Source organism: Pseudomonas sp. PDM13, assembly GCF_025685765.1.
GTDB lineage: Bacteria > Pseudomonadota > Gammaproteobacteria > Pseudomonadales > Pseudomonadaceae > Metapseudomonas > Metapseudomonas solani.
The window spans coordinates 1-111,258 of the sequence record NZ_JAOTQU010000014.1 but is presented as its reverse complement, the minus strand read 5'-3'; the positions used below and the strand labels follow the sequence as shown (position 1 = coordinate 111,258).

111 protein-coding genes, 1 tRNA gene and 1 pseudogene (1 of these 113 only partly in view) are annotated in these 111,258 nt (G+C 64.1%); 56 read left to right on the top strand and 57 right to left on the bottom strand.

Translation table 11 applies throughout. The features are described 5' to 3' along the window. Nucleotides 1–470: the 3' portion of a precorrin-6A synthase (deacetylating) gene (gene cobF / locus OEJ36_RS16200; protein WP_263402364.1), read on the top strand. The gene continues 298 nt to the left of window position 1, outside the view; the window shows 470 of its 768 coding nt (coding positions 299–768); its start codon lies off the left edge, out of view; it ends in the stop codon at nt 468–470. A gap of 168 nt (nt 471–638) precedes the next feature. Next, nucleotides 639–1,811 carry a hydroxymethylglutaryl-CoA reductase gene (locus OEJ36_RS16195; RefSeq protein WP_263402363.1) on the top strand — a complete coding sequence of 391 codons (1,173 nt, stop codon included), beginning with the start codon at nt 639–641 and terminating at the stop codon, nt 1,809–1,811. Here the strand turns inward: OEJ36_RS16195 and OEJ36_RS16190 are convergent, their stop codons facing one another. Next, complete coding sequence (locus OEJ36_RS16190; protein ID WP_263402362.1) at nt 1,812–2,303, bottom strand: hypothetical protein; 492 nt, start codon at nt 2,301–2,303, stop codon at nt 1,812–1,814. A gap of 152 nt (nt 2,304–2,455) precedes the next feature. On the opposite strand from OEJ36_RS16190, the gene OEJ36_RS16185 reads away from it, so the two are divergent. The 3 genes from OEJ36_RS16185 (at nt 2,456) to OEJ36_RS16175 (ending at nt 4,421) form a co-directional block, all read left to right on the top strand. Continuing rightward, nucleotides 2,456–3,343 (top strand): AraC family transcriptional regulator, encoded by an 888-nt coding sequence (locus tag OEJ36_RS16185; protein WP_263402361.1) that lies wholly within the window; start codon nt 2,456–2,458, stop codon nt 3,341–3,343. 164 nt (nt 3,344–3,507) lie between these two features. After that, nucleotides 3,508–3,930, top strand: a complete 423-nt coding sequence (locus OEJ36_RS16180) for a GNAT family N-acetyltransferase (RefSeq protein WP_263402360.1) — start codon at nt 3,508–3,510, stop codon at nt 3,928–3,930. 68 nt (nt 3,931–3,998) lie between these two features. Further along, nucleotides 3,999–4,421: a hypothetical protein gene (locus OEJ36_RS16175; RefSeq protein ID WP_263402359.1), complete on the top strand. Its 423-nt coding sequence runs from the start codon at nt 3,999–4,001 to the stop codon at nt 4,419–4,421. 4 nt (nt 4,422–4,425) lie between these two features. Here OEJ36_RS16175 and OEJ36_RS16170 read toward each other — a convergent pair whose 3' ends face one another. The 5 genes from OEJ36_RS16170 to OEJ36_RS16150 all read right to left on the bottom strand — a co-directional run bounded on the left by OEJ36_RS16170 (nt 4,426) and on the right by OEJ36_RS16150 (nt 7,375). Continuing rightward, nucleotides 4,426–4,893 carry a MaoC family dehydratase gene (locus OEJ36_RS16170; protein WP_263402358.1) on the bottom strand — a complete coding sequence of 156 codons (468 nt, stop codon included), beginning with the start codon at nt 4,891–4,893 and terminating at the stop codon, nt 4,426–4,428. An 83-nt stretch (nt 4,894–4,976) separates the two neighbouring features. Continuing rightward, nucleotides 4,977–5,318 carry a hypothetical protein gene (locus tag OEJ36_RS16165; protein WP_184490126.1) on the bottom strand — a complete coding sequence of 114 codons (342 nt, stop codon included), beginning with the start codon at nt 5,316–5,318 and terminating at the stop codon, nt 4,977–4,979. Nucleotides 5,319–5,438: 120 nt separating this feature from the next. Beyond that, a complete protein-coding gene (locus OEJ36_RS16160; protein WP_263402357.1) occupies nt 5,439–5,762 on the bottom strand; it encodes a hypothetical protein in 324 nt (107 codons plus the stop codon). A gap of 127 nt (nt 5,763–5,889) precedes the next feature. Further along, a complete protein-coding gene (locus tag OEJ36_RS16155) occupies nt 5,890–6,843 on the bottom strand; it encodes a FecR domain-containing protein (RefSeq protein ID WP_263402356.1) in 954 nt (317 codons plus the stop codon). Further along, the gene (locus tag OEJ36_RS16150) at nt 6,836–7,375 is read right to left on the bottom strand and encodes a sigma-70 family RNA polymerase sigma factor (protein WP_263402355.1); all 540 of its coding nucleotides are present in this window, start codon (nt 7,373–7,375) and stop codon (nt 6,836–6,838) included. Before OEJ36_RS16150 ends, OEJ36_RS16155 begins: the two co-directional genes overlap by 8 nt. Nucleotides 7,376–7,667: 292 nt before the next feature. On the opposite strand from OEJ36_RS16150, the gene OEJ36_RS16145 reads away from it, so the two are divergent. From OEJ36_RS16145 to OEJ36_RS16130, 4 genes are all read left to right on the top strand, one after another. Beyond that, nucleotides 7,668–10,481, top strand: coding sequence for a TonB-dependent receptor domain-containing protein (locus OEJ36_RS16145; protein WP_411861019.1), 2,814 nt, complete (start codon nt 7,668–7,670; stop codon nt 10,479–10,481). A gap of 174 nt (nt 10,482–10,655) precedes the next feature. After that, nucleotides 10,656–11,723, top strand: coding sequence for an NAD(P)/FAD-dependent oxidoreductase (locus OEJ36_RS16140; RefSeq protein ID WP_263402353.1), 1,068 nt, complete (start codon nt 10,656–10,658; stop codon nt 11,721–11,723). Nucleotides 11,724–11,753: 30 nt separating this feature from the next. Further along, nucleotides 11,754–12,176, top strand: a complete 423-nt coding sequence (locus OEJ36_RS16135) for a hypothetical protein (protein ID WP_263402352.1) — start codon at nt 11,754–11,756, stop codon at nt 12,174–12,176. A 220-nt stretch (nt 12,177–12,396) separates the two neighbouring features. Continuing rightward, entirely contained in the window at nt 12,397–12,939 is a 543-nt protein-coding gene (locus tag OEJ36_RS16130) for a ProQ/FinO family protein (RefSeq protein ID WP_184490122.1), read from the top strand. Between the two features lie 24 nt (nt 12,940–12,963). On the opposite strand, the gene OEJ36_RS16125 is transcribed toward OEJ36_RS16130, so the two are convergent. Continuing rightward, nucleotides 12,964–13,251 carry a GNAT family N-acetyltransferase gene (locus OEJ36_RS16125; protein ID WP_263402351.1) on the bottom strand — a complete coding sequence of 96 codons (288 nt, stop codon included), beginning with the start codon at nt 13,249–13,251 and terminating at the stop codon, nt 12,964–12,966. A 219-nt stretch (nt 13,252–13,470) separates the two neighbouring features. Between OEJ36_RS16125 and OEJ36_RS16120 the strand changes: the two genes are divergently transcribed. Next, nucleotides 13,471–14,643, top strand: a complete 1,173-nt coding sequence (locus tag OEJ36_RS16120) for a GGDEF domain-containing protein (protein WP_263402350.1) — start codon at nt 13,471–13,473, stop codon at nt 14,641–14,643. A 33-nt stretch (nt 14,644–14,676) separates the two neighbouring features. Here the strand turns inward: OEJ36_RS16120 and OEJ36_RS16115 are convergent. From OEJ36_RS16115 to OEJ36_RS16095, 5 genes and pseudogenes are all read right to left on the bottom strand, one after another. Then, a pseudogene (locus OEJ36_RS16115) lies at nt 14,677–14,910 on the bottom strand (adenylate kinase); the annotation flags it as partial. Between the two features lie 27 nt (nt 14,911–14,937). Then, on the bottom strand, nt 14,938–15,468 hold the full coding sequence (locus OEJ36_RS16110; protein ID WP_263402349.1) for a D-alanyl-D-alanine carboxypeptidase family protein: 531 nt from the start codon (nt 15,466–15,468) through the stop codon (nt 14,938–14,940). Nucleotides 15,469–15,580: 112 nt separating this feature from the next. Then, on the bottom strand, nt 15,581–15,937 hold the full coding sequence (locus OEJ36_RS16105; RefSeq protein ID WP_263402348.1) for a hypothetical protein: 357 nt from the start codon (nt 15,935–15,937) through the stop codon (nt 15,581–15,583). A gap of 713 nt (nt 15,938–16,650) precedes the next feature. After that, nucleotides 16,651–17,595 carry an AraC family transcriptional regulator gene (locus OEJ36_RS16100; RefSeq protein WP_263402347.1) on the bottom strand — a complete coding sequence of 315 codons (945 nt, stop codon included), beginning with the start codon at nt 17,593–17,595 and terminating at the stop codon, nt 16,651–16,653. Between the two features lie 27 nt (nt 17,596–17,622). After that, nucleotides 17,623–18,456, bottom strand: coding sequence for an oxidoreductase (locus OEJ36_RS16095; protein ID WP_263402346.1), 834 nt, complete (start codon nt 18,454–18,456; stop codon nt 17,623–17,625). A gap of 280 nt (nt 18,457–18,736) precedes the next feature. Here OEJ36_RS16095 and OEJ36_RS16090 point away from each other — a divergent pair, with 280 nt between their 5' ends. The 3 genes from OEJ36_RS16090 to OEJ36_RS16080 all read left to right on the top strand — a co-directional run bounded on the left by OEJ36_RS16090 (nt 18,737) and on the right by OEJ36_RS16080 (nt 22,881). Next, a complete protein-coding gene (locus OEJ36_RS16090) occupies nt 18,737–19,246 on the top strand; it encodes a sigma-70 family RNA polymerase sigma factor (RefSeq protein ID WP_021220122.1) in 510 nt (169 codons plus the stop codon). 4 nt (nt 19,247–19,250) lie between these two features. After that, complete coding sequence (locus OEJ36_RS16085; protein WP_263402345.1) at nt 19,251–20,189, top strand: FecR domain-containing protein; 939 nt, start codon at nt 19,251–19,253, stop codon at nt 20,187–20,189. 142 nt (nt 20,190–20,331) lie between these two features. Next, a complete protein-coding gene (locus OEJ36_RS16080; RefSeq protein ID WP_263402344.1) occupies nt 20,332–22,881 on the top strand; it encodes a TonB-dependent siderophore receptor in 2,550 nt (849 codons plus the stop codon). 69 nt (nt 22,882–22,950) lie between these two features. Here the strand turns inward: OEJ36_RS16080 and OEJ36_RS16075 are convergent, their stop codons facing one another. After that, entirely contained in the window at nt 22,951–23,691 is a 741-nt protein-coding gene (locus OEJ36_RS16075) for an SDR family oxidoreductase (protein ID WP_263402343.1), read from the bottom strand. 98 nt (nt 23,692–23,789) lie between these two features. Here OEJ36_RS16075 and OEJ36_RS16070 point away from each other — a divergent pair, with 98 nt between their 5' ends. Further along, complete coding sequence (locus OEJ36_RS16070) at nt 23,790–24,731, top strand: LysR family transcriptional regulator (protein ID WP_317891582.1); 942 nt, start codon at nt 23,790–23,792, stop codon at nt 24,729–24,731. A 125-nt stretch (nt 24,732–24,856) separates the two neighbouring features. Continuing rightward, nucleotides 24,857–25,300: an EF-hand domain-containing protein gene (locus OEJ36_RS16065; RefSeq protein WP_263402341.1), complete on the top strand. Its 444-nt coding sequence runs from the start codon at nt 24,857–24,859 to the stop codon at nt 25,298–25,300. A gap of 126 nt (nt 25,301–25,426) precedes the next feature. Here OEJ36_RS16065 and OEJ36_RS16060 read toward each other — a convergent pair whose 3' ends face one another. Both OEJ36_RS16060 and OEJ36_RS16055 read right to left on the bottom strand, forming a co-directional pair. Next, on the bottom strand, nt 25,427–25,711 hold the full coding sequence (locus OEJ36_RS16060) for a hypothetical protein (RefSeq protein ID WP_263402340.1): 285 nt from the start codon (nt 25,709–25,711) through the stop codon (nt 25,427–25,429). Nucleotides 25,712–25,745: 34 nt separating this feature from the next. Next, a complete protein-coding gene (locus OEJ36_RS16055; protein WP_263402339.1) occupies nt 25,746–26,045 on the bottom strand; it encodes a hypothetical protein in 300 nt (99 codons plus the stop codon). Between the two features lie 247 nt (nt 26,046–26,292). Between OEJ36_RS16055 and OEJ36_RS16050 the strand changes: the two genes are divergently transcribed. Further along, nucleotides 26,293–27,270, top strand: a complete 978-nt coding sequence (locus tag OEJ36_RS16050; protein WP_263402338.1) for a lipid A deacylase LpxR family protein — start codon at nt 26,293–26,295, stop codon at nt 27,268–27,270. Between the two features lie 30 nt (nt 27,271–27,300). Here OEJ36_RS16050 and OEJ36_RS16045 read toward each other — a convergent pair whose 3' ends face one another. Beyond that, complete coding sequence (locus OEJ36_RS16045) at nt 27,301–27,963, bottom strand: TetR/AcrR family transcriptional regulator (RefSeq protein ID WP_263402337.1); 663 nt, start codon at nt 27,961–27,963, stop codon at nt 27,301–27,303. 194 nt (nt 27,964–28,157) lie between these two features. Between OEJ36_RS16045 and OEJ36_RS16040 the strand changes: the two genes are divergently transcribed. Beyond that, nucleotides 28,158–30,725 (top strand): PAS domain-containing protein, encoded by a 2,568-nt coding sequence (locus OEJ36_RS16040; protein ID WP_263402336.1) that lies wholly within the window; start codon nt 28,158–28,160, stop codon nt 30,723–30,725. Between the two features lie 194 nt (nt 30,726–30,919). Here the strand turns inward: OEJ36_RS16040 and OEJ36_RS16035 are convergent, their stop codons facing one another. Beyond that, nucleotides 30,920–31,831 (bottom strand): LysR family transcriptional regulator, encoded by a 912-nt coding sequence (locus OEJ36_RS16035; RefSeq protein WP_263402335.1) that lies wholly within the window; start codon nt 31,829–31,831, stop codon nt 30,920–30,922. A gap of 138 nt (nt 31,832–31,969) precedes the next feature. Between OEJ36_RS16035 and OEJ36_RS16030 the strand changes: the two genes are divergently transcribed. Both OEJ36_RS16030 and OEJ36_RS16025 read left to right on the top strand, forming a co-directional pair. Further along, nucleotides 31,970–32,716: an SDR family oxidoreductase gene (locus tag OEJ36_RS16030; protein ID WP_263402334.1), complete on the top strand. Its 747-nt coding sequence runs from the start codon at nt 31,970–31,972 to the stop codon at nt 32,714–32,716. A 71-nt stretch (nt 32,717–32,787) separates the two neighbouring features. Beyond that, nucleotides 32,788–33,477 (top strand): glutathione S-transferase family protein, encoded by a 690-nt coding sequence (locus tag OEJ36_RS16025; protein WP_263402333.1) that lies wholly within the window; start codon nt 32,788–32,790, stop codon nt 33,475–33,477. Nucleotides 33,478–33,754: 277 nt separating this feature from the next. Here the strand turns inward: OEJ36_RS16025 and OEJ36_RS16020 are convergent, their stop codons facing one another. Continuing rightward, nucleotides 33,755–34,378, bottom strand: coding sequence for a hypothetical protein (locus OEJ36_RS16020; RefSeq protein WP_263402332.1), 624 nt, complete (start codon nt 34,376–34,378; stop codon nt 33,755–33,757). Between the two features lie 167 nt (nt 34,379–34,545). Next, a complete protein-coding gene (locus OEJ36_RS16015) occupies nt 34,546–35,451 on the bottom strand; it encodes a LysR family transcriptional regulator (RefSeq protein WP_263402331.1) in 906 nt (301 codons plus the stop codon). Between the two features lie 187 nt (nt 35,452–35,638). On the opposite strand from OEJ36_RS16015, the gene OEJ36_RS16010 reads away from it, so the two are divergent. Next, nucleotides 35,639–36,388, top strand: a complete 750-nt coding sequence (locus OEJ36_RS16010; RefSeq protein ID WP_263402330.1) for an SDR family NAD(P)-dependent oxidoreductase — start codon at nt 35,639–35,641, stop codon at nt 36,386–36,388. Nucleotides 36,389–36,544: 156 nt separating this feature from the next. Here the strand turns inward: OEJ36_RS16010 and OEJ36_RS16005 are convergent, their stop codons facing one another. Further along, complete coding sequence (locus OEJ36_RS16005; RefSeq protein WP_263402329.1) at nt 36,545–37,315, bottom strand: alpha/beta hydrolase; 771 nt, start codon at nt 37,313–37,315, stop codon at nt 36,545–36,547. An 86-nt stretch (nt 37,316–37,401) separates the two neighbouring features. Here OEJ36_RS16005 and OEJ36_RS16000 point away from each other — a divergent pair, with 86 nt between their 5' ends. After that, the gene (locus OEJ36_RS16000; protein ID WP_263402328.1) at nt 37,402–38,841 is read left to right on the top strand and encodes an HD domain-containing phosphohydrolase; all 1,440 of its coding nucleotides are present in this window, start codon (nt 37,402–37,404) and stop codon (nt 38,839–38,841) included. 13 nt (nt 38,842–38,854) lie between these two features. On the opposite strand, the gene OEJ36_RS15995 is transcribed toward OEJ36_RS16000, so the two are convergent. Then, nucleotides 38,855–39,751, bottom strand: a complete 897-nt coding sequence (locus OEJ36_RS15995; RefSeq protein ID WP_263402415.1) for a LysR family transcriptional regulator — start codon at nt 39,749–39,751, stop codon at nt 38,855–38,857. Between the two features lie 118 nt (nt 39,752–39,869). Here OEJ36_RS15995 and OEJ36_RS15990 point away from each other — a divergent pair, with 118 nt between their 5' ends. Continuing rightward, a complete protein-coding gene (locus OEJ36_RS15990) occupies nt 39,870–40,643 on the top strand; it encodes an SDR family oxidoreductase (protein ID WP_263402327.1) in 774 nt (257 codons plus the stop codon). A 186-nt stretch (nt 40,644–40,829) separates the two neighbouring features. Here the strand turns inward: OEJ36_RS15990 and OEJ36_RS15985 are convergent, their stop codons facing one another. After that, a complete protein-coding gene (locus OEJ36_RS15985; RefSeq protein WP_263402326.1) occupies nt 40,830–41,348 on the bottom strand; it encodes a helix-turn-helix domain-containing protein in 519 nt (172 codons plus the stop codon). Nucleotides 41,349–41,460: 112 nt separating this feature from the next. Further along, entirely contained in the window at nt 41,461–42,147 is a 687-nt protein-coding gene (locus OEJ36_RS15980; RefSeq protein ID WP_263402325.1) for a hydrolase, read from the bottom strand. A 272-nt stretch (nt 42,148–42,419) separates the two neighbouring features. Between OEJ36_RS15980 and OEJ36_RS15975 the strand changes: the two genes are divergently transcribed. After that, nucleotides 42,420–42,884, top strand: a complete 465-nt coding sequence (locus OEJ36_RS15975) for a Rid family hydrolase (RefSeq protein WP_263402324.1) — start codon at nt 42,420–42,422, stop codon at nt 42,882–42,884. A gap of 19 nt (nt 42,885–42,903) precedes the next feature. Here the strand turns inward: OEJ36_RS15975 and OEJ36_RS15970 are convergent, their stop codons facing one another. After that, a complete protein-coding gene (locus OEJ36_RS15970) occupies nt 42,904–43,881 on the bottom strand; it encodes a LysR family transcriptional regulator (protein WP_263402323.1) in 978 nt (325 codons plus the stop codon). A gap of 177 nt (nt 43,882–44,058) precedes the next feature. Between OEJ36_RS15970 and OEJ36_RS15965 the strand changes: the two genes are divergently transcribed. Then, nucleotides 44,059–44,619: a GNAT family N-acetyltransferase gene (locus OEJ36_RS15965; RefSeq protein ID WP_263402322.1), complete on the top strand. Its 561-nt coding sequence runs from the start codon at nt 44,059–44,061 to the stop codon at nt 44,617–44,619. A gap of 107 nt (nt 44,620–44,726) precedes the next feature. Beyond that, nucleotides 44,727–45,617: a serine hydrolase domain-containing protein gene (locus tag OEJ36_RS15960; RefSeq protein WP_263402321.1), complete on the top strand. Its 891-nt coding sequence runs from the start codon at nt 44,727–44,729 to the stop codon at nt 45,615–45,617. Between the two features lie 181 nt (nt 45,618–45,798). Here the strand turns inward: OEJ36_RS15960 and OEJ36_RS15955 are convergent, their stop codons facing one another. Continuing rightward, nucleotides 45,799–46,404 carry a LysE family translocator gene (locus OEJ36_RS15955; protein ID WP_263402320.1) on the bottom strand — a complete coding sequence of 202 codons (606 nt, stop codon included), beginning with the start codon at nt 46,402–46,404 and terminating at the stop codon, nt 45,799–45,801. Between the two features lie 119 nt (nt 46,405–46,523). Between OEJ36_RS15955 and OEJ36_RS15950 the strand changes: the two genes are divergently transcribed. From OEJ36_RS15950 to OEJ36_RS15935, 4 genes are all read left to right on the top strand, one after another. Continuing rightward, a complete protein-coding gene (locus tag OEJ36_RS15950; RefSeq protein ID WP_263402319.1) occupies nt 46,524–47,393 on the top strand; it encodes a LysR family transcriptional regulator in 870 nt (289 codons plus the stop codon). Between the two features lie 171 nt (nt 47,394–47,564). Then, nucleotides 47,565–48,035, top strand: a complete 471-nt coding sequence (locus tag OEJ36_RS15945) for a hemerythrin domain-containing protein (RefSeq protein ID WP_263402318.1) — start codon at nt 47,565–47,567, stop codon at nt 48,033–48,035. A 66-nt stretch (nt 48,036–48,101) separates the two neighbouring features. Further along, entirely contained in the window at nt 48,102–48,572 is a 471-nt protein-coding gene (locus OEJ36_RS15940; protein WP_263402317.1) for a hypothetical protein, read from the top strand. 11 nt (nt 48,573–48,583) lie between these two features. Beyond that, nucleotides 48,584–49,027, top strand: a complete 444-nt coding sequence (locus tag OEJ36_RS15935) for a DUF421 domain-containing protein (protein WP_263402316.1) — start codon at nt 48,584–48,586, stop codon at nt 49,025–49,027. Nucleotides 49,028–49,104: 77 nt separating this feature from the next. Here OEJ36_RS15935 and OEJ36_RS15930 read toward each other — a convergent pair whose 3' ends face one another. The 5 genes from OEJ36_RS15930 to chrA all read right to left on the bottom strand — a co-directional run bounded on the left by OEJ36_RS15930 (nt 49,105) and on the right by chrA (nt 53,686). Then, nucleotides 49,105–50,181 carry a M28 family peptidase gene (locus OEJ36_RS15930; RefSeq protein WP_263402315.1) on the bottom strand — a complete coding sequence of 359 codons (1,077 nt, stop codon included), beginning with the start codon at nt 50,179–50,181 and terminating at the stop codon, nt 49,105–49,107. 216 nt (nt 50,182–50,397) lie between these two features. Continuing rightward, entirely contained in the window at nt 50,398–50,712 is a 315-nt protein-coding gene (locus OEJ36_RS15925) for a helix-turn-helix domain-containing protein (protein WP_263402314.1), read from the bottom strand. 153 nt (nt 50,713–50,865) lie between these two features. Beyond that, entirely contained in the window at nt 50,866–51,135 is a 270-nt protein-coding gene (locus tag OEJ36_RS15920; protein WP_263402313.1) for a hypothetical protein, read from the bottom strand. Between the two features lie 412 nt (nt 51,136–51,547). Beyond that, entirely contained in the window at nt 51,548–52,339 is a 792-nt protein-coding gene (locus OEJ36_RS15915; protein ID WP_263402312.1) for an exodeoxyribonuclease III, read from the bottom strand. Between the two features lie 141 nt (nt 52,340–52,480). Further along, the gene (gene chrA, locus OEJ36_RS15910) at nt 52,481–53,686 is read right to left on the bottom strand and encodes a chromate efflux transporter (protein WP_263402311.1); all 1,206 of its coding nucleotides are present in this window, start codon (nt 53,684–53,686) and stop codon (nt 52,481–52,483) included. Nucleotides 53,687–53,963: 277 nt separating this feature from the next. Between chrA and OEJ36_RS15905 the strand changes: the two genes are divergently transcribed. The 3 genes from OEJ36_RS15905 (at nt 53,964) to OEJ36_RS15895 (ending at nt 56,614) form a co-directional block, all read left to right on the top strand. Further along, nucleotides 53,964–54,947, top strand: coding sequence for a DUF1852 domain-containing protein (locus OEJ36_RS15905; protein ID WP_263402310.1), 984 nt, complete (start codon nt 53,964–53,966; stop codon nt 54,945–54,947). A gap of 26 nt (nt 54,948–54,973) precedes the next feature. After that, nucleotides 54,974–56,002: a methionine synthase gene (locus OEJ36_RS15900; RefSeq protein ID WP_263402309.1), complete on the top strand. Its 1,029-nt coding sequence runs from the start codon at nt 54,974–54,976 to the stop codon at nt 56,000–56,002. 102 nt (nt 56,003–56,104) lie between these two features. Continuing rightward, entirely contained in the window at nt 56,105–56,614 is a 510-nt protein-coding gene (locus tag OEJ36_RS15895) for a flavin reductase family protein (RefSeq protein WP_263402308.1), read from the top strand. A 43-nt stretch (nt 56,615–56,657) separates the two neighbouring features. Here the strand turns inward: OEJ36_RS15895 and OEJ36_RS15890 are convergent, their stop codons facing one another. From OEJ36_RS15890 to OEJ36_RS15880, 3 genes are all read right to left on the bottom strand, one after another. Beyond that, complete coding sequence (locus OEJ36_RS15890) at nt 56,658–57,131, bottom strand: hypothetical protein (protein ID WP_263402307.1); 474 nt, start codon at nt 57,129–57,131, stop codon at nt 56,658–56,660. 973 nt (nt 57,132–58,104) lie between these two features. Further along, nucleotides 58,105–59,571, bottom strand: a complete 1,467-nt coding sequence (locus tag OEJ36_RS15885) for a PLP-dependent aminotransferase family protein (protein WP_263402414.1) — start codon at nt 59,569–59,571, stop codon at nt 58,105–58,107. A 56-nt stretch (nt 59,572–59,627) separates the two neighbouring features. Beyond that, nucleotides 59,628–59,798: a hypothetical protein gene (locus tag OEJ36_RS15880; protein WP_263402306.1), complete on the bottom strand. Its 171-nt coding sequence runs from the start codon at nt 59,796–59,798 to the stop codon at nt 59,628–59,630. Nucleotides 59,799–59,841: 43 nt separating this feature from the next. Here OEJ36_RS15880 and OEJ36_RS15875 point away from each other — a divergent pair, with 43 nt between their 5' ends. After that, complete coding sequence (locus tag OEJ36_RS15875; protein WP_263402305.1) at nt 59,842–60,291, top strand: carboxymuconolactone decarboxylase family protein; 450 nt, start codon at nt 59,842–59,844, stop codon at nt 60,289–60,291. A gap of 165 nt (nt 60,292–60,456) precedes the next feature. Here OEJ36_RS15875 and OEJ36_RS15870 read toward each other — a convergent pair whose 3' ends face one another. From OEJ36_RS15870 to OEJ36_RS15855, 4 genes are all read right to left on the bottom strand, one after another. Beyond that, nucleotides 60,457–62,763, bottom strand: a complete 2,307-nt coding sequence (locus OEJ36_RS15870) for a hypothetical protein (protein WP_263402304.1) — start codon at nt 62,761–62,763, stop codon at nt 60,457–60,459. A 25-nt stretch (nt 62,764–62,788) separates the two neighbouring features. After that, nucleotides 62,789–62,863 (bottom strand) — tRNA-Arg (locus OEJ36_RS15865). 513 nt (nt 62,864–63,376) lie between these two features. Further along, the gene (locus OEJ36_RS15860; protein WP_263402303.1) at nt 63,377–63,937 is read right to left on the bottom strand and encodes a type 1 glutamine amidotransferase domain-containing protein; all 561 of its coding nucleotides are present in this window, start codon (nt 63,935–63,937) and stop codon (nt 63,377–63,379) included. A 414-nt stretch (nt 63,938–64,351) separates the two neighbouring features. After that, nucleotides 64,352–64,561 carry a hypothetical protein gene (locus tag OEJ36_RS15855; RefSeq protein WP_263402302.1) on the bottom strand — a complete coding sequence of 70 codons (210 nt, stop codon included), beginning with the start codon at nt 64,559–64,561 and terminating at the stop codon, nt 64,352–64,354. A 905-nt stretch (nt 64,562–65,466) separates the two neighbouring features. Here OEJ36_RS15855 and OEJ36_RS15850 point away from each other — a divergent pair. The 11 genes from OEJ36_RS15850 to OEJ36_RS15800 all read left to right on the top strand — a co-directional run bounded on the left by OEJ36_RS15850 (nt 65,467) and on the right by OEJ36_RS15800 (nt 76,442). Then, nucleotides 65,467–66,441, top strand: coding sequence for a fimbrial protein (locus OEJ36_RS15850; protein WP_263402301.1), 975 nt, complete (start codon nt 65,467–65,469; stop codon nt 66,439–66,441). A gap of 214 nt (nt 66,442–66,655) precedes the next feature. After that, nucleotides 66,656–67,216 (top strand): fimbrial protein, encoded by a 561-nt coding sequence (locus tag OEJ36_RS15845; protein ID WP_263402300.1) that lies wholly within the window; start codon nt 66,656–66,658, stop codon nt 67,214–67,216. A 100-nt stretch (nt 67,217–67,316) separates the two neighbouring features. Continuing rightward, nucleotides 67,317–67,817 (top strand): fimbrial protein, encoded by a 501-nt coding sequence (locus OEJ36_RS15840; protein ID WP_263402299.1) that lies wholly within the window; start codon nt 67,317–67,319, stop codon nt 67,815–67,817. A gap of 110 nt (nt 67,818–67,927) precedes the next feature. Further along, nucleotides 67,928–70,471, top strand: coding sequence for an outer membrane usher protein (locus OEJ36_RS15835; RefSeq protein WP_263402298.1), 2,544 nt, complete (start codon nt 67,928–67,930; stop codon nt 70,469–70,471). A gap of 23 nt (nt 70,472–70,494) precedes the next feature. After that, on the top strand, nt 70,495–71,250 hold the full coding sequence (locus tag OEJ36_RS15830; protein ID WP_263402297.1) for a fimbria/pilus periplasmic chaperone: 756 nt from the start codon (nt 70,495–70,497) through the stop codon (nt 71,248–71,250). A 34-nt stretch (nt 71,251–71,284) separates the two neighbouring features. Then, a complete protein-coding gene (locus tag OEJ36_RS15825) occupies nt 71,285–71,776 on the top strand; it encodes a fimbrial protein (RefSeq protein ID WP_263402296.1) in 492 nt (163 codons plus the stop codon). Continuing rightward, nucleotides 71,773–72,267 carry a fimbrial protein gene (locus OEJ36_RS15820; RefSeq protein WP_263402295.1) on the top strand — a complete coding sequence of 165 codons (495 nt, stop codon included), beginning with the start codon at nt 71,773–71,775 and terminating at the stop codon, nt 72,265–72,267. The genes OEJ36_RS15825 and OEJ36_RS15820 overlap by 4 nt, the downstream gene beginning before the upstream one ends. Further along, nucleotides 72,264–72,806: a fimbrial protein gene (locus OEJ36_RS15815; protein WP_263402294.1), complete on the top strand. Its 543-nt coding sequence runs from the start codon at nt 72,264–72,266 to the stop codon at nt 72,804–72,806. The genes OEJ36_RS15820 and OEJ36_RS15815 overlap by 4 nt, the downstream gene beginning before the upstream one ends. After that, a complete protein-coding gene (locus OEJ36_RS15810) occupies nt 72,799–73,656 on the top strand; it encodes a reverse transcriptase domain-containing protein (RefSeq protein WP_263402293.1) in 858 nt (285 codons plus the stop codon). Before OEJ36_RS15815 ends, OEJ36_RS15810 begins: the two co-directional genes overlap by 8 nt. A 1,123-nt stretch (nt 73,657–74,779) precedes the next feature. Then, complete coding sequence (locus tag OEJ36_RS15805) at nt 74,780–75,406, top strand: response regulator transcription factor (RefSeq protein WP_263402292.1); 627 nt, start codon at nt 74,780–74,782, stop codon at nt 75,404–75,406. A gap of 169 nt (nt 75,407–75,575) precedes the next feature. Then, nucleotides 75,576–76,442 carry an alpha/beta hydrolase gene (locus OEJ36_RS15800; RefSeq protein ID WP_263402291.1) on the top strand — a complete coding sequence of 289 codons (867 nt, stop codon included), beginning with the start codon at nt 75,576–75,578 and terminating at the stop codon, nt 76,440–76,442. Between the two features lie 972 nt (nt 76,443–77,414). On the opposite strand, the gene OEJ36_RS15795 is transcribed toward OEJ36_RS15800, so the two are convergent. The 4 genes from OEJ36_RS15795 to OEJ36_RS15780 all read right to left on the bottom strand — a co-directional run bounded on the left by OEJ36_RS15795 (nt 77,415) and on the right by OEJ36_RS15780 (nt 82,786). Then, complete coding sequence (locus tag OEJ36_RS15795) at nt 77,415–81,014, bottom strand: transporter substrate-binding domain-containing protein (protein ID WP_263402290.1); 3,600 nt, start codon at nt 81,012–81,014, stop codon at nt 77,415–77,417. A gap of 63 nt (nt 81,015–81,077) precedes the next feature. After that, nucleotides 81,078–81,485, bottom strand: coding sequence for a response regulator (locus OEJ36_RS15790; protein WP_263402289.1), 408 nt, complete (start codon nt 81,483–81,485; stop codon nt 81,078–81,080). A 101-nt stretch (nt 81,486–81,586) separates the two neighbouring features. Then, nucleotides 81,587–82,360, bottom strand: coding sequence for an OmpA family protein (locus OEJ36_RS15785; protein WP_263402288.1), 774 nt, complete (start codon nt 82,358–82,360; stop codon nt 81,587–81,589). 9 nt (nt 82,361–82,369) lie between these two features. Next, complete coding sequence (locus tag OEJ36_RS15780; RefSeq protein WP_263402287.1) at nt 82,370–82,786, bottom strand: DUF4398 domain-containing protein; 417 nt, start codon at nt 82,784–82,786, stop codon at nt 82,370–82,372. Between the two features lie 960 nt (nt 82,787–83,746). Here OEJ36_RS15780 and OEJ36_RS15775 point away from each other — a divergent pair. The 4 genes from OEJ36_RS15775 to OEJ36_RS15760 all read left to right on the top strand — a co-directional run bounded on the left by OEJ36_RS15775 (nt 83,747) and on the right by OEJ36_RS15760 (nt 86,693). Next, nucleotides 83,747–84,094 carry a metalloregulator ArsR/SmtB family transcription factor gene (locus OEJ36_RS15775; protein WP_263402286.1) on the top strand — a complete coding sequence of 116 codons (348 nt, stop codon included), beginning with the start codon at nt 83,747–83,749 and terminating at the stop codon, nt 84,092–84,094. A gap of 20 nt (nt 84,095–84,114) precedes the next feature. After that, the gene (locus OEJ36_RS15770) at nt 84,115–85,398 is read left to right on the top strand and encodes an arsenic transporter (RefSeq protein WP_263402285.1); all 1,284 of its coding nucleotides are present in this window, start codon (nt 84,115–84,117) and stop codon (nt 85,396–85,398) included. A 28-nt stretch (nt 85,399–85,426) separates the two neighbouring features. Continuing rightward, entirely contained in the window at nt 85,427–85,900 is a 474-nt protein-coding gene (locus OEJ36_RS15765) for an arsenate reductase ArsC (RefSeq protein WP_263402284.1), read from the top strand. A 256-nt stretch (nt 85,901–86,156) separates the two neighbouring features. Then, nucleotides 86,157–86,693, top strand: coding sequence for a hypothetical protein (locus OEJ36_RS15760; RefSeq protein WP_263402283.1), 537 nt, complete (start codon nt 86,157–86,159; stop codon nt 86,691–86,693). A gap of 36 nt (nt 86,694–86,729) precedes the next feature. Here OEJ36_RS15760 and OEJ36_RS15755 read toward each other — a convergent pair whose 3' ends face one another. The 4 genes from OEJ36_RS15755 to OEJ36_RS15740 form a co-directional block, all read right to left on the bottom strand. Beyond that, nucleotides 86,730–89,288: an EAL domain-containing protein gene (locus OEJ36_RS15755; RefSeq protein WP_263402282.1), complete on the bottom strand. Its 2,559-nt coding sequence runs from the start codon at nt 89,286–89,288 to the stop codon at nt 86,730–86,732. A gap of 167 nt (nt 89,289–89,455) precedes the next feature. Next, nucleotides 89,456–90,199: a class I SAM-dependent DNA methyltransferase gene (locus OEJ36_RS15750; RefSeq protein WP_263402281.1), complete on the bottom strand. Its 744-nt coding sequence runs from the start codon at nt 90,197–90,199 to the stop codon at nt 89,456–89,458. Between the two features lie 121 nt (nt 90,200–90,320). Further along, nucleotides 90,321–91,025, bottom strand: coding sequence for an NAD(P)H-dependent oxidoreductase (locus OEJ36_RS15745; protein WP_263402280.1), 705 nt, complete (start codon nt 91,023–91,025; stop codon nt 90,321–90,323). A 104-nt stretch (nt 91,026–91,129) separates the two neighbouring features. After that, the gene (locus OEJ36_RS15740; protein ID WP_263402279.1) at nt 91,130–92,104 is read right to left on the bottom strand and encodes a GlxA family transcriptional regulator; all 975 of its coding nucleotides are present in this window, start codon (nt 92,102–92,104) and stop codon (nt 91,130–91,132) included. A gap of 164 nt (nt 92,105–92,268) precedes the next feature. Here OEJ36_RS15740 and OEJ36_RS15735 point away from each other — a divergent pair, with 164 nt between their 5' ends. The 5 genes from OEJ36_RS15735 to OEJ36_RS15715 all read left to right on the top strand — a co-directional run bounded on the left by OEJ36_RS15735 (nt 92,269) and on the right by OEJ36_RS15715 (nt 96,362). Beyond that, on the top strand, nt 92,269–93,105 hold the full coding sequence (locus OEJ36_RS15735) for a TIGR02285 family protein (RefSeq protein WP_263402278.1): 837 nt from the start codon (nt 92,269–92,271) through the stop codon (nt 93,103–93,105). 28 nt (nt 93,106–93,133) lie between these two features. Then, nucleotides 93,134–94,741 (top strand): diguanylate cyclase domain-containing protein, encoded by a 1,608-nt coding sequence (locus OEJ36_RS15730; RefSeq protein WP_263402277.1) that lies wholly within the window; start codon nt 93,134–93,136, stop codon nt 94,739–94,741. A 113-nt stretch (nt 94,742–94,854) separates the two neighbouring features. Then, on the top strand, nt 94,855–95,280 hold the full coding sequence (locus tag OEJ36_RS15725) for a GNAT family N-acetyltransferase (protein ID WP_263402276.1): 426 nt from the start codon (nt 94,855–94,857) through the stop codon (nt 95,278–95,280). 128 nt (nt 95,281–95,408) lie between these two features. Next, complete coding sequence (locus tag OEJ36_RS15720) at nt 95,409–95,846, top strand: HIT family protein (RefSeq protein ID WP_263402275.1); 438 nt, start codon at nt 95,409–95,411, stop codon at nt 95,844–95,846. A gap of 120 nt (nt 95,847–95,966) precedes the next feature. Continuing rightward, entirely contained in the window at nt 95,967–96,362 is a 396-nt protein-coding gene (locus OEJ36_RS15715; protein ID WP_263402413.1) for a hypothetical protein, read from the top strand. Between the two features lie 128 nt (nt 96,363–96,490). Here the strand turns inward: OEJ36_RS15715 and OEJ36_RS15710 are convergent, their stop codons facing one another. After that, a complete protein-coding gene (locus OEJ36_RS15710) occupies nt 96,491–96,970 on the bottom strand; it encodes a hypothetical protein (RefSeq protein ID WP_263402274.1) in 480 nt (159 codons plus the stop codon). A 146-nt stretch (nt 96,971–97,116) separates the two neighbouring features. Then, entirely contained in the window at nt 97,117–97,665 is a 549-nt protein-coding gene (locus OEJ36_RS15705; protein ID WP_263402273.1) for a hypothetical protein, read from the bottom strand. 204 nt (nt 97,666–97,869) lie between these two features. Between OEJ36_RS15705 and OEJ36_RS15700 the strand changes: the two genes are divergently transcribed. Next, nucleotides 97,870–98,337 carry a hypothetical protein gene (locus OEJ36_RS15700; RefSeq protein ID WP_263402272.1) on the top strand — a complete coding sequence of 156 codons (468 nt, stop codon included), beginning with the start codon at nt 97,870–97,872 and terminating at the stop codon, nt 98,335–98,337. Between the two features lie 415 nt (nt 98,338–98,752). On the opposite strand, the gene OEJ36_RS15695 is transcribed toward OEJ36_RS15700, so the two are convergent. The 4 genes from OEJ36_RS15695 to OEJ36_RS15680 form a co-directional block, all read right to left on the bottom strand. Continuing rightward, on the bottom strand, nt 98,753–99,193 hold the full coding sequence (locus tag OEJ36_RS15695) for an RcnB family protein (RefSeq protein WP_263402271.1): 441 nt from the start codon (nt 99,191–99,193) through the stop codon (nt 98,753–98,755). Nucleotides 99,194–99,447: 254 nt separating this feature from the next. Beyond that, complete coding sequence (locus tag OEJ36_RS15690) at nt 99,448–101,946, bottom strand: TonB-dependent siderophore receptor (protein ID WP_263402270.1); 2,499 nt, start codon at nt 101,944–101,946, stop codon at nt 99,448–99,450. Between the two features lie 97 nt (nt 101,947–102,043). After that, nucleotides 102,044–103,012 (bottom strand): FecR domain-containing protein, encoded by a 969-nt coding sequence (locus tag OEJ36_RS15685; protein ID WP_263402269.1) that lies wholly within the window; start codon nt 103,010–103,012, stop codon nt 102,044–102,046. Further along, a complete protein-coding gene (locus OEJ36_RS15680) occupies nt 103,009–103,512 on the bottom strand; it encodes a sigma-70 family RNA polymerase sigma factor (RefSeq protein ID WP_263402268.1) in 504 nt (167 codons plus the stop codon). Before OEJ36_RS15680 ends, OEJ36_RS15685 begins: the two co-directional genes overlap by 4 nt. 534 nt (nt 103,513–104,046) lie before the next feature. Between OEJ36_RS15680 and OEJ36_RS15675 the strand changes: the two genes are divergently transcribed. Further along, nucleotides 104,047–106,125, top strand: a complete 2,079-nt coding sequence (locus tag OEJ36_RS15675; protein ID WP_263402267.1) for a phosphocholine-specific phospholipase C — start codon at nt 104,047–104,049, stop codon at nt 106,123–106,125. 103 nt (nt 106,126–106,228) lie between these two features. On the opposite strand, the gene OEJ36_RS15670 is transcribed toward OEJ36_RS15675, so the two are convergent. From OEJ36_RS15670 to OEJ36_RS15655, 4 genes are all read right to left on the bottom strand, one after another. Continuing rightward, nucleotides 106,229–106,786: a hypothetical protein gene (locus OEJ36_RS15670; RefSeq protein ID WP_263402266.1), complete on the bottom strand. Its 558-nt coding sequence runs from the start codon at nt 106,784–106,786 to the stop codon at nt 106,229–106,231. Nucleotides 106,787–106,814: 28 nt separating this feature from the next. Next, nucleotides 106,815–107,468 carry a hypothetical protein gene (locus tag OEJ36_RS15665; RefSeq protein ID WP_263402265.1) on the bottom strand — a complete coding sequence of 218 codons (654 nt, stop codon included), beginning with the start codon at nt 107,466–107,468 and terminating at the stop codon, nt 106,815–106,817. A gap of 162 nt (nt 107,469–107,630) precedes the next feature. Beyond that, nucleotides 107,631–107,936 (bottom strand): hypothetical protein, encoded by a 306-nt coding sequence (locus OEJ36_RS15660; protein ID WP_263402264.1) that lies wholly within the window; start codon nt 107,934–107,936, stop codon nt 107,631–107,633. Nucleotides 107,937–108,119: 183 nt separating this feature from the next. Continuing rightward, the gene (locus OEJ36_RS15655; RefSeq protein WP_263402263.1) at nt 108,120–108,491 is read right to left on the bottom strand and encodes a hypothetical protein; all 372 of its coding nucleotides are present in this window, start codon (nt 108,489–108,491) and stop codon (nt 108,120–108,122) included. Between the two features lie 127 nt (nt 108,492–108,618). Here OEJ36_RS15655 and OEJ36_RS15650 point away from each other — a divergent pair, with 127 nt between their 5' ends. Further along, a complete protein-coding gene (locus OEJ36_RS15650) occupies nt 108,619–109,197 on the top strand; it encodes a hypothetical protein (RefSeq protein WP_263402262.1) in 579 nt (192 codons plus the stop codon). A 236-nt stretch (nt 109,198–109,433) separates the two neighbouring features. On the opposite strand, the gene OEJ36_RS15645 is transcribed toward OEJ36_RS15650, so the two are convergent. Together OEJ36_RS15645 and OEJ36_RS15640 are read right to left on the bottom strand one after the other, a co-directional pair. Then, complete coding sequence (locus tag OEJ36_RS15645; RefSeq protein WP_263402261.1) at nt 109,434–109,904, bottom strand: tetratricopeptide repeat protein; 471 nt, start codon at nt 109,902–109,904, stop codon at nt 109,434–109,436. Between the two features lie 14 nt (nt 109,905–109,918). Beyond that, nucleotides 109,919–111,258: RHS repeat-associated core domain-containing protein (locus tag OEJ36_RS15640; protein WP_317891581.1), on the bottom strand; the 1,340-nt coding region annotated here is incomplete at its 5' end.

Below are 111,258 nucleotides of genomic sequence, written 5' to 3'. Positions count from 1 at the left end.
GGGAGGGGGAGTGCGGCGCCTTCCTGGTCTGGGGCGACCCGTCGCTCTACGACAGCACCCTGCGCATCCTGCAGGCGATCCTCCGAGGCGGGCGGCTGGCGTTCGAGTACGAGGTCATCCCCGGCATCAGCAGCATCCAGGCGCTGGCGGCCCGTCACAAGGTGCCGCTGAACCGCATCGGTCGGTCCATCGAGATCACCACCGGCCGGCGCCTTGCCGAGGGCTTCCCCAGCAACGTCGACAGCGTGGTGGTGATGCTCGACGCGGAAGACACCTACACCCGCCTCGACGCCCCCGACCTGCACATCTACTGGGGCGCCTACGTGGGCACGCCGGATGAAATCCTCATCGCCGGCAAGCTCAAGGATGTGGCGGCCGACATCGCCCGCACCCGCCAGCAGGCGCGCGAGGCCAACGGCTGGATCATGGACACCTACCTGCTGCGCCGGGGGGATGACGAGGGGGTGTGAGGCGCGGCTCTCCGCCCGTGGTTCTGGCGCCGCCGGCTACTGTCACTAAGATTGACGCGTTGGATCACCTGATTGGCGTGATCGGTCATGCCGGCTCCGGCGCCCTTGGGCACACTCGGGGCAACGGATTTCACCCAGGGCGATCCGCCCGACCATCAGGAGAGCACGATGTCCAGAGGCGCCCCGATTCCCCGCAACCCCGAGAACGATTACTCCAACGAGCAGGCCGGCGTGCGCCGCGACTTCATCAAGGCGCAGACCGGCGCCGTGCTGGACGTGGTGGGCCAGTACGCCATCGACCCGGCCGTCACCCAGGGCAATATCGAGAACTTCATCGGCGTGGTGCAGATGCCCCTGGGGCTGGCCGGCCCGCTGCGCATCGAGGGCGAGCACGCGCGTGGCGACTTCTACGTGCCCATGGCCACCACCGAGGGCACCCTGCTGGCCAGCTACAGCCGGGGCATGCGCGCCATCAGCGCTTCCGGCGGGGTGAAGACCACGGTGGTCAAGCACTCCATGCAGCGGGCGCCGGTGTTCATGTTCGAGGATGCGTTGCAGGCCCGTGAGTTCGGCGTCTGGCTGGTGCGCGAGTTCGAAGCGATCAAGGCGGCGAGCGAAACCACCACCCGCAGCGGCAAGCTGTTCGAGATCGAGCAGTACCCGGTGGCCAACATGCTCTACACCCGCTTCTGTTACACCACCGGCGATGCCGCCGGGCAGAACATGACCAGCAAGGCCACCTACGCCGCCTGTGAGTGGATCAAGGCCAACCACCCGCTGCAGCCGCGCTACATCCTCTCCGGCGCCATCGACACCGACAAGAAGCACTCGGCGATGAACATGATCCAGACCCGTGGCAAGCGGGTGATCGCCGAGTTCACCCTCAAGCGCGAGGTGGCCCACGAGCTGCTGCGCGTCGACCCCGCCAACCTCTACCGCTACCGGCAGATCGCCGCCGTGGGCGCCTTCCAGGCCGGCTCGGCGTACAGCGGCGCGCACTCGGCCAACGGCCTGGCGGCGCTGTACATCGCCACCGGGCAGGACGCGGCCAACGTCGCCGAATCCCACGGCGGCATCACCTACGGCCAGTTGCTGGACAACGGCGACTACTACTGGTCGGTGACCCTGCCCGCGGTCATCTGCGCCACCCACGGTGGCGGCACCGGCCTGCCGACCCAGCGCGAATGCCTGGAGCTGCTGGGCTGCTACGGCACCGGCAAGGCGGACAAGCTGGCGGAGATCATCGCCGCGGTGGTGCTGGCGGGGGATGTGTCGCTGACCTCGGCCATATTGGCCGGTGACTGGGTCAGCAGCCACGAGGCGCTGGGGCGCAATCGCTGATCAGGCGTTGCCGGGCCGCGCGCCCTGCCGGCGCAGGCAGACGACCTGCGCCGTCACGCCGAGAACCAGCGCCAGCAGCAGGCTGCCCTGGGCGCCCACCAGCAGCGGCGCGTGCAGGTCGGTCACCAGCGGGTGGCTATCCGGCACGCGGCGCAGCACCTCGGTGACGGTGGGCAGCATCAGCAGGAACGCCGTCAGGCTCAGCAGGATGGTTTCCAGGTACACCCGCGTGCGGCCCAGTGCGCCTATCCGCCCAACCCCGTAGCCGGCGACCAGCAGCACCAGGGTGACCACCGCGATGACATTGCTCACCGGTTGCCGCGCAACCAGGAACACCGTGCCTGCACCCAGCAGCATCGAGACGAAGTAGGCCAGGCCCGCCCCGGAGCGCGGCACGATTCGGCCATGCCGCGCGAACATGTAGAGCGCCAGTGGAATGGCCGGCAGGCTGCCCAGGGTGTGCAGCCAGCCGAGGGGGGAGATTCCGAACATTCGCTGTTTCCTTGTGGTTGGACGATCGGCATAGCCACTGCCGCCAGCCCCTGTGCAGGGTTGCTTCTGCAGGGCGCCGCCGGGGCGCTATGATTCAGGCCCCAGGTTATTCAACGCGCGGCCGGCCCGACATGACGGATTCACTGGAAAACTTGACCATTCTTCCGGAAATGCAGCTGGAGGGCCTCGCCACCGGGGACCTGCTCTCCCAGGTGCTGGCGCAGATCCGCCTGACCGGCGACCGCGTCTATTCCGCCGCGCCGGGCAGTGGGGAACGCCTGCTACTGGACAGCAACAGCGCCCATATCTGCGTGCTGCAGCAGGGGCGCCTGCACATCCGTTGCACCAGCCAGCCGGCGGTGACGGTGGAGCAGGGCGACATCCTCCTGCTGCCTCATGACCCGTCGGGGTTGAGCATCACCGCAATCGACGGGCCTGCGACCGTGATCATCTGCCGCTTCTGGTTCGACGCCGGCAGCTTCCAGGCCATGCTCTTCGCCCTGCCGTGGCTGATCCACATCCGCCAGATGGACGCAGCGGCCTGGTCCGAGGGGTTGATGCACTTCATGCTGCTGGAAGCCCATGACGTCCAGCCCGGCGGCGCCTTGATGATCTCGCGCCTGATCGACCTCACCGTCATCCGCATCCTGCGCACCTGGGTGCAGCAGGGCGCCGCCTCCGGCTGGCTGGGCGGCCTCGCCGATGCGCGCATCGCACGGGTGCTGCGGGCCATTCACGAGCAGCCCGGGAAGCAATGGCGCATCGACGCCCTCGCCGAGCTGGCCGGCATGTCGCGCTCCAGCTTTTGTGAGCGCTTCAGTGTGCTGGTGGGGCGCTCGCCCTTGCGCTACCAGAACGAATGGCGGCTGACCCTGGCGAAAACCATGCTGGCCCGGCACGACAGCCGCATCGGCGAAATCGGTTTCGCCATCGGCTACGAATCCGAAGCCGCCTTCAGCCGCGCCTACAAAGCCTTCTTCGGCCGCTCGCCGCGGGATGACCTGAATGCGCGGGGTGTGGCGGAGGGGAAGGGCATCTAGTCGCTCGGCAGCTGCGCATCAGCGATGCCAATGGGCAGCCTCTTCATCGTGCCGGCCCACTCGAGGGCGAAAGGTTTGCCAGCCATTCGATGAGGAGTTTCTATCCATGGCCGGCGGCCATCTGGCTTACTAGCCCTACCTCGAATTCAACCAGGGTGACTCGATTGACTGATTATTCCTGCCTGCTGGAGACGCCATCCGTCCAGGTCTACCAAGCTCTGCGCATGGGCTCCGGCCTCAGCGGCAAAACCGATGAAGCCGCGGTGCGGGGGCTGCCCAATACGCTATTCGCCGTGCAGATTCTCCACCAGTCGCAACCTGTGGCAATGGGGCGGGTGATCGGCGACGGCGGGTGCTTCTTTCAGGTCGTGGACATCGCCGTGCTCAAGGCGCACCAAGGCAAGGGCCTGGGCAAACGCATCATGGGCGAGATCCTCAAGTACATCGAAGCCAATGTTCCGGAAAGCGGCTACGTCAGCCTTATTGCGGATGGCCAGGCACAGGACCTGTACGCGCAGTTCGGCTTCGTGCATACCGCGCCGCGCTCGGTAGGGATGGCGTATAGGCGACCAGGGGAGGGGGCTTGATCGGTAGCTCGAAAGAGCCCCTCAAGCCGAGTTACATTCACGCCCTTCAGCTAGAGAAAGGTGTCCCGATGCACGTTCCGATGATCAATCTACTTAACGAGGTGCTGCGCTCGAGCGCCTTTCGGCTTCTGGCCGCCGTATTGCTGGCCAGCGGCATGGGCACCGCCGGGTTGGCTCTCGCGGCGACTCCGGCCCCCGTCGCTGAAAGCACCTACCTCGACTACTCCGAGGCTGATCAGCCCGAACTCTATGCGCTGTGGGGGAAGGAAGGCATAGAGCGCATCAAGGTGATGGAGCGCAAGGCCGTTGCCCATGTGGCGCTGTCGCCCGACTGCAATCGCATCATCACCGTCGAACCCAAGAGCGCGAAAAGCACCCCGCCCACGGTGGTGGTGGTTTCGGTCGTCTGCGACAACGGCAACAGGTTCTACGTGGGGGAGAGTGAACTGAGGAAGGCGCCGGGCGAGCTGACCTACGAGAAGCTCTTCTAGCGGCTCAGCCTTCCTTCCTGAAGCACAGCACCTTGGTGACCATGCGTTGCAGCACCTGCTGGTCCTGATTCGAGGTGATGCACTCGAGGATGACGATGCCCCGGTCTGCCTTGGAGCGGGAAGGGATGATCTCGATGATCGTGCTGGTGACCTTGAGCACGTCACCGGGGCGGGTGGGCTGAGGCCAGGAAACCTCCGCACCGGCACCGATCACGCCCTTGGCGAAGTGCATGCTCTTGACGATGAGACGCATGGTCAGGGCTGTGGTGTGCCAGCCGCTCGCAGCCAGGCCCTGGAAGAAGCTGCCTTGCGCCGCCTCGGCATCCAGGTGGAACGGCTGCGGGTCGAACTGCGAGGCGAACTGGACGATCTGCTCGGCATCCAGCGCGTGGGTGCCGCTGGTGAATTGGTCGCCCACTGCCAGATCGTCCAGGTAGAGCGGTTCGGGCCTGTTCGCTGCGTCTATCGTCATCGTCATAACCTCTTAAAGGTGAAATCGCTTTACCCGCTGCATTGAAGTCCAGCTCTCTTGAGATTGTTCTCGATTCCGCTTTTTCATGAACGCCATGTATCAACGCTAGAAAAAAGAATGGCCAGGGTTTCTGGGTGTAGAACGAAGCTATAGGTTTTCCCAAAGCCAGAAAGCGGTTCTGGCTTTCGAGCTGAGGTCCAGTAGATAACCATCAGGACAGACTCGGTATCCGCCAGTGGAAGTGGGATAGGGACCTTTTTGACAAAGCTCTTTGCTGCGTAGAAAACATCGCTTTCGCAGTATGTCCAAGCGCTGGCCTCCTGATACAAGGGGTGCTGCTGCACTGCTGCAAGAGCATTCAGCTTGACGGGCTCAGGCACATTGGTAGGTATGCTCACTTCTGCTTGACCCTGCGTTGAGTACACGATGCCTGCATGTGCGTTAGTGCTCCAACTAAGTGCTGCATGGGCCCAGGTGCTGAAGTGCTGATGAAAACACCTGAATGCTGGAGTCACTGCTGCTCGAACTGCGCTTCCTGAGGCGTTTTAAGCAAGCCCGTTTGCTGCCGATGCCTCTGACGCTTGGCGATGGTAGGTCGCCAACAACACCAGCCCTAAGAGCGGTACCGCCCACGAGAACAAACAGGCAAAGATCGCTCTTACGATCGAGCCTTTAAGCGCGTACGAAAAGACGCCGGCCAGCGGGCCTTGGACAATCACCAGCAGTAGCATGGTGTAGAAGGCTGGCTTTCCGATTGATTCGGGCTGGGTATAGAAGATCGCGAGGAATCCGGATATCAGCAGCAGTGCTATGGAGATCAGCGCGAGTGCTTTGAGCGTGACGTGAGGCTTGCTGGTTGTTGCATTCATCTGCAGTGCATTCCCTTGACTGGTTCCAGAGCTGAGCTTGCGGAAAATAGCTGAGCAGATAGCACGATGTCATCAGGAAGATGGGAGCCTTCGCTGGCGTTCCTCGGCGTCAGGCTTCCCACTCAATTCATCGCCCAATAACCACCCCATTCGCCCCCGCCTGAACCCGCAACCCGTGACTCTGCGCCAACATCGCCAGCGCCAATGGCAGGTCGTCGAGGGGGAAGGTGCCGGAGACGCGCAGGTTCGCCAGGGCAGGGTCGCAGGTGAGGCTTTGGGCGCTGTAGCGCATCAGTTCCTGAGTCCACTGCTGCAGGGGCATGTCGTCCGCCACCAGCAGGCCGTTGCGCCAGGCGAGTGAGGTGTCGCGGGACGCTTCGAGGGGGCCGAACCGGTCGCGGCCGAAGCGTACCTGCTGCCCGGCGCGGATGGTTTGTTCCTGCGGGGCGCCGGCGAGCTGCACCCGTACGGCGCCTTCGTAGACGGCGAGCAGGGTTTCCTGCGGCAACTGGCGCACGCTGAAGCGGGTGCCCAGTGCCTGCATGAGGCCGTGTTCGCTCTGCACCCGTAGCGGGCGAGGAGGGGCATGCCGGTCCGCCGCCGTGGCGATGTAGAGCTCGCCGTGGCGCAGGTGCAGCAGGCGCTGTTCAGCAGTGAAGCGCACGGCCAGGGCGGTGTCGCTGTTGAGCGAAACCTGGGTGCCATCTTCCAGCACCAGGTCCCGGCGTTCGCCCAGGGCGGTGAGGTAGTCGATGCCCGCGCTGCTGCGCTGCCATACCCACCAACCCAGTGGCGCGGCCCCCATGAGCACGAGCAACCCGCGCAGGACGGTGCGGCGGCTGGCGGCCGGGCGGTCGAGGGTTTGCCTGGCCAGTGCCGGCGGCAGGGTGCCGAGGCGGGCGAGCAGGCTTTGTGCGCGCTTCCAGGCCCGTTCGTGTTCCGGGGCGAGGTGCCGCCAGCGTTCCAGTTCAGCCTGTTGCGCAGGGCTCAGCGGCCCTTCCTGCATCAGCAGCAGCCAGGAGGCGGCCTGGGCGAGCACGGCCTGGGCGATGGGTTCGCCATTGGCGCTGACGTCATGCATCGGGCATCTGGCTCAGGCAGGCCACGTAGCCCTCATGGATGTACTTCTTCACGGTGGGCAGGGCGATACCGAGGGCCTGGGCGATGTCCTTCTGCCTCATGCCGTCCAGGGTCGCCATGAGGAAGGCCTGCCGTACCCGTGGGCGCAGGGCGTCGAGGAGGGCGTCGATCTCATGCAGGGTTTCGAGGATGACGCTCTGCTGCTCGGGCGACGGGTGCTCTGGCTCGGGCAGCAGTAGCAGCGCTTCGATCCAGGCCTGCTCCAGCGAATTGCGCCGCCGCCAGCTGACCAGCACGCAATTGGCGATACGGGTGAGGTAGGCCCTGGGCTGGCGGATGGCTTCGGGTTGGTTCGCCTCCCGGTTGACCAGCACGCGCAGGAATACGTCCTGGGCCAGGTCGTCGGCCACGCCGCGTCCCCAGGACCTGAGCCGGTACGTCAGCCAGGTGCGCAGCCAGGCGTGGTTCTCGACATAGAGCGTCGTGAGGGCACAGCGGTCGGTGAGCAGGGGCGGGGCGTCGAGGGGGTTCATGGTGAGCTGAATCGGCAGGCGGTTGTCGCAAATGAAAACAATTATCACTAAAATCTTTTACGCCACAAGCCCAAATGAAAATACGAATATTCCGCATATACCTTTTTTGATCTCGTGCGACAGAGGGAGTGAGAGCCCGCATCGAGTGCCGGGCACACACCCTACGAGCGAGAGAAGCATGCCCGCAGTACACCGGCTTTCCCCTGTTCCGCGCCCCCCGCAACGCCTGTCCCCGGTCGCCCTGGCTGTGGGCTGCGCCATGATCGGCTGCCTGCTGGCGAGCGGTGTGCCCATGAGTGCCCACGCCGCCGGCACCACGGCGACCACCGCCACGCGGCTGGACGATGCCACACCCCGTGACTACGACATCACCCAGGGGCCGCTGGGCACGGTGCTCGGCCGCTTTGCCAGCCAGTCCGGCCTGCTGCTGTCCTACGACGCGGAGCTGACGCGCGGCCATACCGCGCCCTCGCTCAAGGGGCGCTACACCGTGCTCGAAGGCGCCCAGCGCCTGCTGCGGGGCTCCGGCTTGCAGCTGCTGCCGAGCTCCCCTGGCACCTATGTGCTCGTGCCCCAGGGCACGGAACCGAAGGCCGCGCTGGAGCTGACGCCTACAATGGTCGGCGCTACCCGCCTGGATGAGCAGGACACCTATCGCGCCCCCCGTTCCTCGGTGCGCCTCTCGCGGGAGGACATGGACCGCTTCGGCACGGTGTCGGTGGGTGACACGCTCAAGGGCGTGGCTGGCGTGCAGGTGGGTGACAGCCGCAACGGCGGCGCGCTGGACGTGAACATCCGTGGCATCCAGGGGCAGAGCCGGGTCGCGGTGCGAGTCGATGGCTCGGAGCAGGCGCTGGATGTCTACCGGGGCTACGGCGGCACCCAGCAGCGCAGCTACATCGACCCGGACCTGCTCAGCAGCGTGACCGTGAACAAGGGCCCCAGCCTGCGCTCGGGGGCCATCGGCGGTGCGGTGGAGATGACCACCCTCGGCGTGGACGACATCCTGGTGGATGGCAAGGACATCGGTGTGCGCTTCACCGGCAACCTGTGGAACAACGGCGTCGAGCCCGCCCACCGCAGCCGCCATTCGAAGGACGAGGAGCTGAGCACCGTGCCGCGTGACGACCGAGCCAGCCTGTTCGGTTCGGCGGCCGAATCCGGCAGCGCCGCCTTCGCCTACAGCCATGAGCGTTTCGATCTGGTCGCCGCCTATGCCCACCGCAACCAGGGCAACTACTTCTCGGGCAAGCACGGGCAGGAACGCTATCGCCTCTACGACCGCTGGGGTGATGAGCAGGCCAGCGTGGCCAACACCTACGAACCGGGCGAGGAGGTGCTCAACTCCTCGGCGGAGACGGATTCCTACCTGTTCAAGACCACCTGGCGCCTGGCCGACGAGCACACCCTGGACCTGGGCTACCGGCGCTTCGACGGCAACATGGGCGAGATCATGCCGTCGGACATCTTCCGCTACGGCACCGCCGGCATCTATCAGTACCCCACCAGCGAAGTGAAGATCGACGGCTACACCGCGCGCTACCACTACCTGCCCGAGGGCAACCCGCTGGTGGACCTCACCGGCAACCTGTGGATGACCGACTCGAAGACCAGCACCCTGAGCGCAGCCTGGATGGCGCCGAAATCCCAGCTGTTCCGCACCGACCGCAGCTGGGCCCGCCAGGACAACCGGCGCGTCGGCGGCGACCTCAACAACATCTCGCGCTTCGCCACCCGTCACGGCGATTTCACCCTCGACCTGGGCGGCGGCTTCCAGCTCGAAGACCTGCAACCGCAGAAGAGCGTGGTCACCACCCAGCACGACATCAACGCCAACCGTGGCCTGCGGGATGCGTCGCGCCAGGAGTTCAGCTTCAACGGCAAGCTGGAGTACCAGCCCATCGAGGAGGTCACGCTTTGGGGTGGCGGCCGCTACAGCCACTACCGCACCAAGGACAACACCCTGCTGGCCGAGGCCCGGCGGCAGGACCGGCAGATGCGCTGGATCACCGTAAGCAGCCCCACGAGCTGGGGCAGCATGATGTGGTTCCCGGACGAAAACGGGCAGTACACCGACGCCACCGACCCGCGGTTGAACAACGGCATCGTCTTCGGCAACAGCAACGAGCCGTTCAATGGCGTGCCGTTCAACGAATCCGGCGCCACCAACGTGACCGTGCACCCGGAAGGCGTCAGCAACGTGGTCACCGGTTACGACTACACCCCGCAGCGCGGCAGCAGCGGCGGTGGTTTCTCGCCGGCCTTCGGCATCAATGTCGAGTTCCTGCCCGACACCTTCGTCTACGCCTCCTACACCCAGGGCCTGCGCCTGCCGTCGCTGTTTGAAACCAGCCAGGGCACCCAGCAGGTGACGCCTGGCAAGCACCTCAAGCCTGAGCGCTCGCGCAGCTGGGAAGTCGGCGTCAGCGCGTTGCGCAGCGACCTGCTGGTGGGCGGCGACTCGGCCTCGGCCAAGCTGGCGTACTTCGACAACGACATCCGCAACTACATCACCCGTTACTACGACCCGAGCCCGGGCCTGTGGGGGCAGATGACCTTCAGCAACACCGACAGCTACAGCACCCGGGGCCTGGAGCTTCAATCGCACTACGACGCCGGGCGCGTGTTCGCCGACCTCTCGGCCACCTACTACCTGAAGACCGAAACCTGCGACGCGGCCTTCGCCTCCAAGCTGCGCGCCTCCGCCAACCAGTACCAGCCCACGCAGGACACGCCTGACTGCACGCCGGGCAGCTACATGGGCTCGTACACCAACACCCAGAACCCGCCGCGCTACTCGGCCAACCTGCTCGCCGGGCTGCGCTTCTTCGACGAGGCCCTGACCGTGGGCGGGCGCATGACCTACAGCTCCGGCCCCACCGCGCAGATGGACAAGCCCTGGCAGACCGGCGCCACCACCCCGCAGATCGACTACCGCTCGGTGACGCTCCTCGACCTGTTCCTCAAGTACCAGCTGCTGGAACACACCGAGATGAATGTCTCGGTGCAGAACCTCACCGACCGTTACTACCTCGACCCGCTCGCGCAAAGCTTCATGCCGGCGCCGGGGCGCACCTGGCGGGTGGGGCTGCAAACGCGATTCTGAGTGGGGGCTTCTGCCTGGCTGTGCCCGGTGCCCGCTTCTGGCCTGAAGCGGGCACCGGTGAGGGGCCGCTATCGGCCAGAGAAAACTCAGCAGGCGGCCTGAAGGATCAGGGACTCATGTCATGGAATCACCCCGCTGTCGTACCATCGGCACCTCGACGGAACGGAGGTTGATATGGAAGGAACGCAGGGCAAGCGAATCGTCGTGATTGGTGCAGGCATCGTGGGTGCGTCACTGGCCTATCACCTGGCGGTCAAGGGGGCGAAGGTCACTGTGGTCGAGGCTGAAGGTATAGCGTCGGGAGTGACGGGCCGCTCATTCGCCTGGATCAATACTTCATACACCGGGCCTGACCCCATTGCAGAACTGCGCGGCGCGGCAATCGAGGCGTACCGCCAACTCGAAACCCAGCTGCCTGGCTTGAATATCCGCTGGACAGGCGCCTTGTCCTACAGCGGAGTGCAGAGTGGAGCGCTGCCGGTTGCAGAGCGCCCGTTCTCGACGAGCCAGGTGTCCCGATCACAGATTCTCGAGCTTGAACCCAATCTCAAGAACCCTCCCGAGTCCGCTTCATATGCGGCAGAAGAGGGCGCGCTGGATGCAGTGGACGCTGCACATGTGCTAATCGCCGGTGCCAGGGCGCATGGCGCGGAAATTCTCACCCAGATGCCGGTTCTCGGCTTTGAGGTCCAGCGTGCAAGAATCATCGGCGTCAGAACGGCGATAGGCATCCTCGAGGCCGATACTGTCGTAGTGGCCGCCGGGACCGCCATCACCACCCTGACTGAGATGCTTGAGGTACCGCTTCCGATCGAGGCCTCACCGGCCATCTTCATCCGTTACAAGGCCCAGCCCAACCTTGTGCGCACCCTCATCTCCAGCCCCGAAATGGAAGTGAGGCAAACCACGGGCGGGGCGTTGCTGGCGGCAGAGGATTACCTGGATGACGCGCTGGAAAATCAGCCGGACGCGATAGCGCTTCGAACTGCCAGGGCGATCCAGCGCGAACTCCATGGCGCTGTTTCCGTAGAGCCGGAATTGGCCTGTGTCGGGCTGAGGCCCATGCCTGTCGATGGTGCCCCCGTCATCGGCTATCTACCCAAGGTGCGCGGCGTCTATGTGTGTGCAATGCATCCTGGCGTGACCTTGGCGGCGATAGTGGGGCGTCTTGCCAGCGAGGAAATCATGGATGGGACGATCCAGGGTGCTCTTGATCCATGCCGGCCAGATCGATTCCTGTAAGCGTGGTAAGTCCTGTTGCGAGGCCCAGAAATGCAAGACGATTACCCTCCGTTCCACCTGTTCGGAGCCACCTTTACCTCTGACGCCGAGGCTGAGTGCTACGCCTTCGAGCAGTGGGAACCGGAACCTCCCAACAGTGCAACCGACGCCGAGTATTCCGCCTGGGAGGATCGGAATCCCACCTGGCGGCTGGCCGAGGAACTCGAGTTCTACATGGATTCGGATTTTGTTGAGCTTCTGGGCAGCGCGGCGGATGTCGTCACGCAGATTCGAGCGCCCCATGACGCCGCACGGGTCAGCGCCGAATCAACAGGGTTCACCCATTTCATCGTCGTCATGGCTAATGCAGACGCGATCTGGGCTGACCGACGCGCTACGTCTGCCCAGGTCAAACCCGTCGTGCGTGCGCCTGAAAGCACTGCGACAGTCACCTATCTTGGTCGATTCAATTGAGCAGCCACATAACGCCTGCGGCGTTCTGTTTTCGGGTCCAGGGCGGGCAACAGGGGGCAGTTGCGTACCGTGCTGAACGGCTTTGGGGCGTGCACGGCCTGTGTCCCATTCACCGTCAGTTCGTCTGGAATTGACGCTTACCGCGCTGCCCCATCGCCTACAGGCGACCGCATGGGATAATCTTGCGCCACGAAACAACCATGAAGCGGTGATTTGAACGATGGGTTTTGAGCAATTAGCTGAGCTACGGGACCGCCTGCGGGCTGAAAAGCAACAGGCACAGGGTGAGCGCCCCGAGCGCCCTGAACGCCCGAAACAGCGCAAGCGAGACGCCGCGCCCCAGCAGGCCAAGCCGCGTGAGCAGGACCCTGCGGTGGAAGCGATCTGGCGGTTGCAGAAGCACTTCCCCCTGGCCTTCCCGGTCAACCCCGCCCCCAAGGTGCCGCTCAAGGAAGGCATCCTCAAGGACGCCGAGCAACACCTGGCGCTGCTGGGGCTGAGCCTCGAACAACTCAAGCTGGGCGTTGCCGCCTGGTGCACGAGCAGTCGCTACTGGGCAAGCATGGTGGAGAACGCGCCCCGTCTGGACCTCAACGGCCAAGCCGTTGGCACGGTGACGGCCGGGCAGGCGCTGCACGCCAAGCAGCAGGCTGCGCGCCAGCGTGGGCAAGCGCGACGCAAGCAGGCGAAGCGTAAAGAGGGCGCCAAAGAGAGCCCTAAAGAGCCCGTCGTCGTTGCCGAGGCGCAACAGCCCGAAAGCTGACGGCACCGGCCGGGCACGAACCTGCTACGGCTTCTGGCCAGTGGCAGCTCCAGTGCCCGGCGCCAACCACGCATAGAGATGGTCGAGCGCGCCGCTTTCATCCCGGTGCTGCTCCACCTGCCGCATGCCGGCCTTCAGCAGCACGCGCTGCGAGGGCAGGTTCTCCGGCGCCACCGTGGCGATGATTCGGTCGAGCCCGTGCCTGGCGTGCCCATAAGCCAGCAGCGCCGGAATGGCCTCGCTGGCCAGGCCTTGCCCCCGGGCCGAGCGGAGCAGGGCGCACTTCACTTCGGGCTCGAGAAGCAGGGCCATCACAAGGGCCGAGTAGATTGGCCATGCCAGGATGCGGCGCGACAGCGAAGCAAGGCCCTGGCACTTTCATCGGAATAACTTGAGGCGATTGGCCGGGCTTTGCGATATTAAATGGCCATGCCGAAAGCGTTGGAAGCGTTCCTCAGCCCTTGGCAAATACGCTTCCGTCATTCCTCCACCCCCTGGCTTCCCTTGCCACTCCACTCGTTGTGCAACTACATGGTCGCTACCGTCATCCTCGGCATGCTCTGCGTGCACCTGCTGTGTTTTTGCGTGATGTTCCTGCTGATCAGCACACGGCTGAACAGCAAGAAGATGGGCATGGAAGTCTTCGCCCTAGGCAATTTCCTGCTTGGGCTCGCCTACATCCTGCAGTTGGTGGATGGCCCCGCGGGCTGGGGGCTGGTGAGTGTGGTCAATCACTCGCTGACGCTGTGCGCCCCTGTGGCCTATGTGCTGGGCGCCTTGCGCTTTTTCGATCGCCCGACGCCCGTGGTGCGCCCGTTGCTGATCCTCGCCGGCACCTACACGGCGGCGCAGGTGCTGGTGCAGTGGACGCTAGGGGGCGAGGCGCGCCATGCACTGCTGGCCGGGGCCTGTGCGTTGCTCTTCCTGGGCATGACGGGGACGTTGCTCTATACGGGAAAGACCATTGCCCGGGACCTGCGCGTCGAGATGGCCGTATTCGCCGTGCTGGTCGCCGGCATCTGCGGCCTCAACGCCGTGAAGCTCGGCATGATCCTCAGCGGGGGCATGGCGGCGCTGGATATGAACACCGACTTCCAGAAGGTCTTCTACATCTACATGTCGTTCCTGGCGACCGTGCTGCCGCCATGCGCCGTGTGGCTGGTGCTGCGCCGCCTCACCGATGAACTGCGCAGCATGGCCGCCCATGACCCGCTCACCCGCTTGCTCAATCGCCGGGGGCTGATGGAGGGCCTGGACGCGCACTTCCGTTCCCGCAGCGCCGGGCCTGCTTACCTGCTGATCGTGGACATCGATCACTTCAAGAACATCAACGATAGCCATGGCCACAAGATGGGCGATCTCGTCCTGTGCCGGGTAGCCGACGTCCTCAAGGCCACCGCCCGCCAGGGCGACCTGATCTGCAGGCTGGGCGGGGAGGAGTTCGTGATCATCACTCTGGACACCGACAGGGCGGGTGCCCTGCAACTGGCGGAGCGCACCCGCGCGGCCATCGAGAGCAGCGAGGTGCCCGGCACCGATCAGCAAGCGCCGATCCGCTGCACGGCCACCATCGGTGTTTCGGAAGGCTTCACCCACTCGCAAGCCCTCGACGGGGTCATGCAGCAGGCGGACAAGGCCCTGTACCAGGGCAAGGCCTCGGGGCGTAATCGGGTCGAATGGGCGGGGCGTTCGATAGGTTTCTAGACGTACCCGGTTTCGGCAGCCGGGCTGCCTCCGCTAGCGCGACACCTGCGATAGGGCGTGAATGACCTTCGCCGTCATCGCCTCAGCGCTGCTATCGCCGTCGACCCTCAGGATCGGTGCCGTTTGCCCGGCCAGCCACGCCTAGTGCCAGGCCCGGTTGCGCCCGTCGAACTCCGGGTTGTCGTATTGCGAAGCCCACTCGCGAAAGGCCACGTGTATGCCGTGCATATCGCCGTCGGGGGCGACCCGCTCGCCAAGGCGTTCCTTTCACGGATCTTATTAGGTTATGGCTGCTCAGACCGAGCTGGGCGTGAACCGCCAATGCCAGGGCTCATAGTCGAACCCGTTCGGATTGGCTCGTGGGTACGACAACTGGAAGCCGAACGCCGCTGCGTGTTTTTCCAACCACGCGAATGCCGGTGTGTTTTCGAATTCGGCTTCCAGTGCCGGGCAACCCGGCGTGCCGATATCCACCGCCAACCCCGTATGGTGCTCACTGAAAAATGGTGGTGCCGATACGGCCAGGATCTGCTCGAGGCTCAGCCCGGCCTTGAGCTTTCGCTCGATGATCGACACCTGCCGCGCCACGCTTCTGAAGGCCGAGACGATATGCAGGTCGACTCCATCTGTGCTGGCGCTGGATTTGAGCCTTGCCCAGGCTTGTGCGGCGGATGGGGTTAGCTGATGTTCCCTGCCATTCGCATCGACTTTGGCCACTTCCAGAACGGTCGCCTCGGTGAACTCCAGCAGGCCTTTGGCAACAATCAGCTCGACGGGGATTCCCAGCCTGTCGAGCATGGCCAGGGCGGTAGAGGAATAGTGCATATGATGGCCTGTGAGGAGGGCGTGGCATCGGTTGATACGGTGCTTGGTGCTATGGATTGGGTCGCTATGTTTGGTCAGAGCGGATGACCATTTGGATCAATAGTCGACTCGATCAAGTATCGCTTTCCACCCACCTGTTTTGAAGGTCGCGGATATACACGGATGCCGGTTCGTCTTCATCGCAATACAGCAGTCCGTTGTCCTTGAGAATTCCCTCGGCAATTAGCTGTTCGACATAGTGGTTCGTGCAATCAGGCAGGCTATATGGATCGACCCCATGGCTGGCCAGTGAAGGCGGAAGAGTCCCCTCGGGAAGAATGGATATCTCGTCACCAGGGTTCTGAATCAAATACCAGGCCACAATCGCAGCCGCAGCGGGTTGACCAGCAATCTCTCGAGCCGTGCTTGCGTTGATGTGCATGAACGAGATGCGCTCTCGCTTAGTGGCATTCCAAAGGGTGTAGCTCACAGACATGGTCGTGATGCCTAATGCTTGTTTGATTCGTCCGCATAAACTACCTCCGAGAGGCCTGTTGGCAAGTGAGCCAACCCTTAGCGGGGCGATGACTAGGTGCACTCAACAGTCGAGTCACAAACCGGGCAAATCGCTACCTTGGCAGCACATGAAATTAGAGAGTTGCAGTACCTGCATTTCCCCCCTTGGTAGTAGCGTCCTTCCCAGTTGACATGGCTTACACGGGGATGTTCTTTGCCAATGAAAGTTATCGTTGGCTCAGGGTCGTTAATCCCGTCATTACGCCCCCAAGAAACCTCCGCTAGGACTAGAGAGTACTCATAGAAATCCCCACCTTGATAATTCTCACGAACTCTATTTTTCGAGGCTACTTCGTGCATGACCTTGGCTAGTTCACGATAGCTAAGCGACAAGAGATTGTTGATGAGTTCTTCATTTTCTAACATTGGCTTTTCCGCGTGCATTGATAGGCCTTCTCAGGCGTGCATGGGCAAGTTTGCTTGCTTATGGGGCCGGATTGATTTAGCCCGCTAAAGGCTCGCGCACGCTACAGAAATTACCTTCATACAGTCCACTTGGCTTAAGCGTTTCTGAGTCCTTCTCCCCACGTTGTCTTTAGCCAGAAGGAGGCGTGGCTCTAGATGCCAAACCGACAGGCCTACACGGTTTGGGGCCTGTTGTTCCGGGATGTCCGAATAGCTCGAAACTCAATGCGACGACACAAAAGGCGACGGGCTCGCCGGTGCCGGCAGCGCATAGGCCTGTTTCATCCACGCCACTTCCGCCAGCGGCGTGCGACCGAACAGGCGCTTGAAGTCGCGGCTGAATTGCGAGGCGCTTTCATAGCCCACCAGGAAGGCCGAATTGGCGGCCGTCAGGTCGTTGCGCAGCATCAGCAGGCGCGCTTGGTGCAGGCGTGTCGACTTGAGGTATTGCATGGGCGAGGTGTCGGTCACCTTGCGAAAGTGCAGGTGGAAGTTGGGCACGCTCATCTGCGCTTCCCGGGCCAGGGCTTCCACATCCAGGTGTTCGTGGTAGCAGCTGTGGATCTTGTGGATGGCCCGCGTCACCTTGCCGAACTGGCCCTGCTGGGCGATGGCCGCGCGCAGGGTGCCGCCCTGTTCGCCGGTGAGGATGCGGTAGTAGAGCTCGCGCAGCATCGCCGGGCCGAGGATCTGCGCGTCGCTGGGGTCGTCCATCACCTCCAGGAAACGCAGGGTCGAGCGGCGCAGCGGCTCGTCCATGGGCGAGGCGTACATGCCCATTGGCTGCGCCGCAGTGAAGCCCCGTAATGCATCCACCTGCTGGATCAGCTCGCCGGCCAGGGTGAAGTCCAGGCGCAGGTACACCGCCAGCATGGGTTCCGCCTCGCTGGCGTCGGTCTCCATGGTGAAGGGCACCGGTACAGACACCACCAGGTAGTGCTGGGCGTCGTAGACATAGACTTCATCACCCAGGTAGCCGCGTTTCCGTCCCTGGCAGAGGATGACGATGCCCGGCTCGTACAGCACCGGCGTGCGCGTCAGTGGACGGTTGGAGCGCAGGAAGCGCACGTCGTCCAGCGCGCTCAGGTTGTAGCCTTCCTGCGGCGCCAGCCGGCCCATCAGTTGCACCATGCGCGCCGTGTTCGGGTCCTCGGGTTTTTTAGCCATCGACCGCACCGTTCTCCACCTTGTTGCTCAACCGTCGGTAGAACGGCTGAGCGCCTCCCATTGCTCAATACTCTCCGCCGTGCGCTGCAGCTTGTCACGCACCAATGCCAGGGCGTCGCTGCCCAGCAGCAGGTGGGCCGGCGGTGTGGGGCTGGCGATGATGGTCAGCATGGCGCGAGCGGCCTTTTGCGGGTCCCCCAACTGATGGCCGCTCTTGTCCACGCGGGCCTTGCGCACCGGATCGAAGCTCGCGTCGTAGTCACTGATGCTGCGTGGCGTGCGCTGCATGGAGCGGCCCGCCCAATCGGTGCGGAACGAGCCCGGCGCCACGGCGGTGACGAAGATGCCGAAGGGGGCGAGCTCCTTGCTCAGGGTGTCGGAGATGCCCTCCAGCGCGAACTTGCTGCCGCAGTAGTAGGCGATGCCCGGCAGGGTGATATGGCCGCCCATGGAGGTGATATTGAGGATGTGCCCCGCCCGGCGCTGGCGGAAGTACGGCACGAAGGCCTTGGTGACCGCCACCGCGCCGAACACGTTCACATCGAACTGGCGGCGCATTTCTTCCAGCGGCGACTCCTCCAGAATCCCCTCATGGCCGTAGCCCGCATTGTTCACCAGCACATCCACCGGGCCGTGCCGTTCCTCGACGGCGGCGACCACGGCGTCAATGGCCTCGAAGTCGGTAACGTCCAGCACCACGCCGCGGGCACGCCCGGGGCTGAGCGCCTCAAAGGTCGCCAGCGCGGATTCGCTGCGAACGGTGCCGATCACGCGATGGCCCTGGACAAGCGCTTCCCTGGCCAAGGCCTGGCCGAAGCCGCTGCTGACGCCGGTGATGAACAGGGTTTTTGCTGCATTCATGGTTGGCACTCCGGTCGATACGAGGTGCGACCATGCTAGGGCGAGGGGGGAGGATGGGCGATGCCAGATCGGATCTTAGTATTGCCTGTTTCTATCAGCTTGGCCGGCGGGCAATCCTGGGGCCGGCAGCAGGCAACGAGGGCAGGGGAGGCGGGAAGCGGATTCATCGCCCTGTGAAAACCGCGATCCCCACCAAGACCGCTGAACGGAAGCGCGGGATTTACGGCGGCTTTCAAGCAAGCATAGAATTGACAATCATTATCAATTGAATGTGCCAGCCATGGACGATACCGCCGATTTCCAGCGCCGCGCCCTGCATGAGCTTTATGCCGAGCACCATGGCTGGCTGCACCAGTGGCTGCGCAAGAAGCTTGGCTGTCGCGAGCAGGCGGCGGACCTGGCGCAGGACACCTTCGTGCGCGTCATCACCCAGCGCAAGCTGCTCGAAGTCCGCCAGCCCCGGGCCTACCTGACCACCGTCGCCCGCAGCCTGGTGATCGACCTCTACCGTCGCCGCACTCTGGAGCAGGCCTACCTGGAGACGCTGGCGGCCTTGCCCGAGCCGGTGGAAATCTCGCCGCAGACGCGCTGCATCATCATCGAAACCCTGATGGAGATCGACGCGCTGCTCGATGGCATGGGCGCGCGTACGCGGGACATCTTCCTCATGGCCCAGCTCGATGGCCTCAGCTTCGTGGACATCGGCAAGCAGCTGGGCCTGTCCGCCAACACCGTGCGCAAGCACTTCGTGCGGGCGATCACCCACTGCCTCGTTCTGCTGGACGACTGAGCCGATGTCCAGCCTCGACCTGAAGACCCTCGAAGCCGCTGCGGAGTGGTACGTGACCCTCAGCGAACAGGGCGACGCCGCGCGCGACGCCCACCGCCGCTGGCTGGCCAGCGACCCGCGCCATGCCCAGGCCTGGGCGCGGGTGGAGCGCCTGCAGGCGACGCTCGGCCGGGTGACGGCGGATATCGCCCGGCCGACCCTGAAGAGCTCCCGTCTCAAGCGCCGCGCGGTGCTCAAGGTGCTCTCGGTGCTGCTCGCGGCCGGCGGTACGGCGGCACTGGGCCTGCGCCATACCCCGGCGCGCAACGCCTTGGCCGACCAGCGTACCGGCACTGGCGAGACCCTGGAACTGGCCCTGCCGGACGGCACTCGCCTGGTCCTCAACACCCGCACCGCCGTCGACGTGAAGTACGACGCCCAACTGCGCCAGCTCGACCTGCGGGAAGGCGAGATCTGGGTCCAGACCGCCCAGGACGGCCTCTCCCGCCCCTTCGTTGTGCACACGCCCTTCGGCAGCGTTCGCGCGCTTGGCACGCGCTTTCTGGTGCGCAGCGACGAGGCCGGTGCCCGCGTCGGCGTGCTGCAGCATGCGGTGGAGGTACGCCCGCAACAGGCGCCTGCCCACGCCGTGCGGGTGGAGGCCGGGCAACAGCTGAGCTTCACCCGTGAGGCGGCCGGCGAGCCCGGTGCGCTGCACAAGGGCGCGGATGCCTGGATGCGCGGGCAGCTGCAAGTCAGTGACTGGCGGCTGGACGACTTCATCGCCGAGCTTTCGCGCTACCACAGCGGCTACCTGGGCTGCGACGACAAGGCCGCCGCCCTGCGCATCTCCGGGGTGTTCCAGCTGCATGAGGTCGACACGGTGCTCGACAACCTCAGCGGCACCCTGCCGGTTCGTACTCGGCGCCTTACCCGCTGGTGGGCCCGGGTCGAAAAGCGCTGAGCATCGAGAGCAACCGCTGAGGCGCGGCAGCCTCCTTTGAAAAATAATTCCGCCAGGTATTGGTGATTCTGATTCTCGTTCGACAAGGACAGTAGAGGCGCAGAAGAGACGCCGTAATCTGCCATTGGAGAAGAGCACCGACATGTCAGGCACCCACCCGCAGTTCCGCCGAACCCGGTTCCACGCCATTCCCCTCGCACTCAGCGGCGCCTTGCTTGCCGCACCGCTGGCGGCCTTCGTCGCGCCCGCCGCCTGGGCCCAGGAAGCACAGCAGGCCGAAATCACCTTCGACATTCCCGCCGGCCCGCTGGAAGACGCCATCGCCGCCTTCTCTGAAGCCGCCGGGGCCACCGTCTCCTACGAGCCGGGCGCCACCCAGGGCAGGCAATCGCCCGGTGTGCAGGGCCGCTTCGCCGCAACTGCCGCGCTCTCGCAACTGCTTGCGGGCAGTGGCCTGCAGGCCGTCGAGCGCCAGGCCGGTAGCTACACATTGCAGCCTTCCGCCAGCAGCGAAAGCGCCTTGGAATTGAGCCAGACCCTGATCATGGGGCAGGGCATGGGCGAGATGACGGAGAACTCGGGCTCCTACACCACCGGGTTGATCAGCGTTGGGTCCAAAACCCCGGTGAGCTTGAAGGAGACCCCGCAAAGCGTATCGGTGATCTCCCGCAAGATGATCGACGACAAGAAGATGACCACGCTGCCCGATGCCATGAAGTACACGCCCGGCATCACCCTGCGCAACGGCAGCTACAACACCCAGCAGTTCTATTCCCGTGGCTTCCCCATCGATAACCTGCAAATCGACGGTGCCGCGCCGATGGACATCGGCTCGGGCATCGGCACCTTCTACAGCAACCGCCAGTACGACATGGCCATGTACGACCATGTCGAGATCCTGCGTGGCGCCAGTGGCCTGCTGGGCGGTACCGGCGACCCCGGCGGCATCGTCAACCTGGTACGCAAGCGCCCGCTGGGCCAGTACCAGCTCAAGCTGGAGACCTCGGCCGGCTCCTGGGACAACTACCGCAGCGAAGTCGACCTGACCGGCCCGCTGGCCTTCGACGGCCGGCTGCGGGGGCGCATGGTGGCGGCTTACACCGACCGCCAGTACTTCATGGACAACCGCAGCACCGAGCGGCCGCTGCTCTATGGGGTGCTGGAGTTCGATGTCAGCGACGACACCCTGGTGACGGTCGGTGGCAGCTACGACAAGGTCAAGGAGAACGGCACCGGCGACGGCCTGCCACGCTACAGCACGGGCGGCGACCTGCACCTGCCCCGGCACACCTGGTACACCACCAACAGTGCCTGGGGCGATAGCTATACCCGCGAGTGGTTCGCCAAGCTCGACCACTACTTCGACGACAACTGGAAGCTCAATACCTCCTACACGTACTCCTATAACGGCTCCACCACCGAAGGCGTGATCCCTTACGGCTCGGTGGACGAAACCACCAATAACGGCCCCTACTGGTGGGGCAGCTACGTCGATAGCTGGAGCAAGCAGTCGGTGTTCGACCTGAACCTCTCGGGCCACTTCGACGCCTTCGGTCGCCAGCACGAACTGCTGGTCGGCGCCGACTACCAGAAGGTCACCAGCCAGTGGCGCAGTGCCCTGGGCAAGACCGGCAAGGGCGGGCTGATCGACCTGTGGAACCCCTCTGCCACGCCGCTGCCCACGGAAGACTCGAACCACAATTTCTGGCGGGACTACTCGCCCAACACTCGCGAGCAGTACGGCGTCTATTCGACCCTGCGCCTGCAGCTGACCGACCCACTGAAACTGGTGGCCGGCGTGCGCGCCCAGCGCTACAAGTTCGAGCAGGCCTACAGCATGCGTAACTCCGACGGCACGGGGACCTGGGCACTGCAGGACAGGGTGGGCGATCGTGAGCCCACCACCCTGACGCCGTTCGGTGGCCTGATCTATGCGCTGGACGATCAGTGGTCGACCTACGCCAGCTACTCGGAAGTGTTCAAGCCCCAGGCTCAGAAGCTCCAAGGCCCCCGAATTGCCATGGTCTCCATCGAACCCATGACCGGCAAGACCTACGAAACCGGCATCAAGGGAGAACTGTTCGAGGGCAAGCTGAACCTCAGCGCGGCGCTGTTCTACACCAAGCGCCAGCACCAGGCCGCGACCGACCCGAGATATCCCAACCCGGCGTTCAGCTACAGCGCCTCATGCTGCTTCCTCGCCCAGGACAAGGTGACCAGCAAGGGCATCGACCTGGAAGCCACCGGCGAAATCGCCCCGGGCCTGGAAGTCCTCGCCGGCTACACCTACAACCAGTTGCACAACGACACCGAGGAAACCCTCTACAGCACCGTCACGCCCAAGCACCTGTTCAAGCTCTGGACCACCTACACCCTGCCAGGAGATTTTTCCGCCTGGCGCATCGGGGGTGGCGTGACCACGCAAAGCCCGACCTATGTCAGTGGCAGCGCTTATCGCTTCGACTCCGGCGGCAACGTCATCGACAGCCGCGCCTACGACTTCAGCCAGTCCGGCTACGCGGTGTACGACGCCATGGTCGAGTACAAGGTCGACGACAACTGGACGGTGGCGGCCAATGGCAACAACCTCTTCGACCGCCGCTACTACGCCAGTGTCGGCACCTCGGAATATGGCAACTACTACGGCGAACCCCGCAACTTCACCCTGACCCTGCGCGGCACCTTCGACTGAGGGTGCCTACCGGGGGCGCGCCAGGCGTCAGCCTGGCCGCTCCCCTCCCGGATCTGGCGGATCCAACCGTCAAACCAGCCTCGCACCCCCATCGATATTCAGCGTCGCACCGTTCATGAAGCCGTTGCTCATCAGGAACAGGGTGGCCGCGCCGGCTTCGGCAGCGGTGCCCAGGCGATGCAGCGGCAGCGTCTGCTCCAGTGCCGCGACGAAGGCATCGCGGCCGTCGCCCAGTGCCTTGCTGAAGATGGGCGTGTCGATGGGGCCGGGGGACAGGGTGTTGACCCGGATCGGCGCCAGCTCCAGGGCGAGGCCCCGTGCCAGGGCTTCCATGGCGGCGGATGCGGCCGCCAGCACTGCGGTGCCGTGGGCGTTGGGACGCTCGGACAGCATCCCGGAGATGAAGGTGATCGAACCGTCCTTCGCCATGCGCTCGCCCAGGGCGCGTATGGCGTGCACCGAGGCCCACATGCGCTCGTCGAATGCCCGGTGGAGATGGTCGACCTCCGCATCCATCACCTTGCCCACCACGTAGGTGCCGGCCAGCAGCACCAGGTGGTCCACGTTCGGAATATCCGCCAGGGCGGCATGGATGGCGTCGCTGTCGGTCACGTCGGCGGCGCGCCAGGCGTCCAGGCCGTTGTCGCGGGCGGCCCGTTCGGCGCGGGCGGCATCGGAGCCGATCACGGTCACCTGTGCGCCAGCGGCCTTGGCCTGGATGGCGGTGGCCAGGCCGATACCGGACGTGCCCCCGAAGATCACCACGGTGCGACCGTGCAGGTTGGAGGGGAGGGCGGTTACAGAGGTCATGGTTTCATCTCCTTGAACGCCAGGGTGGCGTCGATGGGAGAAGGCTAAAGCTAGGCCTCAGGATTGATAATAAGGCCAGCTGTCGCTTTACTTATGCCATGAAGGAACAGATAGGGTTGGACCGCCTCACCGGTCTCATCGCCTTTGCCCGCGCCGCTTCCCTTGGCAGCTACACCGCTGCCGCCCGGGACCTCTCGGTGTCGCCATCGGCCATCAGCAAAAGCGTGCAGCGCCTGGAGCAGCATTTCGGGCTCAAGCTGTTCAGCCGCACCACCCGTTCGCTCACCCTCACGCCGGAAGGGCGTGACCTGTACGAGCGGGCGCTGCGCATCCTGCGCGAGGTGGAGGACATCGACCAGGCTGCCGTCGCCTCCCGCGCCGAGCCTTCCGGCACCCTGAAGGTCACCGCGCCGCCGCCCATAGGCCTGAATATCCTGGCGCCGGCCATCCCCAGGTTTCGCCAGCGCTACCCCAAGCTCGCCATCGACCTGCGCCTGGGCGACCCCTATGCCGACATCATCGAACAGGGCATCGACGTCGCGGTGCGCGTGGGCAACCCGGTGGACTCGCGGCTGATCTCGAAAACCCTTGGCCCCCATCGCATCGCCGCCTTCGCCTCACCGGCCTACCTGGCCAGGCGCGGCACGCCGCTGGAGCTCAGGGACCTGGCGAACCACGATTGCGTGAACTTCCGCTACCAGAGCTCGGGCCAGGCATTGCGCTGGCCTTTCAGCGTGGACGGCAAGGTGGTCGAGCTGGTGCCGGATGCGGCCATCGTCATCGACGCCAGCGATGCGGTCGCCGCAGTGGTCGCGGCGGGTGGCGGAATCGGCATTTCACCCACCTATGTGGCGGCGCCCTATGTGGCCCGTGGCGAGTTGACGCCGCTGTTTCCCGAGTTCGCGGTGGACCGTTCCTCCATCACCGCGCTGTGGCCGGAAAGCCGGCGGGGCAGCCCCAACGTCAAGGCCTTCGTCGGCTTTCTCGAGGAGCTGTTCCCGAACCCCACGGCCTGGGACGAGATCGTTCGCAACGCGTGAGCCGTGCGCTAGTGCGCATGTGCTAATTGACCCCCTATCCCGCCACTTCTAGATTCCCAGCCTTTGTTCTTCGTGCGGGGAGGGCGCCTGCACGAGTCGCCGCCGTTTTCTACAGGGAGTTGCATATGCCATCGCTCACCCGGATGTTCTCCGCCGGCCTGCTGTTCGCGCTGGCCGCCACCCATGTCGCGGCGGCCTCGGTGGATGAGATCTTCCGCTCGGAAGACACCGACGGCGATGGCGCGCTGTCCGTGGCGGAAGCCCAGGCTGCCGCCCCCACGACCTTCCGCGCCATGGACAGCAATGGCGACGGCGTGCTCAAGGTGGACGAAATCGCCGCCTACACTGCTGCCGAGAGTGGGCCCGACATGGTCTGGCCCGCCGAGGTGCTGGCGTCGGTTTCACAGAAGACCCTGGAGTACTGGGACGGCAACCACGACGGCAAGGTGACCGAACAGGAGTATGTAAAGGCCTCGGTCGACATGATGCTGCTGGCCGACAGCGACGGTGACCGCAAGGTGACCCGTGAAGAGCTGCAACGCTTCCGGGGTGAAGCCGTTACGCCTTGATGGTTCAAACGCTTGGCTTCAGCGACGTGAGCCCCGAGGCTCCAGGCCGACATAAGCCTCCGATGCGGCGTGGTTCTGCACGCCGCAGGTGGAAGGGTGATCGGCATCAGCGGATGAGTTCGGGCCTCACCCCAGCAACCCGCCCAAGCCGCGGTAGGCCGGCTCATCGCTCGAGGTCACCAGGGTCGCGGTCTGGCCCGTCTGGCAGAGCACCTTGCCCTTGTAGGTTTGGCCGTTGGGCAGGGTCACCGTCACCTCGCCGGCCTGCCTGAGGTCGGCGCCGCAGGTGATGTCGTAGACGCCGGGTGCCGTTCGCTTCAGGAGGATGCGCGTTCGGCGCTGGAAGGTGCCGGCAAGCTCGCCATGGGTTCCCGTGTAGGTGAGGATGGCTTGTCCTTCGTACCTGGTCATCTGCAGCTCCTCCTTGCTGGCAGCGCTGCCTGCGCTATCCACGTTGCTCCTGGTGCCTGGCCTGCTCGGGGCGGCTGGGCGTGGTTTCCTGCCCGGTTGCCACCAGGGTCACGACCTGGCCTTCCTGTGCGGCCACCGTGCCGCTGATGTGCTGCCGCTCGGGCAGCGTGATGCGAACCTCTTCAGCACCCCTGAGGTTCAGCCCACAGGTGAGATTGAAGACGCCCGGGGCGGTTTCTTCGAGCCCGATTTCGGTTCGCCGGCTCTGGATGCCGAGCATCTGGCCCGCACGCCCGCTGAAGGAAACGATGGCCTGCCCGTGATAGCTGATCATGCTGGTCTCCACTGCGTTCCTGGTGCATTGGAGGCCCGTGAGCGGGTACGGTTCAGCCCTGCCCGCCCTGGGGTGACGGGCGGGGCGGCGGGGCTTGGAGCGCTGCAAGGCGCGCACGGCCTGGCCTTGGCCGGAAACTAGAATCCATCGTCTATTTTTGTTGAACGGTTTTTCGCGCCGGCTTTCTTAGTCATGCGGCCCGGCCGCCTGCCCCTCGGAAGCCACTAAAAACAACCTGGAGCCACCCATGAAAGCCTCCGCTATCGGCGCGATGTTCGTCACTTCCCTGCTAGTTGCCAGCGGCGTGAACGCCGAAGTCTTTTCGCTGAAGGTCGAAAACGATGTATTCACCGGTGGCCAGGACGGCCACTACACCAACGGGATCGAGGGCTCCTTGGCTTTCGAACCCGAGCAGGCGCACTGGACGCGCAACCTGGCAGGCGTGCTGCCCGGCTGGTCCACCAGCGACCTGAGCTACGCCGCCTACCGCTTCGGCCACCAGCTCTACACCCCCGAGGAGATCGAGACCGCCGAACTGCAGGAGCAGGACCGCCCCTACGCCGGGCTGGTGTTCGGCGGGGTGACGCTGTTCGCCGATGAGCAGTGGGAAGGGCTGCGCGTGAGCGACACCTTCACCCTCGATGCCGGCCTGGTCGGCCAGGGCGCGGGCGGCAAGCGGTTGCAGCGAGCGGTGCACAAGGTCACCGGCAGCGATGCGCCGGAGGGCTGGGACAACCAGTTGGAGAACGAACCCTTCGTCAACCTGGGCTACGAGAAACGCTGGTGGCTGCAGCATCAGCTGGGTGGCCTGGAGCTGGAATATGGCCCCAGCGTCGGGGGCGCGGTGGGCAACCTCTACACCTACGCTTCCACCGGCGCGGGCGTGCGCTTCGGCCAGGGGCTTTCGCGCAGCCTGAGCCAGCCCGCCGTCACGCCGGCGCCCAGCGGCGCGCAGTACTTCAAGCCCGGTGAAGGCTTCGGCTGGTTCGTATTCGCCAACCTCGAAGGGCGCTTCATGGCCCACAACATGCTGCTGGACGGCAACACCTTCAAGGACAGCCACTCCGTGGACCGCGAGAAGTGGGTGGGCGACGCCCAACTGGGGTTCGCCATGCTGTGGGACCGCTGGCAGCTGTCGTTCGCCAACGTCTGGCGCAGCCATGAGTTCAAGACCCAGCAGGAGCACGACCAGTTCGGCTCGGTCACCCTGTCCACCTGGCTGTGACGGGCGGGGCGCCTGCGGGCGCCCGGCACCTCAGGGGGCGTCGCGCCCCTGGCTCGCCTCGATGGCCTGGATGTAGGCGGTGAGCGCCCGGGGGATTTCCTCGTGCAGCACCGCAGCCCGCATGTCCTTGTCGTAATCCACCATCAGGTCGGTCACCAGGCCCAGGGGCAGGCCGAGCAGGGTGGCCGCATAGGCCTTCCTGGCGCGCTCGTCGGTGGCCGGCAGGCGCAGCGCCAGGATGCGTATGCACAAGGCCTGCAGCAGGGGCTGGACGGGGGTGTCGGTGGGGGACTTGCCCGCCGCCCTGTCGAATCGGATCAGGGACAGCAGCACCGGGTTCTGCGCCACGTAGTCCAGCAGCGGCTTCACCAGCAGGGTGATCAGTCGCTCCGCGCTAGCGCCTTGCCAGGTGGCGTCGTCGATGCGACCGATCTCCTCGGCGACCGCCTGGATGGCCAGCTCGTGGCGCTCGGAAAGGGCGAGGAGCATGCTCTGCTTGTTCGGGAAGAAGTGGTAGAGCGAGCCGATGGAGGTCTCCGCTTCCGCCGCGATCCGGTGCATGCCGAGCGCCGCCTCGCCTTCCTCCACCAACAGCCGCTCGCAGGCCTCCAGGATGGCCGTGACGCGCTGCTCGCCACGGCTTTGCTGGGGCTGGCGCTGGGCCTTGCAGGTGGGTTCTTTGACGAGAGGCATGGGGCACCCTGGGAGTCCGAGCAACTAGAGACAACGGCCTGGCCGATTTGTGCGCGCGCAATGCGCCAAACCTTCAGCGGCACGGCCGCCCCGTGCTGGCAGCAGTGCCGTCAGGGAGCGCGAAAATACCTCGCACGATGCGCTGCAGGCCCGTGCAAACCGGCCTGGATTTTGGTCTGATGCAGGCACATCCGATGCGATCCCTCCGTCCATCCAACACCACACGCGAGTACCGGATCCTGAACAACCTGACCCGAGAAGAACTGCAGGCCGAGGTCACCCGCCTGCGCGCCGCGCTGGATGCGGCGCAGGCGGGTACGCGGCAACCCGCCGAACTCGCGCGGGACGAAACCCTGGAGCGTTACCGCCTGGCCGCCAAGGCCACCAACGACGCCATCTGGGACTGGGATCTGCTCGCCAACCACGTGCTGTGGAACGACGCCCTGGAGCATGCCTACGGCCACCCTACCAGCAGCGTCGAGCCGACGGGCGATTGGTGGATCGCGCAGATCCACCCCGATGACCGGGAGCGCATCAGCGCTTCCATCCACTCGGTGATCGACGGCACCGGCACGGCCTGGTCGGACGGTTACCGCTTCCGCTGCCACGATGGCTCCTACGCCGAGGTGCTCGACCGCGGCCATGTGATCCGCGATACGCAAGGCCGAGCGCTGCGCATGATCGGCGCGATGCTGGACCGCACCAAGGTGCGCACCGCCGAGGCGGCGTTGCTGCGCAGCGAGGAGCGTTTCAGAACGGTGCTGGAAACCACCGAGGCGGCCTTCGCCATCGTGCAGGTGAAGTTCGACGAGAACGACGAGCCGGTTGACTATCGCTTCGTCGAAGCCAACGCGGCGTTCGAGCGCGAGTCGGGTGTGAACCTGCGCGGCAAGTGGGTCACCGAATTCGCCCCCGACCTCGAACGCTTCTGGTTCGAAACCTACGGGCATGTGGCCAAGACCGGCGAGCCGGCCAACTTCGAAAGCTACGCCAAGGCCTTCGAGCGCTGGTTCGACGTGCGCGCAGTGCGGATCGGCGAGCCGGCCGAGCGGCAGATCGCGATCATCTTCAGTGACGTCACCCAGCGGCGTGATGCCGAGGAGCGCCTGCGCATCAGCGAGGCCCAGGCCCGCGAGAACGGCGAGCGTGTGCAACTGGCTCTGGCGGCCGGCGCCATCATCGGCACCTGGCACTGGCACCTGCCCACCGACAGCTTCACCGTCGACAAGCCCTTCGCCGAATCCTTCGGCCTGGACCCGGCGCTGGGCCGCGAGGGCCTGGCCCTCGAACAGGTCATCGCCACCGTGCACCCCGAGGACCGCGAAGGCCTGATCGCGGCGATAGACGAGGTCATCGGCCGTGGCGGCGCCTACGCTCACCAGTACCGGGTCCGCCGCAGGGACGGCAACTACTACTGGATCGAAGCGAACGGGCGCGTGGAGCTGGCCGATGACGGCAGCCCGCTCAACTTCCCCGGCGTGCTCATCGACGTCGAAGGGCGCCGTGCCGTCGAGGCCGAGCGCGACCGGGCGATTGCCGCCCTGCGCGCCTTCAACGACACCCTGGAACTGCGTGTCGCCGAGCGCTCGGCCGAGCTGATGCAGGCCGAGGAAAAACTGCGGCAGTCGCAGAAGATGGAGGCCGTGGGCCAACTCACCGGCGGCCTGGCCCACGACTTCAACAACCTGCTGGCGGGCATCTCCGGCGCCCTCGACCTGATGGGCCTGCGCATCGCCCAGGGGCGCTGGCAGGACATCGAGAAATACATCGGCACCGCCCAGGGCGCGGCCAAGCGGGCAGCGGCCCTGACCCACCGGCTCCTGGCCTTCTCCCGGCGGCAGACGCTGGCTCCGCGGGCCACCGACGTTAACCTGCTGATTGCCGGGATGACCGAGCTGATCCAGCGCACCGTGGGGCCCAGCATCCGTGTCGATACCTCCGGCGCGGCCGGCCTGTGGCGTGCGCTGGTGGACGCGAGCCAGTTGGAGAACGCGCTGCTCAACCTCTGCCTCAACGCCCGCGATGCCATGCCCGAGGGCGGCTCCATCAGGGTAGAAACCACCAACCTGATGCTGGACCCGAGGGCCGCCCGCGTACTCGACCTCCCCGAGGGCGAATACCTGTGCCTGTCGGTGACCGACAACGGCATCGGCATGACGGCGGAAACCATCGCCAAGGCCTTCGACCCGTTCTTCACCACCAAACCCATCGGCCAGGGCACCGGCCTCGGCTTGTCGATGATCTACGGCTTCGCCCAGCAATCCGGCGGGCAGGTGCGCATCCACTCGACGCCGAGTCGGGGCTCCACCGTCAGCATCTACCTGCCGCGCTATCACGGCGATGCAGGCGGGGAGGAGGCCGAGACGCCCGGCAACCCTTCCGCCTGTGCCGAAACCGGCGAAACCATCCTGGTGGTCGACGACGAGCCGTCGGTGCGCATGCTACTGACAGAGGCGCTGGGCGACCTGGGCTACACCCTGATCGAAGCGGCCGACAGCCTGGCCGGCCTCAAGGTGCTGCGCTCGGATGTGCACATCGACCTGCTGATCACCGACGTCGGTTTGCCCGGCGGCATGAATGGCCGGCAGATGGCGGACGCCGGGCGGGAGATCCGCCCCGGCCTGAAGACGCTGTTCATCACCGGCTACGCCGAAAACGCCGTCTTCGAGCCCAGCTACCTCGGCCCGGGGATGGAGGTGCTGACCAAGCCCTTCACCCTCGAGGCGCTGGTGGCGCGGGTGCGTGGGTTGGTGGTGGCCTAGTCAAAGCGGGTGGGGTTGTGGCTCTTCTTCTGGTCGAAGGCCTGTGTTGCTGCAGGCTGCTTGCGGCCAGAAGCAGCCTTCCAGACACAAGGTGGCTCTTTGAAACTCGGGGTAGTTCAGCGTGGCCCTGCAAGGATGCAACGATGCCCGGATTGTGAGACCTCAAGGCCCAGCTGCCCCAGGCAGATAGTGTGCTACTGCAAACGTGGCGGTCTGGGGGAAGCACTAAATGCAGAGCTTTTTGCAAACACCTCGGCGATGAAGTCCATGAAGACGATGGCCCTTTTGGGAAGGAGCCGGGCAGCCAGGTATACGACTTGAACGGGCACAGGCGGAGCCGCGTAGTCCCTCAGCAAGAGCTGCAGATTGCCATTTTTCAGCCCATCCTCATAAAGCCATTCAGGCCCCTGCGCGATCCCCAGCCCAGCATTGACGCACTCTCGTATGGCCTCGGGTGAATTGACCCGAAGCCTGCCGGAAACGGGAACATCGATACCCCGAAAACGCCATGTGGTGCCTGTCGACAGCAGGGTGTAGATCAGGCAATCGTGCGTTCTCAGATCAGAGGGCGTAATGGGCACCCCGCGTTTGGCCAAGTAGCCCTTGCTGGCAACACACACGCGCTCGAACCAAGCCAGCGGCCTGGCACGCATGGCGCTGTCTTCCAGATTCCCGATGCGGATTGCCAGCTCAGCGCCTTCGTCGACCAAATTCACGTAGCGATCATTGACCTGCAGTTCGAGCGTCAAGTCGGGATAGCGCTCCAGAAAAATAGGTATATGCGGTACCACGAATGTATGGGCGAGTGCAGTTGGGCAGGCGACGCGCAACAATCCGGACGGGGCGACGTTGTCTCTGAATGATGATTCCGACTCATCGACGGCATCGAGAATACGCCGGGCGTCAGCGTAATAGCGCTCGCCCTCAGGCGTAAGGGCAAGCTTGCGCGTGGAGCGATGAAGCAGCCGGGTTTGCAAATGATCTTCCAGGGCCGCGATATAACGACTGACATTGGGCTGCCCCAGTCCTAGGTCGCGCCCCGCCGCCGAGAAGCTTCCAGTCTCGACGGCACGAACAAAGCAGGTCATCAGCAGAAGCCGATCCATTCAACGCTCCAATTCATGCATTCAGAGCATGAAATGTATTCGGATAAACAATCTTATCAATCAGATGGCATGAATACATAGTTTCCCTCAGGCAGGTCAGTCCTTCGACTGACCGTGATAACCGAAAGGAAACCTTACATGTCCCGACTACAAGGCAAACGCACACTCATCACCGGTGGCACCAGCGGCATTGGCCTGGAAACGGCCAAGCAATTCCTCGCCGAGGGTGCCCGTGTGATCGTCACGGGTGTCAATCCGGAGTCCATCGCCAACGCCCAGGCAGAGCTTGGCCGCGAGGTCCTGGTGCTGCGTGCCGACTCAGCCGACATCACCGCACAGAAGGAACTGGCGCAGGCCGTTCAAGCTCACTACGGCCAACTCGATGTGGCCTTTCTCAATGCTGGCGTATCCGTTTGGCTGCCAATCGAAGCGTGGACGGAAGAAATGTTCGATCGTTCCTTCGACATCAACGTCAAGGGGCCGTACTTCCTGATGCAGGCGCTGCTGCCGGTCTTCGCTAACCCTGCGTCAGTCGTTCTGAATACTTCGGTCAATGCACACATCGGCGCTGCCCATTCATCTGTATATGGCGCGACAAAGGCGGCTTTCCTGAACATGGCAAAGACGCTTTCGAGCGAATTGCTCCCACGCGGTATTCGGGTCAACGCCGTCAGTCCCGGCCCTGTCGATACTCCGCTCTACGACAAGCTCGGGATTCCCGATGCCTACCGCGAGCAGGTCAATAAAGACATCGTTGCAACCATCCCTTTCGGCCGCTTCGGCACGCCCGAAGAAGTGGCCAAGGCCGTGCTGTACCTGGCTTCGGACGAGTCTCGCTGGACGGTTGGTTCGGAAATCATCGTCGACGGCGGCCGCTCACTCTAAGGGGTCCTGCGTCGATACGGCCCGCGCCATGCGTGGCAGCGGGCTTTGATTATTTCCTGGTAGGTATGCCAATGCACCAGTCATCTTTAACACTCGTCAGCCACCATTTGTGTCCATTCGTTCAGCGAGTGGCCATCGCATTGCTCGAAAAAGGCGTTGCCGTTCAGCGAACCGACATCGATCTGCGCAACAGGCCCGACTGGTTTCTGGCCATCTCGCCAACCGGCAAGGTTCCGCTGCTCAAGGTGTCAAACGACATTGTGGGCGAGTCCGTTCTATTCGAGAGCGTCGCCATCTGCGAATACCTGGAGGACGTCTTCCCTGAACCCGCGCTGCATCCAATCAATGCACTGACTCGCGCACAACACCGTGCATGGGTCGAGTTCGCCTCTGCCGCGCTGGCCGACGCATGGGGATTTCTGAATGCCTCCGAGCAGCAGGTAGCCCTCGGCAAATCAGCGGCCTTGCGAGGAAAGCTGGAGCGATTCGACAGCGAAATGTCGGACGGCCCTTATTTCGCCGGAGAGGACCTCAGCATGGTCGACATCGCCATGGCTCCGGTGTTTCGCTACTTCGACATACTTGAATTCGCGCCAAGTCATCCCTTGTTCGCGGGTCTGAATCGAGTAGCCGACTGGCGGCTCGCCCTGGCTAGCCGTCCCAGTGTTCAGGCAGCCGTCAAAGAGGACTATGCCATCCGATTCCGCAAGCACCTACAGGAAGCAGGAACACTCTTAGCCGCTGAGTCCGAGGCGCCATAAGTTGTCCGGGTTCTTAACTTCAAGGGGCGGCATGAACCGAACCTGACCCCGCCCGCAGGCCGGGCGGGGCTGGCTACCAACCTTTCCGAGAGGCCGCTTCTGGCCGAAAGCTTCCTATCGTGAATGCCTGCAATGGACCAATAGCGGGGAGTTAGCGTGGAGAAAATAACCCGTCCCTGGCTACCGACAGCAACGCTTACGCCCACTGTTGTTTCGGCATGGACTGGGACAATGCCAGCGAAACGCAAACCTCCATGTCGTCGTCCCTAGCGCTGCATCAGGCCTCATCCATGGTGTAGATCTGAGGCTCAACGCCAAGAACGCGAGTAAGCAGTGTGCGGATCTGCGCATAGCGAGGTTGTTCGGGGATGGTTTTGTCCATATCCGGCGGGCAGCATTGCACGTCGATAAACAGGCCATAAGGACAAACGCCGAAGTACATGACTTCGGCCATCGGCGCATCCTCCCAGCCGATCAGGTCGTTGCCTTCGTTCGCGGCATCGATAACCAGCTCCTGCAGAACGCGGGTCGGATGGGAGGGGTCAAGCACCAACTTGTAGCCGTAGTCGCCTTCGATTGTTGTCCAGTCATACAGATCCTGCTCGAAGTTGATGGAGAAGATCGGGTACTTCTCGTAGTGGGCAACCACCTCGTCCAGCGTTGTGAACACGATGGACTGGAATGCGGAATAGAGATCCTGTTCTTCCCACTGCGCAATCAACGCTTCTTCTTCGTCCGTGCGGCGCTTGCAGGTCAGATCGCTTTCCACCATCTCATCGCTACCCGCCTCCAGCTGGTCCAACTGGACATATCCCGCCTGAATCAGCTCCTCCAGCAGAGCCTTGAACTGGGCTGCCGACAACGTTTCAGCATTGGGTTTGCCGAGCACTACACCGGTCATGTGGACATCCTTTTCATCGAGAGGGTCGCCTGGTGATCACCAGGGTAGGGGAGGGGGAATCTAGCAGGTCAGGTCTCGGTAGAAATAGATCCCTGTCTGGTTTCGGCCAATGCCCGATAAGTGCTGCTGTCGGCTAGGAGCCATGGCAGGCGAGCGCTTGTAATCACTCAGCCGGCGACCTTCTTCGGAATGCATTCCACGAGCCAATCGATGAACACCCGCAGGCGGTGGGTGACGTAGCGGCTCTGTGGGTACACGACGTGGAACGGATAGGGAGCAGGTCGCCAGTCTTCGAGAATTTCCACCAGCGTGCCATCGCGCAGGGCGGCGCCCGCGGCGTAGGCGAAGGTCTGTATGACGCCCAGGCCCGCCACGCATGCGGCCAGGTGCGCGTTGCTTTCGTTGATGCCGATGCGGTGCTCGAGTGTTAGCTCGCAGCGTTCGCCGTCACGCTCGAAGCGGAATGGCAGCGCCCGGCCATTCTGCGGCGACAGGTAGCTGACCAGCCGGTGACCATTGCGCAATTCCTCCGGGTAGGCGGGGATGCCGTTGTGACGCAGATACTCAGGTGATGCGCATGTGACCATGGTTGCCTGACCCAGGCCTCGCGCCACCAGCGACGACGCGTTCAGCGCGCCGCCGCGAATCACGCAATCAACGTTGTCTCCAATCAGGTCGACAGAACGGTCGGACACCCCCAGGTCAATGCGGATATCCGGATAGCGCGCCAGAAAGTCAGGCAGCAGCGGCACCAGTACATCCCGTGCGGTCGAGCCGCCGACGTCGATGCGAAGCTGGCCGCGCGGCTTGCTGCGGACGATGTTGAAGGAGGAGTCGATGTCTTCCAGGTCTCGCAGTACACGGGTGGCCTTGCCGTAGTAGTCCTGGCCCTCCGGCGTCACCGTGACACGCCGCGTGGTGCGCTGCAGCAGGCGTACCCCCAGATGCGCTTCCAGCTCCTGCACCAGCTTGCTCAGGGTCGCATTGGGCATGTTCAGCGAGTCGGCGGCGCGGGTGAAGTTGCCGGCCTCCACCACGCGGGCGAAGGCGCGGATGGCCTGGAGCTGGTCCATGAAAAGTCCTCTGTAGGGGGTAGGTCGGATTATCCATGGCCATGGATAGTCATTCCATTGCATTCTCTTTTTCCATCAATCGACGATCCCTAGAGTAGCGCCATGCCTCACCTGAACGCCGCGCTGTCAGCCGGAAAGAGGCAGGACCCTCACACCTGAAACTCGACCCTGGATATCGGAGATCACCATGAACAAACCCTTTACCGGAAAAGTAGCCCTGGTCACCGGCGGCAGCAGCGGCATCGGCCTTGGCGCCGCCCAGGAACTCGCCTCGCAAGGCGCACGGGTGTTCATCACCGGCCGCCGCCAGGCCGAGCTGGACGCCGCTGTCGAGGCCATTGGCCCAGCCGCCACGGCGATTCGCGCCGACGCTTCGGTGCTCGCCGACCTTGATGCGGTCTATGCGCAGATCGCCAAAACCGCCGGCCGACTGGACATCCTCTTTGCCAATGCCGGGGGCGGCGACATGCTGCCCTTGGGCGCGATCACCGAAGAACACTTCGACCGCATCTTCGGCACCAATGTGCGTGGCGTTCTGTTCACCGTGCAGAAGGCGCTGCCCTTGCTGACGGATGGCGCATCGGTGATTCTGACCTCGTCCACCACCTCGATTCAGGGCACCGCCAACTTCAGCGTGTACAGCGCCAGCAAGGCCGCCGTGCGCAACTTCGCCCGCTCCTGGGCGCTGGACCTGAAGGACCGCGGCATCAGAGTCAACGTCGTCAGCCCCGGCCCGGTTCGTACGCCTGGCCTTGGCGATCTGGTGCCCGATGAAGCGCGCCAGGGTCTGTTCGACGCGCTGGCCAGCCAGGTGCCGCTGGGCCGCTTGGGTGAGCCCCGGGAGATCGGCAAGGCGGTAGCCTTCCTCGCCTCGGAGTCGGCGAGTTTCATTAACGGTATCGAGCTCTTTGTCGACGGCGGGATGGCCCAGATCTGACGCCTGAAGCCCGCAATCGCGGGCTCACTGCCTTCGGGTGCGATGGGCTGCTCCTGGCCGTTCGCGGTCACTGGTGACAAGCCACGTGAGGCTACTTTGCAATGGACCAGCCGGCGCAGGTCACTGCGCCGGTTTGGTTATCCCGTGGCGGCGCTCTCACTGAGCAACGCTGTCTACCGCCTTGAGAATGACCGCCGCCACTTCGCCAGGCTGTGATTGTTGCGGCACATGGCTGGTGTGCAGTTCGGTCAGCTGGGCGCCGATGCGCTTGGCGGACGAGCGCTGAACATCCGGGTGGATCATGCGATCCTCACTGGCCAGAACGTACCAGGACGGCTTGGTTTTCCAGGCGGCGACCGTGGTTTTGTCCTCGAAGGCGGACGCGCGAATCGGCCCCTGGGTCGCGGTCATGATGGCGGTCTGTTCCGCCGGCAGGTCCTGGGCGAAATCTTTGGCCATGCCTTCGGGCGTCAGGTAAAGAAAACCGTTGGCATCCGGCTTGATCTGGCTGATGCCGGGCGGGGTCGGTGCGCCTTTGCCTTGTTCGCCACTGATCTGCCCGGCGTCGGGTGCGAACGCGGCCACGTACACCAGTGCACTGACGTTCTTCTGGTCACCGGCTTCGCTGATGACGGTGCCGCCCCACGAATGGCCGACCAGCACCACCTTGCCTGGCTGGTTGCGCAGCGCACGCTGGGTGGCGGCAACGTCGTCGGCGAGGGAGGTGAGCGGGTTCTGTATGACTGTCACCGCAACGCCCTTGGCTTGCAGCAGGGGAACCACCTTGGCCCAGTCCGAACCGTCGGCGAATGCGCCGTGTACGATCACCACGGAAGGCAGGGTATTCTCGGCATGGCTGATGCCCGCGCCAAAGGTGGCTGTCAGGGCGAGGACGGCGGTAGCCAGTTGGGTCTTGATTGTTTTCATGGGGATGACTCCTGTGTTGGGAGCTCCAGTCTGCTGACGGGCCCGCCAGGCGGGTATCGGTCATTTATCCGAGCCAGCGAGTCTTTATGGATAGCACGCCGCGATTCGATGTTTCCTTGAACACCGCCCTGGCGGCCATCGCCCAGGTCGGCGACCTCAGCATGGGCCAACCGCTGGGGCACTCCACCCGCGTTGCTCGCCTGGCCAGGCAGCTGGCGCAGGAAGGGCAGGCCGATAGCGCGCAACTGGCGGTGGTGGAGCAGGTGGCGCTGCTGCGCTGGTCGGGCTGTACGGCGAATGCCGATGGCTTCGCCCACTTGCTGGGGGACGACGTGGACGGCCGCCGCGCGATGCTGGACGGCACCCTGAATGCCGACGATATGAACGCGGTGCACAAGGCCGCGCCGCTCGCCGTGGTGCATTGCGAGGTGGCTGGCGAGGTTGCCAACACCCTGGAGCTGGGTGCGGCCGTGGAGAACGGGTTGTGCCGGGTATTTGAAACCTTTGATGGCACCGGCCGGCCCCTGGGCTTGACCCATGAACACATCCCGGAGGTGGCCTACCAGGTGGTGCTCGCCGGGGACCTGGATATTCTCAGCCGCGCCCATGGCGTGGACGCGGCGTTGAAGTGGATCAGCGAGCAGTCCGACCGGCGTTATCCGGCGGCCCTCGCGGCATTGCTGGTGCGTAATGCCAAGGACTGGCTGGCCGGGTTGGACGACACGGCCGGCCCGCAGGATTTCTCGAGCGGTGAACGTCCCGTGTGCCTGAGCCTGGTGGGCGACGTGATCGATCTGAAGCTGCCGTGGCTGGCGGGGCATTCGCGGCAGGTGGCGCAGGTGGCCGTCGAGGCCGCGCGCCTCTGGGGGCTGGCTGAGCCCAAGCGGGCGGATATCGGCAAGGCCGCGCTGATCCATGGCCTGGGCCGGGCAGCCGTTTCCAACCACCTGTGGAATACCGCCGGGCCGCTGCCTTACGGCGCCACTGAGCGTGTGCACCTGGTGCCTTACTGGACGCAGAAGGCGACCCGGTCGATCAGCGAACTGCGTGTGCCGGGCGAGATCGCAGCCCATGCCTACGAGCGTCTCGACGGCAGCGGTTACTACCGGGGGGCACCGGCGCAGGCGCTGGATGCCGAGAACCGCTTGCTGGGCACTGCCGTCGCGTGGGTGGCCTTGCGCAGCGCCAGGCCCTGGCGCCCCGCGTACAGCGAAAGTGAAGCCGCCACGCTGCTCAAGCAGGACGCCGAGCGCGGCCTGTTCGACGGTGAAATCTGCGACGCGGTGATCGCCGCCGCCCGTGGCGAACGCACATTCACCCAGCCTAAAAGCACACTGCTTACGCCCCGTGAATGCCACATTCTTCTGCAGATAAGCCAGGGTTCCAGCAACAAGGAAGTGGCGCGCAATCTGGCCATCAGCCCGAGTACGGTGCGCACGCACATGGAGAGTATTTTTCGCAAACTCGGCTGTTCAACCCGGGCGGCGGCAACCTTGAAGGGGCTGACCCTGGGGTTGATTGGCTGATACCCACGGCAAGCTAGATGCCCGCACGGGCCAGGGCGATGAAGGCTTTGAGTGCAGCGGACGGGTTGCGGCGGTTGGCGTAGTACAGACACAGGTTGTCGCGCGGTGGGGTCCAGGCGTGCAACACCTGTTCAAACTGGCCGCTCGCGATTTCCTCCCTGACATCCTGCTCCATGAAGAAGCCGATGCCGATGCCGGCCTGTACGACGGCCTTGGCCACGCCGGGCTCGTCCAGGGTGAGCGGGCCGTGCACATCCAGCCGGGTGACCTCGCCATCACGTTCGAAATGCCACGGGTAGATCGCCCCATTGGGCAGGCGGATACGCAGGCACGGATGCTGGAGCAGGTCTGCCGGTGCAAGCGGTCGGCCGTGCGCGTCGAAGTAGGCGGGTGTGCCCACCACGGCATAGCGTTGTGGCTGGCCCAGGGAGATCACGATCATGTCGCTGGGCACCAGGTTGGCCGCCCGCACGCCGAGGTCGAATCCGTCAGCAACGATGTCCACCAGGCGCCCCTCGGTCACCAGGTCCACATGCACCTGCGGGTATCGCCGCAAGAACTCCAGCACCAGTGGCAGCAGCGCCGCGCGGGCAGCGCTGGCGAACGCATTGATGCGCAGCACCCCCGACGGCCCGGCATTGTGCGAGCGCACGGCCTCGAGCCCGGCACGTACATCCTGCAAGGCCGGGCCGACCTGTTCGAGGAACATCTCACCGGCCTCGGTCAGGGACACGCTGCGTGTGGTGCGGTTGAAGAAGCGTGTTTCCAGGCTGGCTTCCAGCTTGGCAATGGTATGGCTAAGCGCCGTGGTCGAAACCCCGAGATCGATTGCCGCCTGGCGAAACGAAGCGCGGCGTGCAACGGCCATGACCGCTTCCAACTCGTTGAGGCTGACGCGCGGGTCGGGCATGGGATTGTCCAGATATTCGGGATGGCTCGTGAATCGTTGTCCCAGTTGAGCAAACAATTTCCGGCGCGGCAAGATGACTCTCGTTGAATCCAACCCTGTGAACGAGAGAAGAAAAGCCATGAACCTGGACCTGAGCGGCAAGCGAGTTCTGATTACCGGCGGCACCAAGGGCGTAGGCAGCGCCGTCGTGAAACTGTTCCTGGAGGAGGGCGCCAAGGTGTTGACCGCAGCGCGCCAGGCGACTGATGACATGCCGCCGGAGGTGTTCGTCGCCGCCGACCTGGCAACCCCTGAAGGCTGCGATGCACTGGTGGCCGCGACCAAGGAGCGCTTGGGCGGCGTCGACGTCATCGTCCATGTACTGGGCGGCTCGTCCGCACCCGGTGGTGGCTTCGCCGCCCTGGACGAAGCGCAGTGGCAGCGCGAACTCGATCTGAACCTGTTTCCAGCCGTGCGCCTCGATCGCGCCTTGCTCCCGGACATGCTGCAGCGCAAGGCCGGCGTCATCATCCACGTGACCTCCATCCAAAGCCGCTTGCCGTTGCCCGAATCCACCACCGCCTATGCGGCGGCCAAGGCGGCGCTTGCCACCTACAGCAAGAGCCTGTCCAAGGAAGTGTCGCCACGCGGCGTGCGGGTCGTGCGGGTGTCGCCCGGCTGGATCGAAACCGAAGCATCGGTCGCACTGGCCGAGCGTCTGGCGGACGAGGCGGGCACCGACTATGAAGGTGGCAAACAGATCATCATGGATGCACTGGGCGGCATCCCGCTGGGCCGTCCCGCCAAGCCGGAAGAGGTGGCCGATCTGATTGCGTTCCTGGCCTCGCCGCGGGCCGCGTCCATCACCGGTACCGAGTTCGTGATCGATGGCGGTACGGTGCCGACGGCCTGAGCGGACCTGTTGGGTACCAACCTGGGCAACAAGAAGTACTTCCAGCGCATCAACACCTTCCAGGACGGCAATATCTTCGGCGACCCTCGCGCGGTCTCGATGACACTGCGCGCCAAGTTCTGACCGGGCGGTGATCAGGCACCCTCTGCGGGGCCTGGTCACCCTCGGCGGCTTCTCGATCGAACCTCACGCAACCTGAAGCGATGACAGCTGGCTACGCTGCCAGCGCTTTGGCGAGACGCCAGCCAGCTTGCGGAAGGTGCGGGTGAAGTGGGACTGATCGGAGAAGCCGCACTCGAAGGCCACCTCGCACATGGACATCGAGCCTTCGGCAATCAGCTGCCGAGCCCGTTCTACTCGGGACTTGAGCGTCCATTCCTGCGGCGACATACCCGTGGTTTTCTTGAAGGCGCGTGAGAAGTGGCTTCGGGACATGGAGCAACGCGATGCGACCTCCGCAATGAGCAGTTTGCTCTGGCAGGTCGATTCCAGAATCTGCTTGGCCTTGCGCTCCTGCCAGGGGGCCAGAGCCGCCCGTTCCCGGCTGTCCGTTTCCTGGCCCTGGTAGCGGACGACCAGGTGCTGACAAAGACGCAGGCCCATTTGATGCAGGGATGCGGGTTCCGCTCGCTCGTCGTTCTGCAGGGCGTTCTGAAACGCCATGGCGAGTTCGTAGGTTTCCTGGTCGAGCACGGCCATGTTCATTTGCGGTCTCCTTGAATTGCGCGCAGCCGTACTCACCACCGAGACGTCGTCGGCTTGCGTCTGGATCATTCGGGCGAAAGGGCGGCCCCCGATATTCCGGGGGCGCGCAGGCTCAGATGGGGGCGGCGATTGGGGCGAGGGTTGGGCCGTGTTCAACGCGCTCAGGCGCCTTGTGGACCATGGTGTACGCATAGTCGACGCCCATGCCGTAGGCGCCGGAGTGCTCGCGGACCAGGGCCATGACGGCGTCGTAGGTGTCACGGTTCTTCCAGTCACGCTGCCACTCCAGCAGCACCTGCTGCCAGGTCACCGGCACCACGCCAGCCTGGATCATGCGTTGCATGGCGTAGTCGTGCGCTTCCTTGGTGGTGCCGCCGGACGCGTCGGCGACCATGTAGATCTCGTAGTCGGCATCGTGCATGGCGGAGAGCGCGAAGGTTGCGTTGCACACCTCGGTCCACAGGCCCGCGACGATGATCTTGTTGCGGCCGTTCTTCTTCAGCGCATCACGCACCTTCTGGTCGTCCCAGGAGTTCATCGAGGTGCGCTCCAGCAGAGGGGCGTCGGGGAATACGGCCAGCAGCTCGGGGTAGGTGTGGCCGGAGAAGCTCTCGGTCTCCACCGTGGTGATGGTGGTCGGGATGTCGAAGATCCTGGCCGCCTTGGCGAGCGCCACGGTGTTGTTCTTCAGGGTTTGCCGGTCGATGCTCTGCACGCCGAAGGCCATCTGGGGTTGGTGATCGATGAAGATCAGCTGGCTGTTCTGAGGGGTCAGGACTTCGGTTTTGGGATTGTTCATTGTCGTTACCTGTCAGTGGACGGAGGGTCTTGGCGCAATTTCCGGGGCCGCGTCGGCTTCGCTTTCACGTTTGAAATCAAGCCTTCTCGAAGCGGTTGTGGCCCCGAACTCGAATCCAAATTAGCGGATCGTCAGGCAACGTGTTTGTGCATTTTTGCGCTCTTGGTGGCGCAAAAATGCACCTTTCAGGGCGCTTTCGCGCTGCTAGCATCTGCCTCCCAACAACCCGGAATAGACGCGATCGAGGCGTCCATCCGTGCAAGGAGAGTGCAATGGCAGCTTCACGTCCCAATGGTCAGAAAACCGCGTACTGGGGTGTTCCCTGGGAGGATGGGTACGGCTACCCGCAGGCCAGGCAGGTGGGCAACGACATCTATGTTTCCGGCCAATTCAACCACGATGAAGACGGCAACCTGGTGGCCCCGGCACCGCTGGATAGCAAAGGGAAACCGCGGGATTTCTCCGCGATGGGAGAGCAGATGCGCACCACCTACGACAACATCGCCAAGCTGCTGGCCCTGTATGGCGCCACGCTCGAAGACGTCGTCGAAGAGACGCTGTTCGTGCTGGACATGGATGCGGCATTCGCCGTGGTCGGCAGCGTTCGTAAAGCCGCCTATGGCACCGAGCGCCCCCAGTGCGCCAGCAACATCATTGGCGTGTCCCGACTGGCGCAGCGTCCGCAATTGATCGAAATCGCCTGCAAGGCGGTTATCGGTTCGCGAGGCGACCAGTAAGCGAGGCTCCCGGCCGGAACTACTCGGCCGGGAGAGCCAGTTGCCCCTCGACCAGGGCCTTCTGGTTGGCCACTGCGGCCGCACAGAACGTCATGAACGCCTTGACTCGCCAGGACCTGCGAATGTCCTGGTGGGTGAGCAGCCAAAGCTCGTCATTGAGCTCGGGCACCACCGGGCCGACGCGCACCAACCCAGGGGTGATGTCGCCCAGCATGCAAGGCAGAAAGCCGAAACCAAGCCCCGCCGCAATCGCAACGCCCGCTGCGGCGACCGAGTCGGTGCGGTACGAGATGCAGTGTGCATCGACCCTGCTGTCGACATAGGCGGTTGCTTTCAGGCCGGCAAGACCACCGGAATAAGACACCCACGCCTGGCCCTCAGCGAAGGGCGTGGAAGCCGGCGCGCTTTTCACGCTGCCATAGGGTGCCCAGGCGATGGTGGCGAGCTTGCGCCCCACCAGGCTTTCCGACGGTTTCCTGGTCGCTCTCACTGCGATGTCCGACTCATCGCGGGCGAGGCTCAGGGTCTGGTTGCCCACCAGAACCTCGATCGTGATCCCTTCGTTGACCGCCTTGAAGTCCGCGATGATGGGGGTGAGGAAATACAGCAACAGCGAGTCACTGGTGGTGATCCGGAGCTTGCCCAGCAGCCCTTGCCCTGCACGTGATACGCGCCGCGCGACGCTGACGATATCCAGCTCGACGCGCTCGGCCAGCGCCCGCAACTCCACGCCTTCAGCGGTAAGCATGTACCCCGAGCGGCGGTGATCAAACAGGGCGATCCCGAGTGTCTTCTCAAGCTGAGCCACTCGGCGTGAGACGGTGGATACGTTGATCCCCAGCTTCTTGGCCGTGGCGGCGCGATTGCCACATTCGCTGAGCGTCTTGATGATTCGAAGATCGTCCCACGAAAGCTGGTTTACAGCTTCGCTCAGATCCCACTTGGCACCGCCTTGCGCACTCTGCCCCGATGAAACACCTTTAGGTGATGATTTCACGCCAACATTCCAGATCTGCTATTCGCGCATCATACGAAAAGGCCTATGACAGAACCATCCAGAGGTAGGGCAGTGGGGTCGCCATGCTGCTGGACTCGGAGCACAGTGCTGTTACGCGGGCCTCCAACGAGTGGAGCCGGCATTCTTGAAACACCTTGGCCAACAGGCGGTTCATTCATGCAGACATACTCGATAGATGCTGTTTCACCTGCCGACTTCGATGCGTTCATGGTCTATCTCGACGATCATCTACGCGAGAACGGCTCGCCGGAAGTCGGCTATTTCCAGCCTTTGTCGCGCAGCGCTTCTTCCTACCCGCCTGAGCGGAAAGCGGCGTTCCGCGCTGGCTTGGAGATAGCGCTCGGCGAGCCCGGTTGGCGCCGGGCCTGGGTCGCGCGAGCCGAGGATGGGCAGATCGCCGGGCACATCGACCTCCGCAGCCACGCGGAGCGCTACGCGACTCATCGCTGCCTGCTGGGCATGGGTGTGCACCGTGCCCACCGACGCCGTGGGCTGGGCGCTTTGCTGATCGAGCAGGCTGGGCGATGGGCTGCATCCACAGCCCTGCTGGAGTGGATCGACCTGCAAGTGCTTGGCAGCAACGCAGCAGCCATTGCCCTCTACCGGCAGGCAGGCTTCATCCAGGTGGGAGAGGTGCCGCAGATGTTCAAGATCGATGGGCAGTCTTTCTCGTACATCACCATGACGAAGCCCTGTGCGAGCCAACAAGGCAGCTGATGCTCGCGAAGCCGATAGCGGCGGCAGTTGAACCGGCATAGTCGATCTGTAGCATATTGTCGCCTCGATGCGCCCGCACCATCCAGCCATTAGCCATTGAGAACTCGATGCTGATCTCCACCTTTTTCAACGGCCAGCCCGTCACACCCTCCCTGCAAGCCGAGCCCCTCGTGCCCTGGTGGAGCTTTACCAAAACGGTGCTGGCCGCGACGGCCCTGACATTGGTGCGCGACGGCCGACTCGAACTCGATACCGTGCTTCCCGGGAATGCCTTCACCTTGCGCCAGCTCCTGCGCCACGAGGCGGGCCTCGCCGACTATGGCGAGCTTCCCGAGTACCACGCCGCCGTTGCCAGCCATGAACCGGCATGGCCGGCGGAGGAAATGATGCAGCGCCTCGATGGCCACCGGCTGCGGTACAGCCCTGGATCGGGTTGGCGCTACTCGAATGTCGGTTTCATGTTGGTAGCCAGGCTTATCGAACGTGCCATGGACCTGCCGCTTGAAGAGGCCGTTCGCCGTCAGGTTCTGCTTCCACTCGGCATATCGGCGGTTCGCTTCGCAACGGAGCGCACCGAACTGAGCGGGGAGCACCTCGGCAATGCATCGAACTACGACCCTTGCTGGGTCTATCACGGCTTGCTGATCGGCCCTGTTTCGCAGGCGGCCCTTCTCCTGGATCGCCTGCTCGCCGGAACACTGCTTCCTGCCAACCTGCTTGAGGCCATGCAGTCGACCCGGGTGCTGGGTGGCCCCATTGCCGGCCGTCCCTGGGTCACGCCGGGCTATGCACTGGGGCTGATGCGAGGCGCTATCGAGGGTGGCCTGACCCTGGCCGGGCATACCGGGTGTGGGTCCGACAGTGTGGTGGCGGTCTATCGATGCGCGGTTGGAGAGGCAGCCGCGTGCTGTGCAGTCTTCTCGTCGGGGTCAGATGAGGGACGCATCGAAGCCTTGGTCGTTCAGCAAATCCGTGAGGCACTGGCGTCGGCTCGCTGATGGCCAGGCGAGACGTCATCACACTTGCACAGACAGTTGGGCGGCACCGCTTGCCACATACCTCCGTGCCCAAGAGCTTCAAGACCGGCCAGGCGCTGGAAGTCGACTGGGACTGGACGCCGGAGTAGCGGGTTCATGGTCCCGCTGCGTTGAGGCATTCGTGCATCTGCCGGGAAACACCCTAGCGGATGGGCAGCAGCGCGCCAAAGGCTACGAAGAAGCCACCGCACACCCGGTTGAAGCGCCGCCCCGCCCGCGCCAGCCAAGGCCGCACGCGGTTGGCAGCGCTTGCGATACCGAACTCAACGGCGAACTCAACCACGGCATAAGTCAGCGCCATCACCAGCGTCTGCAGCAGAAGGTTCTGCTGTGGATCGATGAAAGGGGTGATGAAGGCCGTGAACAGCAGCAATGCCTTCGGGTTGGAAATGGCGGAGAGCAGCCCCTGGCGAAATAGCGACCATTGGTTCGAGTTGGAAAGGTCACCCAGCGACAGCGTCACCGGCTCGGCGCGCCAGAGATTGACGCCCAGCCAGATGAGGTAGACACCACCGACGACCTTGAGAACGGTCAGCCAGAGCATCGACGCCTTCAACAGTGCCCCGAGCCCCAGCACGCACAACGCGATCATGGCGATGAAGCCCAGGACGCCACCGCTGATCGTGAACAGCGTCTTGCGGCTGCCATGGAGTGCGCCATGGGTAAGGACCAGCAGCGCATTGGGACCGGGGACCACCGAGATGCCGCAGCAGGTCAGCAGATAGAGCAGCCAGATATCGAAGTGCATGGGGTCTCCCGGGTGAGTACGTCGGCGTCGCGCCATGGATCATGCAAAGACTTTGTCTGGACGAAAAGCGCATATTCTGGCAATCAGCTATTCGTTTATCGAATGCAGGAGCGGTGCAGATGTCGCCTCGGGATCTACAGATCGATTGGCTGAAGTGCTTCGTTGCAGCGGTGGATACGGGCTCGCTGTCGAGCGCCGCCGCCGAAGTGCATCGGTCACAATCCGCCGTTAGCATGCAGCTCAAGAAGCTGGAGGCGGCACTTGGCTGCCAGGTGCTGAACAGAGGGCCACGGCACCTCCAGCTGACCGAGGACGGGCAGACGTTGCTGGGCTACGCGCGTCGGATGCTGGCCCTGCACGCCGAGACCCAGGCCGCCTTCTGGGGCGAGGAACTGACCGGCAGCATCCGCCTGGGCGTCGCGGAAGACTACGCGGCGCACTACCTTACGCCTGTCCTCAGGCGCTTCGCGCCGCGGCACGGTGGCGTTGAAATCGAACTGACCTGCGAGCAATCGACAGCGCTCATTCCACGTGTGATGAGCGGCGATCTGGACCTGGCGCTGGTATCCCGTGACCACCCCAGGCGGGGCGCCTATCTCTTTCAGGAGCCCATGGTTTGGGTGGGGTCTGCGCAGTTCGATCTATGGCGGCGTGACCCCTTGCCCATCGCCGTCTACGAGTCGGCCAGCCTGGCGCGTCGTTGCGCAGTCAACTCCCTGGCCTTGCAGGGCCGTCGTTACAAGGTCGTCTACAACAGCTCGAGCCTGGCGGGGCAGATCGCAGCGGTCGAAAGCGGCATTGCAGTGGCGGTGCTGACACGCTGCACCGTACCCGCGCATCTGCAGATACTGGGGCGTGAACATGATCTCGGTCCGTTGGACGCCATGGATGTCGCGGTCTATCGCAGCAAGGCATCGCAGGGTTCCAAGGCGGTGGACAGCCTGCGCAGCTTCCTGATCAGAGCGCTTTCCGCCTCCTCGGCCGGATGAAGAAAGGAGGGGCAATCGGCATCGGCCGTGCAGTTATCCAGGCTCTCTCCCGCTGAAGTCGGGTTGAGGCTGCGAGTACTCAAACAGCTTGAACAAGCTCGCCACACAAGCGTCAGTTCTTATGAGAGGTGCCGGCATGAACCGGCCTCCACAACCGATGAGGACATGACCATGAATGCGATCGAACTGCTCAAGCAGGACCACGTCACCGTGAAAGCCCTTCTTGAACGACTTGGCAGCACCACCGAGCGCGGGGTGAAGACGCGCACCGAGCTGCTGCGCAAGATCGAGGTGGAGCTGCTGGTGCACACCACCCTCGAAGAACAGATTTTCTACCCCGCCTTCAAGGCCGCCGGCGGCAAGGACGAGACCATCATGTCGGCCGAGGCCAAGGAGGAGCACCGTACGGTCGATTCCTTGGTGCTGCCGGACCTCAAGCAGACCTCGCCGTCTTCCCTCGAATTCGCCGGCCGCGCCAAGGTGCTCAAGGAATTGCTGGAGCACCACATCGAGGAAGAGGAAACCGAGATGTTTCCCAAGGCCGCCAAGCTGCTGGGCAAGCAGAAACTCGCCGAGCTTGGAGCCGAGATGGAAGCGCTGAAGAAATCCATGAAGCAGGATCTGCAAAGCAGCGCAGCCTGACCCGGAGCCGGGACGATGGGCATGCCTCGGCTGAGCCCCGATGACCTCAGGGACCGAGGTCACCCGGTGCATGAAAGCATGCGGGTACAGCGCCGTTTGTGGGTGCTGGAGCGTGTCGGCAGTTGGCTGCTGCTGCTCGTCGTCCTGCTCACCTTGCTGGGCCTCTTTTCCAAGGGCCTGCTCAGCAGTGTCGAAGCCAGCGGTGCCCAGGGGCGACTGCATGTCGACTACGAGCGCTTCCTGCGTAACGGTGCCACCAGCACCCTGGTGATCGACGTCAAGGGCGCGCCGGGCGAAACGCTGCGGTTGGATCTGGAAGGCGAAATGCTCGAAGGCGGCACGCTGGAGAGCATCCATCCGCAACCGGCCACAGGCGCCACCCATCGCGGCACTGGCATGAGCCTGCAGTTGCGGCCCGACGCCCAAGGGCACGCTCGTATCCACTTCAGCATGCGCGCCGACGGCGTCGGTCTGTACCGTTCGCGCGTTCACGGCGGGGGAGAGGTGGTCGACCTGAGCCAGTTCATTTATCCCTGAGGATATAAGCCATGGATGCCGTACTGCGCGCCGCTGCGATCTATTTCGCCCTGCTGGTGATCTTCAAGTTTTCCGGGCGGCGCTCCCTTTCGGAGCTCACGATCTTCGATTTCGTTCTGCTGCTGATCATCGGCGAGGCCACTCAGCAGGCGCTCTTGGGTGACGACTTTTCCATCACCAATGCGTTGCTGGTGATCGTCACGCTGATCGCCATCGACGTGGGGTTGTCGTTGATGAAGTGGCGCTGGCCGGTGTTCGACCTGTGGCTCGAAGGCTCGCCCACCATCGTGGTCGAGCACGGCGTAGCCTTGCAGGGGCGCCTCAATGCCGCGCGTTTGAAGGTGGAGGACATCCTCGAATCAGCCCGTGAGAAACAAGGGCTGGAGCGGCTGGAACAGATCAAGTTCGCCATCATCGAGAAGAACGGCAAGATCTCCATCATCCCCAACGACTGATCTCGGTATTGGGTTCGAATGATTCGCCCGGCGGATGTCGGCTCCGGGGCCGGAGCCGACTGGAGCGGCACTGCGCTTCACTTCAGGTCAACCAGGTACTGCGACAAGGTCCGCGCGCAGGCGCTGATCGCTCCCGACAAAATCATTTCGTAGCCATGGGTGTTCTCGGTGGGAATCGCGATGCACCCCGCCTGGGCGCAAATGCCGCTGGAGAGCACGGCGCTCGCATCCGATGCGAAATCGAGCAGCAGGGCGTACTGCGGGTCATAACCGCAATGCTCGGCCGCACGCTGCAGCTGTTCAGCAACCGCTCGGGTGTAATAGGCCTTCATGTCGCCTGTGCTGATGATGGGATCGATGCTGAGCCGCGTCGCGTACTCAGCCATCACTGGGCCGACTTCGACGGCGATGGTGATGTCGGCCGGCAGGGTTCGTGCGGCGTACATCGCCCCGGCGTTGGACTCTTCCTCCATGGTGGTAAAGACGAAGTAAGCGTCGTGGTGCAGCTCCTGTTTCCTGCTGGCCACCAGGGCTGCCGCTTCCAGGCAGGCAACCACCGGGGCGCGGTCATCGAGGAAGTGCGCGGCTATCGCATCGTTCACCCGCCAGGGACGTCGCCAGTGCTGCGAAAGCACGACCCGGGTTCCAGGCCTCACACCATGGTTGCGCAGGTCTTCCGCGCTCAGGCGGGTGATGACATGCACATCCTTCCATTGCACGGCTCCTGTCTGCACATCACGGCCCTGGGGAGAGTCGGCTGTCACATGCATCGAGCCGAACGACAGGACGCCGGGCAATGATGAGCCACCCACGAGAATATCGACCGGACAGACACCGAAGTTCACCGGGTTGGCTCCACCCAGCGCAATCACGCGCAGTGTGCCGTCGGGTTCCACCCGCTTGACCACCATGGCGATCTCATCCAGATGCGCCATGACCAGGACCCCATCCACGGCGATCGCTCCACTGTCGTGCAACGAGCCATGAACGACGCCTATCAGGTTGCCGGCGGGGTCGGTCCAGACACGGTCGCAGTGCTTGACCAGCTCGGCATGACACACCGAACGTACCTCGGACTCCTGGCCGCCAGGCCCACGTGCCATGAGCAACTCGTCCAACACTCGATTGCCGCTTCCCGTGAGGTTCTCATGCATGCTTCCGCTCCCCCTTCGCTCAATGGCTTAGCCGGTCTCCACGATAAACAGAGCCCGGAGTGCTCGGTCCGGTTCATGGAAAATGCGAGGGGATGACCAGCAACCGCCGCTGCCCTTCAGGCATGGGGTTTTCTGGCGGGGGCTGGTATAGCTGGACGTCTTGCAGGGTGATGCCGCAGGCCTCCAGCCAGGATCAGGCATAGTCGCCCTCAGGGCTTATTGTTCAGCCGCGATGAGTTGGAGCTTCTGCTGCATTCGCTTCGACAGGCCCCGGTATGACGTGACGAGGCGAAACTCGTCCGGGGCAAGGCAGTTATCCTGCTCCAGTCGCCCCGAAAGCACGTACATGGCGTTGATGCCCAGGCGCTCCGCAGTTTCTAGATAGCCCACGCTCACGGTGTTCTTGCCGTTTTCGTAGGCGCGCTGAGTGTTCTGGCTGATGCCTGCCAGCTCGCTGAATTCGCGCTGGCTGTAGTTCAAGCGCGCCCGTTCCTGCTTGAGGCGCTTCCCGAAGCCATCTCGTATCAACACGGTTCGTTCTACTCATGGGGGCGGGGAGTGGAGCGGGCGTGCCGAGCGGCTGCCTGCTTACATGCTTCTACAAAAGCGTATTTTCCGATTGGGTTCCGGACGTTCATCACAGGTCCTGATGAGGCGGTCAGCCGCTGGTCACCCCGGGTGGTTTCAGCGCGACACGAACCGTGTGATGCCGGGGCGCTGCTCGACCACGATGCCTTTCCAGGCCTTGCCCGTATCAGCGGTCACGAGTACCCGGAAGCCCACCTGTTGCCGTTTCGAGCGCAACTCGAGGATGCCGTTTTCCAGCTGGAGCAGGACCACATCGTCACGGACGATGGCCTCGTAACCGGAGAGCGCAACAAAGCTCACGAAGGCCTCGCCGCTAAAGAGCGTTCGCGTATGGGTACGCTGCTTGAATTGGGGAAAGAGCATCATCGAACCTTCTTATCGAGTCTTGAGCCGCGTCAGCCCTGGGCCTTGTGTAAGAACGATCCCCTGGACCGTAAGGCCTTCCAGGGTGGTGATCAAAACCTGGTGCCCTGGCTGTTGCCGTGGGCTTCGCAGTTCATAACTGCCAGCTTCCAGCTCCAACAGCAGAATATCGACCAGTTCGACATCCTGGTGCCCTGTACCTGAGTTGAAAGAGACGAAAGCCTTACCGTCGTAAATGACTCGTTGCTCCACTACGCCCTCCACCGCAATCGTTGTCCAATCCAGTAATCCTGATCGGCCCACTGCTGCACCCACCCCGTAACAGAAGAAGCGGATCACCCGTCACCAGCTTAGCCCCGCTTGCGAAACTGGTGGTCGATTCCGCGTCCTCGGCTAGCTGGACTCAGTCTGACCACTAGGCCTTCTGGCTTTTCAGTGAAACCCAGGTCGGCGCGTGGTCGCTGGCGTGTTCTTCCCCTCGCACCCAGCGATCCACGCCACCCGCCATCAGCCTTGGAACCAGGTTGCCAGACAGCAGCAGGTGATCGATGCGCAGCCCTGCATCACGCTGCCAGTGCTCCCTGAAGTAATCCCAGAACGTATAGAGGCGCTCATCCGGGTAGAGGTGGCGGATGGCGTCGGTCCAGCCTTGCTTGAGCAGGCGCTGAAAGCAGGCGCGGCTCTGCGGCTGCAGGAGGGCGTCCTTCTTCCAGGAACGGGTGTTGTAGATGTCCTGGTCCGTGGGCACGACGTTGAAATCGCCGGCCAGGACGATGGGGTGCCCGGTAGCGAGCAGGCTTTGGGCGTGGGCGAGGAGCCGCTCGAACCACGCCAGCTTGTAGTCGAACTTGGGCCCCGGCTGTGGATTGCCGTTGGGCAGGTAGAGGCAGGCGACGATCACACCCTGTACGGCTGATTCCAGGTAGCGGCTCTGGGAGTCCTCGTCGTCCCCGGGCAGCTGGCGCCGAATCTCCAGGGGCTTCGCGCCCTTCGCGAGTATCGCCACCCCATTCCATGAGGGCTGGCCTTTCCAGATGGCGCCATAACCTGCTGCCTCGATGGCCATGATCGGGAAGCTCTTGCTCACCGCCTTCAATTCTTGCAGGCACACGATGTCTGGCGCCTCCTGCTCGAGCCACTTGAGCAGAATGGGAAGCCGGGACCTGATGCCGTTGATATTGAACGTGGCGATCCGAAGCATCGTCATGTCCCATGCCGTTAAAAGAAGCCGCCGAGGGCTCGATGCCCCCGGCGGCGAAGCGTGATGGTCACAGGATTTAGAGAGGGCATGGCGGCACTGGTTCAGCAGAAAATCCTCCGCTGCATGGCGCTCGCACCGCCCGGTGGCTCAGCTCAGAGTCGCCAGCAGCCAACCCGCCGCGCTGCTGGCGATCACCACCAGCCAGGGCGGCAGCTTCAGCCACGTCAACGCCAGCAGCGCGACCAGTGCCAGGGCGAGGTCCGCCGGTTGGTGGATGGCGCTGGTCCATACCGGGTCGTAGAGGGCGGCCAGCAGCAGGCCGACCACGGCGGCGTTGAGGCCCATCATCGCCGCCTGCATGCGGGTGTTGTGGCGCACCTGCTCCCAGAACGGCAGCGTGCCGGCCACCAGCAGGAAGGCGGGGAGGAAGATCGCCGCCAGGCAAACCAGCCCGCCCACCCAGGGCGACGGGAAGTGGCTCATGGCCGCGCCCAGGAATGCCGCGAAGGTGAACAGCGGCCCTGGAACCGCCTGCGCGACTCCATAGCCGGCCACGAAGGTTGGCTCGCTGACCCAGCCCGGCGGCACCACCTCGTTATGCAGCACCGGCAGCACCAGATGGCCGCCGCCGAACACCAGGGCGCCGCTGCGGTAGAAGGCGTCGATGATGGCCAGCCAGGGGGCAGGGTAGAGCCGGCTCAACAGCGGCAAGGCCACCAGCAGGGCGAAGAACAGCCCCAGCCACAGCACAGCGGAGCGCTTGCCGATTCGCGTCGGCAACGGGTCATGAGCGGCACCCGGGGCAGGGCGGAACACCAGCAGCCCGAGCACCGCGGCGGCAAGCATGATCGCCACCTGGCTCCAGGCGTGGGACGCCAGCAGGGCGAGCCCCGCCGCCACAGCCATGATCGCCACGCGCGGCGCGTCCGGGCACAGGTTGCGTCCCATGCCCCACACCGCCTGCGCCACCACGGCCACCGCAACCACCTTCAACCCGTGCACGGCGCCCTCGGGAATGGCATCGCCATGCTCCGTGATGCCCAGGGCAAGCAGCATCAGCAGCACCGCCGATGGCAGGGTGAAGCCCACCCAGGCCGCCAGTGCGCCGAGGTAGCCGCAACGGCCGAGCCCCAGCGCCATGCCCACCTGGCTGCTGGCCGGCCCGGGCAAAAATTGGCAGAGCGCCAACAGGTCGGCGTAGCTGCGCTCGCTCAGCCAGCGCCGACGCGTGACGAACTCGTCACGGAAATAGGCCAGGTGCGCAACCGGCCCACCGAAGCTGGTGAGCCCGAGGCGCAGGAAGATCAGGAAGACGGCCCAGGGCGTCGGGTCGCGGTGCGCAGGCGGTGTCATCTCATGGGGTTCTGGAAGCGGTACGGCCGATTATGCGGCGCGGCCGTGTCGGTATTCCACGTGCTGCGGCGATTCCGGTGCGGTTATGTCATGAAAAGGGCTAAAGGCGGGGTGAGATCATTTCATTTTCAATCAATTAATGGCGCTGCTTAGAATGGTTTTACTTTCAGTGAATATAAATATCGCTGAGCGGAAACAACCAGAAGAAGGCTGAAAAGTGCTGCGCAAGTACAGAGCAGACTCAGGTTTCTCTCAAGCATTCAGGTGCCGGATTGCGATGAACAACGACTTCACCTTTGCCATTAAAAGCATTCGTTTCGACGAGCATTACCACCCCTCCGAAAACACCCGCATCACCACCAACTTCGCCAACCTGGCCAGGGGTGCGAGCCGCCAGGATAACCTGCGCAACGCGTTGAAGATGATCGACAACCGTTTCAATGCCCTGGCGCATTGGGACAACCCCAAGGGCGATCGTTATGCCGTCGAGCTGGAAATCATTTCCGTTGAAATGAATATCGATGTAGCGGGCAGCGACAATGCGCTGCCGCTGATCGAGATACTGAAAACCAATATCGTCGACCGCAAGACCGGCGAGCGTACTGAAGGCATCGTGGGGAACAACTTCTCTTCCTACGTACGCGACTATGACTTCAGCGTTCTGCTGCTGGAGCACAACAAGAGCCAGGCCGGCTTCAGCACGCCAGACGATTTCGGCGATCTGCACGGGAAGCTGTTCAAGTGCTTTCTGAACTCGGATGCCTACAACGAGCACTTCAAGAAACTGCCCGTCATCTGCCTGAGTGTTTCGAGCAGCAAGACCTACCACCGGACAGAGAACCAGCACCCCGTACTGGGCTTCGAATACCTGCAGGATGAGTACTCCCTGACGGATGAGTACTTCCAGAAGATGGGGCTGAAAGTGCGCTACTTCATGCCGCCGAACAGCGTGGCGCCGTTGGCCTTCTACTTCGCTGGCGACCTGCTGGGTGATTACACCAACCTCGAACTCATCAGCACCATCGCGACAATGGACACCTTCCAGAAGATCTACCGGCCCGAGATCTACAACGCGAACTCTGCGGCGGGCAAATCCTATCAGCCGAGCCTGAAGCACGAGGACTACTCGCTGACCCGGATTGTCTACGACCGGGAAGAGCGCAGCCGGTTGGCGATCGAACAAGGGAGGTTCGTCGAAGAGCACTTCATCAAGCCGTACCACAGCATTCTTCAGCAGTGGTCCGCCGGCTGCGCTCTTTGACTCATCTACCTACAAGGTCATCCATCGTGAAAAAATTGCTCCCCACGTCGACTGCCGGCAGCTTGCCCAAACCCTCCTGGCTGGCACAGCCCGAGACGCTCTGGTCCCCCTGGAAGCTGCAAGACGAGGCGTTGATCGAAGGCAAGCAGGATGCGCTGCGCCTGTCGTTGCAGGAACAACAACACGCCGGTATCGACATCGTCAGTGACGGCGAGCAGTCGCGTCAGCACTTCGTCACCACCTTCATCGAGCACCTCGACGGCGTTGATTTCGAGAAGCGCGAGACGGTTCGAATCCGTGATCGCTACGACGCCAGCGTGCCGACGGTCGTGGGCGCTGTGAGCCGGCAGAAGCCGGTCTTCGTTGAAGATGCCAAGTTCCTGCGTCAGCAGACCCAGCAACCCATCAAGTGGGCGCTGCCAGGCCCCATGACGATGATCGACACGCTGTACGACGCCCACTACAAAAGCCGCGAAAAACTGGCCTGGGAGTTCGCCAAGATCCTCAACCAGGAAGCCAAGGAGCTGGAGGCCGCCGGCGTCGACATCATTCAGTTCGACGAGCCCGCCTTCAACGTGTTCTTCGATGAGGTGAATGACTGGGGCATCGCTGCCCTGGAGCGCGCCGTCGAAGGGCTCAAGTGCGAAACCGCCGTGCACATCTGCTACGGCTACGGCATCAAGGCCAATACCGATTGGAAGAAAACCCTCGGGTCGGAGTGGCGGCAGTACGAAGAGATCTTCCCCAAGCTGCAAGCGTCCAGCCTCGACATCATTTCGCTGGAATGCCAGAACTCCCGCGTGCCCATGGAGCTGCTGGAACTCGTGCGGGGCAAGAAGGTGATGGTGGGCGCCATCGACGTGGCATCCGACATTATCGAAACCCCGGAGCAGGTCGCCGACACCCTGCGCAAAGCCCTGCAGTTCGTCGATGCCGACAAGCTCTGCCCGTGCACCAACTGCGGCATGGCGCCTTTGTCCCGTCGGGTTGCACGAGGCAAGCTCAATGCCTTGAGTGCCGGCGCAGACATCGTCCGCAGGGAACTCCTGGCCTAGTGCCGAACTGAATTCGGACGCGGTGCAGGGGAGGGCAGAGGCCCGTCAGCGCTCAGGCCCTCCTTTGCACCTCCGAGCTGCACCCATTGCCCAGGACCTGCCATGTCTCTCCCTCGTACGGCCATCGAGCCCTGCCGCTTTCGCGAAGCGCTCGGGCACTACGCATCCGGCATCACGGTGATCACCTCGCATCACGAGGGCGAGCCGGTCGGCTTCACCTGCCAGTCGTTCTACAGCGTGTCGATGAGCCCGCCGCTGGTGTCGTTCAGCGTCATGTGCAGTTCGGCCAGCTACCCCAGAATCCGCCAGGCCGGTCGCTTCCTGGTCAACATCCTCTCGGGTGAACAGGCCACCCTGTCCAACCAGTTCGCGCGCAAGGGCACGGACAAATGGCAGGGTGTCGAATGGCAGGAGTCGCCGCTGGGCAACCCCATCATCGCCGGCAGCCTGCATTGGCTCGATTGCGAAATCCACGCCGAACACGCTGCCGGCGACCACCTGATCGTGATCGGTGAAGTGAAGGCGTTGAGCCTGCCAGATGCCGCTGCCACTCAGCCCCTGCTGTACTTCAAAGGGCAGTACCGCAACCTCGCCACCCATGGCGCGGTGTGAGCGGCGCCGCGCTGTTCGAGTGGGGGCCGGGCACTGGTAACGATCAAGGCACAACAGTGAACATAGGCGATGGACTGAAGCGCAGGTTCCCGAGGATGCAGTCGCCCAAAAACTGGTTGGGCGAGAAGGAAAGCGTGTTGGCGGCGTTCGACCACGACCCATTAAGCGTCGCAGCGGAAATGGTGCAGGACTTCCCTAAGACCAACAGCTTGACCCCCGAGAGGGTCGCCGCCGTGGTGGTGGTCGCTGTCCAGGTCCAGGGCAGCCAGGAGGCGGTGATGAACGGGCAAAAGCCTGTGCCGGTAATGCTCACCGTGGTGATGCTTGCCGTGTTGCTGGTGCCCGTTGTGCCAGAAAGGCTGATGTTGCAGGTCGTGGTCGGGATGGTGCCGGACTGCAATGTAAACATGCCATAGGCCGTGAACGGCGTGCTTGGCGGCAACAATGTCGCTGCCGGGGCGGTACCGCAAAGGGCTGCCAAAACGAAGGCGCATAGCGGTTTGAAATAGGCGTTCATGTCGTGTCCCTGTTCGCTCTGATCTTGCAGAGGTTCGCGCGTCCTTCCCTGCAAACTGCCGTTTGGGTAACTGCTCCTTCTCTCCAGCGTTGCTGGACAGTCCGTTGAGGCTAGGTGAGGGCGGCCGGCTGTAAGCCAAGCGAAAGGCTGGGCCGAGGCGCGCTCGCCTCCAGCGGCGGGCACCTGGGTAACAGGCGGGTTCAGGGGAGGGCGGACGAGTGTGTGCTGGAGACTCAACCGGGCCGGCGCCCGCATCCACGGCCCATGCAATGTGCTTTCCAGTGGCATCGCTTGGTGGATGAAAAGAGCGCCATCCACCCTACACTCCGCTCAGCTCCGCGCACGGTTCAAGCGCAAAATGCCGGCCGCAGCCATACCCGTAGGATGTATCGGGCGGCGCTCCGCGAGCGTAGCGAAACCCATCATCGCAAGCGTCGGGTTGCACCCGACCTACAGGTCAATCACGGTCGAGGCCATGTGCTCACGGTGGCACCTGGTTGGGGTGTGCGTCGTAGGTTGGCGCCGAGCGCAGCGAGGCCCAACGTCGGTGAAGGCGATCGCGGATGAATCCGCTCCCACAAAAGGCGGCCCTGGATCGGCGTAGGGCGGGTGAAGAGGTTGAAGGGGTGCACCCGAGTTGCAGGCTCGCCACCCACGGCACGGTTTGAGCGGCCTCGCGCTATTTTCGGTCTCAATGACGTGCATTACTTCACCGTTGAAGGTACGGCCAAGGGTGTGGAGTCACTGTCTGTGGGACGGGAGGCGGGGTACGCCGAAGTGCAGGCGTTCTTTTGCAGGGAATTGACAATGGCGATATAGGCGGTTGTCTCCTGAAGCCTTTGGCTGCGCAAGATCGCGGAAGGGCTATCGCAAGAGACCGGCGAGATGCGAACGCCTGCGCTGATCTCATCCACAGAGGCAAGGCACAGCCACACGGTCGTACAGTTCTCTAGACCAAAGCAACAGCGTTTGTTTAGGCCAATGCGTTTCTAACCGCCAACGCTGCATCAAATATGGATCGCTCCTCATAGGGAGCGAATCCCAGCAAAAAACCGGTAGATACGGGTGCTTGGTAAAACCGCGCTAGCGGCATTACATCAACGTCGGCCTCTTCGATTCGCCGGCACGCCTCAGCCTCGCTGCCGCCCAGCAACGAGCAGGCGATGTCCAGACCTGCACGAATCTCCGGTACCTCGATCAAGCCCTGCCAATACTGCTGCGCTGCGCAACTGAGCGCTTCAGCACGCAGTGAATAGAGTTTGCGCATGCGTCTGACATGTCGTTCGAAATGTCCTTGCTCGAAAAATGCTGCAAGTACAGCCTGACTCAGGCTGTTAGGGTGTCGCGAGGTCAACGCCACTGCTCGGGTGAATATGTCTACCAGATGTGGCGGAAGCACCAGATACGCCAGGCGAGCGGACGGAAACAGCAACTTGCTGAACGTACCGGCAAGGATCACCGAATCATCGGTGCCAGCCATGGCGCGTAATGCTGGAATGGGCTTGGCGATGAATCGAAACTCGCTGTCGTAGTCATCTTCGATGACGTAGGCCCCGCAAGCGCTGGCCCAACGCAGCAGTGCGAGTCTTCTGGCGGGAGAGAGTTCGTAACCTGTTGGCATTTGCCGCGACGGCGTCACATAAGCCAGTTCGGCCTGGGGGGCGGCCTGTATACCATCCTCGACACGCATACCCTGTTGATCCACCGGCACGTCCACCACCTTGCAACCTGCGACAGCCATAAGCTGGCGTACCATCGGATAGCCCGGATCCTCCATCCAGACTGTGCCCCCGGGCCTTGCCAGCAGGCGCAGGCATAAGTCGATTCCCTGTTGCACGCTACTGAGCACCACGATTTGATCCGCCGAAACGTTCACACCTCGAGCGGAGCCCAGATATTCGGCAATGGCACTGCGCAAACTCGGCAAGCCGGCGGGGTCGTAATCAAGCAGCGTCTGCACTTTGGAACTGCGCATCTGCTGGATATGCAACTTGCGCCACAGGTCAATCGGGAATGAATGAACGTCGCCACGCATTGGGAAAAAAGGGCGAAGGCCAGGAGCGACTTTGCGCCTGACGAACTCTGGAGTGGCAGCTTTTAGCCGCTCCAACCAATCCGTGACTGGCGGCGTTCGCCGCACAGGGACTTGCCCTCCATCACGTCGTTGCTGGGAAAAGGCTCGAAGTTTCGCATCGGGGAGTTCAACGCACACGCGGGTGCCACTGCCTGTTTGGCTGACCACATAGCCCTCCGATAAAAGCTGCTGATATGCAGCCTGTACCGTCCCACGTGCAAGTCCGAGGTGGGTGGCCAACGTCCGGCTTCCCGGAAGCTTACTGCCCGCAGACAAACGTCCGCAAAGCATTGCCTCGCGCAACTCTAGATACAGCCACTGCTGAAGATTGACGCCCGCAGCAGGCCTATCACACGGTAATGCCATTGCCCCAAACAGGGTCGCGTTAGATGGCATGAGCACCTCAAAAGTGGATCAACATTTCAGGCGATGAGTGGATCAATACCATAGGCCGCCTTATGACCACAATTGACTCCAAGCGCATGTAGACGCCGCACACCAAGAACGCTCAGGGCCGTGTGCTCTATGTGTGAGCCGATTTCAGGGATCAGCTCGGGTAAACGCTCAATCGACTCGGCAGCGGTGATCCGCATGTTGCGCTCTCTTCATTGCCTCAAAACAAAGGAAAAGAAATTCATGAGTCGCCTCAATTGGTTTGAAGCTTCGCCTGGTGCAGCCAAGTCTCTTGGAGGTCTGCATCATTTCGTGACCACCGCTACCAATCTGCCCGCCCCGCTGATCCACCTGGTGTTTCTCAGAGTGTCTCAAATCAATGGCTGCGCCCACTGCGTCGATCTGCACTCGCGTGATCTGATCAAAGAAGGTATGTCGGTAGACAAGGTGCTGTTAGTACCGGTATGGCATGAAGCGCAATACTTGTTCTCGGATCAGGAACGCTCGGCATTGGCCTGGGCAGAGGAAGTCACGCGGGTCAGCGAGACACATGTATCCGACGAAGCCTACGCAGCAGCATCGGCGATGTTTGTAGAAAAGGATCTGGTTGACCTGACAGCGGCCATCGCCGCGATGAACGCTTTCAATCGCATGGGCGTCAGCTTCCGACTAAAGCCTGCCGCTAAAGCTTGATGGCGTAGTCGCTCGACATGCAAACGCAATACATCAACCCCGGCACCTAGATCGTATCGCCTAGAGTCCGCTTCTGGCTGATAGCTACCCGTCGTCACCGACTGCAATCGGTCAGAAGCAGGTTTCAAAAGCGACCCTGTCTCCGTATTTATACGGGCAGGTCAATTACGACGATAACAACCAATGCGGATTGGTAGACCATCCGAGAAAAACGCGAGCGCCTTCGTCAGTAGGTTCGCTCTGAGGTAGCCGGTGACCAGCGGCTGCCAAGCGCAGCCCGTTCATGGCGGGCAGAAACCTGTCCCGAAAAGCTGCGGGCTGCGCTGCGAAGTGGTTTTCGATGTCTGCGAACGCGGAATACCTTCCAGACTCGTCGAGCATGGACAGATAGAACACCATCTGGCGCCAAGCATAAGCCGTGTTCTTGAGCATCACGAGGCGCGCGTGATAGCACGCAGTCCGCATTTGCTGGCGTGCGCAGATCCATTCGAAGCAAGTCAGAGCAAGTTTCCCCAGGCGTGATTGCAACAGCATTTTCAGATCGAGTTCGCAGAAGAGGGGCGCGAGATTCTGCGTAGTTAGGATCTGTTGCTGCTCGATGATCGTCCCGTTGGTCGCGGGATGCCAGCTGCCCAGTTCGGACTTCGCGCGACGCGCGCTCAGGATCGTCAACGCATCGCTGCCGTTTTGTGAACGCTGCCACCAGGGTTCCGGCGTCTGCAATTTCGGCCTGTCGGGAATCGTGGCCAACGCATCCGTGTCTATGTCGTAGTAGCGGGCGTACAAGGTCCCCGCTATGAGCCTGGCCGCACGTCTAGCGGCCTCAATGAACTTGTTCGAAAACTCACCCATGAAGATGTCTGCGGCGATTTCGTCCACGAATGGAAGATCCAATTTCGCAGTCTTGGCCAGTGCGTGGAACTCCTGCAGTAACTTGTTGGGCAGGATTGCATGCGGGAAGGCGGAGAGCGTCAATGCCGACGTTTCGACAAGCGCCTGGCGAGCGGCATCCGCCGCGCCGGCGTGAAGCTGGCGGTCTCCCTCTACTGCCGCGACCCACGGCAACTCGTTCAGGGCGACTTGGTTCTGAAGGTTCAGCAGCAGTAACGAGCGACGACGGCGGAACGATCGATACGTCGCTGCATACAGCATGCGCAGTACAGCATCACGGAATCCGGCGCTGCGGATCTCGGCAGTCATCGCGGGCAACACCTGGGCGATGGTGTCGCCTGAGGTGATTACTCCACAATCGATCAATTCAGCGATCGTCCCACTGCGGCAACGTTCGAGGCGCCGGTGGATCGCCTTTGGAAGTCCGATTCCCTCTGTCAGCTTGAAGGCTTCCGATTCCTCGGCGGTGATCGGCTCTGACAGGGAGGAGAAGTCGGAAATTCCTGCATTAGTCGGATATCGCGCCAAGCGCGCCGACACAGCTTCTGCGATGAGGTGATGCCCAGGTGCGGCCACCTCCCACCTCTGCCTGGACCGGTACTCGCGATGGGCGTCCGAATCGGGAAGACCATGCTTGCGCACGAAATCACCGACGATTCGACGAATACGTCCGACTTGGCGCCCCGTCAGCGTGCTCGGAGCGCGGGAGCAGTGAGCGAGCAATGTGTACAACTCCACGACCCGGCTCCTGGAGGGAGTGCCAGCGCGGCAGGTGGCATCGAAGCGGGTGCAAAGCTCTGCTGCCTTTTCGTGCCATCCCTCCGGATAACACCGGCAAGGCCATTCCTCCAAGTAGGTCAAGAGAAAATGGCTGATGGCCGCGTCGTACAGTGGCAGACGGGTTTCAATGACCTGTTTCTGGACAGCCAGGCGTGATTGAGCGGGCAGCGTCGCAAGCTGCTGCTTGATCTCACCGACAGGGAAGACATGTACTTCTGCCGCCGAGACCGGCAGCCCCTGCGCAGGTGCCGGAAAGAACCGCAGACGGTCGAAGAACGGCACGATCGTTTCGATCAGCCTCCGAGCTTCCTCCGCACGCTGTCGCCCCAGCAGCCAGGCCACGGTCGGTAGTGCTGCTTCCTCCGGCACATCGATCCGGTAATCGCCCCTAATCAGGCGGTGCTGCAGCGCTTCCAAGCCTTCATCAGTGAGATGCCACGTATTGATGTCAAGCCGTTCAGCGCCCGCGCGGACGCCCCGAATCGATGCAGCCAGTTCGCGTTCATACTCTGTCAGTTCACCACCGGCCAGCAGACGCCCGGTGGCAAAGCCGCCGGTACTGACTTCCAGCGTCACCCAGGCTGGTATATCCACAAACGGTGTGCGTGAGCCGTATTGCGCACTGCCTTGTACAGCATGCGCAATCACCTGCTGCCAGCGCATGATCCGTTCGGCTGCGTTGGCGCGCGCTTCCTCACTGAGACTGTTGTCCTGAGCGATCAACGCTTTCGACAGTTGGAAGATCGCATAACCCGCGCCGATGCCAAGTGTCCCGTCAGATTCGGTATCTTGCCTGGACATGTGTCCTCATGACCGTGCGGTGTAATGGGTCCGGGGGCTGGATTCGAACCAGCGCCCACCCGGTTAGGAGCCGAGTGTTCTACCGCTGAACTACCCCGGAGTAGAGCGGGAATTGTCGGGTAACACCAACGAGATGTGAAGCCCCTCCACATACTTCATCGTAGAGCTCGATGTGGTGCTGAGCAGGCAAGAGCAGTCCGCTTGCACGCCCTATATCTGCTATCGGCCATTTGCAGTCACGGCCCATGCAATGTGCTCGCCGGTGGCACCGTTTGGTGGATGAAAAGAGCGTCATCCACCCTACACTCCGATCAGCTCCGCGCACGGTTCAAGCACAAAGAGCCGGCTGCACCCATGGCCCGTAGGATGGTGTAGAGCGCGGCGAAACCCATCATCGCAAGCGTCGGGTTGCACCCGACCTACAGGCCAATCACGGTCTCCGCAATGCGCTCCCGGCGGCACCCTGGTTTGGATATGCGCCGTAGGTTGGCGCCGAGCGCAGCGAGGCCCAACGGTTCGTCGGCGAGGCTGATCGCGGATGAATCCGCTCCCACAAAGAGGCGGCCCTGGCTCGCCGCCGTGATGTGCCCGGCGGCGCTCTTTGTAGTGTCGATCAGGCCGCCTGCAGGGCCTTGCCGATGGCCGCGTTGAAGGCGGGCAGGTCGTTGGGGTTGCGCGAGGTGATCAGGGTCCAGCCCTTGCCCGGGCAGACCTTTACTTCTGTATCTACCCAGTTCGCACCTGCATTGACCAGGTCGATGCGCACGCTGGAGTAGGACGTCAGTGATTTGCTGTCGACCACGCCGGCGTCGATGAGCAGCCAGGGCCCATGGCAGATCGCCGCGACCGGCTTGCCCGCCGAGGCGAACTCCTGCACCAGGCGTTGGGCGTCTGCATCCTGGCGCAGCGTATCGGCATTCACCGTACCGCCCGGGATCACCAGCAGGTCGAAATCGATCGCGTCCAGGCCCTTGAGGGTCGTGTCCGAGTTCACCGTCACGTCTTTTTCGCTGTCCTGGACCCAGGTCTGGGCTTCGCCACCCTTGACCGTCGCATGCGTCACCTTGGCCCCCTGGGTCTTCAGGGCCTCCATGGGCTTGAGCAGCTCATCGCGCTCGATCCCGGAATTGGCAGTGATGAATAGAACCTTCTTGCCTTGCAGATTCATGCTCATGATGGACCTCTTCGCAGAAGCGCCTCGTGAGGCGCGGGAAACGTGCTGGAGAACACGCGAGCCTTCTGAGTGGGCAGAGACCATGCCGATAAGTTCGAATGATTCGCTCAGCGGATACCCGATTCGGGTGTGCAGTGTCGCTACGCCTCAGGTATTCGCTTTCGGGCGAGGCTGCCACCGCCATGCATCCCCAGCGGCATCGCACGGTGGATGAAAAGAGCGCCATCTACCCCACACCCCGATCAGCTCCGCGCAGGGTTCAAGCGCAAAATGCCGGCTGCACCCACGGCCCGTAGGATGGGTCGGGCGGCGCTCCGCGAGCGCAGCGAAACCCATCACCGCAAATGTCGAGTTGCACCCGACCTACCGGCCCCAAGCGGCCCCTCATGCAAAGGGGCCGCAAATCCATCACCCTCAACGCAACGGTAATTGCGCCAGCTTCGCCACGTGCTGGAAGTCTTCCTGGTTGCTGCGGGCAAGGTGGATCAGCGCATCCATCAGCGCGGCCTCCCGCAAGTCATCCAGGTAGGGCCCGGGGATGCCTTCGCGCATGGCGGCGTTGTCCAGAATGACTTCGGCGAGCACCCGTACGGTGTTCAGGCGTGATTCCAGGCGGTCGGCCAATTAATGCAGACGGCGATGTTCGAGGTCGCTGTTCATGCTGCCACCTCCTTCTAGATGCGCAGAAGTGGCAGGTGCGGGTCGTGGTAGTGGAGCGGGGTAGGTGAGGTCATGGTTGACTCCCGTCTACGTAGGGTTCCACGCCCTGACGCCAATCAGGGTGGGTGGGCCGCGCAGGTTGGCGTACCGGGACAAGGAGACCGGCGCATCCGAAGATGCCCTGCACGGCCCGCCCATAAACAACACGGGTGCGACCATGCCAGGTGCCGAGCCGAGGCTAATGCACCTTCCTTGCCTACTTCGGGACGCCAATCCCGGCTGCCCAGGTTGGGCAGCGGGGCAACGTTATGGATTCGGGGACGGGGTGTCAATCGGAGGGGGGGAGGCCAGCGGTGAGGCTGGTCGCGGGTGAATCCGCTCCCACAAAAGAGGCAGCCCGGGTCGGAGTAGGGCGGGTGTAACCCGCGAGTGCCTGGTGCCGGCATTGTCGGGTTGCACCCGACCTACAGGCCTGGCCCACGCAATGTGCTCGCCGGTGGCACGGTTTGGTGGATGAAAACAGCGCCATCCACCCTACGCATGGGTGGGCATCGTGGGTGGGGTGGCGCCGTAGGTTGGCGCCGAGCGCAGCGAGGCCCAACGGTTCGTCGGTGAGGCTGGTCGCGAATGAATCCGCTCCCACAAAAAGGCGGCCCGGATCGGCGTAGGGCGGGTGTAACCCGCGAGTGCCTGTCACCGACCTTGTCGGGTTGTGTCCGGCCTACAGGTGCCGCTTTTTGCGTGCATGCGGCGCAGTCTTAACCCTTTCGGGAACGGCCTACAGCACGGAAGAGACAGCACTGATTTGGGCGATCACGTGTCGTCGCTAGCATGGCCCCTTCACTTGGCAAACGAAGGGCAGTGCAGCTATGTCCCGCTACATGCGTTGTGTTCTTTCCATCACGCTTCTGGTGTTCACCAGCGAGGCTTGGTCCTGCTATCTGTGGACCAAGGGGGAGACCCGTCACGCCTTCCCGGCGTTGCTCAGCTTTCCCCGCGACTTGCCTGTGGGCGGCGTGATCTATGACACCCATGGCTGGGTCGGCTCGGGCGAAACCTATGTGGATTGCAACGGCCTATTCCAGCACCATGTGGGGACCGGCTTCACCTCAGGCACCAGCGCGGTGTCAGGCCTGGAAGCGGTCTACACCACCAACCTGCCGGGCGTCGGGGTGCGGGTCGGCTGGGCACAGAACGCCAACAACCCCCCGGCCGATATCATGGCGGGGGAGCTGATGCATCACCCGCGCAAGCGCAGGCCGATTCCGCGCGACCACTACGCCCCGGGGCAGCGCTTCTGGATCCAGCTGATCAAGACCAGCGATACGCCGAGCAATGGCTCGCTCAGCATCCAGCCGGTGAAGATCTACTACGACAACGCACTCACCAACGAGCTGATGTTCACCCCCACCATGCTCACGCTGGATATCCGCACCTGCCGCCTGGGCAGGAAGAACATCGACGTCGCGCTGCGCACTTCCTACATCAATGACTTCAAGGGCATCGGCTCCACCTCCCGGCCGCTGCCATTCGACATTCCCCTGATGTGCGACCCGGAGCTACGTGTTTCGTACACGATCACGGGGTTGAGCGATGACCTGAACCACAGCGTGCTGAAGAACAGCGAGGGTTCGGGGCTGGCCAATGGAGTGGGTGTGCAATTGCTCAAAGGCCATGGCGACCAGGCGCCCATTCAGCTGGAGCACAAGACGCTCTTCGGCAACTCCGGCCCCGAAGGCGGTAACCATTCGATTCCCTTGATCGCGCGCTACTACCAGACGAAAAACGACGTGTCAGCCGGCAAGATCAACATCCTGGCCTACTTCAACCTCCACTACGAGTGATGCTGGTATCTCCCCTGGAGGCTCTGTTCTAGAGCCTCCGCATGCTCGTTGGGCGGATGACGCTTCATCCGCACCCGCTGAATTTTCCTACGCTAAAGCTGAAATTTCTTGCAGATCGCCAGCGGGGTGCTCCCCGAAACTTCTCCCTGTCAGCGGATGAGAGCGAGTCCCCGGGACTGCTGCCTCAGCCCGCTTTAGCCAAGGAGATAACGCAATGAAAAAACTACTGCTCGCCGCAATGATCGCCGGCGCTTTCTCGGGTGCCGCCATCGCTGCAGAAGGGGCTGATTCCGGTGGGGCTGGTGGCAAGGTAACCGACCAGGGTTCCGGCACCGTGACCTTCACCGGCTCCATCATCGATGCGCCTTGCTCCATCGATGCGGAGTCCGCCGATCAAGTCGTCGAGCTCGGCTCCATTTCCAATGTGGTCCTGCAGGCGGACAACGGTGCCGGCAAGTCGCGTCCCAAGAGCTTCCAGATCAAGCTGACCGAATGCAGCGTCCCCACCGGCAAAACGGTGCAAACCACCTTCACCGGCCAGGAAGGCGTCAACGGTCATCTGGCTGTTACCGGTCAGGCCAAGGGCGCCGGCATCGTGCTGGCGGATCTGGACGGCAAGCCCCTGAAGCTGGGTACGCCTTCCGCAGCAGCCTCGCTGCAGAACGGCGACAACCAGCTGCAGTTCAGTGCCTACATGCAGGGCGATGGCGACAGTAAGAAGATCGTGCCGGGCGACTTCAAGGCCGTGGCTGATTTCCGCCTGAGCTATCAGTGAAGGGCCGGGGCGAGAGCGTGCTCCCGCCTCGCCCTGTTTTTTGCCGCCTTGAATCGCTGAGTGTGGGTGCTGGATGTTTTCGTGCATAGGTGTCAGGGCGGTGCTGCTGCTTGGCGTGCTGGTTGCCGGTGGCGTGCGTGCATCGGATGAAGGGCGAGTCAGTCTCAGTGGTGCCGTGCTCGAGTCCGCCTGTGCCATCAGCACCCCGACTCGCGACCAGGTCATCGAGGTCAAGAGCATGCTCACCCGCGAATGGCTGGGTGGCGGGCGCAGTGAGGCCAACCCCATTTCACTGCGGCTGGATCACTGCACCTTGTCGAGCCCGGGCAAGGCGTTGCCTGCGTCGCGCTTCTTCCGTCTGGCCTTCGATGGGCGCTCGGCCCAGGGGCTGTTCGCGGTGGAGGGGCGGGCCAAGGGGCTGGCGCTGCAGGTGGTGGATGGGCAGGGGAATGTCTTCCGGCCGGGGGTGGCTCTCTCCCAGGGGGGGCGAATTCCGGAGGATCGCGTGCTGAGCTATTCGATCCGGCTCGTGGCCGATGGGCGCGCGGTGGTATTCGGTGATTACCACTCCACCCTGCGTTTCAAGATGGACTACTTCTGAAGCCGGGCGGCCTGTGTGCCGTGTGTTGGAGATGGCGGCAGTCCCGTTGGTCGAGTGAGTCGCAGGGCACAAGGCTCTTGCTGTTCGCACAGTAGATAAAGGTTTTGGCAATGCTCTCCTCTCGCTCCGGGGCGGTATTCGCTCGTGCGCTGGCTGGCTTTCTGGTTACGGCTCTGACCGGGCCCATTGCAGGTTTTTCGTTTGCGGAAGACATCCAGTTCAACACCGAAGTCCTGGACCTCGAAGACCGCAGCAACATCGACCTCGGGCAGTTCGCCCGGGGCAACTACATCATGCCGGGTGAATACGAAATGACCGTTCGCATCAACAAGGAGGAGCTGCCAGAGCACAAGATCGCTTTCCGCGCCGCCGAGGGTGATGCGGGCGACAGCCTGGCCTGCCTCAACCCCGAACTGGTGGAAGAATTCGGCCTCAAGCCCGACGCCACCGCACAACTCAAATGGTTGGCCGACGGCCAGTGCCTCGACCTCGCCAGCCTGCCTGGCGCCACCGCCCGTGGCGACCTGAGCGCGGCGGCCCTCTATGTGGAAATTCCCCAGGCCTTCCTGGAATACAGCTCCGAGACCTGGGACCCGCCGTCTCGCTGGGACGACGGCATCTCCGGCCTGGTGCTGGACTACAACTTCAACGCCCGGTCCCAGCACCTGGATGGCGGCCAGAACAGCAACGACATCAGCGGCAACGGCGTATTCGGTGCCAACCTGGGTGCCTGGCGAATCCGTGCCGACTGGCAGGCGCGCTACGACGACCGCCCCGGCAGCCAGCGCGGTACGCAGCTGGACTGGAGCCGCTACTACGCCTACCGGGCCATTCCCAGCCTGGGTGCCAAGCTGACCCTGGGCGTGAACTACCTCAGCTCCAGCATCTTCGACAGCTTCCGTTTCGCCGGGGCCAGCCTCGCCACCGACGACAGCATGCTGCCGCCCAACCTGCGTGGCTACGCGCCGGAAGTCACCGGCGTGGCGCGCACCAACGCCAAGGTCACCGTCAGCCAGCAGGGCCGGGTGTTGTACGAAACCCAGGTGGCCCCGGGGCCGTTCCGCATCCAGGACATCAACGAAGCCGTACAGGGCCAGCTGGATGTGCGGGTGGAAGAGCAGGACGGCAGCGTGCAGGAGTTCAAGATGGACACCGCCGACGTGCCCTATCTCACCCGCCCCGGCACCGTGCGCTACAAGCTCGCCGCCGGCCGCCCCTCGGACTGGGAGCACAACCTGGAAGGCCCGGCCTTCGGCGCTGGCGAATTCTCCTGGGGTGTGAGCAATGGCTGGTCGCTCTATGGCGGCGGCCTGGGTGGCGAGGGCTACACGGCGGCGGCCATCGGTGTCGGCCGCGACCTGATGCAGTTCGGCGCGCTGTCGTTCGACGTCACCCAGTCCACTGCCAGCCTGGAGCGGGAAGGGCGCCTCAGCGGCCGCTCCTACCGCATCAGCTACTCCAAGAGCTTCGACGAGCTGGACAGCCAGGTCACCTTCGCCGGTTATCGCTTCTCCGAGCGCGACTACATGACCATGAGCGACTACCTCTCGGCCCTGGAGTACGGCCAGCGTGGTTGGCAGAACAGCAAGGAGATGTACACCGTGATGTTCAACCAGCAGTTCCGCGAGGCGGGCGTTTCCGCCTACCTCAACTACGGCCACCAGACCTACTGGGGGCAGGAGGCTACCGACAACTACAGCCTGTCGCTGTCGCGCTACTTCGATGCCGGCCGCTTCAAGAACCTCAGCCTGTCGTTCACCGCCTCGCGCAGCGTCTACAACGGCATCCAGGACGACAGCTACTACGTGTCGGTCTCCATGCCCTGGGACGGCGCCGGCTCCATCAGCTACTCCAGTTCGGTGAGCAACCACCAGGTCGACCACCAGCTCAGCTACTACGACCGCATCGGCGACCACGACAGCTACCAGGTGAGCGCCGGCACCGGCGACGGCGGCCACTCCGCCAGCGGCTACCTCAGCCACCAGGGCAACATGGCGGATATGAACTTCAGCGCCAGCTACCAGGAAGGCCGCTACTCCACCGTGGCCATGTCGGTACAGGGCGGCGCCACCGCCACCCTGCAGGGCGCGGCGCTGCACCGGAGCGGCGTACAGGGCGGCACCCGCATCCTGCTCGATGCCGACGGCGTGCCCGGCGTACCGGTACAGGGCTACGGCGAAACCACCGAGACCAACCATTTCGGCAAGGCCGTGGTGGCAGACATTTCCAGCTACTACCGCAACCGCCTGAGCATCGACCTCGACGGCATGCCGGACGACGCCGAAGCCATCAATTCCGTGACCCAGGCGACCCTCACCGAAGGCGCCATCGGCTACCGCCACTTCGACGTCGTGGCCGGGCAGAAGGCCATGGTGGTGGTGCACCTGCCGGACGGCTCCGCGCCGCCCTTCGGCGCCACCGTGGCCAACGACCGCGAGCAGGCCGTGGGCATCGTCAGCGACGCCGGCAGCCTCTACCTCAGCGGCATCCGCCCCGGTGGCGAAATGACCCTCAGCTGGGACGGCGAGCAGCGCTGCAAGGTGACCCTGCCGCAACACCTGCCGGGTATCGAACAGGCCTGGCAGCTGGAATGCGTGCCGCTGGCCGTTATCGCCAAGACCCACAGCACCGGCCAGGCCCTGGCCCAACACTGATGAATTCAACCGAGACACGCCCCATGAAGTACTTCAGCCTCACTCCCCTGATTGGCTCCCTGCTGCTCTGCGCCCTGGGCGCCCAGCAGGCCCAGGCCGCCATCGCCCTGGACCGCACCCGCGTGGTGTTCGAGGCCGGGCAGAAATCCGTCAGCCTCAGCGTCAGCAACGAGAACAAGCAGCTGCCCTACCTGGCCCAGGGCTGGTTGGAGGATGCCAGCGGCAAGAAGGTCAATTCCCCGCTGGTGGTGCTGCCGCCGCTGCAGCGCATCGAACCGGGTGCCAAGAGCCAGCTCAAGGTGCAAAGCCTGCCCGCCGTGGCCCAGCTGCCGCAGGATCGGGAAAGCCTGTTCTATTTCAACCTGCGGGAAATCCCCCCGCGCAGCGACAAGCCCAACTCCCTGCAGATCGCCCTGCAAACCCGCATCAAGCTGTTCTACCGCCCGGCGGCGCTGGTGCCGGCCAAGGGCCTGGAAACGGCCGCCTGGCAGGAGCAGCTGACCCTCACCCGTGAAGGCGACAGCTACCGGGTGAACAACCCCACGCCTTACTACGTGACCGTAGTCGACGCTGCCAGCACCCCCACCGGCGAGACCCCGCAGGGCTTCGAGCCGCTGATGCTCGAGCCGCGCGGCAATGCCCCGCTCAAGGTGCCGGCTGCCGCCCTCGGTGCCAACCCGGTGCTCACCTACATCAATGACTACGGCGGCCGCCCGCAGCTGCGTTTCGATTGCAACGGCGGCACCTGCAAGGCCACGCCCGTCGAGAAACAAGGCTGATACCGGCAGGCAAGGGCCGGGAAAGGAGAGTGGCGTGAAGCGAATCAAGGCACTGGCCCTGGCGGGCGCCTGCCTGGCAGCGGCTGTGGCCGCGCCGGCCCAGGCGGCTTCGACCACCTTCCGGGTGATCGTCACCGTGGTCGAGCGGCCGCAATGCGTGATCAACGGCAACAAGCCCATTGAAGTGGATTTCGGTGAAATCGTGGTTTCCAGGATCGACGGCAACAACTACCGCACGCCCATCACCTATGGGCTGGATTGCAAGGGCACCGAAGGCCGGCGCCTGGCCTTGACGCTCGCCGGCACCGCTGCCGCCTTCGATTCCGCCGCGCTGCGCACCACGGCAGAAGGCCTGGGCATACGCCTGTACGCCGACGACCAGCTGCTGGAGGTCAACAGCGGTTCCCACGCCTTCGATAACCAGGCCACGCCCGCGCTCTACGCCGTGCCGGTGAAGCAGGACGATGCTCGCCTGCAGGGGGGCGCGTTCACGGCCGGTGCCACGCTCAAGGTGGAATACCAATGAAGGACAGCAGCCTGCTCCTGGCCCTGTTGCTGGCCGGCACCCTGGCCCAGAAGCCCCTGCCGGCCGTGGCGGAGGAGAACATGAAGTTTCGCGGCACCCTGGTGGAAGCGCCATCCTGCGTAGTCAACCAGGGCGGCATGATCGATGTGGACTTCGGCGAACAGCTGGGGGTGAAGGACATCGACGGCGTCCACTACAGGAAGCTCATCGACTACCAGCTGGAGTGCCAGGCAAGCGCCCGGGACCGCTCCGTGGTGCTCAGCATCCACGGCGCCAGCAGCGATTTCGACCGTGCCGCCGTGCAGACCAGCCTGCCAGACCTCGGCATCCGCCTGCTGCACGATGGCCAGCCCCTGGCGCTGGATTCCGAGCTGCCCATCGACCCTGCCCACCCGCCGGCCTTGGAAGCGGTGCCGGTGCAGCGGCCAGGTGCCGAACTGGCGGAAGGCGCCTTCGACGCCACGGCCACCCTGCAGGCGGACTACCAATGAGCGCGCGAACCCGGCTCGACACCAGCCACCGTGCCTGGCTGCTGGGCTGGATGCTGCTGTTCAGCCTGACTGCCCGCAGTGAAGAGAACATGCACTTCCACGGCGCACTGGTGATGAAGCCCTGCGTCGTCGCCAGCGAAAGCGAGCGCAGTGAAGTCAACCTCGGCAACATCCGGCTCGAGTCGCTCCATGACCAGGGGCGCACGCCCGGCACCGCCTTCGCCTTGCGCCTGGAGCAGTGCGATATCTCGGCGGCGAAACACGGGGTACGGGTCACCTTCCGGGGGGATGAAAGCGACCGTCGCGGCATGCTGACGCTGGCGCCGGGGAGCCAGGCCGGCAATATCGTCATCGGCCTGGAAACGGCCGAAGGCGAAGCCCTGCCCCTGGGCACTCCCAGCGCGGCGCAAGCGCTCGTCGAGGGCGAGAACCTGTTGCGCTTCAAGGCCTATGCCGAGCGGCTGGGCGCTGATCCGCAGTCGGCCATCACGCCCGGCACCTTCAGTGCCGTGGCGAGTTTCGAGGTCAGCTATGAATAGCGCTGAGGGCAACTGGGCGCAGGCCTATCACTGGGTCTGTGCACGTCGCCGGCATACGCCACCGAACGCGGATATCTGGGACCTGCGCTTCCATTGGTCCCACCGCAACCAGGCGCTGTTCGACCAGGTGCTGGCTGGCCGTTATCGCCTGTCACCCATGGGCGTGCATCGCAGCGCAGACCGCAGCTGGGTGCAATGGAGCGCGCGGGATGCCCTGGTACTGAAGTGGGTGGCCCTGGAGGTACAGCAGCAACTGCCCCTGCACCGCCGCTGCACCCATGTGCGCGGGCATGGTGGGCGGCAGGTGCTTGTGGAAATAGCGCAGGCGGTGAGCTCCGGCGACTACCCCTTCGTCTACCGCACGGATATCCGCGGCTACTACCGGCATATCCGCAAGGAGCAGGTGGCTGCGCTTATCCGCCGCCACTTGTGCGACCCCGTGCCTATCGGGTTGATCGAGCAGTACCTGCACTACAGCGTCGAGGATGCGGGCGAGTTCCATACGCCGCGCTACGGTATCTGCAGGGGCTGCGCGCTCAGCCCGCTGATCGGCGCCACGCTGCTGCATCACGTGGACAGCGACCTGGCGGGCCGCAGCGGCATTCTCTATGTGCGCTATATGGATGATTTTTTGCTGCTGTCCCACAAGCGCTGGCCATTGCGGCGGGCAATCGCCCGTTTGCAGGGGTACTTCGCCGAAGGCGGTTTCAGTGTGCACCCAGGCAAGACCCAGCTCGGCCGAACGGCCAGGGGGTTCGACTGGCTGGGTGCATGGTTTACGCCCAATGGGGTGGGTATCGCCCCACGGGCATTACACAACCACCGTGAACGACGCGCGCGGCTTTATTAGCAAGCCATCGCCAGGGGGCTCGGCAAAGCCGAGGCCCTGGAGAGGGTGCGGGTGTATGAGACGCGGTGGAATAGATGGCGCTTCGACGCCCTTGAGACAGGCACATGAAACACATCTGGACCGGCGCGGGGCTCCACCCGGACGTACGCCTACGAGCACGCCTCCGCACGGCCATTACGACTGTAGTATTGCTCGTTTCCGCAACCACCGCGCATGGAGACCCCGGGAGCGGAGACACCGTCGTAACGTCCGGCGGATTCCGTTATATGTCAACAGACACCCGATTTGCCAGTGGGTGGGGACGGCTTGTGTGCCAGCGCCCGCGCCCGCCCGGGTACAACCCGTGCGGCGGCAGCGGCCCCGGGATTTACTGCGCGTACCAGACTGCGTGTGAAACGGCAGACGCCGCTGCGCGCCCGGACGGCAAGGCGACGGCCTGGTACTACGCCACAATTGGTGTCTATTCGAACAAAAAAGAGGAAGCGTTTATGAGTGTGCCTGAAACCGGGTTACTCACCGGCGAAACGCCCGACCCCGGCGGGGGGGTACCGCCCGCCGGGATAGTCAGCGCAATCGAGGATACCAATGCCCGCCCTCACTCGTGGAAACTGACCCACCGGTTGTGGGCGCCCTGGGGTGCGGCCTCAGAAATAATTCAGAGGTCTGCTGCATGCCGTGCCAAGAACATGGGGCGTACGACGTATTACGAGTGTGTGGACACAGTCGGCGTATGGTCGGCTGCTGCGGGACCAAGTCGGTGCGTCGCTACAACTGATGACTTATTGATCGAGGCATGGCCGGGAGCTACGCGCTCACGGGCTGTTCGCGGGGTAGTGACGTGTAAGGAAGACGGATCGATACTGGTTCAAGCTACAGGGACCGGGCCTGGTGGGCTCCTGAACTTCGGGGTGCCTGACTTAGGGGGCGAGGTAACCGTTCACGGGATAGACGCCCGCGACAGGCCCGTACGCATCGATGTCAAGGCCGGGGTCCCCGCAGATCTCGGCCTGTCCGTGACGGTCCACGCGGGGGACGGCGCACAGGGGGGGAAATCCACCGCGTCCGCCGTCGTAGTGATCTCGCCGGACTGATCGATGGCACCCGCTGAAAAGGAGACCGAAAAGTGTCGACAATCCTGGTGATCGACGACCACCCCATCGTCCGCATGGCCGCCCGCATGCTCCTCGAGCGTGAGGGCCATACCGTGGTCGGGGAGGCGGCCGATGGCCTCAATGGCCTGGGCCTGGCCAGGGAGCACCTGCCCAAGCTGGTGCTGCTGGACCTGGACATTCCCGGCCTGGGCGGGCTGGAACTGATCGGCCGGCTGCGGGCCCTGGAGCCGGCGCCGCGGGTGCTGGTGCTCAGCGGCAAGGACCCGGGCTTCTATGCCGCCCGTTGCCTGCGTGCCGGCGCCCATGGCTACGTGTACAAGCGCGAGGACATGGCTGACCTGGCCACCGGGGTGAAGGCGGTGATGGCGGGTTACCGTTACTTTCCCGATGCCTTTATGACCACCGACGACCCCAATGCGCCCCTCAGCGATGATGCCAAGGTGCTCGACAGCCTCTCGGACCGCGAGCTGACGGTGCTGCGCTACCTGGCCCTGGGCTACACCAACAAGCAGATCGCCGACCAGATTCTGATCAACAACAAGACCGTCAGCTCCTACAAGACGCGCCTGCAGGAGAAGGTGGGCGAGCAGAGCCTGGTGGGCCTGGTGGAGTTCGCCAAGCGCAATGGCGTGGTCTAGCCGGCTGCGCCTTGCGTATCGGCCACCGATCGCCCATCCGTAAATCACTGCGCCCCTGGCGCTAACCCTGAACCTGGCGCTATCGCGCCGACTGCACGCAGAACCGCATCGCCGCCCATCAAGTGGCGCGGGCGACTGCTGCCCGTTGAAACCCACAAGGAGTCAAACCATGCAGTATGAAGGCGTCTCCATCCCCAGCTCGGGCCTGCATCTGAGCGGCCGGGTATATGGCTCGATCAGAGCCAGGCCGTCTCCGGTGGTGGTGCTGTGCCACGGCTTTTGCGGCATCCAGGACATCCTCCTGCCGGCCTATGCCGAAGCCTTCGCCGATGCCGGATTGCTGGCGGTGACCTTTGATTACCAGGGCTTTGGCGCCAGTGATGGCGAACGTGGCCGCCTGGTGCCGCAGCAGCAGGTGGTGGATGTGCTGGCCGTTATCGATTGGGTAAAGGCGCAATCCTGGGCGAACCCCGAGCGCATCGCCCTGTGGGGCACCTCCCTGGGCGCCTGCCACGCCCTGGTGGCCGCCAGTCGCAACGCGGCGCTGAAGTGCCTGCTGTTGCAGATGCCGTTCGCCAACGGCGAGGCATTGATCACCGGCCGCCTGCCGGTGGCGGAGCGGGCTGCATTCCTGGAAACCCTGGAGAAAATGCAGGCGCGCCGGTTGAATACCCGCAAGGATCTGTTCGTGCCCATCCCCAAGGTGATGTCGGACCCGCAATCCCGGGCCTTCTTCGAGCGCTACAAAACCCTCTACCCGCAGATGGATGTGAAGATCCCCTTTCTCACCGTCTGGGAGATGGCCCATTACAAACCGGTGGATGTGGCCATTCGTGTGGTCACGCCCACCCTGGTGGTGGTGGCCGGCGATGATGAGGTGAACCCGCCCGAACAGGGCCTGGAGCTGTACGGCCGCATCCGGGCCCGCAAGGCGTTGCAAGTGATCGACAAGGCCGGGCACTACGACCTCTACGAGGGCCGGGCCTTCGACCGGGCGATCGGCTATCAGATGGATTGGCTGGCGCAGTACCTCTAGCGGCATCGGCGCCCACGCAATGTGCGGCGCCGTGGTGGGCCCCCTTTGTGGGAGCGGCTTCAGCCGCGAAAGACCTTCAACAGGCACGAGGCTGCGAGTGGTCGGGATGCTCCATCGCGAATGAATTGGCTCTGTCTGCGTTAAGTGTTGCTAGAAGAATTGGGCCCAGCTGATTGCCGAGTTCTGGTGATGCTTCTGGTTTCGCCCACCCGGGCGAGTCCCTTTTTTCAATCGCCAAAAAAGGAACCAAAAACGCTTGCCCCATCATCCGGCCCGACTGCGTCGGGTTCCCTCACTCCATCGCCGCTCTGGGGGCCGGCGCGATGGGCCATCCATGGCCTGGCGCGCCTCTCGCGGCATCCATGCCGCTCGTCCCCCGGCGCAACGACTGCGTTCGGCCTCCTGGAGGGGCGTTGGCGGCTGCTCCAACTTTCTTCGCTCCAGCGCATCGCCACGTGGTGCGCACGGGCTTTCGTAGGATGGGTCGGGCGGCGTTCCGCGAGCGAAGCGAAACCCATGCAGTGGAGGTGGAAGAAATCCATAAATGCCCGGAAAGCGCCGTGCTTTAGCGCTTGCATTAAAACCACAACAGCTAACGCCGACAGAGCCAATGAATTCGCCCCACGAAATGTGCCCCCCACCACGCTTCATGCAGGGGCGACTTCAGTCGCCAGGCAGGCCGCAGTGTTGCCAGCGCAGGTGCTTCCGGGGAGATCGCCTGGTGGATGAAAAGAGCGTCATCCACCCTACGCAGCGGTTGGCTTCATGGCGTGGGTTGAACGCGGTGCCGTAGGTTGGCGCCGAGCGCAGCGAGGCCCAACGCAACCCTGTTCGGCCCCGCTGCGGGCACCTCCTGTGGGAGCGGCTTCAGCCGCGAAAGACTTTCAACAGGCACGAAGCTGCGAGCGGCCGGATATTCCATCGCGAATAAATTCGCTCCTACGGCTTCCAGCTCCCGTCTTCCAGCTGCTCTTACGCCATCAACCTGAGCAGCTCTTCATCCAGCTCAATCATGGTGGCTTCCAGGTCCTGCAGCAGTTGGCGAAGCTCGCTGTGGGGGGCGTTGTCGCGGTAGGCGGCTTCCAGCCGTTCGCAGGCGTCGATCAGCCTGTGGGCGCGGATGATGTCGGCGGCGCCCCTGATGCGGTGGGCCATTTCGACGACGCCGTGCTGGCCATCGGATTGCAGCAGGCTGCGCACCTGTTGCAGGTCGATGCGGTGGCTTTGCAGGATGCCTTCCAGGGCGCGGCGTGTGAGCCCGGGATCGCCGCCGGTGAAGTGCTCCAGTTCCTTCACGTCGAAACAGGCCCTGGCCGGGGCGACGGGCGCCTGTTCGGGCGCCGGCGTTGCGCGGGGGGCGATGGTGCGCAGCCGCACATCCAGTTCGCCAAGGGTGATGGGTTTGAACAGGCAATCGTCCATGCCGGCATCGAGGCAGCGCTGGCGTTCGTCGGGCTGGGCGTTGGCGGTGAAGCCCCAGATCAGCGTCGGCTGCTCCCCCGGTTCCCGCTCGCGGATGCGCCGGGCCAGCTGGTAGCCGCTGAGCATCGGCATGTTGCAGTCGGTGATCACCAGGTCGAAGGCGCCGGGCTGCCACAGTGCCAGCCCCTGTTCGCCGTGTTCCGCCTGGCTCACCCGGTGGCCGAGGTAGGCGAGCTGGTCGCTCAGCAGCTTGCGGATGGCGTAGCTGTCATCCACCACCAGCACGTTCAAGGCCTGGCACACCGGCTCGGCGACGGGCTCGATGGGGCGCAGGGGCTCGGCGGCCAGGGGCTCCAGCCGGCCGAAGCGCAGCGCCATGACGATGCGCGTGCCGGTGCCCAGCTCGCTTTCCAGTTGCAGCTGGCCGCCCATCATTTCGCAGAGGGTGCGCGAGATCATCAGGCCCAGCCCGGTGCCGGAACGGGTGCTGAAGCCATTGCCGGGCGCCTGGGCGAAGGGCTGGAAGAGCTTCTGCTGGTTGTGGGCGGAGATGCCGATGCCGGTGTCGATCACCTCGATCTGTACGCGCAAGTCGTCGCCCTCCGGCTCGGTGCGGGCGATGACGCTGACCGAGCCCTGGTCGGTGAACTTGATGGCGTTGCTGACGAGGTTGGAGAGCACCTGCTTGAGGCGTTGTGGGTCCAGCAGCAGGTCGTCGTTGGCGCTGTTGTCCAGGTCGAGGGTGAGGCGCAGGCCCTTCTGCCGGGCCAGGCCGTCGAACACCCGCACCACCGATTCCAGCAGTTGGCGCAGGTTGGCGCGCTCGGGGCTGAGGCTGAGGCGGCCGCTTTCGATGCGGGCGATGTCGAGGATGTCGCCGATCAGCGCCAGCAGGCCCTGGGCCGAGCCGTGGGCCACCTCGATGCTGTCGCGGTCGAGGCGCCCCTGGTCGGCGTGCTTGAGGGCGAGTTCGAGCAGGCCGATGACGGCGCTCATGGGCGTGCGGATCTCGTGGCTCATGGTGGCGAGGAAGGTGCTTTTGGCGCGGCTGGCTTCGTCGGCCGCTTCCTTGGCGTCCTGCAGCTGGGCGAGCAGTTGCTGGCGCTCGCTGATGTCGATCCAGCCGCCGATGATGCCGACGATATCGCCGTCGGCATTCCGGAAGGGCAGCATCCAGTGGTAGATGGCCAGGGTGCGGCCGTCGATGTGCACCACGCGGTCCTTCATCACCGGTTGCCCACCGGCGAGGATGCTCTGGAAGTCGCGATCGAACTCGGCCTGTTCCTCCACCGGCAGGTTGCTGACCGTGCTGCCGATCACCTCGCCGTGCTCGCGCCCGAAGGTCTGCAGGTAGCTGTGGTTGCACAGCACCATGCGCCGCTCCAGGTCGCGCACGTAGATGGGGTTGGGGGTGCCGTTTATCAGCGCCTCCATGAAGCGCATCTGGTCGCCCAGCGCCCGTTCCGCCTGCTGGCGATGGGCATTCTGCCGGCGCAGGGACAGGCCCCAGACCAGGGCGATGAGCAGCAGCAGGGCACAGCCGCCGGCGATCAGGTAGATGAGCGTGATGTAGTCATGCCAGCTCGGGGTCGCGACCGGGGCCTTGGTCCGCCAGTTGTTGTCGATCTCGGTCATGGTGTCCGGGGGGATGCTGCGGATGGCCTTGTCGAGGATGCCGAACAGTTCGAACTCGTCCCGCCGCACGGCCAGGGCCTGGGTCGCCAGTGGCAGGTCCGCTGCGGCGGTGATGCGCAGCCTGTCCCGGGTGATGCGTGGCAGGTTGTGGCTGACCACCAGCTCGGGAAGCAGGGTGGCGTCGACGCTGCCTTCGCCGAGCAGCGCCAGGGACTCGAGGGCGGACTTCACCCAGTGGATACGGATCTCGGGGTACTTCTGTTCCAGCATCGCGGCCAGCGAGTCGCCCCGGGTCAGGGCCAGGGTCTTGCCGGCCAGGGCCGCCAGGCTGCCTGGCGCATCGGCCGTGTCGCGGCTTACCAGCAACTGGGGCGAGTAGAGGTAGGGCCGGGTGAAGTGGAACAGCCGCTCCCGGGCGCCGTCCGGTGACAGGCCGGCGACCAGTTGGATGCGCCCGTCCCGGGCCGCGTCATAGAAGCCCTGGTAGCCGTCGAAGGCCGTCACCTCGAACTTGATGCCGGTCTTGGCCGCGAGCAACGTGAGCAGGTCGGCGGTGATGCCCAGGTGATTGCCCTGCTTGTCGTAGTACGAGATGGGCGCGAGGTAGTGGGCGACGGCGACCTTCACCACCGGGTGCTGCTCGATCCACTGTTTCTCCGCGTCGGAGAACTGCAGCGGGGCGAGGCCGAGCATCAGCCGATCCCCCCAGCGCCGGTGGATGCTTACATTCTGCGCTTCGGGGATGCGCTCGAGGGCGGTGTCGAACAGCTGCTGGAGCCTGGGTTCGCGAGGGTTGAGCGCGAAGGCGTAGCCATGGCCTTCCGGCGGCAGCGTGCCCAGCACCCGCACATAGTCGGAGTACGCCTTGCTGATGAGGAACTGGGCGGAGAGGGCATTGCTGAGCATCAGGTCGGCCTGGCCGAAGGCGACGGCGGCGATGGCCTGGTCCTCGGCATCGAAGGGCAGCAGGGTCGCTTCCGGGTAGCGCGCCTTCAGCGCATCGAGCGGGCGGTAGTTACGCGGCACCGCCAGGCGCAGGCCCTTGAGCTGCTCCCAGTGGCGTGGCTCCAGGTCCTGCCGGGCCACCAGCACGGGGTTGTCGACCATGTACTGCCGGGTGAGCGGCAACCTGTAGCGGGCGGCTTCCTCGGGGGTGACGCTGCCGAGCAGGTCCAGCTCGCCGCGTTGCAGGGCAGCCAGTGCTGCCTCACGATCGGGGTAGGCGCGCAGGCGCACGGCGAGCCCGAGGGATTGCGCGACCAGGCCGAGGTAGTCGGCCGTCACGCCTTCGAAGTCGCGGGTGGCGTTGGTCATCTCCAATGGGTGGAAGTTGGGCGGGGCGATGCCCATCACCAGTTCCTGCTTGTCGTGGAGCCAACGCAGGTCATCCGCATCGAAGGGCAGCGCCATGGCCTGGGCGCCGGAGTGGCTGAACAGCACGGGCTGTTCCTCTGCCGTGACGAAGGGGAGGTACAGGCAGGTGAGCAGCAGGGGCCACAGGAGTGGGAGCGGCATCGTGACTTTCCATGGGTTGAGGCAGGTGACCGACAAGGCTCGGCTCGCAGGGACGAGGTGGCTTCAATCGGGCGGCATGCTGGAAAGGTAGTCACTTTGCGTGGCCACCGAAACCAGCGTTGCGACAAGCTGGTCGGCGCTGGCCTTCTTGCTGACGTAGGCCGCGGCGCCGAGCTCCTTGCAGGGGCGCGCGAAGCGGTCGGCGGGCAGTGCGCTGAAGACGACCACGGGAACCTGGAAGGGCATCTGCCTGATCTCTGCCAGCACGGAAAGGCCATCCAGGTCGGGCAGGTCGAGGTCGAGTAGCACGAGGTCGGGCACCAGGGCCCTGATCATGCGCAGGGCGCTATCGCCCCGGGTGCTTTCCCCGATGATATTGAAGGCTTTGTCGCTCAGTACTTCGCGGATGGCCAGCCGGACTATTGGCTGGGCGTCGACGACGAGAAGGGTGTGGATCGGTTCATCGTGCATGGCGTGGTGCTCCTTGCGTGCCGGCATCGCGGGCCGGCCCTGGCCTTGGATGAAAAGCGGGAACCGGGGGCGGCGGTGGCACCCCCGGTGAAGCCTTGCCGTTAGCTGCGATCGCTCACGGGGGCCGCGCCGTTGGAGATGATCACCTCCACCCGGCGGTTGAGCTGGCGGCCCTGGATGGAGCCGTTGTCGCTGACCGGGAACTCGGGGCCGTAGCCCTTGGTGATCACGCGGCTGCGGTCGACGCCGAGGCGTTCGAGGGCGCGGGCAACCGACTCCGCGCGACGCTCGGAGAGCTTGAGGTTGAGCTGCTCGCCACCGGTGCTGTCGGTGAAGCCTTCGACACGCACCTGGCGCTCGGGGTTGGCGCTGAGGAAGGTGGCCAGCTGTTGCAGGTTGCCCTGGCTGCCGTACTTCAGCTCGGCCTTGCCGGTGTCGAACAGCACATCACCGAAGGTGACCACCTGGCCGCGCTCGCTGGGCTTGGCGTTGAGGGCTTGCAGGGCCTTGAGCTGCTGGGTGCGGACTTCCAGCTGCACCTGGGTGCGCTCGTTGTCGGTTTTCTTCAGGTCCGCTGTCGCCTTGCGGGCGATGATGGTTTGCTCCGCCAGCGCGATCCTGCTGTTGGCCAGGTAGGCGAGGTGGTCGATTTCCGGGGCTTCGCGATCCAGCTCGGAATACACCTCGACGTCGTTCAGGGCCTTGCTGGCTTCCTGGGTCTGCAGTGCGGCCAGGGTGTTGGATTCCGGCTTGCTGGTGAGCTGGGAGAAGGCCTCGCGGGCCTTGAGCAGCTCGGGGTTCTCCGGCGGGGTGGCGCAGCCGGCAAGGGCGAGGCCGAGCACGGAGAGAACGGGCATAACGAGGGCTGGGCGCATGGGCGATCCTTATTGGGCAGCGGGGGAGGTGGGCGCGGTCGGCGAGGAGGGCGCGTCGAGCATCTCCTTCTTCAGCACGTCGATGCCGTCACGCGCTTGCTTCAGGGCCTCGGTCTCACGCACGGCGATGGCCTTCTGCTCCGCCAGGTTGGCGTCGGCTTCGGCCAGCTGCGCGAGCTTCTCGGCTTCGGCGTATTGCATGGCGCCCAGGGCGCGCTCCATCTGCACCAGCTTGTCCTGGGCGGCCTTCATCTCCAGGGGCGCGTACTGGGTGGCGTCGGCATCCACGGCGCGGTTCACGGCGTAGCGGGACAGGGCGACCTGCTGGTCGGGGCGCGGCAGGCTGGAGCAGGCGGCGAGAGCGGTGCACGCCACCGCCAGGAAAGCGCCCAGGTGGACACGCTGGTTGGGAATTCGAGGAAACATCAATGACTCCGGAGAAATGCTTCGAATGCCGCCCGCTTCGGGGGGGCGTACTCGCGCTCCGGCTTTCGGGGCGCGGTGGCAGCGCGGCGCCGGTGTGGCTCACGCGTCGGCTGCTCACGGATCCAACCTAGCGCCGGGCGCCGGCCGGGGTCTGTGGGAAATTTCGCTTCTGCTGGGCGAATTTTCACGATGCACAGCCCCGGCGCCGCGCTCCCAGGCGGCACCGCCTGGTGGATGAAAGAGCGCCATCCACCCTACACATCGATCAGCGCCGTGGGTTGGGGCAGCGCCGTAGGATGGCGTAGAGCGCAGCGAAACCCATCACCCCAAACGCCGGGTTGCACCCGACCTACAGGCTGGCTCGCGGCCCATGTAGGGGCGACTTCAGTCGCCAAGCAGGCCGCAGGGCTGCCCCGGCACCGCGCTCCCAGGCGGCACCGTTTGGTGGATGAAAAGAGCGCCATCCACCCTACACATCGGTCAGCGCCGTGGGTTGGGGCAGCGCCGTAGGATGGCGTAGAGCGCAGCGAAACCCATCACCCCAAACGCCGGGTTGCACCCGACCTACAGGCTGGCTCGCGGCCCATGTAGGGGCGACTTCAGTCGCCAAGCAGGCCGCAGGGCTGCCCCTGTACCGCGCTCCCAGGCGGCACCGTTTGGTGGATGAAAAGAGTGTCATCCACCCTACACATCGATCAACACCGGGGGTTGGATCGGCATCGCGGCCCGGTTGACCACGGCCTTACCGGCTGCGAACGGCAGGCAAAAAAAACCGCCACAGGCGTGAGCCCGGGCGGTGAGAAGTATCCCTGCGCCCGGTTGGAGTGGGTGGGCGGGAAAAAGATTCAGGGAAAAACACGAGGTGCCCGGCACTGGGTGGGTGCAGGAGGGGCGGCGAAATGTCTTTCCTGGATATATGGAAATCCGTATATTCGATTTCCCATATGTTCTGGCCCTCCCATGATTACCCCGACCGACGTCTTCAAAAGCCTCGCCGATGAAACGCGTGCCCGCGCCACGCTGCTTATCGCCCACCTTGGCGAGCTGTGTGTCTGCGAGTTGATGTGCGCCCTGGATGACAGCCAGCCGAAGATCAGCCGCCACCTCGCCCAACTGCGCAGCAATGGCTTGCTGCTGGATCGCCGCCAAGGCCAGTGGGTGTATTACCGCCTCAACCCGGAGCTGCCCGCGTGGGTGCACGAGTTGCTGCAGGTGACGCTCAAGGCCAATGCCGAGTGGCTGCGGGAAAACGCCTCGCGCCTGCACAACATGGACGGTCGCCCCGTCCGTGCGGCTGCCTGCTGCTAAGCCCGCCGGAGCCCTGGTCCATGCTTGTCGCCATTGCCGTGTTCGTCTTCACCCTGGTGCTGGTCATCTGGCAACCCAAAGGCCTGGGCGTGGGCTGGAGCGCCACCCTCGGCGCGGTCATCGCGCTGGGCGTGGGGGCGGTGTCGCTGCACGACATCCCCGTCGTGTGGGCCATCGTCTGGAACGCCACCGCTACCTTCATCGCCGTCATCATCATCAGCCTGCTGCTGGATGAGGCCGGTTTCTTCGAGTGGGCGGCGCTGCATGTGGCTCGCTGGGCCAAGGGCAGCGGTCATCGCCTGTTCTGCTTCTGCGTGCTGCTGGGCGCCGCGGTTTCGTCGTTGTTCGCCAACGATGGCGCGGCGCTGATCCTCACGCCCATCGTCATGTCCATGCTGCTGGCGCTGCGCTTCTCGGCGGCCACCACGCTGGCCTTCGTCATGGCGGCCGGGTTCATCGCCGATACCGCCAGCCTGCCGCTGGTGGTCTCCAACCTGGTGAACATCGTTTCCGCCGACTACTTCGACCTGGGCTTCAGCGAGTACGCCGCGGTGATGGTGCCGGTGAACCTGGCCAGCGTAGCCGCCACGCTGCTGGTGCTGTGGCTGTTCTTCCGCCGTGATCTGCCCCGGCGCTACGCCCTGGAGGCGCTGCCGGCGCCGGAGACGGCGATCCGCGATCGCGCCACCTTCGTGGTGGGTGGGTGGACCCTGCTGGTGCTGCTGGCCGGCCTCTTCGCCCTGGAGCCCCTTGGCATCCCGGTCAGCGCCGTGGCAGCCGCCTGTGCGGCGATCCTGTTCGCCGTCGCCGCGCGCGGGCAGCGGATCGCCACCCGGCGGGTGCTGCGCGAGGCGCCCTGGCAGGTGGTGGTGTTCTCCCTCGGCATGTACCTGGTGGTCTATGGCCTGAAGAACGCCGGGCTGACGGACCTTCTCACCCAGGTGCTGGATCGCCTCGCCGCGCAGGGGCTGTGGAGCGCCGCCCTCGGCACCGGCGTGCTTTCCGCCGTGCTCTCCTCGGTGATGAACAACATGCCCAGCGTGCTGATCGGCGCGCTGTCGATCCAGGGCAGCGGGGCCGAGGGCGTGGTGCGCGAGGCGATGATCTACGCCAACGTCATCGGCTGCGACCTCGGCCCCAAGATCACCCCCATCGGCAGCCTGGCCACGCTGCTCTGGCTGCATGTGCTGGAGCGCAAGGGCATGCGCATCACCTGGGGTTACTACTTCAAGGTCGGCATCCTGCTGACGCTGCCCGTACTGCTCATCACGCTGTCGGCCCTGGCGCTGCGCCTGAGCCTTTGATCGCCGCCCGGGGCGGCAGGAGCCATCGATGCGAGTCCTGTTCATGTGCACGGCCAACAGCTGCCGCAGCATCCTGTCCGAAGCCCTGTTCAACCACCTGGCGCCGCCCGGGGTCGAGGCGGTGAGTGCCGGCAGCTTTCCCAAGGGCCAGGTGTTGCCACGCAGCCTGGCCACCCTGCAGCAGGCGGGCATCGACATCCGGGGGCTGCGCAGCAAGGGCAACGAGGCCTTCGCCGACAACCCGCCGGATGTGGTCATCACCGTGTGCGACAAGGCGGCCGGCGAGGCCTGCCCGGTGTACTTCGGCCCGGCGCTGAAGGCCCACTGGGGGCTGCAAGACCCCTCCGAGGCGGTGGGTGACGAGGGCCAGGTGGAAGCGGCCTTCCGCGCCACGCTGGCCTGCATCGAGCGGCGCTGCCGGGCCTTCCTGGCGCTGCCCTTCGCGAGCCTCGAGCGCGACGAACTGCAGCGCGAGCTGGCGCGCATCGGCACCTTGCCGTAGCAGCGGGGCGTTCGGCAGCATCGCCTGGTGGATGAAAAGAGCGTCATCCACCCTACACATCGGTCAGCACCGTGTTTGGGGCAGCGTCGTAGGTTGGCGCCGAGCGCAGCGAGGCCCAGCGCAACGGACATCAACCCTGGCGCGAAAGGCGCAGCTCGCAAAAGCGCTGCGTGCTCGGCTGTTTTCCGCTGGCGCCTATGCTAAAAAGCTGCCCAGGAATCCGCGGCCGTACGGCGCAGACAAAGGAGCAACGAGCATGGGCAACAGTTCAAGGATTGGCGTGGCATTGGCGCTGCTGCTGGGCGCGGCCACGGTGTGGGCCGAAGAGCCGGCGGAAGACGCCAGCACCCTGAAGGAGTCGGCCAAGGCTGCCGTTTCCACTGCCATCTCCGCCGGCAAGAACCTGCTGGGTGGCGCCTCCCAGGGCATCACCGAGGGCCGTGAATCCGCCCAGGGCGCGGACGGCGCCATCGTCATTTCCCAGCTCGACCAGCTGGAAGGCAAGGTCGAGGTCAAGCTGCTGAAGGTCGACACCACCGACGAGAACTTCGGCGCCTTGCTGGGCTTCAAGAACCTCACCGACAAGCCCGTGCGCCTGATCAACCTGCTGCACAACGGTGCCCTGCTGGCCATCGACCAGGACGACTACTCCAGCAACCTGGTGCCCATGGAAAACCCCGAGGAAGTCACCGTGCCGCCGAAGACCGGCGTACGGCAGCGGTTCGTGTTCCAGGGGCCGGTGGAAGGGCCGAAGGCCGTGCGCCTGTGGGGCCGCGAGTACAGCGTGAAGTAACCCTCTGCGGGCGCCATTCGTGCGCCCGCCCAGGCCTCAGGCCTGTTTCCGCAACGGCGGCTTCTGCCGCAGCAGGAATTGCAGCTCCTCCTTGGCAATCGGCTTGCTGAGGAGGAAGCCTTGCACCTCGTTGCATTGGTCGCTCTTGAGGATTTCGAACTGGTCTTCGGTTTCCACGCCTTCTGCGGTGACGGTCATGCCCATGGCCCGGCCGAGGTGGATGATGGCTTGGACGATGGTGCGGTCGTTGCCGCCGCGGGCGAGCGAGGCGATGAAGCGCTTGTCGATCTTGATGCTGTCGAAGGGGTAGGTGCGCAGGTAGCCGAGCGAGGAGTAGCCGGTGCCGAAGTCGTCCATGTTCAGCTTCACGCCCAGTTCCTTGAGGGCGTGCATGGTGGTGAGCGCGCCTTCGATGTCGTTGAGCATGACGTTCTCGGTGATTTCCAGCTCCAGCCGCTCGGCGGGCAGGCTCGATAGCTTGAGGGCTTCGCGCACGTCTTCGACGATGTTGCTGCGGGTGAACTGGGCCGGCGAGACGTTGACCGACACCACCAGGTGCTGCGGCCATTGCATGGCCGTGTCGCAGGCCTCGTTGAGCACCCAGCGGCCGAGCTTGACGATGATGTCCGAGCCTTCGGCGATGCCGATGAAATCATCCGGCCCCACCAGCCCGCGCTCGGGGTGGTTCCAGCGCACCAGGGCTTCGATGGAGGCGATTTCGGTGTTGCGCATCTTGTAGCGCGGCTGGAAGTGCAGCACGAACTGGTTCTTGCTCAGCGCACGGCGCAGCAGCAGTTCGGCGCGGTGGTTCTCTTCCATCTTGCTGTTGAGCTCCGGCGAGAAGTAGCGCCAGGTGTTGCGGCCATCCGCCTTGGCCTTGTAGAGGGCGACATCGGCCAGGCGCATGAGGTTGACCATCTCGTGGCCGTGCTCGCTGGCCAGGGCCACGCCCATGCTGGTGCCGACGTTGAGCACGTGCTCTTCGAAGAGCACGTCCTTCTGGACTTCGCTGACCAGCCGGGCGCAGAACTGGTCGATCCTGGCCTTGTCGCCGGGCATGGTCAGCACCAGCACGAACTCATCGCCACCCAGGCGTGCCACCAGGTCGTCGTCGCGCACCGAGGCGCGCAGGCGCGTGGCGATTTCCACCAGCACCGCGTCACCGGCCGGGTGGCCGAGGTTGTCGTTGATCGGCTTAAAGTGGTCGAGGTCCAGGAGGATCACCGCGTAGTCGGTGTCGATGGAGGGGGCGAGCTTCTCGGCGGTGTAGCTGGCCAGGCCGTTGCGGTTGGGCAACCCGGTGAGGGCGTCGTGCATGGACAGGTGCTGGATCTTGGCGTGGGCGGCCACTTCGTCGGTGATGTCGCTCGCCGTGCCGCGGAAGCCGCCGAAGGCCTCGCCGTTGTACACCGGGCTGGCGGAGAGGCGGCACACGCGCTGCTGGCTGATGTGATCGCGGTAGACACAGCGCAGGCTGCGCGCGGAGCTGTCGCGATCCTTGAGGCCGTCCAGCCAGTTGGCGAGGTTGGTGGAGTCACCGAGCATCAGTTCTTCGATGGAGCGCCCGATCCAGTCGTCGACCGCCACGCCGGTGATTTCGCTGAACCGGGTGGAGAGGTAGAGGAGGCGGTACTGGGCGTCGGTTTCCCAGATCCAGTCGCTGGAGGATTCGGCCACCGCGCGGAAGCGTTCCTCGCTGAACTGCAGGTCCTGCTGGGATTGCTTCAGCGAGTTGAAATTCCTGTCCAGCTCCCGGGAATGGACGATGGCCTGGCGGATGAACAGCGCCATAAGCACGCCGATGATCGCGATGGCGATGCCCAGCGGTGGCAGCACCGCCCACAGCAGCGCGGCGCCCGGGGTGGCGGCCGTCCACACCAACGAGTGCCGGGTGGTGCCGAGGGGGAGATAGTCCTGCCCCGGGCGGCCTTCGACGGTTTGCAGGCCTTTGACGCCGAAGGCTCGGCCCAGCTTGGTCAGCTTGGCCGGGGTGAGGGTGTCGATGAACACCAGCACCGAGGCGCTGTCGATGACGCTCGTCGCGTCGCGATCCCCGGGGAGGATGGCCGATGCGGTGAGGATCGCCGGCACGCCCCTGAACATCACGTATTCCCGCATGCCTTGCTGCTGGCGCGCGGCCTCGCGGGCGCGTGTGATGATTTGGTCCTGGCTGAAGGTGCTGACGGCGGGGAAGGGCACGCCGGAGCGCTTGCCATCGAGCAGGCTGTACTTGGTGCGGTCGTCGCTGAGGACGAACACGCCTTCATAGCCGTTGTTGTGGTAGAGCGAGGGGCCGACGTTGTTCTCGTCGAAAGCCCAATGCAGGTCGACTTCGCCGTTGAGGTGCTCGAAGGCCCCGGTCCAGATGGCGTAGCTTTGCAGCATGGCGGCGCTGGCGTTCTTGCGTTCTTCCAGGGCCTTTTCGGTGTAGAAGCGGCTTTCTTCCTGCTCCACGCCATCGAGCTGCCGGGCGATGTGGAACAGCAGGAGGAGGGCGGCGATGACGGCCACGCCGAACAGCAGGGTGAAGCCGAATAGGGTCCGCCCCATGAGCTGGGTGCGTCTGGGCCGCTGAACGTCAGGGGTGGGCGTCATCTCCAGTTCCTTTGGCACATGTCCTCTATCCACCTTAGACGAGGCAAACCGGCCTACAGGTGCGTTTGGTCGACCCGTGCCGGGCGTGTTTCAGGCGCACCGAGCCCGCGCGCAGGCACGCGGGTGCAGCAAGCGAAGCGGGAGATGGAACTGACGGGCGGTGACGCTCAGCGCTTCACGCAGACGAACAGGGCATTGCCGGAGGTGCCAGCCCAGGAGGTGATCCGCTCGTAGTCGTGCTCGAACACCTGCACCTCGAAGTGCGGCTGCAACAGCTGCTGCAGCTCGGCGAAGGTCAGGGCGACCATGGGGTGTTCGTCCTGCCAGCTCTGGGTGGTGCCGGCGGTGGTTTTCTCGATGCTCAGGCGCAATGCCTGGCGCTCGCCTTGGCCGCTGTAGTACCAGCCGGAGCCGAAGCTGAACTGGCTGCCGTCGTGCTCCGCGTTGTGGCGCACGAAGGAACGGTTGTCGATCTGCCCCTTGTCCACCGTGTTGAAACAGAACACGCCGCTCTCCGCCAGTGCGGCGTGGACGCTGGCCAGGCAGGCGCGCAGCTGCTCCAGCCCGGGGTTGTAGTGGATGGAGTAGAGGAAGCAGGTGATCAGGTCCTGGGGCTCGTCGACGCGGAAGCTGGCCATGTCCTGGCAGCTGAACTGCGCGTCCGGGCAGCGCTGCTGGGCGAGGTCGAGCATAGGCTGGTTGATGTCCAGGCCGGCGCTGCGGTAACCGAAGTCGAGGAAGTGACGCACGTGGGGGCCGGTGCCGCAGGCCAGGTCCAGGTGACGACGCCCCGGGGTGCCGAACAGCTGGTGCAGGCGGCGCACGCAGTGGCTTTGCGCCTGGTAGTCGATGTCGGCGCACATCAGGTCGTAATAGGAGGACAGGTCGGTGTACAGCGCGTTGGAGGACATAAGCGGCCAGGGCGTGGGGAATTTCGGCGCGGCATGTTAACCCAGCTGCGGCCCTGGCCTGGCGAAAACCGGACACATCGCAGCGGCTGCCCGCCTGATCACGGGCGCCGCCGGGCCGGCATCAGCGGATGCGCGTCTCGAAGTGGTTGTCGTAGTCGCCGGTGAGAGGCATCTCCAGCAGCGGCTGGGCTTCGATACCGGCAAGCAGCTTGCGCCATTGGGCAAGGATGGCCCCGCGCGCTGCGGCGTCGAGGTAAGGCACGTGGTAGGCGAAGAAGGGCTCGAGCACGTCGAAGCCGGTGTAGCCTAGGGTGCCCTTGAGCAGCGGGCGGAAGACGTCGCGCAGGTCGTCGTGGATGCCTTCGGCGGAGAACATGCGCTCGCGCCCGCCAAGGGTGGCGCAGACCAGCGCGCGTTTGCCGCGCATGCCGCCCTGGTCGAAGATGCGCCGCCCGCCGTAGAACAGGCCGGAGACGAACACGCGGTCGATCCAGCCCTTGAGGATGGCGGGCATGGCATACCAGTACACCGGGAAGCTGAGGACCAGCAGGTCGCAGCGGGTGATCTTGTCGATCTCCGCCTGGATGTCGGGGTGCAGCGCGCCGTTCTTGGCGGCGTGGCGCTGTTCCAGGGCATAGACCAGGTAGTGGGCGTCGGCGCGCTCGCTGAAGTCGCGCGCGCTGGCCACCGGGTCGAAGCCCATGGCATAGAGGTCCGAGACCTCCACCGTGGCACCGAGGCCGCGGAAGTGCTCGGCCGCCGCCTGAGAGAGCGCCGAGGTGAAGGACGCCGGCTCGGGGTGGGCGTGCACGATTAGTACGTTCATGGCGAAACCTCTGGTGGGAGTGGGCGCCAGGGTAGGGGCCCCGGGCGGGCCGTCACAGAGGCAAAAATGACGCCCGATATGCGGATGCCGACAATCGCGCGCGGTCAGTCGAAGCGGAATTTGCGCCGGTAGGCGGCAGGGGTGAGGCCGATGCGCTCGCGGAACAGCCGCACGAAGGAGCTACCGTCCAGGTAGCCCACGGCCTGGGCGATATCCTCCACGCGCTGGTTGCCGGTTTCCAGCAGCGCCCGGGCCGCCTCGATGCGCAGGTTCTGCAGGTAGACGAGGGGCGTTTTCTCCAGGGCGAGCTGGAAGCGGCGGATCAGGGTGCGCTCGCTCACCGCCAGGCGCCTGGCCAGGTCCGCCAGGCGGATGGGCTCGGCCAGGTGGCGCTCCAGGTACTCCTGGGCCTGCTGCACCAGTGCATCGCTGTGGGAACGGTGGGCGAGCAGGGGCAGGAAGGGCGTCTGCAGTGTCTGGCTGACGTCGATCAGCAGGCTCTTCGCGCAGCGCGCCGCCAGGGCCGAGCCGGAATGGCGCTCGATGGTCTGGATTGACTGCAGGTGGTACGACGACAGCGCGCCGGCGCAGAACAGCCGGTCGGCCTGGGTGAGAATCGGCGCCATCTGCAGGTCCACCGCCGGGAACCAGGAGCGGAACTGCTCCTCCAGCCACCAGGTGGTGGTGGCAACCCGGCCATCGAGCAGGCCGGTGCTGGCCAGGAGGAAGGTGCCGGTGCAGGTGGCGATCAGCTCGGCGCCCATCTCCCACTGGCGTACCAGCCATTTGTAGTGCGGCTGCTGCTGGTCGAGCAGTGCCTTGAAGACGTGGTAGCCCTGATAGTGCCCAGCGGGGAGGTAAACGATGTCGAAGCGCTCGTCCTCCTCGGCGCGGCGCGACTTCAGCGGCAGGCCGTTGCTCGCGGTGACGCTGCGCGACCCGGCGATGAACGACCAACTGTACTGCTCGGCGGAGCCCTGCGCCGCCAGGTGTGCGTTGGCCACCTGCATCACGTCGGCAAAACCGCTGACGCTGGAGGCGTAGCATTGGTCGTAGAGGTAGATGGCCACGGCGGGCATGTTGGCAGTATCCGCATGGAAACTGCGTCTTTTTACACCGGGGCGGTACTGGCTGCAAAGGCTTTGGGCCCCGGGTTCGCGCAAGCCGCTTCGCTTTGCTTTACTGGAACAACACCTCCTCGGAGAGGGTTGTTGTCGTGCTGGCTCGAATCCTGGGTTGCTGCTTGTTGTTCGTCGTAAGCGCTGCCAATGCCGACGGGGAGCGCCTGCGCTGGTTGATCAACGATTTTCCTCCCTTTACCGAGGTGGGGCCGCAGATGCCCGGCCCGGGCATCGCCGCCGACATGCTGCGCTACCTGCAGCAGCACATGCCGCAATACCACCATGAATTCGAGGAAGCCAGCTTCGCGCGTGCCTATGCGTTGATGGAGCGTGGCGAGCCCGTTTGCCACTCCACCACCCTCAAGTTGCCCGGCCGCGAGAAGGCCATGTTGTTCAGCCGCCCGGTGCTCTTCCTGTCGGCCCAGAAAGTGCTGGTCCGCGCGGACCGCATCCCCCAGGTGGCCCCTTACGTCGATGACGCGGGGCGGGTGGATGTGCGCCGGTTGCTCGCCGATACCCAGCTGGTTACCGCCGTCAGCGAGCGGCGCGGGTATTCCCTGCAGATCAACGCCGCGCTGCGCGAGGTGGGCTACCCGCCGCAGCTGCTCAAGGCCGGCGTCAACTTCGGGGCGCCGCTGCAGCAGTTGGCGGCTGGCTGGATCGACTACCTGTTCGCCTACCCGCTGGAGGTGGGCTGGTACCAGCGGCAGCACCCGGAGATGGCCGGTACGGCGCTGCGGCAGCTGGCGGTGGCGGGTGACCCGCCCTACACGCTTGGCTATATCGCCTGCGTGCGCAGCGAGTGGGGTGAGCGGGTGATCCGCGATATCGATGCACAGCTGGCCAAGGCCGGACCACGGCCCCCCTGGATAGACACGTTGATCGATTACCTCCCCATAGAAGAGCGCCAGAGTTATGAGCAAGCTCTCGTTGAACGCAAGCCTTTCGCGCAACCCTGAAACACCGGTTCGCCCCCTGGCGAGGCGGATGCTGGCCTGGGTACTGTTGATTAGTGCCGTGAACGCGGTGCTGGCGACGTCCGTGCAGCTGTATCTCGACTATCGACGGGACCTGGCGGACCTCGAAGAGCACCTGAGCTTCGTTCGCGACAGCCATCTGCAAGGGCTCGCGGCGGCCGCCTGGAACTTCGACCGCCCCCTGGTGGGGGCCCAGCTCAACGGCCTGGTCGGCTCACCCTGGGTGGCCGCCGCTGAGCTGCGCTACGGGCGCACCGATGAGCAGCGCCTGGCCATCGGCGAAAGCCTCGACGGCAAGGAGGGGGTGAAGGCGTTTCCCCTGGAGTACGACCTGGGGCCGCGCACCGTGGTAGTCGGCCAGTTGCGGGTGCTGCCCAACCTGGCCCTGGTCTACCAGCGGACCCTGGATCGTGGGCTGATCGTCGTCCTCACCCAGGGGGTCAAGGCGTTCGTGTTCTCCATTGCGCTGCTGTGGCTGTTCCACTGGCTGGTGACGCGCCGGCTGACCCGCCTCAGCACCTTGCTGAGCGGCTTCAGCCCGGGGGCGACGGGCCTGCTGCCGCTGGTGACGGAGGAAGATCGGCGCGCGAACGATGAACTCAGCGTGCTGGCCGGCACCCTGGAAGACGCGCAGACGCGGCTGGATGCGTACCAGCGCCAGGAAGTCGCCCTGCGCGAGGCCCTGGAGGACGAGGTGGCGCGCCGCACCCTGCACCTGGACCAGGCGCTGCTGGAGCAGCAGGCGATCTTCGACAACTCCCTCACCGGTATCGCCTTTATCCGCCAGCGCGTGATCCTGCGCTGCAACGCCAGCTTCGAGCAGATGTTCGGCTACGGCACCCGCGAGCTGACGGGCAAGTCGACGCGGGTGATCTTCCCCAGCGACAAGGCCTTCGAGCAGGAGGCGTCCTTCTTCATGCCGGTGCTGCTGCGCGGAGGCACCTACGTCGGCGATTGCGAGCTGCTGCGCAAGGACGGGCGCACCCGCTGGTTCACCCTGCAGTTCAAGCTGCTGGATGTGGACGACCCCGAGCAAGGGGCGGTGCTGACGCTGCACGACATCACGGTGCGGCGTGACGCCGAGCAGGCCCTGGAGCGCCTGGCCCGGCTCGACGGCCTGACCGGCATCGCCAATCGGCGCACCCTCGACGAAGCGCTGCGGGTGGCCTGCCGCAAGGCCAGCAGGGACAGGAGCCCCTTGAGTGTCGCGTTGCTGGATGTCGACTTCTTCAAGCCGTTCAACGACCACTACGGGCATGCCGCCGGCGACACGGCCTTATGTTCGGTGGCGGATGTGCTGCAGAGCGCCATGCGTCGCCCCTATGACCTGGCGGCGCGTTATGGCGGCGAGGAGTTCGCGATACTCCTGCCGGCCTGCGAAGACCCTGCGCCCCTGCTGGAGCAGTTGCGCCAGGCGGTGCTGGCCCTGGCCATTCCCCATGGCCACTCCCAGGCCGGCACGGTGATTTCGGTGAGCATAGGCGCGGTCAGCGTCAGCGGCACCGACCGCTGCGAACCGGGGGACCTGCTCGCGACCGCCGACGCCATGCTCTACAGGGCGAAGGAGGAGGGGCGCAACCGGGTGGTCTGCCAGCTCATGCCGGCAGAGGTGGCGTAGAGAGGCGCAGCGGAACGGGACCATTGCGCGCCAACGCCCGGCCCGACATAGTGGCCCGTCGCGGCGCGTGGAAGAGCCGCTCGTCCCCCATCTCGCCTCTAAAGGACTAGCCCATGAGCCCCCGCATCGACGTCACGGCAACCCCCAGCGAGGAGGACCGCGCGGCCATCCTCAGGCCGCTCCGGGCCCATAACACGGCCAGGGCCGGGGACCCGCAGCGCGCCACCCTGGCCCTGCTGGTGCGTGACGAGCACAGCGATGAGGTGATCGGCGGGCTCTATGGCGAGATCTTCTATGGCTGGCTGTACATCGAGCTGCTGGCCATTCCCGAGCAGGCCCAGGGGCAGGGTACGGGGTCGCGGTTGATGGTCATGGCCGAGGAGGCCGCCCGCGAGAAGGGCTGCGTCGGCATCTGGCTGGACACCTTCGATTTCCAGGCGCCGGACTTCTACCAGAAGCACGGCTACACCGCGTTCGGCGAGATAGCCGATTTCCCGCCGGGGCACACGCGCTTCTACTTCCAGAAGCGTCTCGTTTGATTCGCGCTAATGCCCGTGCTTGAGCGGTGCGAGGGTTCCCTGCTGGCCGTGGCCAGTGGTTTACTCCAGGCCCCGGTGCGCTGGCCTGGCCCATGCACCGCCGACCTCATCAGCAGTAAGGACGACCGATGTCCCTGATTTCACAGCGTGTGGAAATGGCCTGCAACGGCACCAACGACAAGGTGATCTGCCGCATGCCATCGGGCTGGGCGGTGATGGGGGACGTGCAGTTCCTCACTGGCTATTGCCTGCTGCTGCCCGACCCGGTGGTGCCGAGCCTCAACGACCTGGATATCGAGGCCAGGACCCAGTACCTGCTCGACATGGCCCGCATCGGCGATGCGGTGCTGCAGGCCACCGGCGCCGCGCGCATCAACTACGAGATTCTCGGCAACTCCGAGCCGGAGCTGCACTGCCACCTGTTCCCGCGCTACCCCACGGAGCCGGAAGAGAAGCGCCGCATGCCCGTGTGGTTCTACGACTGGAAGAACGCGCCGCCCTATGACGAGAACGTGCATGGCGAGCTGCGTAAAAAGATCGCGCAATTGCTGCAGGCATCCTCCTAGAGGCGGGCGGCGGAGGAGGGGAAGGGGCGGACTGCAACATTGGGGCCGCTGGTCATCTGTGGTTCATGCAGCCTGGATGCCCGTGTAGAATCCCGCGCCCCAAAATCAGGAGACAACACGTTGGTAATTCACTACTCCTCCTCTCCAGAGACCGCCGCCTGCGGCCGCGCCGCCACGAGCCAGAACAGCACCGCTGATACCGCCCAGGTGTCCTGCAAGCTCTGCCTCCGCTCCATCGAGAAACAGGCCGTAGAACCCGTACGCAAAACCCCGAGCCTCGCCGAGCTGCGGGCCGCCGCCAAGGCTGAGAAGGCTGCTGCGGCGCCGGTCGCTGCGCAAGCCTCCGTTGCTTCCGCTACTCCTGCCAAGCCTGCAAAACCCGCAACTGTCGTCGTTCCCGAAGTGGCGCAGCACGCTTCCGTCAAATCGGCCCGCGCCGAATGGCAGCAGCGCCTGGCGCAGATGCCTGGTCGCAATCGCCTGCCGCGTGGCAAGGCCCGTCAAGCCTTCATCTGACCTTCGCTGGTGAGCGCCCGCTGCTGAACGCAAGCGGGTGCCCAGCATCGGAAGCACGCGGGCAGGTATCGCCTTGTCTGCGTGCGGACGACTTTTTCCCTTCGTTGAATTTCGCCCCGCAGCCCGCCTCACTGCTTGTTCATGCAGTTGACCACGCTGGCGTCGGTGATCACGTCCTGGCTGTCGGTGAACAGCGTGATGCTGCAGAAGTAGTCGATGACGGTGCGGTTCTCGTAGTAGCCGGTCTCGCGGTACACCGCTTCGCTGCCGACCTGCGCAATGCCGCCGACGCCGCCACCGCCGACGCCTACATAGGTTTCCCGCTGGCCGACGTATTCCTTGCCGGTGCTGATGAACACCTGCTCCGGGGTCATGTGGGTCTGCACGCGGTTCCAGGCGTAGAAGCCGCCGGTGGTGCCATAGGACGAGGGGCCCACGCCCTGGTCGGGCCGGCCGAACAGCTCGATGGCCTTGCTGGCCGGTTGGCCGATGAGCTTCTGCGCAGCAGCGCGGATGCCGTTGTCGTTGGTAGTGGTGGGCGCGGGGGTGGAGCAGGCGCTCATGGCCAGGGCCGCGAGCGTGATGGCGGCGAGCTTCAGTGGCGACATGGTTTCACTCCTTGTGAGGGGACGGTCCCTTTGTGGGGTAGCCAGTAGCGGGGCGCTTCAGGGGCTTGGACTCTAGTGCGCTGCACCTGCCCCGGTCGACTAGGGCAGGTGTGCTACTGGCCAGTGGCTGCTGCGGCCCGTGGGCCTCAGGGCTTCTCCACCAGGCGCATGGCGCGGGAGTCGTCCAGCTTCAGGTGGATGACGCCGGGGCGGCTGGGGAAGTTGGGCGAGTCGTCGTCGGTGTTCTCCATCACCGGGATGTCGATCAGGGTTTCTTCACCTGCCGGGTCGCTGGCCAGCCTGGCCTCCAGCTTCTCGATCGAGCGCCAGCTGTCGCCGCCGATCTGCATCACGTCCAGCAGCCTGTAGCGCTCCTCGCTCGCCTGGGCTCCCTCTTCTTCGCCTTCACCTTCTTCGTTCGCCTCGAGGCTGAACGCTGCGAGGTACTGGCTGTAGTTGTTGCCCATGCCGAAGCCTTCGATGGTGAACACCGCCAGGGTCACCTGGCTTTCCTCGCCGGTATTAAGGGTTTGCACCATGGTCGCCTCGGGGTAGCCGGTGGCGAAGCCGTCCTTGAGCAGCTCCACCAGGTGGCCGACCTGGGCTTCCAGGGGCTTGGGGATGGGCGGCGCGTCGGCGGCGTGGGTGAGGGTGCAGGCGAGAAGCAGGCTGGCGGGCAGCAGGCGCAGGTTCATGACGGGGTTCCCGTATCCGTGGGTGGAAAGGCGCGGATGTTAGCGGGCGGCTGGGAAAATACTGCCGAGGTGTTGGCAGTTTCGTGGTGGAGTGTGGTGCAGGCGATGGCGCGGCCTTCAGGGGCGCATTAGAGTCGCTCGCGGACAGTAACCCTGCCCGTGACGGACGCCATTTCCGTCATGGCCACGATCAAGGATGAATCGATGAGAAAGCCCCCGTTCCTGCTGGCCTGCCTGCCCTTGCTGCTAAGCGCCAACCTGGCCAGCGCCGATGACCTGGCCTCCATTCGCGCTGCTGCGCAGAAGGGCGAGTGCGTCATCACCCATGACGGGCGACCGGAGCCCGCAGTGGCGCTGACCGCCTCGGCCTACGACCTGCCCGGCGCCGACAAGCAAGACGTCCTCGACCTGATCGCAGCTTTCCTCAAGCATGGCTGCTCCCTCGCGCAGCCCGACAGCGAGGGGATGTCGCCAGCCAATGTCGCCGTGCTGACGGCTGAGCCGGAGCTGCTGAGCTACCTGTTGAAAGCGGGCGCTGACCCCGCCGCCCGCATAACCGGGGCGCGCCCCTGGGCCAATGGCAAGAACAGCCTCGAGTTCGCACAGGTGCTGAACAAGGTGGACCCCAGCGAACAGCGCAAGGCGGTGCTGGCCGTGCTTGCCCGGCAGTGAACCCGGCGCTTGCGGTGATGGGTTTCGCTGCGCTCGCGGAGCGCCGCCCTACGCATCCTACGGTGCCGATCCAACCCACGGTGCTGACCGATGTGTAGGGTGGATGACGCTCTTTTCATCCACCAAGCGAGGCCGCCGGCGGGCACATGGTTATGGCAACCCTGCGGGCTGCTTGGCGACTGAAGTCGCCCCTACATGGGCTGTGGTTGGCGCTTGTGGGGCGGGTGCAATTTGGTGTTTGCGGCGATGGGTTTCGCTGCGCTCGCGGAACGCCGCCCGACGCATCCTACGGTGCCACCCCAACCCACGGTGCTGACCAATGTGTAGGGTGGATGACGCTCTTTTCATCCACCAAACGAGGCCGCCGGCGAGCACGCAGTCCCATGGTTTTCGCGGGTTTCACCCGCCCTACGGTTCAGTCCAGCACGTTATGCAGGACTTCGTAGATCACGCCCGTGGCGATGGTCACCAGCAGCAGGTCGGTGCCGGCTTGCTGCCACTCATAACCCTCGTAGTGGGGCAGGCGGCCCAGCAGGCGGCCGTCGAGCTTCTTGGCGATGCCCGGTGGCAGCGGCTTGCCTCGTGCCAGATTCTTCTGGATGCCGGGCGGCAGCGAGGGGCCGGGGTTCCAGTAGTTGCGGTTGTCGTTGAGGATGATCCGCACGCCGCCGATATCGATCGAGGGGCTGCCCTGCCAGTTGTCCTGGCCATGCTGTCCCTGGTTTCCCTGGTTTCCGTGCTGGCCGCCCTTGTCATGCTTGCCTTTGCCGTTGCCCGGGTCAGCCAGCAGCGCCGGCACCGAGCCGACCAGGGCAAGGCCGAGAACCATGGATAACACCGTATTGAGCTTGAACATCACATCACCTCCAAGGGCACCAACTGAACGAGTCGGCTCTTGTAAGTGTAGTTGGCGCGAGTCTGGTCAACTATGGCTTGCAGCGCGTAGGTCGGGTGCAACCCGGCGCTTGTGGTGATGGGTTTCGCTGCGCTCTACGCCATCCTGCGGTTCGTGATTGCGGGATGTAATCCGACGCTTCGCGGGTATCACCTGGCCTGTTGCTTTCCAAAAGCGGAAATGCCCGCATCGCGCGGGCATTTTTCAGTGCGGGATCAGAAGGTGCCCCGCAGCGTGAGCATGTAGTTGCGCGGGGCGCCGTACCAGTTGCCGTAGGCGCTGCTGCTGACCGTCTGGTAGTAGGTTTTGTCCAGCAGGTTGTTGCCGTTGAGGGCGGCGGTCCAGTGCTCGTCGATACGGTACTCGACCAGGCCGTTCCAGACCGCGTAGCCGGCCTGGGTGTACTCGTAGCTGTTGGTGCTGGGGCTCAGGGTGCCGTCTCCCAGGCGGCGCTGCACGTTGCCGCTGACGTAGTTGCTGCTTTGCACGGTGGCACCCAGGCCGAGCTTCCAGTCGTTCAGCTGGCCGGGCAGCTGGTAGGTGGTGAAGAACTTGAACAGGTGCTTGGGCGTTTCGGTGCTGAGGGGTTTGCCGACCTTGGTGCTGTCATCGACCTTGCGCTGCTCGTTGATGTTGAAGGTGTAGCCGGCGGTGAGCTGCCAGCCCGGGGCCAGCTCGCCGGAGATTTCCGTGTCCAGGCCCTTGCTGATCATCTCGCCACCGGCCACGTAGCAGCAGGGGTTGCCGCCAGTGGTGACGGAGGATTGCAGGATCGCGTTGTTCTCCTGCTGGGTGTAGTACAGCGCCGAGGAGAGGTTCAGGCGTCCGCCGAAGAACTCGCCCTTGGCACCCAGCTCGTAGGTGTCGCCGGTGATGGCTTCCAGCGAGGCGAAGTTGCTGTCGAGGAACTCGGCCTGGGGTTTGTAGATCTGCGCGTAGCTGGTGTAGACCGACCACTGTGGCGTCAACTCGTAGACCAGCCCGCCGAAGGGCGTGACGTTGCCGCTGTCGCGCCCGCCCTGGGTGGTGTCTACGTTCCAGCCCGGCACCAGCGAACGCAGGCGGTTGCTGTAGTCGGAATAGCGGGCGCCGAGGACCAGCGTGAGCGGGTCGGCCAGCGACAGGCGAGTGGTCAGGTAGCCGCCGTGCTTGCGGATGTTCCAGTCGGGGAATTCGTAGTAAAGCGGCGGCGCGGCGGGTTTGGGCAGCGAGCCGATGTCGGTGGTGAAGATGTCGACGGGAATCGCGCTGCTCCAGTCGCTGTGGTCGGAGTAGCTGCGCTTGATGTCGGAGTAGTCGACCCCGAGGAGCAGCTCGTGGCGACGCCCCAGCGCCGTGAAGGTGCCCTGGAGGTTGAGGTCGGCGAGGTCCTGGTCGTTGTCGTAGCCACGGATCACCCGCTCGTAGGTGGCGCCCGCCAGGGTGTCGGGGTTCACCGGGTTGGTGACTTCGCCCATGTCCTGTTCGGAGTCGTAGCTGGCGCGGGTCAGGCTGGCGTTGACCTTCCAGTCGTCGCTGAGGCGATGGTCGACCTTGAGGAAGATCTCGCTCTTCTCGTAGTTGTTGCTCGACCAGTCCGCCGATAGCCGGGTGCTGCGCGAGAGCCCCAGGGGCTCGCCGGTGCTGTAGCGCGGCAGGCCGTTTTCCCAGTAGCCGTCCTGGTCTCGCCATTCGTAGATGCTGCCCACGCTGACTATCGTGTCGGGCGTCAGGTCCGCTTCCAGTACGCCGTAGAACACGTGCTTGTCGCTGTCGGCGCCGCCGTAGAAGTAGCGCTTGTCTTCCTGGGAGGCCGCCAGGCGACCGCGCAATGCACCGTCGAAGGCCAGCGGGCCGGTGACGTCGACTTCGGTGCGGTAGTTGTCCCAGCTGCCGGCGGAGGTGGCGACTTTCAGTTGCGGCTCGGCCAGTGCGCGCTTGCGCACCAGGTTGATGACGCCAGACGGCTCGCCGGTGCCGCCGAACAGGCCATCGGAGCCGCGCAGCACCTCGATGTGGTCGTAGGCGGTGGTGTCGGACAGCGTGTCGTAGCTCTGCTCGCGGAAGGCCGGGGTGCCGCCGTCCACCTGGATGTTGGTGAGGCTGAAGCCACGGGAGAGCACCTTGGTGTTGGCATCGTTGCCGCCCAGCAGGGTGATGCCGGTGGTTTGGTCCAGCACCTGGGCCAGGTTGGTGAGGCCCTGGTCGTCCATGCGCTGGCGGGTGATCACCGAGACCGATTGCGGCGTCTCGCGCAGGCTGTGGGGCGCCTTGCCGCCAGCGGAGATGGCGCCGGTGGTGTAGGAGCCACTGTTCTCGGTGATACCGCCCAGGTCGGCAGTGCCGGTGACGTTGGTGGCCGCCAGCTCTAGCCCGTCGAGGGAAGCCGAGTCCGGCAGCGGCGCCAGGCGGTAGCCTCCGTTGTCCATGCGCAGGGCTTGCAGTCCGCTGCCCGAAAGCAGGCGGACGAGGGCGTCGTCGGCGCTGAAATTGCCGCTAAGGTCCGCGCTGCGCTTGCCGGCCAGGTCGACCGAATCGAAGGCGATGTTCAGGCCGGTGGCGCGGCTCAGCTGGGTGAGCGCGGCGTCCAGCGAGCCGGCGGCGATGTACAGGTCGTAGGCAGCGCTGGCGCTGTTGGGTTCGGTCGCATGGGCGAGGGGCAGTGCGGCGAGGCCGAGCCCGAGGCAAAGGGCGGCACGGCGAATGGCGAGGCGCAGGGGAGCGGGGTGGGTCACGATGATTCTCATTGGCAGTTGGAGTTCTGACCTGTATGCCGGGCCAGATCGGAAACCCCTTCACGGTCACGAGAATTTTTTGCAGGTACCTGGGGCGCTAGGCGCTGAGCCGTATCCAGTAGCGCGTCAGGGAGTGCAGGCGCAACCCATGGGCCTGGGCCAGGAAGGCCAGGGTCGCGTCGGTATCGGCGAGGTTGAAGTTGCCGTTGATGCGCCGCTGGGCGATCTCCGGGTCGCAGCCGAGGTGGCCGTTGCGGTAGCGGCGCAGCTCCTCCAGCAGTTGCGCCAGGGGCATGTCACGGGCCACCAGCAGGCCGTCGCGCCAGGCCGCGGCATCCACGGCGTTGCCCGGCTCACGCTGGCCGCCGGTGGCGGTCAGGCGCCAGGTTTCGCCGGCCTGGGCGAGGGATGCGCTGCCCGCCAGCGGCTGCAGGCGTACCGCGCCTACGGTCACGCCCAGGCGGCAGGCCTGGCCATCCAGGCGCAGGCTGAAGCGGGCGTCCAGCGACTCGAACGCGCCGAAGGCGGTGGAGACCCGCAGCGGGCGCGGGGTGGCACTGGCGGTATCGGCGCCGCTGACCAGGTGCAGCTCGCCCCGCAGCAGCTCGATGCTCCGGTGCTGGGCGTCGAAGTCCAGGCGCACGGCGCTGTCGGTGTTGAGGTCCAGCAGGCTGCCGTCGGCCAGGGTCCACTGGCCACGCTCGCCGACGCGGGTGCTGAAGTCGGCCAGGACCCGCTGCCAGGGCGTCGTCTCGCGGGCCGTCCAGGTGCTGCCACCGACGGCGGCGAACAAGGCGAGCAGCTTGAGCATCTTGCGTCGTTGCAGCCGCGCTTCCGGGAGCTTCTCCATGGCCTGCTGGATCAACCCCGTGGAGGCACCGGCGAAGCGACCCCTGAGCAGTTGGATGCGCTGCCAGGCGAGGCGGTGGCTGTCGTCGCCGTTCAGCCAGGCGTCGAACGCCGCATGGGTGGCGGCATCGGCCTGGTTGTAGGTGAGGCGGATCGACCACTCGATGGCCTGGTCGACCACGTGCCCGGGCAGCGAGGGCAGGGCGGTGCTGCTCACGGCGCGGCCTCGAACATCAGCTGGTAGCAGTGGCGTAGCGCCTTGGCGATATCACGCTCCACGGTGGACAGCGAAACCCCCAGGCGCTCGGCGATGGCGGGGCAGGTCATGCCGTCTAGCTGGGCGAGCAGGAAGGCCTCGCGCGTGCGGACTGGCAACTGGTCGAGCAGACGGTCGATGGCCATCAGCGATTCGATGGCCAGCGCGCTGACCTCGGGCGAGGGCACTTCGTCCTCCGGCAGGTGGGCGAGGGTTTCCAGCCAGGCCCGCTCGATATCCCGGCGTCGCCATAGGTCGATGACCAGGCCGCGCGCAACGGTACGCAGGTAGGCGCGCGGCTCCAGCAGGGGGTTGGCGTGGCGCCGTTGCAGCACGCGCACGAAGGTGTCCTGGGCGAGGTCGGCCGCATCCGCCGCGTTGTTCAAACGGCTGCGGAGCCAGCCTTGCAGCCAGCCGTGATGCTCGATGTAGAGATGCTCGATGACGGGTCTGCCAGACATGCTGTTCCTTCCGATAAGGCAGTATCAAATGACAAGCATTCGCATTATTGCGCTACATCCCCGGCGGCTCCTAGTTTTTTCGCACAGTCAGTGAAGCGGCCCGCTGCCGTCATGGGTGGTGGGAGCGAGCGCGTGCCAGCCATTGCGCCTCATTCCAATGCGCTAGCGGGCTGGAGGCTTTGGGGTGATTTGGTCTCTACCACAGTGGCACTTGGCCGCCTCGCTCGGGTGAATGGGTGAAGGCGGCGGCGCGTGCGGGCTACAGGGCGTTGGCGGGTGCCGAGGCCCGGGCTAGAGCGGGGAAAGAGTCTGTGGGCGGGGCTGTCAAGTAAAAGCTGGCCTAGACCAAAAACATGCATCGGAAATGTGATTCCGTTTGCATGAAGAGTTGTTGCAAAGCGTGTTGAAACCAAAGCGTCTTTTTCCATCACTAGCGTCGCCTGGGTTCGAACATCTCGCTGCCGAGTGAGCCTGCGGGCGTCATGGAAGCTCTCAGCAGCCTTATGCCACTCATACGACCTGGTGAGTTCCTCGATGATTTCGAAAAGCAGAAGAAGCTTCATCCAGCTGGCAGCCGGTACGGTCGGCGCCACCGTTGCCAGCAGCCTGCTGCCGGCCAGCATCCAGGCGGCGCTGGCGATCCCCGCGCACCGCCGGCACGGCAACCTCAAGGACGTCGAGCATGTGGTGATCCTGATGCAGGAAAACCGCTCCTTCGACCATTACTTCGGCACCCTCAAGGGTGTGCGCGGCTTCGGCGACCGCATGGCCATCCCGCTGCCCGACGGCCAGCGCGTGTGGCACCAGAAGGGCAGCAAGGGCGAGATCCTGCCGTACCACTTCGACACCAGCACCACCAGCGCCCAGCGCGTGGACGGCACCCCGCACACCTGGCCCGACGCCCAGCAGGCCTGGAACGAAGGGCGCATGGACAAGTGGCTGCCGGCCAAGACCGAGCGCTCCCTGGGCTACTACAAGGAGCAGGACATCGCCTTCCAGTTCGCGATGGCCAACGCCTTCACCATCTGTGATGCCTACCACTGCTCCTTCCAGGGCGGCACCAACCCCAACCGCCTGTTCCTCTGGAGCGGCACCAACGACCCGCTCGGCCAGCACGGCGGCCCGGTGACCACCAACGACCACGACAGCAACGGCCCGGTGGAGCAGGGCTACACCTGGACCACCTACCCCGAGCGCCTGCAGGCTGCGGGCATCAGCTGGCGCGTGTACCAGGACATGGCGGACAACTTCTCCGACAACCCGCTGATCGGCTTCCGCCAGTACCGCGCGGCCGCGCCGGACTCGCCCCTGATCGTCAACGGCCTCAGCACCTGGAAGCTCGACGCCCTCAAGCGCGACGTGCTGGCCAACACCCTGCCGCAGGTGTCGTGGATCGTGGCGCCGGCCAAGTACTCCGAGCACCCCGGCCCGTCGAGCCCGATCTGGGGCGCCGAGTACACCGCCTGGGTGCTGGACGCGCTCACCGCCAACCCCGAGGTGTGGAGCAAGACCGCGCTGCTGGTGATGTTCGACGAGAACGACGGCTTCTTCGACCACATGGCACCGCCGGCCGCACCGAGCCTCAACGCCGACGGCACGTTCAACGGCAAGACCACCGCCGACGCCACCCTCGAATGGCACACCAAGGGCGACACGCGCTACCGCAACCAGCCCTACGGCCTCGGCCCGCGCGTGCCCATGTACGTGATCTCGCCCTGGAGCAAGGGCGGCTGGGTCAACTCCCAGGTGTTCGACCACACCTCGGTGATCCGCCTGCTCGAACAGCGCTTCGGCGTGATGGAGCCCAACATCAGCCCCTGGCGCCGCGCCGTGTGTGGCGACCTGACCTCGGCGTTCGACTTCAGCAAGCCCAACGACGGCGCCTTCCCGGGGCTGCCGGACACCAGCCAGGCCGACGCCATCGTCGCCAGCCAGATCAAGCTGCCGAAACCCAAGCCGCCAGCCGTGGCCGCCATGCCCGTGCAGGAAATGGGCATCCGCCGCGCCCGCGCGCTGCCCTATGAACTCGGCGTACACGCCCGCTACCGCAGTGGCGAGGAAGCCCTCAGCCTCACCTTCGCCAACACCGGCAAGGCGGGTGCGGTGTTCCAGGTGTTCAACCTGCTGGACAGCGTCAGCGCGCCCAAGCGCTACACAGTCGGCGCGCACCGCCGCCTGCACGACAGCTTCCCGGGTAACGCCAGTGGCGACTACCACCTGGAAGTGCACGGTCCGAACGGCTTCCTGCGCGTGTTCCGCGGCAACCTGCGCCGCGACGCGGCAGACCGCAAGGCATCGCTGCCGGAAGTGCGCATCGACTACCAGCCGCTGCTCGGCAGGCTGCAGGTGCAACTGATCAACCGTGGCCGCCAGCCGCTTAAGCTGACGATCAAGGACAACGTCTACTTCCGTGGCGAAAGCCAGACCGTCACCGTCCCGCCGGGCCAACGCAGGGAAGTGCGCTACTCGCTGCGCAGCAGCTGCAACTGGTACGACTTCAGCGTCCGCGCGCAAGGCGTGGAAGGCTTCCTGCGCCGCTTCAGCGGGCGCATGGAAGACGGCCGCACGGGCTTCAGCGACCCGGGCATGGGGCTGGGTTCGTTGACCTTCTGAGGGAAAGGCCTGGCCCGCTTTGGCGGGCCAGGTCGGGGAGGGCGGTTACGGGTGTCCTGCGATCGGGAGTTGCTGCGGCGGGTATTCGAGACTGGGCAGGGGCCTATTCGGAACGGTCCTCTCGAGGCTTGGCGTCGTTCACGAACGTCCACATGCTCCCATCGAATTTCAGCGTGCCGCGAACGATCCCGCTCGGGCAGCACAGCGCATCTTCGCCTCTGAGGTTCCTGCCTTCGTAGCGCAGTGCGCCATCCTCCAGATAAAGCCGGTCGACGATTCTTGGGGGCCTATTCGCGATTCGGGAATGCTCAGGGCTGATATAGAGCTTGTCGTAGCTCCCATAGGTCACGACCGCTATCTGCGTTGCCTGCATCTGCGAGCCGCCACTGCACCCCCGGTCCAAGGCATACAGCGCCACGTGAACCCTCCGGTCGAGGGTGTAGGGCACGACGTTCTTGGGGTCCATCGCGTAGCTGCAGCCGAGGGTGCTGGCGTAGCGCTCCACCAGTGACGGGATATTCTCGATCTCCTCGGCGATGCGCTGTTCCTGGAGGCGAACGTATGCCGCCACGCTTTCCTCGGTATCCCCAAGCACCACCGGCGAAAGCAGGCTCAGCAATACAGCACGGGCTGCCAGGCGCTTCCGTTCAAACCTGCCCATCCGCAATTCCTTTGCCATGGTGGTGTGATCAGTCCCCTCGAACCTGCTTCAGCCAGTTCCAGAAGGGGTCGCTCGATTCATCGTCGTCCATGCTCGCGGTGCTCTGGACGATCTCCTTCGCACGCGCCGGGATGCTCAGCCCCAGCGTGCGCTCGACATGCTCGCGGAACAGCTGCGGAGGCGGTGGGTAGTCGGCGTCTTCGTAGTCGATGTCCTTGATCTGCTGGGGCGTTACCCCGAACTGCTCCGGCCAGCACAGCTCGTCGTAACCGATGGCCAGCAGGCGCAGCAGGTCTTCCACGTTCTGCGTCAGCACGCACAGCATCACCGACCCGGAGCCCGAGCCCAGGTGCACGATGCGTTGCTGCCCCTCGTCGTCCAGCCACAGCCCCGCCCAGGAACCATCCCCGCCGGTTCTGAGGAAAATCCGCAGGCGCTCGTTCACCGCCGGGTCATCGCTGTTGGTCCAGCTGGCGGTGTCGGCCAGGTCCGGCACGTGGAAGGAAGTGGTGGATATCTCGCTGTACTCGGGCTCCGGGTGCAGCGTCATGTAGCGGGTACCGCTGTACTCGATGGTGCGCACGCAACCGTGCGCCTCCATCAATTGCATGGCTTGCAGCAGTAAAGCGGGCATCGGGTTGGCGGCCGGAAAGGCGGCTGCGACTTCATCGGAGAACTTCATATCGTCCCTGATCCAGGTCTGTAGCGGTGGGGGGTAAGAGCGTGGAGGCAGATTAGCCTGAGTGCCGATCGAGGGGCGTTATGGGGCTCACATTTGTAGTGGCGGCCGCAACCGAAAGCGTTTGCGGCCGCCGTGCCTGAGCAGGAAAGCGGTACTGCGTGACTAGGCGCAGTCAATCGTCATGGAGCCACCACACAGGGTGACGGCATCCTTGAGCTCGATGGGTTCGCTGCTGGGGCGCTTGTTGTGGTACTGGCAGAACGGGACGATCCACACGATGCGCTTGTCATCGTCGTCCCGCACATGGGCGCCGACCTGGGTAACGTTTCCGCAGTACTTCGCTACGCATTTCACGGGGAGGGTAAGGCCCGTTCCTCTTTCCCAGTGGCCGAGCCAGGTTTTTGGGGTAACTGAGCATTGGCACTTGCGCGAGGAAGTACCGTCGAGGTTGTAGACAAAGTGGGGCATGGTCGTCGACTCCTTTTGACGTTTTAGATGCGGGTATTTCGCCTGATCGGTATAGCACGCGGCCTTGCCGAAGGTAGTGCGGCGTTGGTGGTTCCGGCCACCGTTCTATAGCCAGTCACAGAGCTACCAGGAGCGTGGGCTTATACTCGACGCGACCTGATCAGCTCGGCAACAGGATGGCTATCAGCTGGTGGTCTCGACGTAGTGCGATTCGCCGCCACCTTCTGCACCGCTCAGCCAACCCCAGACAAACGACAGCGTCGTTCGGCCTTCCGCGTCTTGGCCCACCTGGCCTTTTGACCACCCCGCCAGAAGCTCTCTGTCTATTGTCACGCAGTGGTAGAGGAGTTCGAAGGTGGTGTCGCCCAGCGCATGACCGACCTGATGACCCGTGGCAATACGACCACCCTGGTAACGCCCGGTAATGCCCGCTTCAGTCACCTGATAGTGGAAAACGGTCTCGCTGCTCGACACCCCGTGCTTGTTATCGATGGAGCGGAAGTAGCGGTTGTGAAGCCTGTCGTGAAGGAATTCGGATATTACCGGGCGACTCATCGTATGGCTCTCAATAGCTTTGGTGGCGCGGATTCTGTCGGTGCCTATCGGGGGATGCAAAGTCCCAAAGTGCTGAGGATATGCTCGGCTGCGATGGTTGGTTTGTTGCTGCAAGCAGAACGAGTTGATGCGTACACTGCGCCCCAATTCTGGCGCCGCCGCTCGGGCAAAAGAATCGATAGGTGATAAGGAAATCGAGCGCTCCGTTAACGCATCAACCTCATATGGATTCCTCAGCAAAATGAAAGCAGTGATCTACCCATTGTTGCTCGCCCTGAGCGGTTGTTCCGTAACGCAGTACCAGGGCTACGAAGGCCCCGCCAAACCCGACAAAGACGTGGCAATCGTGCGGCTCTGGACCCCTACGCAAACTGACATCTTCTCGTCCCCCGGCCTTTTGATTCAGAAGGTCGATGGCAACACCGCCGGCGATGTCGGTCGGTCCTCACACGCCTATCTGCTGCCTGGCAAACACCAATTTCAGGTCGAGTTCATCCAGGTGAAGGCCTACAACCTGTTATGTGGCGCTATCTGCAACGCGATATTCAATAAGCCCAGGCAGTTCGAGGGTACGGTCGTGGCCGGGAAGGTCTATCTGCCGACATACATCAATGATGAGAAGGGCACGGTGGTTCTAGAGGAACAGTCGGGCGACTTTGATCGGGCCTGCTTGAACCCGCGTGACTACAGTCCTGAGCGCTGCTAATTGCGACGAAAACGTGAAATAAGGCTGATTTCATATCGCTAAGGCACCCCTCAAATGCTCCGGTGATGGAGTGAGTTTCTAAGGCGGCAGCGGCGCACGATCTTGCTCGAGGTGGAGTGGTTCGGCCCTAAAAATGTGCTTTGATGGAGGACTCGTAGCGAGTTTTATTGATACGCCCGGAGTTGCGATTTTTGCAACTCCGGGCTTTGGCTGTAGATCTAAACTGGGTTACTTAATTAAGGGCTGTTCTTGAGTTTTTCTAGAAATTCGCGAGCCTCAGGTACTCCTGTTTCGCTCGCTGCTAGTATTAGTTTTAGGCCGCTTTCTTTATCTTTTGAAATGCCGTGAGAGCCATGGTAGACATTTAGTCCGTGCGCGAATTTAGCATGGGGAAAGCCTCCGTTGCATGCTTGCTCAAATAGTTTGGCCGCATACTCTGAATCTTGTTCGACTAAGTCCCCGGTATCGTAACAGATTGCTAATTCGTATAGCGCTTCAGGAAAGCCTAGTGCTGATGATTTCTCTAAGAGCACTAGTCGGCGAGAGTTGAACTCTTCATCGTTCTCTGTTCCTGCGATACTAAATGTTGAGTATAGAAGCATGGCCTCTGCGTCCTCTGCCTCTGATAGTGGCTTTAGGATTTTAAGAGCGCTATTAAGTCTTCCGTGCTCCAAGTGGTCTCGGGCGATTTTTAATTTTTCTGACATGCTTAGCCTATCAGTTATCTGGTGGGTATGACTTGGTCCCCTTTAGGGGAGACGCAACGACATTGGACATGATGGGTGGATGCAGCGCCAAGCTTATCCTTTGCTGCTTTCTCCGCCTTGTTTTTCGCCTCTTTCAAGGTGCTTCCTTCGCCATGTCCTAAAGCGTCTTGATCATTCTCGGGACAGTTTTTTGCGCTTCTACCGTCTGAGTTTGCGCGGCATATGCAGACCCATTTTCCTCTTTTTCTTTCGGGCCAAGGAACTGATGTTGCTTTTGCCTTGGTCTTGGCTGATCCCGAGCTCTGTACGTTTGGTTCGCTATCAGTGCACCCAATTAGAACGCAAGTAACTAACGCTCCTGACGTGCGACCAAGTGCTCTACTAAGGCCTGCTTCTACAGTGACAGCTGCAGCCTCTCCTGCAGCGGCCCTAACACCGATACCTATAAGGGTGTTAGCGATTAAGCCAAATTCATCCACGTTAGATAGTGGGTTCCCTTCTACATATCCATATGTATTCAGCCCCCCATCCAGCCCAATCGGATCACTCTCCACATACCGCCCAGTCTCCGGATCGTAATCCCTGAAGTAGTTGTAGTAGAGCGCACTGTGCGCATCGGCGACTTGGCCCGGGAAGCGCAGGATCACATCGATGTTGCCACCATAGGTGTTGGGCTGCCCCACACCAAAGGCATCGCTTTGCCAACTCCACACCAGGTTGCCGCCCTGGTTGGTGGCCAGGCGTGGGGTGTTGAGGTGGTCGCTGTGCAGGTAGGTGAGGATGGTGCTGGCGATGGTGGTGCCGGCAGCGTCGTAGGTCAGGTCGATCTGGGCGATGGGCAGGCTGTCGAGCCAGACGTAGTAGCTGGCTTTGCTCTTCTTGCCGCTGCTGGTGTAGCGCACCTGCCCGAGCACCTGGCCGTCGGGGCCGTAGAGATAGGTGTAGGGCGTGTGGGCGGTGCCTTGCAGCACGTCTTTCAGCACGCGCTGGCCGAGGGCGTTATAGGCGTAGTTGGCGATGGGGGTACCGGCTTCGTCGGTGACGGCGCTGAGGCGGCCTTGGTCGTCGTAGGTGTAGCGGCGGCTCTGGCTGTAGCGGGTGTAGTTACCGGCGGCGTCGGCTTCGACGGCGTAGCTGGTGCTGCGCTGGCTGAGGCGGTTGCTGTCGGTGGCGTAGTGCAGGGTCTGCTTGGCGGTCTGCGCTTCGGTGCCGTTAGTGGTCGTGTAGCTGGTGCGTGAGCTGCGGTTGCCGGTGGCGTCGTAGGCGTAGGCCTTGCGGCTGGCGGCGGCCTTTTCCTCGGTCAGGCGATCGAGGGCGTCGTACTGGTAGTCGAGGCTGCCGAACAGGCTGTGGG

Bases quoted from the DNA above. Each gene is read 5' to 3' on its own strand.
- OEJ36_RS16050 (WP_263402338.1), top strand. From the start codon at position 26,293: ATGAAAGCCTCCGCTATCGGCGCGATGTTCGTCACTTCCCTGCTAGTT.
- OEJ36_RS15775 (WP_263402286.1), top strand. From the start codon at position 83,747: ATGATTACCCCGACCGACGTCTTCAAAAGCCTCGCCGATGAAACGCGT.
- OEJ36_RS16040 (WP_263402336.1), top strand. From the start codon at position 28,158: ATGCGATCCCTCCGTCCATCCAACACCACACGCGAGTACCGGATCCTG.
- OEJ36_RS16120 (WP_263402350.1), top strand. From the start codon at position 13,471: ATGGTCGCTACCGTCATCCTCGGCATGCTCTGCGTGCACCTGCTGTGT.
- chrA (WP_263402311.1), bottom strand. From the start codon at position 53,686: ATGACACCGCCTGCGCACCGCGACCCGACGCCCTGGGCCGTCTTCCTG.
- OEJ36_RS15745 (WP_263402280.1), bottom strand. From the start codon at position 91,025: ATGAACGTACTAATCGTGCACGCCCACCCCGAGCCGGCGTCCTTCACC.
- OEJ36_RS15845 (WP_263402300.1), top strand. From the start codon at position 66,656: ATGAAAAAACTACTGCTCGCCGCAATGATCGCCGGCGCTTTCTCGGGT.
- OEJ36_RS15750 (WP_263402281.1), bottom strand. From the start codon at position 90,199: ATGTCCTCCAACGCGCTGTACACCGACCTGTCCTCCTATTACGACCTG.
- OEJ36_RS16005 (WP_263402329.1), bottom strand. From the start codon at position 37,315: ATGAAAACAATCAAGACCCAACTGGCTACCGCCGTCCTCGCCCTGACA.
- OEJ36_RS15860 (WP_263402303.1), bottom strand. From the start codon at position 63,937: ATGAGCATGAATCTGCAAGGCAAGAAGGTTCTATTCATCACTGCCAAT.
- OEJ36_RS15980 (WP_263402325.1), bottom strand. From the start codon at position 42,147: ATGAACAATCCCAAAACCGAAGTCCTGACCCCTCAGAACAGCCAGCTG.
- OEJ36_RS15655 (WP_263402263.1), bottom strand. From the start codon at position 108,491: ATGAGTCGCCCGGTAATATCCGAATTCCTTCACGACAGGCTTCACAAC.
- OEJ36_RS15765 (WP_263402284.1), top strand. From the start codon at position 85,427: ATGCGAGTCCTGTTCATGTGCACGGCCAACAGCTGCCGCAGCATCCTG.
- OEJ36_RS16075 (WP_263402343.1), bottom strand. From the start codon at position 23,691: ATGACCTCTGTAACCGCCCTCCCCTCCAACCTGCACGGTCGCACCGTG.
- OEJ36_RS15995 (WP_263402415.1), bottom strand. From the start codon at position 39,751: ATGCCCGACCCGCGCGTCAGCCTCAACGAGTTGGAAGCGGTCATGGCC.
- OEJ36_RS15945 (WP_263402318.1), top strand. From the start codon at position 47,565: ATGAATGCGATCGAACTGCTCAAGCAGGACCACGTCACCGTGAAAGCC.
- OEJ36_RS16000 (WP_263402328.1), top strand. From the start codon at position 37,402: ATGGATAGCACGCCGCGATTCGATGTTTCCTTGAACACCGCCCTGGCG.
- OEJ36_RS15785 (WP_263402288.1), bottom strand. From the start codon at position 82,360: ATGCGCCCAGCCCTCGTTATGCCCGTTCTCTCCGTGCTCGGCCTCGCC.
- OEJ36_RS15660 (WP_263402264.1), bottom strand. From the start codon at position 107,936: ATGCCCCACTTTGTCTACAACCTCGACGGTACTTCCTCGCGCAAGTGC.
- OEJ36_RS16035 (WP_263402335.1), bottom strand. From the start codon at position 31,831: ATGGATCGGCTTCTGCTGATGACCTGCTTTGTTCGTGCCGTCGAGACT.
- OEJ36_RS15990 (WP_263402327.1), top strand. From the start codon at position 39,870: ATGAACCTGGACCTGAGCGGCAAGCGAGTTCTGATTACCGGCGGCACC.
- OEJ36_RS16100 (WP_263402347.1), bottom strand. From the start codon at position 17,595: ATGGCTAAAAAACCCGAGGACCCGAACACGGCGCGCATGGTGCAACTG.
- OEJ36_RS15890 (WP_263402307.1), bottom strand. From the start codon at position 57,131: ATGAACGCCTATTTCAAACCGCTATGCGCCTTCGTTTTGGCAGCCCTT.
- OEJ36_RS15710 (WP_263402274.1), bottom strand. From the start codon at position 96,970: ATGTCGCCACTGAAGCTCGCCGCCATCACGCTCGCGGCCCTGGCCATG.
- OEJ36_RS16130 (WP_184490122.1), top strand. From the start codon at position 12,397: ATGGGTTTTGAGCAATTAGCTGAGCTACGGGACCGCCTGCGGGCTGAA.
- OEJ36_RS16140 (WP_263402353.1), top strand. From the start codon at position 10,656: ATGGAAGGAACGCAGGGCAAGCGAATCGTCGTGATTGGTGCAGGCATC.
- OEJ36_RS16150 (WP_263402355.1), bottom strand. From the start codon at position 7,375: ATGAACCCCCTCGACGCCCCGCCCCTGCTCACCGACCGCTGTGCCCTC.
- OEJ36_RS16015 (WP_263402331.1), bottom strand. From the start codon at position 35,451: ATGGACCAGCTCCAGGCCATCCGCGCCTTCGCCCGCGTGGTGGAGGCC.
- OEJ36_RS15725 (WP_263402276.1), top strand. From the start codon at position 94,855: ATGAGCCCCCGCATCGACGTCACGGCAACCCCCAGCGAGGAGGACCGC.
- OEJ36_RS15905 (WP_263402310.1), top strand. From the start codon at position 53,964: ATGAACAACGACTTCACCTTTGCCATTAAAAGCATTCGTTTCGACGAG.
- OEJ36_RS16125 (WP_263402351.1), bottom strand. From the start codon at position 13,251: ATGGCCCTGCTTCTCGAGCCCGAAGTGAAGTGCGCCCTGCTCCGCTCG.
- OEJ36_RS15755 (WP_263402282.1), bottom strand. From the start codon at position 89,288: ATGACGCCCACCCCTGACGTTCAGCGGCCCAGACGCACCCAGCTCATG.
- OEJ36_RS16065 (WP_263402341.1), top strand. From the start codon at position 24,857: ATGCCATCGCTCACCCGGATGTTCTCCGCCGGCCTGCTGTTCGCGCTG.
- OEJ36_RS15950 (WP_263402319.1), top strand. From the start codon at position 46,524: ATGTCGCCTCGGGATCTACAGATCGATTGGCTGAAGTGCTTCGTTGCA.
- OEJ36_RS15915 (WP_263402312.1), bottom strand. From the start codon at position 52,339: ATGACGATGCTTCGGATCGCCACGTTCAATATCAACGGCATCAGGTCC.
- OEJ36_RS16135 (WP_263402352.1), top strand. From the start codon at position 11,754: ATGCAAGACGATTACCCTCCGTTCCACCTGTTCGGAGCCACCTTTACC.
- OEJ36_RS15795 (WP_263402290.1), bottom strand. From the start codon at position 81,014: ATGCCGCTCCCACTCCTGTGGCCCCTGCTGCTCACCTGCCTGTACCTC.
- OEJ36_RS16025 (WP_263402333.1), top strand. From the start codon at position 32,788: ATGCACCAGTCATCTTTAACACTCGTCAGCCACCATTTGTGTCCATTC.
- OEJ36_RS15955 (WP_263402320.1), bottom strand. From the start codon at position 46,404: ATGCACTTCGATATCTGGCTGCTCTATCTGCTGACCTGCTGCGGCATC.
- OEJ36_RS15645 (WP_263402261.1), bottom strand. From the start codon at position 109,904: ATGTCAGAAAAATTAAAAATCGCCCGAGACCACTTGGAGCACGGAAGA.
- OEJ36_RS16060 (WP_263402340.1), bottom strand. From the start codon at position 25,711: ATGACCAGGTACGAAGGACAAGCCATCCTCACCTACACGGGAACCCAT.
- OEJ36_RS15700 (WP_263402272.1), top strand. From the start codon at position 97,870: ATGAGAAAGCCCCCGTTCCTGCTGGCCTGCCTGCCCTTGCTGCTAAGC.
- OEJ36_RS15975 (WP_263402324.1), top strand. From the start codon at position 42,420: ATGGCAGCTTCACGTCCCAATGGTCAGAAAACCGCGTACTGGGGTGTT.
- OEJ36_RS15895 (WP_263402308.1), top strand. From the start codon at position 56,105: ATGTCTCTCCCTCGTACGGCCATCGAGCCCTGCCGCTTTCGCGAAGCG.
- OEJ36_RS16175 (WP_263402359.1), top strand. From the start codon at position 3,999: ATGCACGTTCCGATGATCAATCTACTTAACGAGGTGCTGCGCTCGAGC.
- OEJ36_RS15680 (WP_263402268.1), bottom strand. From the start codon at position 103,512: ATGTCTGGCAGACCCGTCATCGAGCATCTCTACATCGAGCATCACGGC.
- OEJ36_RS15830 (WP_263402297.1), top strand. From the start codon at position 70,495: ATGAAGTACTTCAGCCTCACTCCCCTGATTGGCTCCCTGCTGCTCTGC.
- OEJ36_RS15835 (WP_263402298.1), top strand. From the start codon at position 67,928: ATGCTCTCCTCTCGCTCCGGGGCGGTATTCGCTCGTGCGCTGGCTGGC.
- OEJ36_RS15730 (WP_263402277.1), top strand. From the start codon at position 93,134: ATGCTGGCCTGGGTACTGTTGATTAGTGCCGTGAACGCGGTGCTGGCG.
- OEJ36_RS15920 (WP_263402313.1), bottom strand. From the start codon at position 51,135: ATGATGCTCTTTCCCCAATTCAAGCAGCGTACCCATACGCGAACGCTC.
- OEJ36_RS15885 (WP_263402414.1), bottom strand. From the start codon at position 59,571: ATGGCATTACCGTGTGATAGGCCTGCTGCGGGCGTCAATCTTCAGCAG.
- OEJ36_RS16110 (WP_263402349.1), bottom strand. From the start codon at position 15,468: ATGCACTATTCCTCTACCGCCCTGGCCATGCTCGACAGGCTGGGAATC.
- OEJ36_RS16095 (WP_263402346.1), bottom strand. From the start codon at position 18,456: ATGAATGCAGCAAAAACCCTGTTCATCACCGGCGTCAGCAGCGGCTTC.
- OEJ36_RS15870 (WP_263402304.1), bottom strand. From the start codon at position 62,763: ATGTCCAGGCAAGATACCGAATCTGACGGGACACTTGGCATCGGCGCG.
- OEJ36_RS16010 (WP_263402330.1), top strand. From the start codon at position 35,639: ATGAACAAACCCTTTACCGGAAAAGTAGCCCTGGTCACCGGCGGCAGC.
- OEJ36_RS15985 (WP_263402326.1), bottom strand. From the start codon at position 41,348: ATGAACATGGCCGTGCTCGACCAGGAAACCTACGAACTCGCCATGGCG.
- OEJ36_RS15820 (WP_263402295.1), top strand. From the start codon at position 71,773: ATGAAGGACAGCAGCCTGCTCCTGGCCCTGTTGCTGGCCGGCACCCTG.
- OEJ36_RS15790 (WP_263402289.1), bottom strand. From the start codon at position 81,485: ATGCACGATGAACCGATCCACACCCTTCTCGTCGTCGACGCCCAGCCA.
- OEJ36_RS15740 (WP_263402279.1), bottom strand. From the start codon at position 92,104: ATGCCCGCCGTGGCCATCTACCTCTACGACCAATGCTACGCCTCCAGC.
- OEJ36_RS15720 (WP_263402275.1), top strand. From the start codon at position 95,409: ATGTCCCTGATTTCACAGCGTGTGGAAATGGCCTGCAACGGCACCAAC.
- OEJ36_RS15965 (WP_263402322.1), top strand. From the start codon at position 44,059: ATGCAGACATACTCGATAGATGCTGTTTCACCTGCCGACTTCGATGCG.
- OEJ36_RS15815 (WP_263402294.1), top strand. From the start codon at position 72,264: ATGAGCGCGCGAACCCGGCTCGACACCAGCCACCGTGCCTGGCTGCTG.
- OEJ36_RS16085 (WP_263402345.1), top strand. From the start codon at position 19,251: ATGTCCAGCCTCGACCTGAAGACCCTCGAAGCCGCTGCGGAGTGGTAC.
- OEJ36_RS15695 (WP_263402271.1), bottom strand. From the start codon at position 99,193: ATGTTCAAGCTCAATACGGTGTTATCCATGGTTCTCGGCCTTGCCCTG.
- OEJ36_RS15770 (WP_263402285.1), top strand. From the start codon at position 84,115: ATGCTTGTCGCCATTGCCGTGTTCGTCTTCACCCTGGTGCTGGTCATC.
- OEJ36_RS15960 (WP_263402321.1), top strand. From the start codon at position 44,727: ATGCTGATCTCCACCTTTTTCAACGGCCAGCCCGTCACACCCTCCCTG.
- OEJ36_RS15705 (WP_263402273.1), bottom strand. From the start codon at position 97,665: ATGAACCTGCGCCTGCTGCCCGCCAGCCTGCTTCTCGCCTGCACCCTC.
- OEJ36_RS15810 (WP_263402293.1), top strand. From the start codon at position 72,799: ATGAATAGCGCTGAGGGCAACTGGGCGCAGGCCTATCACTGGGTCTGT.
- OEJ36_RS16190 (WP_263402362.1), bottom strand. From the start codon at position 2,303: ATGTTCGGAATCTCCCCCCTCGGCTGGCTGCACACCCTGGGCAGCCTG.
- OEJ36_RS16055 (WP_263402339.1), bottom strand. From the start codon at position 26,045: ATGATCAGCTATCACGGGCAGGCCATCGTTTCCTTCAGCGGGCGTGCG.
- OEJ36_RS15670 (WP_263402266.1), bottom strand. From the start codon at position 106,786: ATGGGCAGGTTTGAACGGAAGCGCCTGGCAGCCCGTGCTGTATTGCTG.
- OEJ36_RS15875 (WP_263402305.1), top strand. From the start codon at position 59,842: ATGAGTCGCCTCAATTGGTTTGAAGCTTCGCCTGGTGCAGCCAAGTCT.
- OEJ36_RS15935 (WP_263402316.1), top strand. From the start codon at position 48,584: ATGGATGCCGTACTGCGCGCCGCTGCGATCTATTTCGCCCTGCTGGTG.
- OEJ36_RS15930 (WP_263402315.1), bottom strand. From the start codon at position 50,181: ATGCATGAGAACCTCACGGGAAGCGGCAATCGAGTGTTGGACGAGTTG.
- OEJ36_RS15665 (WP_263402265.1), bottom strand. From the start codon at position 107,468: ATGAAGTTCTCCGATGAAGTCGCAGCCGCCTTTCCGGCCGCCAACCCG.
- OEJ36_RS15780 (WP_263402287.1), bottom strand. From the start codon at position 82,786: ATGTTTCCTCGAATTCCCAACCAGCGTGTCCACCTGGGCGCTTTCCTG.
- OEJ36_RS16195 (WP_263402363.1), top strand. From the start codon at position 639: ATGTCCAGAGGCGCCCCGATTCCCCGCAACCCCGAGAACGATTACTCC.
- OEJ36_RS16155 (WP_263402356.1), bottom strand. From the start codon at position 6,843: ATGCATGACGTCAGCGCCAATGGCGAACCCATCGCCCAGGCCGTGCTC.
- OEJ36_RS15850 (WP_263402301.1), top strand. From the start codon at position 65,467: ATGTCCCGCTACATGCGTTGTGTTCTTTCCATCACGCTTCTGGTGTTC.
- OEJ36_RS15760 (WP_263402283.1), top strand. From the start codon at position 86,157: ATGGGCAACAGTTCAAGGATTGGCGTGGCATTGGCGCTGCTGCTGGGC.
- OEJ36_RS16170 (WP_263402358.1), bottom strand. From the start codon at position 4,893: ATGACGATAGACGCAGCGAACAGGCCCGAACCGCTCTACCTGGACGAT.
- OEJ36_RS16030 (WP_263402334.1), top strand. From the start codon at position 31,970: ATGTCCCGACTACAAGGCAAACGCACACTCATCACCGGTGGCACCAGC.
- OEJ36_RS15675 (WP_263402267.1), top strand. From the start codon at position 104,047: ATGATTTCGAAAAGCAGAAGAAGCTTCATCCAGCTGGCAGCCGGTACG.
- OEJ36_RS15650 (WP_263402262.1), top strand. From the start codon at position 108,619: ATGCGTACACTGCGCCCCAATTCTGGCGCCGCCGCTCGGGCAAAAGAA.
- OEJ36_RS15880 (WP_263402306.1), bottom strand. From the start codon at position 59,798: ATGCGGATCACCGCTGCCGAGTCGATTGAGCGTTTACCCGAGCTGATC.
- OEJ36_RS16160 (WP_263402357.1), bottom strand. From the start codon at position 5,762: ATGAATGCAACAACCAGCAAGCCTCACGTCACGCTCAAAGCACTCGCG.
- OEJ36_RS16080 (WP_263402344.1), top strand. From the start codon at position 20,332: ATGTCAGGCACCCACCCGCAGTTCCGCCGAACCCGGTTCCACGCCATT.
- OEJ36_RS15800 (WP_263402291.1), top strand. From the start codon at position 75,576: ATGCAGTATGAAGGCGTCTCCATCCCCAGCTCGGGCCTGCATCTGAGC.
- OEJ36_RS16145 (WP_411861019.1), top strand. From the start codon at position 7,668: ATGAGTGCCCACGCCGCCGGCACCACGGCGACCACCGCCACGCGGCTG.
- OEJ36_RS16070 (WP_317891582.1), top strand. From the start codon at position 23,790: ATGAAGGAACAGATAGGGTTGGACCGCCTCACCGGTCTCATCGCCTTT.
- OEJ36_RS16020 (WP_263402332.1), bottom strand. From the start codon at position 34,378: ATGACCGGTGTAGTGCTCGGCAAACCCAATGCTGAAACGTTGTCGGCA.
- OEJ36_RS16090 (WP_021220122.1), top strand. From the start codon at position 18,737: ATGGACGATACCGCCGATTTCCAGCGCCGCGCCCTGCATGAGCTTTAT.
- OEJ36_RS16045 (WP_263402337.1), bottom strand. From the start codon at position 27,963: ATGCCTCTCGTCAAAGAACCCACCTGCAAGGCCCAGCGCCAGCCCCAG.